This is a genomic window from Streptomyces sp. NBC_00775, from assembly GCF_036347135.1.
GTDB classification, from domain to species: Bacteria; Actinomycetota; Actinomycetes; order Streptomycetales; family Streptomycetaceae; genus Streptomyces; species Streptomyces lutosisoli.
Genome location: NZ_CP108938.1, coordinates 1,427,834 through 1,543,176, shown reverse-complemented (window position 1 = coordinate 1,543,176; position 115,343 = coordinate 1,427,834). Strand labels below are relative to the sequence as shown.

Here is a 115,343-nt window from a genome sequence, read left to right as displayed (position 1 = left end):
CCCGGGCTTCGAGGACTTCAGCGCCCGGGTGGACCGGCCGGGCGGCTTCCGGCTGCCCAATCCGGTGAACGAGGGGGTGTTCCCCACTCCGAGCGGCAAAGCCGTCTTCACCTGCAACGACTTCGAGATGCTGCACGCTCCCGAGGGGCATCTGCTGTTGCAGACCCTGCGCTCCCACGACCAGTGGAACACCGTCCCGTACGCCATGAACGACCGCTATCGGGGCATACACAACGCCCGCCGGGTGGTGCTCGTGAACCCCGTCGACCTGGAGGCGCTGGGGCTCGCCGACCGCAGCGAGGTGGACCTGGTGAGCGTGTGGCGTGACGGGGTGGAACGCCGTGCGGAGAAGTTCCGGGTGATCGCCTATCCGACCACCCCCGGCTCCGCCGCGGCGTACTACCCCGAGACCAACGTCCTGGTGCCGCTGGACAGCGTGGCCGACATCAGCAACACACCGACCTCGAAGGGCGTCGTGGTCCGGCTGGAACCCGCCGTCGCGGGGTGAGGCACACCCGAGGCGCGACCCGGGACACTCCCGGGCGCGCCTCTCGACTTCTGGCTACTCCATACCGTATACAGATTGATACTAAAATCCTTCTGATTTCCCGGGCGCCCGGCTCCTGCGCGGGCGTGGGGGTGGCCGTCGCGTGGGAATGCTGAGGGCGTCTTCAACCCCACTTGTCCGCGACGCGATCCGTGGTCTTGTCGAATTCGACCGGAGTGAGGTAGCCCAGCATGTCGACGTCAGCTTCCCGTTTCACCCTGCCCGCCGACGGCGTTCCCGGCAGCCGCACGGTCATCGACCGGCTCGTGGAGTCCAATCGCGCGTACGCCGCCGGATTCGCCGACCCGGGCATGGGTGCCCGCCCGGTTCTGCGCGTCGCCGTCGTGGCCTGCATGGACGCCCGGATCGACCTGCATGCCGCGCTCGGCCTGGAGCTGGGCGACTGTCACACCGTGCGCAACGCGGGCGGAGTCGTCACCGACGACACCATCCGCTCCCTGACGATCAGTCAACGTGCCCTCGGCACCCGCAGCGTCATACTCATCCACCACACCGGCTGCGGTCTGCAGAGCCTGACCGAGGACTTCCGGCACGAGCTGGAGATGGAGGTCGGACAGCGGCCGGCATGGGCCGTGGAAGCCTTCCGGGACGTCGACCAGGACGTACGGCAGTCGATGCAGCGCGTGCGTACGTCACCGTTCCTGCCGCACACCGATGATGTCCGCGGCTTCGTCTTCGACGTGTCGACCGGGCTCCTGCGGGAGATCGACCCGCGGTCCTGAGCGGTCGTCAGGCGCGCTCGGCCGCCGTCATCGCCGCGATCTGCCGGCAGTAGAAGTCGGTGGTGTTCCGGGTGTGCCGGCCCATGAGGTGCTCGGCGCGGTCGGGGTCGCCGTCGGCGACGGCCCGGATGATCTGCGCGTGCTCGCTCCACGCGTCCGTGCCGCGCGGTTTGGCGATGGGCATGTAGTACCAGCGCACGCGCCGGTCGACCTGCGGGATCAGTTCGGCGAGGACCGCGTTGCGCGACAGATGAGTGATGTGACCGTGCAGCGCGGCGTTGGCCTCGACGATGGCGCGGGCGTCCCCGGCCGCGAGCGCGGTGAGGCCCGTCTGCTGCAGCTCCCACAGGCGGGCGACGTCCTCGGCGGTGGCGTGTTCGGCCGCGCCCCGCGCGGAGTGGGTCTCCAGCACCCCCCGGACGCTGAGGAGTTGGGCGCACTCCTCGGCGGTGGGGGAATGGACGAAGGCGCCCTGGGCGGGGCGCAGGTCGACCCACCCGGTGGTGTGCAGGCGCTGCAGGGCCTCCCGGATGGGCTGGCGGCTGACACCGAGATGTTCGGCGAGCTCGGCCTCGACCAGGTGCTGACCGGGCTTGAGGGAGCCGTTGATGATCAGTTCGGTCAGGGTGTCGTAGACGGCCTGGCGCAGTGGGGCCGGCCGGTTGATCGGGCCGCGGGCTGCCACAGTGGGCGTTTCGGGCATGGGGCCTCCCCGTCGTCGGACTGCGAACGCCATGTCAATGGGCTCGGGATACAGATTTCAGTATGCAATAGCCCCTGTGATTTGTGTGCCGCCCGTGTCGCGAAGTCACGGAAACTGCCTTCACCTCGCCTCTGGCGCTTCCGTACGGGAGACAGCATACTGTATGCAATCTAGCTCCCGATGCGTGCTGCCGAAAGCCGCTCCCGAGGAGGGGGTCACCCCGTGTCGTACCGCACCTCTCTCTCCGATGTCCTGACCGGCGTCATCGCGCCCTCCGCCGAAGTCACCGGCAGAGAGGGCAAGTTCCCCCGCGGCGCGGTGACGGCCCTCGGCCACGCCGGGCTGCTGGGGCTCACCGTCTCCGCGGAATTCGGCGGCGGTGGCATGGATCTGCCGGATGCCGCCGAGGTGGTGGCGAGGACCGCGCGTGTCTGCCGGGCGACCGCGGCCGTGCTCCAGTCCCACTACGCGGCGGTCGCCGTCATCGAGTCGTACGGCAGCCCCTGGCTGCGCGGTGAGATCGCCGCCGGACGTCATCTGAGCAGTCTCGCGCTGGCGGAGGACGGCGGCCCCGGCGAGCAGGGCGGGCAGGCCCAGTACTGGGCGTCGCACTCCCGCGCCGCCCGCTCCGGTGACGTGGTCGCGCTCCGCGCCCGTAAACGCGAGGTGGTCGCCGCGGGGGAGGCCGACAGTTACGTCTGGTCCTCGCGGCCGCTCACCGCGGTGGACGGCCTGACGCTCTGGGTGGTCCCGGCGCACGCGCCCGATCTGTTCGTGCCCGCCCGGCCGGGCGGGGGCGGGCCGAACGGCAGCGCGACGTCCACGGTGTTCGCCGATCCGGTGCTGGTTCCCGCCGACGCGATGCTCGGAGGGGACGGCGGCGGGCTCGACATCGTGCTGCGCACGGTGCTGCCGTGGCTGCTCGAACTGCGGGCCGCCGCCGGGACCGAGGCCGCACATCCCGCGACCGCCGGCGTCTTTCCCGGGCCGGCTCGCCGCCCCACGGATTCGCTGGCGTCATCCTGAGAGCGTGGGGAACGGGACCCGCCCGCCCGGTCGCCCGCGCGGTCAGTCCTTGCTCGTGCCCGCCGCGATCTGCTTGCGGTAGAAGTCGGTGGTGCGTTCGGTGTGCTTGCGCATGACCTCGCCGGCGCGGTCCGCGTCGCCCTTGGCGATGGCCTTGATGAGCTGGGTGTGCTCGTTCCAGGCCTCCTTGCCGCGGGGCCGGGCGATGGGCGTGTAGTACCAGCGGACCTTCTGGCTCACCCCGGAGATCAGTTCGGCCAGCACGGCGTTGTCGGCCACGGCGGTGATGAAGGCGTGCAGGGCGGTGTTGGCCGTGACCAGGCGCTCGACGTCGCCCGCGGCGAGGGCGTCGACGCCTTCCCGCTGCAACTCCTGAAGGCGTTCGACGTCTTCGGGCTTCGCGTTCTGGGCGGCGAGCTGGGCCGAGTACGTCTCCAGTACCGAGCGGACGCCGAGCAGTTGGGCGGCCTCCTCCTCGGTGGGGGAGTGGACGAAGGCGCCCTGGGCGGGGCGCAGGTCGACCCAGCCGTCGGTCTGCAGTCGTTGCAGGGCTTCGCGCACCGGCTGGCGGCTGACGCCGAGGTGTTCGGCGAGCTCGGCCTCGACCAGGTGCTGGCCGGGCTTGAGGGAGCCGCTGACGATCAGTTCGGTCAGGGCGTCGTACACGGCCTGGCGCAGCGGTGCCGGGCGGGTGACGCGCCGGGACGCGGCGGCCGTGAGTGCCTCGCGCATGGTTGCCCCGTTCTGCCACCGGGCCCGCGGGGCCGACGGCTCTGCCAAGTGGTGGCCGCCGAGAGGGTCGCCGACGGCAGCCTCAGCATACAGGTTTTGGTATGCAAGATGGCGTGTGTCTTGGACGGTGCGATGGGGGCGATTCCCTGGTGGGCGGGGGCTTCCGGCTGCGGTCGGCTCTCGCGTGAACCCCTGCGCGGGGCCGGTTCCGATCCAGATTCCGTACGACTGACTTCTGTATACAGAAGCCTGTATGGGGTATCGTCTCAGTCTCCTGCAAGCATCGCCGGGAACCCGTGGGACGGAAGGCGGAGCGATCATGACGACCAGCGGGAGTGACGCGACGGTCGAGGACGTGGTCCGGAGGGTGGTGGCCGGACACCGCGATCAGCGCGGGGCGCTGCTGCCCGTACTGCACGCCGTGCAGGCCGAGTTGGGCCATGTGCCGCAAGAGGCCATTCCGGTATTGGCCGACGAACTGAACCTCTCCCGGGCGGACGTCCACGGAGTGGTGACCTTCTACCACGACTTCCGGCGCGAGCCCGCCGGACGGACCACGGTGCGCATCTGCCGCGCCGAGGCGTGCCAGGCCCTCGGGGCGGACCGACTGGTGGGCTACGCCCGCGAGGCCGGACTGCCGCTCGGCGAGACGACGGCGGACGGTTCGGTCACCGTCGAGCAGGTCTTCTGCCTCGGCAACTGCGCCCTCGGGCCCGCGGTCGAGGTCGACGGCCGGCTGTACGGACGTGTGGCCCCGGCCCGGCTGGGCTCGATCCTCAACGGGACGGTCTCCTCATGAACAACTCTTCGCACTCCGCGGCGACGGTCTATGTGCCCCGCGACTCGGCGGCCAGGTCCGTCGGCGCGGACGAGGTCGCCGACGCCCTGCGACGCGCCGCCGCTCGCGGAGACTTCGCCATCGATGTCGTACGCAATGGATCGCGCGGCATGCTGTGGCTGGAGCCCCTCGTCGAGGTGGCGACCCCGCGGGGCCGCGTCGGCTACGGGCCGGTGCGCCCCGAGGACGTGGACGACCTGCTGGCCGCCGGCCTGCTCGACGGCGCAGACCATCCGCTGCGCCTGGGCGTGGTGGACGAACTGCCCTGGATGGCCGGCCAGACCCGCGTCACCTTCGCCAGGGTCGGGGTCACCGACCCGCTGTCGACCGACGACTACCTGGAGCACGGCGGACTGGTGGGGCTGCGCGCGGCGCTGGACCTCGCCCCCGCGGACGTGGTCGCGGAGGTCACCGCGTCCGGGCTGCGGGGCCGGGGCGGCGCGGGATTCCCGGCCGGCATCAAGTGGAAGACCGTGCTGGAGTGCGCCGACTCCCTGAAGTTCGTCTGCTGCAACGCCGACGAGGGCGACAGCGGGACCTTCGCCGACCGCATGGTCATGGAAGGCGACCCGTTCCTGCTCATCGAGGGCATGACGATCGCCGCGCACGCGGTCGGGGCGAGTGAGGGCTACCTCTACATCCGCTCGGAGTACCCCGACGCGGTGGCCACGATGCGCGCGGCCATCGACATCGCGCGCGGGCACGGATGGCTCGGGAAGGGCATCCTCGGCTCGGCGCTCGACTTCGACCTGCACGTACGCGTCGGCGCCGGCGCGTACATCTGCGGCGAGGAGACCTCCATGCTGGAGAGCCTGGAGGGCAAACGCGGCACGGTCCGCGCGAAGCCGCCGATCCCGGCGATCGAGGGCCTGTTCGGCAGACCGACCGTGGTGAACAACGTCCTCACCCTGGCCACCGTCCCCGTCGTCCTCGCGGACGGGGCGAAGGCGTACCAGGATCTCGGCGTCGGGCGCTCACGCGGCACCCAGGTGTTCCAGCTCGGCGGCAACATCGCGCACGGCGGCATCGTGGAGACCGCGTTCGGCGTCACCCTGCGCGAACTGGTCGAGGACTACGGCGGCGGCACGTTCTCCGGGCGCCCGGTGCGCACGGTGCAGGTCGGCGGGCCGCTCGGCGCCTATCTGCCGACGTCGATGTTCGACCTGCCCATGGACTACGAGGCCTTCGCGGCCGCCGGTGCGATGGTCGGCCACGGCGGCATCGTCGTCTTCGACGACACCGTCGACATGGCCGCCCAGGCGCGCTTCGCGATGGAGTTCTGCGCCGAGGAGTCCTGCGGCAAGTGCACTCCGTGCCGGGTCGGTTCCGTACGCGGCGTCGAGGTCATCGACAAGATCGTGGCCGGCACGCACCGGGACGAGAACCTGGCCCTGCTCGAAGACCTGTGCGACCTGATGACCGATGGCTCGCTGTGCGCGATGGGCGGGCTGACACCGATGCCCGTACGCAGCGCCCTCGCGCACTTCCCCGACGACTTCCTCGGCGGCCGTCGAAGCCTGGAGATCCAACCTGTACAAGCGACTGGCGTGAGGACGGAGGGCACGGCATGACACTCCTCAAGGAACCCGACTTCGGAACCCCGGAAAGGCCCGGCCCGGCGACGGTGTCGGTGGAGGTGGACGGCCTGCCGGTGACCGTCCCGGAGGGCACGTCGGTGATGCGCGCCGCCGCGCAGGCCGGCGTCGAGATACCCAAACTGTGCGCCACCGACAGTCTGGAGGCGTTCGGCTCCTGCCGGCTGTGCGTGGTGGAGATCGACGGACGGCGGGGCACCCCGGCGTCCTGCACGACACCGTGCGCCGACGGGATGCGGGTGAGCACGCAGACGCCGAAGGTGGAGAAGCTCCGCCAGGGCGTCATGGAGCTCTACATCTCCGACCATCCGCTGGACTGTCTCACCTGCCCGGCCAACGGCGACTGCGAGCTGCAGGACATGGCCGGCGTGGTCGGGCTGCGGCAGGTGCGGTACGGCTACGAGGGGGAGAACCACCTCGACGCCGAGAAGGACACGTCCAACCCGTACTTCGACTTCGACCCCTCCAAGTGCATCGCCTGCTCCCGCTGTGTACGGGCCTGCGGCGAGGTGCAGGGCACGTTCGCGCTGACCATCGAGGGGCGCGGCTTCGACTCCAAGGTCTCGCCCGGCGCCGGTGAGACCTTCATGGACTCCGAGTGCGTCTCCTGCGGGGCCTGCGTGCAGGCCTGCCCGACGTCGACGCTCCAGGAGCGGTCGGTGGTCGAACTCGGCATGCCGACCAGGTCGGTGGTCACCACCTGCGCGTACTGCGGTGTCGGCTGCTCGTTCAAGGCCGAGCTGCGCGGCGACGAGCTGGTGCGGATGGTGCCGTACAAGGACGGCGGAGCCAACGAGGGCCACTCCTGTGTGAAGGGCCGCTTCGCCTTCGGCTACGCCTCACACCCCGACCGGGTGCTCAAGCCCATGGTCCGCGACCGGATCACCGATCCATGGCGCGAGGTCGAGTGGGACGAGGCGATCGGCACGGTCGCCACCAAGATGCGCGAACTCCAGGCGCGCTACGGATCGAGTGCGATCGGCGCCATCTCCTCCTCGCGGTGCACCAACGAAGAGGTCTACGTCGTACAGAAGATGGTGCGCGCGGCCTTCGGCAACAACAACGTGGACACCTGCGCCCGGGTCTGCCACTCCCCGACGGGATACGGACTCAAGCAGACCTTCGGTGAGTCGGCCGGCACCCAGGACTTCCGTTCGGTGGCCGAGGCCGACGTGATCATGGTGATCGGGGCGAACCCCACGGACGGGCATCCCGTGTTCGCCTCCCGGATGAAGCGCCGGCTGCGCGAGGGCGCCGAGCTCATCGTGATCGACCCGCGCCGCATCGACCTGGTGCGCTCGCCGCACATCGAGGCCGCGCACCACCTCCAGCTCAGGCCGAGCACGAATGTCGCGGTCGTCAACGCCATGGCGCATGTGGTGGTCACCGAGGGCCTGGCCGACCTGGCCTTCGTGGCACAGCGGTGCGAAGGGTTCGAGGAGTGGGCGGAGTTCGTCGCCCGCCCGGAGAACAGCCCGGAGGCCACCGAGGAGATCAGCGGCGTACCGGCCGGAGAACTGCGGGCCGCCGCCCGGCTGTACGCGGGGGCACCCAACGGGGCCATCTACTACGGCCTCGGCGTCACCGAGCACAGCCAGGGCTCGACCATGGTCATGGGCATGGCCAACCTCGCGATGGCGTGCGGAAACATCGGCCGCGACGGGGTCGGTGTGAACCCGCTGCGCGGTCAGAACAACGTGCAGGGCTCGTGCGACATGGGCTCCTTCCCGCACGAGCTGCCCGGCTACCGGCATGTCTCCGACGACGCCGTACGCGACGTGTTCGAGAAGCTCTGGGGCGGCACACTGCTGGCCGAGCCCGGACTCCGGATCCCGAACATGTTCGACGCCGCGATCGACGGGACCTTCCGGGGCCTGTTCGTGCACGGCGAGGACATCGCCCAGTCCGACCCGAACCTCCAGCATGTCACCGCGGCGCTGGAGGCCATGGAACTGGTCGTCGTCCAGGACCTGTTCCTCAACGAGACGGCGAAGTTCGCGCACGTCTTCCTGCCCGGTGCCTCGTTCCTGGAGAAGGACGGCACGTTCACCAACGCCGAGCGCCGGATCAACCGGGTGCGCGCGGTCATGAAGCCGAAGACGGGCAAGCACGAGTGGCAGATCATCAGCGAGATCGCCACCGCCATGGGCTATGCGATGGCGTACGACCATCCGAGCCAGATCATGGACGAGATCGCCTCGGTCACACCGACGTTCACCGGGGTGTCCTTCGAGGTGCTCGACAAGCTCGGCAGCGTCCAGTGGCCGTGCAACGAGTCGGCTCCGGAGGGAACTCCGGTCATGCACGTCGACGAATTCGTGCGCGGCAAGGGCAAGTTCGTGGTCACCAGCTATGTGCCGACGAACGAGCGCAGCACCCGGCGCTACCCGCTGGTCCTGACCACGGGCCGCATCCTCAGCCAGTACAACGTCGGCGCGCAGACCCGCCGTACCGGCAATGTCGCCTGGCACCCCGAGGACATCCTGGAGCTGCACCCGCACGACGCCGAGGTCCGCGGCATCAACGACGGCGACCTGGTGACGCTCGCCAGCCGCGTCGGGCGCACGACCCTGCACGCGGAGATCTCCGACCGGATGCCGGCCGGCGTCGTCTACACCACGTTCCATCACCCCGTGACCGGCGCCAACGTGGTGACCACGGAGAACTCGGACTGGGCCACCAACTGCCCTGAGTACAAGGTGACCGCCGTACAGGTCGGGCTGGCGAGCCCGCTCCAGCAGAGCGGCACGGAGCCCGCCGACGACGGCCGGCTGGTCACGGTGGTGGACTGAGATGGCGGGCGCAGTGCCACCGGAATCCAGGATGGCCAACGACATCGCCGCGCACCACGGCCACCTGCCGGGCGACGTGGCCGCCGAGGCGATCGCGGGACACCTGGGCAGGTTCTGGGATCCGCGGATGCGCACGCGGTTGTACGAGTTCGTCGACGCCGGAGCGGACGGGCTGGACCCGTTGGTGGTCGCCGCGGTGAAGCTGATGCGCTGAACGGCGAACCGCACCGGCGCCCGGGGCCGGAACGGCCGGCCCCGGGCGCCGCTTGCCGCGCTGGGTAGGCTTCGGCCGATCACCTGGCATCCGGAGAGGAGCCGTTCATGCTGTTCCGGCAGCTCGAGTACTTCGTGGCGGTGGCCAGGGAGCGTCACTTCGCCCGGGCGGCGGAATCCTGCTACGTGTCGCAGCCCGCGCTCTCGGCGGCGATCGCCAAGCTGGAGCGCGAGCTGAACGTCACGCTGATCAACCGCGGGCACAACTACCAGGGCCTCACCCCTGAGGGCGAACGCCTCGTCGTGTGGGCCAAGCGGATCCTCGCCGAGCAGGACGCGTTCAAGGCCGAGGTGGCCGCCGTGCAGTCGGGCATCACGGGGACGCTCCGGCTCGGGACGGACCCCACGGCGTCCACGACCCTGGCCCTTCCGGTGGCCGCGTTCTGCGCGGCCCACCCGCTGGCCAAGGTGCAGGTCCGCTCCCGGCTGTCGACGAAGGAACTGCACCGCCAGCTGCGCGACTTCGAACTGGACGTGGCGATCGCCCACTTCGACCCGGGCGACCAGGAGGGGCTGACCGTCGTCCCCCTCTACCAGGAGCGGTACATGCTGCTCGTCTCGGACGACCAGCTGACCTCCCAGGCCTCGACCATGACCTGGGCGGACGCGGCCCAGCTGCCGCTCGCGCTGCTCACCCCCGACATGCGGATCCGGCAGATCGTCGACAGCGTCTTCGCGGACAAGGGGTTCGTGGTGACCCCGCAGGTGGAGACCGACTCGATCGCCTCCCTCTACGCGCACGTGGGCGGCGGAGGGTGGGCCAGCATCGTGCCGCACACCTGGCTGCGCGCGATGCCGGTCATCGGCAGGACCAGAGCGCTGCCGCTGGTCGACCCGGAGGCCGGGGCCCAGGTCTCGGTGGCGATCCACGCGGCGACCCCGGGTTCGGTCGCCGCCCGGGCGTTCGTGAACGCGGCGACGGGCCTGTCGCTGGACGACTTCTTCGCCAGTCCACTGCCGGCCGAGCACCGCGTGCGCTGAGCGGGACGCCCAGGCGTCACGGCGCGGCGTACCGGTCCTCCACCGCCCGCCGGTCGAGCCCTCCCTTGGCGGTGTACGGCAGGGCGTCGACGAACGCGAGCCGGTCGGGCACCTCGAAGGCGGCCAGCCGGTCACGGCAGTACCGCAGGATCTCCTCGGTCCCGACGCACTCGCCCTCGCGTACGACGACGGCGGCACCGACACGCTGCCCGTACGTCGCGTCGGGGATCGCGAACACGGCCGCCTCGGCGACTCCGGGGCACCCGGCGAGAATGTCCTCGACATGCTCGGGCGAGATCTTCTCGCCGCCCCGGTTGATGAGGTTCTTGATCCGCCCGGTCAGGGACAGATGGCCGTCCTTGTCCAGTGCGCCCAGGTCGCCGGTGCGCAGCCACCCGTCGGTGAAACCGCGCGCCGTCTCGGCCGGGTTGGCGAGATAGCCGCGGGCCACGGTCGGGCCGTGCACCCACACCTCGCCCTCGACGCCGACGGGGCAGGCGCACCCGTCCGGGCCGACGACCCGCACCTGAACCCCGGTCGGCCGGCCGACCGAGCCGTGCTTCAGCGGCCCGCGCTGCGGCAGCGGCTCGCTGGTCGCCTGGTGCGTGGACTCGGTCATCCCGTACGCGGACAGCAGCGGCGTCCCGAACGTGCGCTCAAGTGCCCGCTGCGTGGCCGTGTTGAGAGGAGCGCTGCAACTGCGTACGAACCTCAGGGGTGGCGCCTGCGGACCCGGGTACTCGGTCTCCGACCGGTCCAGGAGGATCTCGTGGATGGTCGGGACCGCGGTGAACCAGGTGGCGGACGCGGCGCGCATGTCGTCCCAGAACGTGCGGGCCGAGAACCGTCCCCGCTCGGGCAGCAGGACGCACCCTCCGCCGGCCAGCGAGGCGAGCAGCGCCGCGAACAGCCCGTGGCCGTGGAAGAACGGCATCACCGCGACCGTGGCGTCGCCGGTTCCCAGTTCGTACGTGGCGCAGATGCCCCGTACCGACGCGGCCACGTTGGCGTGGGTCAGCGGGACCATCTTGGCCCGGTCGGTGGTCCCCGCGGTGAACAGGACCAGGGCGTCGTCGGGCGACAACTCGCCTGCCGCGCCCTGGACCTGGCGCATCGCGAGCGCACCGGGTTCGAGCGCCACGGCCGCCGTTCCGGCGCGCGAGACGTCCACGCGCAGCGGCCAGCTCGGCACCGGCACCGGCGCGACCGGCGGAGCGCCGGCCGCGGGCGGGCCGAGGAGGACCGCCGGGGCGCCCAGCGCTTCGAGCCGGGCCGTCAGCTGGGTCGCGGGCAGCGCGGGGTCCAGCGGAGCGACCACCAGACCCGCCCGCGCCGCGCCGAGCAGCGCCACGACGAACTCGGCGGTGTTGGAGCAGATCAGGCCGACCGGGTCGCCCCGGCGCAGCCCCGTGCCGGACAGCCGGGCGGCCACGTCGTCGGCCAGGGACGCCAGGGCCCGGTACGACAGGTGCACCCGTTCCGCGGTGACGACGAGGGCCCGCGCGTGCGGACGTTCCCGCACCTGCCGGTCGAGGAGATCGACGAGGCCCGTGACCTCCGGGGGCCGGTACCGGTTCGCGTCGCGCACGGATGCCGCGGCCGGAACGGCCATGACCCCACCTCCTCGCGCCAGGTCTGATGAAGCAGTCCTCTGCGAGCCTGCGGTGGCGCGCGGTGCGCGTCCAATACGTACTGGCGAACGGCCGATAGCAGCCATCTATCAAGGGAGTTGCGGGCCCTCCACCAGCCATCGATAGATGTTGTTTATCGGCTGGTCGTCGATGGGTCTTGGACGCGGGCAGGCGCGCTGCCGAAGGTGAGAGGAGTAGCCGCACCGGCATGACCTGCCCAAGGAGGACCTCGGACCATGACCGCCCCCTCGACTTTGGAGACCGCGGCAGCAGCCGACGTTCCGACCGAGCTCACCGACGGGTACCACCTGGTCGTCGACGCGCTCAAGATGAACGACGTCGACACCATCTACGGGGTGGTCGGCATCCCGATCACCGACCTGGCCCGCCTCGCCCAGGCGCAGGGCATCCGCTACATCGGCTTCCGCCACGAGAGCAACGCGGGACACGCGGCGGCGGCCGCCGGCTACCTCACCAAGAAGCCGGGCGTGGCGCTGACGGTGTCCGCGCCGGGCTTCCTCAATGGTCTGGTCGCGCTGGCGAACGCCACCACGAACTGTTTCCCCATGGTGCAGATCTCCGGCTCCAGCGAACGGCACCTCGTCGACCTCAAGCAGGGCGACTACGAGGAGATGGACCAGCTCGCCGCCGCGCAGCCGTTCGTCAAGGCCGCGTACCGGGTGAGCCGGGTGGAGGACATCGGCCGCGGCATCGCCCGCGCGCTGCGCACCGCGATCTCCGGGCGCCCCGGCGGTGTCTACCTCGACATACCCGCCGCGGTGCTCGGCTCCATCATGCCCGCGGAGGCCGGTGCCAGGACGTTGAGCCGGCTCGTCGACCCGGCGCCGCGCCAACTGCCCGCGCCCGAAGCCGTGGACCGGGCGATCGAGCTTCTCGCGAGCGCCGAACGGCCGCTGGTGGTCCTCGGCAAGGGCGCCGCGTACGCCCAGGCGGACGCCAGGATCCGGGAGTTCATCGAGTCCACCGGCATCCCCTACGTACCGATGTCGATGGCGAAGGGCCTGCTGCCCGACGACCACCCGCAGTCAGCCGCCACCGCCCGTTCCATGGCGCTGAAGAAGGCCGACGTCGTGATGCTCGTCGGCGCCCGCCTCAACTGGCTGCTGAACCACGGCGAGGGGCCGTCGTGGAACCCCGACGCGAAGTTCATCCAGGTGGACATCGAGCCCAAGGAGATGGACAGCAACCAGCCCATCGCCGCCCCGCTCGTCGGCGACATCGAGTCGGTCCTCGACGCGCTCGCCGAACGCACCAAGCCCGGCCAGATCGCGGCCCCCGCCGCCTGGCGCGAGGAACTGGGCGCACGCTCGGCGCAGAACGTCGCCAAGATGGCGGAGCGCCTCAAGGCCGACCCGCACCCCATGCAGTTCATGGGCGCCCTGAAGGCCGTACGCGACGTCATCCACGCACGCCCCGAGACATACCTCGTCAACGAGGGCGCCAACGCTCTGGACATCGCGCGCAACGTCATCGACATGCACGTACCGCGCCACCGCCTCGACAGCGGCACCTGGGGCGTCATGGGCATCGGCATGGGGTACGCCATCGCCGCCGCCGTCGAGAGCGGCGCACCGGTCGTGGCCGTGGAGGGCGACAGCGCCTTCGGGTTCAGCGGCATGGAACTGGAGACGATCTGCCGCTACAAGCTGCCCGTCGTCACCGTCGTCATGAACAACGGCGGTGTCTACCGCGGCGACGACGTCAACCCGCAGGGCGACGCACCGTCCCCGACGACCCTGATGCTCGCCGCCCGCCACGACCTGATGATCGAGGCGTTCGGCGGCAAGGGCTACCGCGCGACCACGCCCGCCGAAGTCACCGCCGCCCTCACCGAGGCACTGGCCTCGGGCGGCCCGGCGCTCATCGACTGCGCGATCGACCCCTCGGCTGGTACCGAGAGCGGCCACATCGCGCACCTCAACCCGAAGGGCATCACCGTCGGCAACATCACGCCGGCGAAGAAGTAGATGCCTGCACCCCGAACTCGACTCGCTCCCCGCACGAGATCATTCACGAGAAGGAAGCCAACATGAGTGCTGCATCTTCCAAGGGCGCGCCGCTCGCCGGAATCAAGGTGATCGACTTCACCGGGGTCCAGGCCGGTCCCGCGTGTACCCAGATGCTCGCCTGGTTCGGCGCCGACGTCATCAAGGTCGAGCGCCCCCAGGGCGGCGACGTGACCCGCAACCAGCTGCGGGACATCCCCGACCTCGACGCCCTGTACTTCACCATGCTGAACAGCAACAAGCGTTCGCTGGCCATCAACACCAAGACCCCCGAGGGCAAGGAGGTCATGGAGAAGCTGGTCCGCGAGGCCGACATCCTGGTGGAGAACTTCGCGCCGGGCGCCATGGACCGGATGGGCCTCGGATGGGACCACCTTCACGAGCTGAACCCGCGGCTGATCTTCGGTTCGGTCAAGGGCTTCAACGACGCCTCGTCGTGGTCGGACCTCAAGGTGTACGAGAACGTCGCGCAGGCCGCCGGCGGTGCCGCGTCGACCACCGGATTCTGGGACGGCCCGCCCACCATCAGCGGCTCGGCCCTCGGCGACAGCAACACCGGTATGCACCTGATGATCGGGCTGCTGACCGCGATCATCCAGCGCAACGCGACCGGCCTCGGCCAGAAGGTGTCGGTGTCCATGCAGGACGCCGTGCTCAATCTGACCCGGGTCAAGCTCCGTGACCAGCAGCGCCTGGAGAAGATCGGCTACCTGGAGGAGTACCCGCAGTACCCGCACGGCGAGTTCGGCGACGCGGTGCCGCGCGGCGGCAACGCCGGCGGCGGCGGCCAGCCGGGCTGGATCCTGAAGTGCAAGGGCTGGGAGACCGACCCCAACGCCTACATCTACTTCACGGTCCAGGAGCAGAACTGGAAGCGGACCGCCGAGGCCATCGGCCACCCCGAGTGGGTCGGCGACCCGGACTACACCACCGCCCGGGCCCGCCAGCCGCGCATCATGGAGATCTTCGGCGAGATCGAGAAGTGGCTCGCCGACAAGACCAAGTACGAGGCGGTCGACATCCTGCGGAAGTGGGAGGTGCCCTGCGCCCCCGTGCTCAGCATGAAGGAGCTCGCCGAGGACCCCGACATGCGCGCGAGCGGCACGATCGTCGAGGTCGAGCAGAAGGAGCGCGGCACCTATCTGACGGTGGGCAGCCCGATCAAGTTCTCCGCCTTCAAGCCCGAGATCGAGGGTGCGCCCCTGCTCGGCGAGCACACCGACGAGGTGCTCGCGGACCTCGGCTACGACGCGGACGACATCCGCAAGCTGCACGAGGGCAAGGTCGTCGCCTGACCCGCGGCACGCACGGTGCCCCGCGTACGGTCCTCGTACGCGGGGCACCGGCATGGGAGGGGAGCAGCTGGAGGGGGCGTCGAACCCCCTCCAGCTTCAGACTGTTGTGCGCTCGGCGGCGGCCTCGGCGCGCCGCCGCATCAGCTCCCGCTCCCGTGCCCGTCGCGCGGTGACGTCCCGGATGACCGCACCGACGTGCGCGCCGCCGTCGGAGCCGGTCAGCAGCACGACGCTGAACTCGATGGACAGGGTGCGGCCGTCCGCCGCCAGCGCGGGAACCGTCAGGAGGTCGGCTTCCCCGTACCGGGTGGCCCCTCGCTCCACGGCCGTCCGAAAGCCGTCCCCATGACGCTTCCGGTGCTTCTCGGGGATGATGATGTCGAGATCGCGGCCCGTCACTTCGGCCGCCGAGAACCCGAAGATGCGCTCGGCCCCCCGGTTCCAGTAGCGGATCAGTCCTTCACGATCGACGATCACTATGCCGTCGGGTGCCTGGGCAGCCATTGCCAGCACCACCTCGGGATCCAGATCTTCCATGTCGCCTCCGAGCCGGGGCCATTAATGGCGACAGTATACAGAATGCAGTTCTGTGGGAACCCTTGCGGACAAGGGTGGTCGCAGCCGTCGGGCGAGCCGCGCGGTGAGTTTCGTAACGCGCCCAATTCATCGGTCATCCGATCGATCCGATAGACCGTCACACGCGCCACAGTCACTGCATGACTGATACCCCCCACCCCATATCCTCGGAATCGCAGCGCGGCCCCGAGCAGGCCGACGCTCCGGCCGCCGCCACCCGCAGATCCGTGATCGCCGCTCTGGGCGGCGCGACCCTCGGAGTGGCCGCCCTGGGTCTCACGGGTTCCGCCACCGCGCAGCCGGCCGCCGCCGCGGACCGGAACTCCGCGGCCCAGCCCGCCGCCCGCCTGGCCGCCGCGTGCGTGCTCACGCCCGAGCAGACCGAGGGCCCCTACTACCTGGACCTGGAAACGGTCCGCAAGAACATCACCGAGGGCAAGGCCGGCGTGCCGCTCACCCTCCGCGTCACGGTGATCGACAGCGCGACCTGCTCCCCGCTGCCCAACACGGCGGTCGACATCTGGCACTGTGACGCACTGGGGATCTACTCGGGATACGTGGCGGGCGGCTCGACCCCGGACACGACCTTCCTGCGGGGCGTGCAACTGACCGACTCCGCCGGTGTCGCGGAATTCACCACCGTCTACCCCGGCTGGTACGTCGGCCGCGCCCTCCACATCCACATCAAGACGCATGCCGGTGGCACCGTCTCGGGCGGGGTGTACCGGGGAGGCCACGTGTCCCACACCGGCCAGCTCTACTTCCCGGAGACGTACAACAGCAGGGTCGCGGCCCTGGCCCCCTACCGGAGCAACACGGCCACCCGCACGCTCAACGCGAGGGACGGCATCTACCGCAACGGCGGATCGTCGACCCTGCTGACCATCACACCGGTGGGCAGCGACCTCGGCAAGGGAGTGACCGGCACCGTCGTGCTCGGTATCGATCCGGCCGCCACACCCTGACACACACCCACGAACGGCAGCCGGGGCGCTGCGACGGTCCCGGCTGCCGCCGGCGCGCGGCCGGCGGCAGCGGGCGCGCGCTGACGGACAAGGCGATGGACTCGATGGTTTCGTCCCCGCAAGGTGCGGCCAGGAATCGAGGATGAGCCGGAGTCGAACGTGCGAGGTGTGCGGTGCGGCGCTCACCGCGAGACCACACGGCGGCCGTCCGGCTCGCTACTGCTCCAACGCGTGCAGACAACGGGCGCTCAGGCAACGGTCGGCGCGCGGGGATTCCGGCCGGCCGCGGCCGGCCGCCGCATCTGTCTCACCTGCCGCGTCGCCCGCGACCTCGACCGCTGCCGCCTCGATCGCCCAGGGCCGCGTCCTGCCACGGGCGCTCGACTCCTTCGTGGGCCGACGGCAGGAACTGTCGCGCCTGCGCACCTTGCTGAGGACGTCGCGGCTGGTCACCCTGACCGGTGCCGGCGGCGTCGGCAAGACCCGGCTGGCGCTCGAATTCGCCAGGGGCGGTCCGCGCGGCGGGCGGGTCGACCTGGTCGCACTCGACTCGCTGCATGACGGCGCTCTGCTCGCGCAGACGGTGGCCGCCGCGCTGGCGGTGGGTGAAGGGGCGGGACTGTCCGGCGTCGACGTACTGGTCCGTGCGATCGGCGACGCCTCCCGGCTGCTGATTCTGGACAGTTGCGAGCATCTGGCCGAGCCGTGTGCCCGACTGGCCGCGGCCCTCCTGAGCCAGTGCCCTCGGCTGAGGATCCTGGCCACCAGCCGGGAGGCTCTGCGCGTACCCGGCGAGATCGTGTACAGGGTCGCGGAGCTGTCTCTGCCGCCGGCCGATGCCGGGGGCGACCCGGTAGCCCTGTTGCGGTCGGATGCCGTCCGGCTGTTCGTCGAACGTGCCTCTAGCAGCGCACCCGGATTCACGCTCCACCGCGGCAACGGCCGGACCGTTGCCGAGATCTGCCGCCGGCTGGACGGCCTGACGCTCGCCGTCGAACTGGCGGCTCGCCGGGTCGGCACTCTCCCGCTGAGTGACGTCCTGGCCGGACTGGACGACCAACTGTCCCTCCTGACGGACGGAAGCCGAACCGGGCCGCGGCGCCACAGCGGACTGGCTGCCGCGATCGACTGGAGCCATCGGCTGCTCGATCCGGCGGAACAGGCGGTCTTCCGGCGGCTCGCGGTCCTCGTCGGCGGGTTCGACACCGCCGCGGCGCAGGTGGTCTGCGCCGGCGGCGGCGTCGCACCGTGGCAGATACTCCGCGTACTGTGCGCCCTTGAGGCCAAGTCGCTGATCGCACGTATGCCAGGAGACGCGCAGCCCGCGCGATTCAGGCAGTTGGACGCCATCCGCGTCTACGCCATGGAGCGCCTGGTCGCCTCCGGCGAGCTGCACACCACGCGGCAACGGGCCGTCGAGTGGCTGAACGGACTGGCGGACCGGGTGGGCGACGAGGTCTTCGCCGACCAGGCCGGTGGCCCGCTGAGAGTGGAACGGGACAATCTCGCGGCGGCCCTGGCCAGCACGACCGGCCACGACGGTTCCTCGCATCCGCGGCTGGTGCTGGAACTGGCTCGTGTGCACTTCCAGCAGGAGCAGCCGTCGGTCGCCCGTACCCTGCTGAACGGACTTCTGCGGGAAGCCGACGGCCGGGCGCTCGGCGGAGCGGTGCCGGCGCTGGCCGCGCGCGTTGCCTGCCAGCAGGCCGACCTGGCCGGGGCACTGCGCCTGGGCGAGCGGGCGGTGGACATGGAACGCACGCGCGACCACCCCGCCGGCCTTGCCAACGCCCTGGACGCGCGGGCCGCGGCCCGGCTGTGCCGCGGCGAATGCGCCGCCGCCGTCGCGGACCTCCGCGAGTGCCTGGACCTCGTCGCCGCGCTCGGCAGACCGCACGACACCGCATGGTGCACCCATCATCTGGCGTGGGCGCTGCTCCAAGCCGGCCGGGAACACGAGGCCGACGTGCTCATGTCCCGCTGCCTGCCCGTGCTCAGGGAGCACGCGCCGTGGAGCCGGGCCGCGGCCGCTCTGCACACCGCGGGCGCCGTGCGGCTGGCCCTCGGCCGTCTGGAAAGTGCTGAGGCGCTGTTCGCCGAAGTGCTGCGGATCGTCCCTGAAGCGAGTTTCCACGCGCTGTACCCCATTGAGGGCCTGGCCCTCGTGGCCGCCGAGAGTGGAGACATGCAGCGAGCCCTGCGCCTGTACGAGGCGAGCGCGCAGGCACGCCGCCGGATGGACACCGAGCCCGAGGCTCCATGGCGACGCCAGGTGGAACAGACGGCACTCCGTGCGCGGACACGGCTCTCGGCGGCCGCGCGGGACGCCGCCGTCAGCGGCGGCCACCGGCTGCTCGGGGACCGGCTGGTCGCCTATGCCCTGCGGGAAAGGGGCGGTGACCACCGAACGGCGACGGCCGCCGTACACGTCGCCGACCACCAGTTCACGCTCACCGCAAGGGAGTTCATGGTGGCCGACCTGGTCGCCGACGGGCTGACCAATCGTCAGATCGCGGACCGGCTCGGTCTTTCGATCCGTACGGTCGCCACACATCTGGACAAGGTCCGCGACAAGCTGGGCATGCGATCGCGCACACAGATCGCCTTATGGATGGCCGCACGAACGAAGGACGGGCGCACCTCCCTGCGATGACACGGCTGCCGTGACACGTCCCGGACCCGCCGAGCCGGACCGGGGCACCCGGTGGGCGCCCCGGCCTCACACCCTCAGGACGTCAGCAGGCCCCCTCGTCCTGCCACGGCCCCCATTCGACGGCGCTGGGCGCCTCGTTCTGGGTCCACCACTTGGCCTTCCAGTTGTGCTGGTTGTACGAGACCTCGTTGCCGGCGGTGTAGACCGCCGTCGAGCTCCAGGCGGTCGCGCACGCGGTGCTCGGAGACGTCGGGGTCGGGGTCGGCGTGGGTGTCGGGGTGGGGGTGCTGGTGGGCGGGGTGGCTCCGGCGAACGTCACCGAGTACTTGGCGAAGTCCCAGGAGTTCTGGGCCACGCTGGAGCATGTGCCCGAGGTGCGGCCGCCGTTGTCGGCGGGGGTGCACTGGCGGTCACGGTTGAGGGACCAGAAGGTGAAGCGGTCCATGTTGTGGCTGGTGGCGTAGTCCAGCACCGTCTGGAAGTCGGCCTGGGAGAAGTACTCGCCGGTGTCGCTGCGTCCGTTCATGCCGGAGAAGCCCTCGTGGGCGTAGGCGGTCGCCTGGTCCCAGCCGAAGGTGGACTGGAGGATCGTGTTGAAGTTGGTGAGCGCGCTGGTCTGTGAGGCCGCGCCGTTGAAGCCGCCGTCGAACGGCATGATGGAGAAGTTGTTCGGCGTGAACCCCTGCGACTTCGCCTCCAGCAGCATCTGCTTGCCGAACCAGCCGGTGCCGTCCGCCGTACCGGCCGTGGTGACGGAGACATAGAGGCCGGGGTTGTTCTGCTGGAGGATCTTGGCCGCGCCGATCTCGTTCTTGATGGCCGCCGTGTTCTCGTACTCCGGCTCCTCCAGATCGAAGTCGATCGCGTGCAGGCCGTACTTGGTGATGACCTGCTGGTACGCCGCGGCGGTGGCGGCCGCGTCCGAGCAGGCCTGGCCGAGCTTGGTGCCGCCGTATCCGCCGATCGAGACGGAGACGTCGCCGCCCTTGGCGCGGATGGTGCTGATGACCGACTGCACGGCGGTGTCCGAGGAGACGGCGGCCGTGCCGCCCCAAGTGGGGGAGCAGCCGCCGCCGTTGGGGGCGAGGATGAACGCCAGCTGGAATGCCTTGAGGCCGGTCGCGTCCATGATGGCGCCCGGGTCCGGCGGGTCGTTGTCCAGTGGCATCAGATAGGGGGCGGCGGCATACCAGCGGTTGCTGAGCGCGGTGGTCGCGCCCGAGGCATTGCCCGCGACCAGGGCGGTCGTGCCGAGTGCGGCCAGGCTCACGGCGGCTGCCGCGCCCAGACATGCGCGAAGACGTCTCACTGTGCCTCCAGGGGAGTGGGGGAGTGGCCCCAGCCTCTGGGGGCTGTCGCGATCACGTCAATGAGTTGGACTAGACCAGACAAGTCTTTGGACTAGACCATGCAATCTCTTTACTTGGACTCCGCCGCGGGTGCCGCCGCGGCCGGTGCCGCGCGGACACCGTCGAGGGCGACGGTCAGGACGCGGTCGCGCTGGGCGTCGTCGAGGAAGTTGGTCGCGGTGATCCCGGCGACCATCCGCAGGAGGTCGTCGAAGTCCATGTCCGCGCGGGCCGCCCCGGCCTTCTGTGCCCGCTCGAACAGGGGACCGCCCGCCGCGTACATCGAGTCCCGGCAGGCCAGGAAGATCTCCGACTCGTTGTTGAGTGCCTCGCGGATGGCCCGCTTGGTCACGGTGTAGTCCACGAACCGGCGCAGCCACGAGGTCAGGGCCTCCCACGGCTCGAGCTCGGCGACCTCCTGCGCCACCCGGCACAGGTCGTTCACCTCGCCCGCGTAGACGCTCTCGAAGAGGTGGCGGCGGGTCGGGAAGTTCCGGTAGAGCGTGCCGATGCCGACGCCCGCGCGGCGGGCGATGTCCTCCAGGGACGCCTCCGCGCCGTTCTCCGCGAACGCCTCGCGCGCGGCCGCCAGCAGCGCGTCGTAGTTGCGGGCGGCGTCCTTGCGGTGTGGCCGCCGGGACGCGACGATCTCGCTGACGGGGAACGGCTGAGCCGGCACTGCTGCCTCCCTGGCGGGGAACGAGGTTGAAGCGGAGGTATGCCTCCGCTACAGTGGAGGGGTACCTCCACTTTACCAGTGCGGGGTGTGTTTCGCCGTGGACGCGTGCGGCCGCACGCATCACCGACGCGACGGCACCCTTCGCGTATCCGCGACGGCATCCCCCTGTGCCGGCGATTCGACTCGACTCGATCTCATCGCGGGCCCTGCGCCGACCGCACCGCCCGCCACTCGCACCACACCGACATCCACAGTCCTCCGCGACCGCTCCCTGTGGCCGTCGGCGTGCTCGACGCCGCCCCGCGGCGTGCCGAGCCCGGACGACCGCCGCCCGATGACCTCGGCCGCACCCTGTTCGCTTGTTCGGAGAGGCTTTTCATGCCCCGGAAATCCACCCGCCTCACCTTCGCGGTCCTCGCGACCGGCGCGGGCGTGTTCGCCATGCTGCAGTCGCTGATCGCACCGGCCCTGCCGACCGTTCAACACGCCCTGCACACCTCGCAGTCCACCGCGACCTGGGTGATGACGGCCTATCTGCTGTCCGCCTCGGTGTTCACACCGATCCTCGGCCGTGTCGGCGACCTGATCGGCAAGAAGCGCACCCTTGTCGCCGTCCTGCTGGCCGTCATGGCCGGCTGTCTGCTCGCCGCGCTGGCGCCGACCATCGGCGTGCTGATCGTCGCCCGGGTCGTCCAGGGCATCGGCGGCGCGCTGTTCCCGCTGTCCTTCGGCATCATCCGGGACGAGTTCGCCCCGTCCCAGGTGAGCGGCAGCATCAGCAACCTGTCCGCCGTGATCGCCGCCGGAGGCGGAGTCGGCATGGTGGCGGCCGGTCCCATCGTGACCGCGCTCGACTACCGCTGGCTGTTCTGGCTCCCCGTCGGCATCGTCGCTCTCACCACGCTGATCGCCCTCCGCTACGTCCCCGAGTCGCCCCGCCGGGCCGAGGGGAGCGTCAACTGGTTCGGCGCCGTCCTGTTGTCGGGCTGGCTGGTGGCCCTGCTGCTGCCGCTCAGCCAGGCGAGCCGCTGGGGCTGGGGATCGGGCAGGGTGATCGGTCTGTTCACCGCCGCCGTGCTGCTCTTCGCGCTGTGGCTGTTCGTCGAGGCGCGCTCCCACAGCCCGCTGATCGATCTGCGCATCATGCGGCTGCCCGCGGTGTGGACCACGAATGCCGCCGCGCTGCTGTTCGGCGCGGGCATGTACGCGATCTGGTCCTTCCTGCCAGGCTTCGTGCAGACCCCCAGCTCCGCCGGTTACGGCTTCGGCGCGAGCGTGACGGCGGCCGGACTGCTGATGCTGCCGATGCTGATCGCGATGTTCTGCTCGGGTGTGCTGAGCGGCCGTCTGGAGCCTGTGTTGGGTGCCAAGAAGCTGCTCACCACCGGCGCCGCACTCGGCGCGGTCGCCTGCGGCTTCCTCGCCCTGTGGCACGACCAGCAGTGGCAAGTCGCCTTCGCGGCGGGCGTGTTCGGGCTCGGCATCGGACTGGCCTTCGCCTCGATGGCCAACCTGATCGTCGGCAGTGTCCCGGCCGAACAGACCGGCGCCGCGACCGGTATGAACGCCAACATCCGGACCATCGGCGGGTCCATCGGCGCCGCGGTGACCAGCGTCCTGGTGACCAGCCGCCTCCAGCCCTCCGGCCTGCCGTACGGGTCCGGCTACACCCACGGGTTCAGCCTGCTCGCCCTGCTCTGCCTCGCCGCCGCGCTGGCCGCGCTCCTTGTCCCGGTGCAGCGCGCCGGCCGTGGCTCCGGGATGCCGCGCGCTTCCCACGACGTGCCGCGCACGGAACCGGAGGCGGTCACGCCCGGCGCGCGGAGCTGACGGGCGCGCGGAGCTGACGGGCACGTGGAGCTGACGGGCACGTGGAGCTGGCGGGCATGTGGAGCTGGCGGGCACGTGGAGTTGACGGACATGTGGAGCTGATCGTCGCGTGGGTTCTGGACCCGGCACCCGGAACGATCAGCACCCTGCCGCGAGTTCGGCGAACTCGTCCAGGAGGGCCGCGGCGTCGGTCACGTCGTCCGTGAGCGGGCGGTCCTCCATCGCCGGGTCCAGGACCGCCGCCGCGCGAGCGTACGCGCGGCCCGCCGGGGTCCCCGGAACGGGTACGGTGCCGCGCTGGCGCAGGGCCCGTACCGCGGCGACCAGTTCGCAGCCCAGGACCAGCCGGTACGCCTGGGCCAGCCGCAGTGACTTGCGGGCCGCCTGGGCGGCGAAGCTCGCGGCCTCCTCCAGCCCTTGCGACAGCACCACGTGACCGAGGGCGGCCGGGTTGGCGCACGCCTGGATCTCGGCGAGCGCGGCCGCGGCGCTGTACTCCAGGATCATCATCCCCGACCCCGCCGAGGCGTCGTCGGCCAAGTAGGAGCGCAGCCCGGTCAGTTCGGGGCGGCCGAGACCGGACAGCCGGGCCGCGGACAGCCGGGCGGTGCCGAGGACGGCGAGGCCCAGCTGGTCGAGCGCGAGGGTGAGCGGCGTGGCGAAGAAGCCGCCGTGATGATGGGCGACCGGGACACCCGTGGGCTCGTCCCACCCGATCAGGGGGTTCTCGGTGGCGGAGTTGAGCTCGATCGACAGCACGCGCTCCAGGCCGGCCCAGGCCTCCGTCGCGGGGCCGTGGACCTGGGGAAAGCATCGGAAACCGAAGGGGTCCTGCACGCGCGGGACCAGCGGCACCGGCTGCTCCGCCACCGCGGTCAGCCATTGTTCCGGCCCGCCGGGCACGAGCAGCCCCCGCATACGGGCCGCCGCCCGCCCGATCGCCGGATGCGGGTGGGCCCGATGGACCTCGGGTGCGTAGGCCTCCAGGGATCCGTCGATCGCGAGCAGCGACAGCGCGGCCACGGTGTGTGCGGCGCGGAGCAGCCCGCCGAGGTCGTGGCAGACGAGCGCGGACTGGCCGAGGGTGAGGGCGTTGCTGCTCAACAGGGCGAGCGCGTCGCCGCGTTGGATCTCCAGTCGCTCGGGGAACGGCTCCTCGCCGCCCGTCCCGTCCCGTTGCCACGTGCCGTGCCCGAAGAGCGCCAGCCCCAATTGGGCCAGCGCCGTCAGGTCGCCGGTGCCGACCGACCCGTACTCGTTGACCAGGGGATGCGCCCCCGCTCGTAGCGCGTGCGCGAGGGCCACGGCGATCCCGGGGCGCAGACCGGAGCCCCCGGCGAGCAGTTGGTTGGTCCGCACCACCATCATCGCGCGGACCTGGCGCACGGGCAGCGGGTCGCCCAGGCCGCCCGCATGGCTGAGCAGCAGCCGCAGGTCATGGCCCGCGCCGTCCCGTTCCTCGACGGTGACGCCCCGGTGCGCCCCGACGCCGGTACTGCGCCCGTACACCCGCGCGCCCTCCTCCGCCAGACCGCGCGCGGCCCGCCGGGTGCGCTCCATCGCCTCCAGCGCCGCCGGACGCACGGCGGGAGGCAGCGCGCCGTCGGCGATCCCGGCGACCGTGGCCACATCGAGGCCGTGACCGTCGAGTGACGCACCGGTCGCCGGGGCACAACGGGTCGTGCCGCCGGCGGTCGTTCCGGCGGTGCGCTTGAGCATGACGGACGTTGTCTCCTCAGCCGTACGTCGTCAGGGAGTCTGGCCGGAGCGGGTGTACGCCCCGGCCGTCACGCACCCGTCAGACCAGCCCGGCGGAGGACAGCCACGCCTTGGCCACGTCCAGCGGGTCCTTGTTGTCGTCCTGTACCTGGCTGTTGAGCTTGACCAGGGTTGCCGTGTCGAGCTTCGAGGAGACGGTGTTGAGCACCGAGACTCCGGCCGACGAGAGACCGCTCTTGTAGGCCAGCGGAGTCACGTTCTCGAAGCCGAAGAGGTTCTTGGGATCCTGCAGCACGACAAACTTGTTCTTGCTGATTCCGGGGTCCGTCGAGAAGATGTCCGCGGCCTGGGTGTTGTTTCCCTTGAGGGCCGCCACCGTCAGCGGACCGCCCGCGTCCAGCGCCTTGAAGGACTTGAATTCGAGGCCGTATACGGACTTGAGGCCCTTCAGGCCCTGCTGCCGGGTCTGGAACTCGGGCGAAGCGCCTATGACCAGGTCCTTCGCCACGTCGGCGAGGTCGGCGATCGTCGACTTCTCCGTCAGGCTGTACTTCTTGGCCGTGGCCTCGTTGACGGCGATCGCGTCCTTGTCCTGGGCCTCGGACGGATCCAACAGGGTCAGGCTCGCGTCGAGTTTGGCCGTGATGGCCTTGCTGGTCTCCTCGACGGTCGTCGGGGCCGCCTTGGCGTCGAGATAGGCGAGCAGGGCCCCGTTGTACTCGGGCAGGACCGTGATCGTGCCGTTCTTGATCAGACCGTAGGTGGTCTCACGGCTGCCGATGTTCAGCTTGTAACTGACCTTGATGTTCTTGGACTTGAGGGCCTCGCCGTAGATGTCGGCGAGCAGGATGCTCTCGGGGAAGTTGTTGGAACCGACAACGACCGTACCGGCCTTGGCGGAGTCCCCCTTCAACGGGTCGCTCTTGCCCGAGTCGTCGGAGGAACCGCAGCCCGTCAGTGCGGCCGTGGCCACAACCAGCAGGGAAACAGCGTACGTTGCGGACGTTCTGGTGCTTCTGGCGATGGTCACGTTGGTCATCCAGACTTGGCATGGTGGGGCGAAGGTGGCCGGAAGGCGCGGGTGTTGACAGTCGTCCGGACGATCCAATCGAGCCACCTCCTGGACCGTCAAGACACGAATAGATCACTGATGGGGATCGCGCGGCTTCAGTCCGTATGCACAACGTGACCAAAATGCGAGCGAATCCGGCGTCTCCACATGTCACTTTTTGGTTGATCATGGCCGTACTCTTACGGCAGCCGCTACTGTTGGCCGCGTCGAGGGCCATGTTCCACTTATCGGGCATGACCGTGCTGTCGAGACCGCCGATCCATGCGCCCTGGCAATGGGCTCCCACGGGGGAATGAAGTCAAGGAGGTTGGGTGCCCGCGCACAGGAAGTCCGCCCCGGGACAGCCGTCCACGGCTCCCCGAGCAGGCCGGACGCCTTCTCTTCTCGACCGCTGGCCTTTCCGCCGGAAACTCAACGTCCTGGTGATCGTCCCGCTCGCGGTCGTCTCCGCGATGCTCTCCTACGTCGTCTACGGCCAGGTCGACCGTGCCCGGTCCGCCGCCGACACCGCCCAACTCGTACGGGACAGCGCGCAGGTCGCCGAACTCATCGACGGTGTGCAGACCGAGCACCGGCAGGCGCTCCTCGTCTCCCTGCGCTACGAGGCCGCCCGCTCCGACGACAGTCCGCCCGACACCTCCTCCTACCTCCAGGCGCAGGAGAAGGTCAGCGCCCAGGCAGAGACCGTCCGGTCGGCCTACGGGGACCGGCTGCCCGACGCCGAGGCGCAGGCGCTCAAGGAACTCGAGGGCCTGGACAGCCTCCGCAAGACCGTCGAACAGGGTCCGATACCCGCCGACAACATCGACCCCGCGTACGGATCGGTGATCGAGGGCCTCATCAACGGCCTCGGACTCGGCCAGTCCGGCAGCGAGTCCTCGTCGTCCGCGGGCAGTCTGCTCGACGCGCTGCTGCGTGCCGACACCGCCCACGCCTCCTTCGAGACCAGCGTCTTCGCCGCCCGTACCCGGGACCCCAACGCGCTCATCGAGTTCACGGCGGCCGTCGGCGACTACGACCAGTACACCTACCAGGCCGAGCGGTTCACCCGGTTCGCCAGCACCGAACAGGGCAGCGACCTCGCCGAGATCGAACACAGCCCGTACCAGAGCGTCATCACGCAGCACTGGGCCGAGCTCCAGGTCGACCCCGGCGGTGTGGTCGCCGAGAGCTCGGCACAGCTGCGGGACGCCCTCGGCGACGCGCTGAGCGCCGACCCCACCTATGAGCGCCAGGCCCAGAACCGGCTGAAGATCGTCGATGAGCTCATCGGAGAGATCGCCGCCGACACCCAGGACGCGTCCAACAGCGCCTGGTGGCAGGTGGCCTGGCTGACCGTCGGCACCCTGCTCGCCTTCGGGGCCTGGCTCCTGTTCTCGGTGCTGATGCGCCGCTCCGTGGTGCGGACCGTGCGGACGCTCACCGAGGCGGCCCAGTACGTGGCCACCGCGGCCGGGTCCGAGCTGGCCCGGGTCGCGGACGACGACGCCGACGACGCGAGCCCGCCGCGCCTCGAAGCCGTACCCGTGCCGGTGCGCGACGAGATCGGTGAACTCGCCGAAGCCTTCAACCAGGTTCAGGTCACCGCGACCGCCCTGCTGGAACGCCAGGTCGTCAGCCGCCGCAACATCGCCGAGATGTTCGGCAACGTCGGCCGCCGCGTCAGCAACCTGACGGCACGTCAACTCGCGCTGATCGACTCGGTGGAGCGCGGCGAGACCGACCCGGAGGTACTGGACCGGCTCTACCGCATCGACCACATCGCCGTACGTCTCCAGCGCAACGCCGACAGCCTGATGCTGCTCGCCGGTATCAGCGAGACGGGCCTGGGCACCGAACCCATGCGGCTCAGCAACATCGTGCGCGCCGCACTCGGCCAGATCGAGGGCTACCAGCGGGTCACCCCGCACGCCGAGGGCGATGTCACCGTAGCCCCTGACATCGTTGGCGATCTCACGCTGATGCTCGCGGAACTGCTGGAGAACGCGGTGATGTTCTCCCCGGCGTCCAGCGGCGTGGAGGTGGTCCTGCGCCCCCGGCACGGCTCCGCCGGCGGCGCCCTCGTCGAGATCATCGACCACGGGCTCGGGATGAGCCCCGAGCGGCTGGAGCAGGAGAACTCCCGCCTGATCCGCCGTGAACGGCTCGACCTGGCGCCGACCGAGGTCCTCGGCCTGTTCGTGGTCGGCGGACTCTCCCGGCGCTGGGGCATCGAGGTCGTCCTGACCCGCACCCCGGGCGGCGGCGTCACGGCCACCGTCGCGGTCCCCTCCTCCCACCTCCTGCTCACCGACCCGGCACAGCCCGCGGCGCGGGCCCCGCACATCCTGCCGCCGGCCCGCCGCTCCGGCATGAGCGAGCCGCGCCCCGCGACGGTGGAGTCGCCGCCCGGCCCCTCGGGCCTGCCCCGCAGGGTTCCCGCGCGCCCCCGGGGCAGTGAATCTCCCGGCCACGCCCGCCGCACGGAGTCCGCGGGACCCCTCGGCGGCGAGGACGCCCTGGCCCACCCGGCGAACGGGTCCAGGGCGCGGCCCGGCAGCGGCGCCGCCGACGCCCGCTCCGGCACGGCGACCGAGTCGAGGCCCGGCGAGGCCGGTCCGCTGCGCCGCCGGGTGCGCGGTGCGACCCTGTCGGCCGGCACCGCTTCGAGCCGTCAGCCCGAACGGACCGTCACGAACCCGCGTCCGCCCGCCTGGCGGCCCACGGACGCGGAGGCGGCACGATCCGAGATCGACGAGTTCGAGGCAGCCGTCCTGCGGGCCGAGCGCGACAGCGCGGCCGACGACCGGACCACCGGGGCGACCCGGCCGGGGAGCCGGCCAGAGGCGCCCCGAACCGACCCAGCACAGAGAACAGCAGACCCACATCCCCGGAAGGCATGAGCAAGTGACCATGTGGACAGGCGAGCCGGAGTCCGGAGCCGTGGCACCGGTGACGGACGTGAAGACCGCCGCTGCCGACTTCAATTGGCTGCTCAATCGATTCGCCACCGAGACGGCCGGGGTCGTCGACGTGATCGGTGTCTCCTCCGACGGACTGCTCATCGCGGTGTCCCAACTGCGCGGACAGGCCGACTCGGAGAGGCTCGCCGCGATCGTCTCCGGTATGACCAGCCTGGCCATGGGCGCGTCCGGCAACTATGGCCTCGGCGCCCTGAACAAGGTCATCATCGACCTGGAGGAAGGGCACGTCCTGGTGTCGGCGCTCGGCGCGGGCGCGGTGCTCGGCGTGGTCGCCTCCAAGGAGGCGAAGCTCGGCAACATCGCGTACGAGATGACCCTCTTCGCCAACCGTGCCGGCGCGGTCCTGAGCCCGCAGCTGGTCATGGAGCTCAAGAACACCGTGGGCATCGCGCCGGCCGGCTGACGTCCGGCGGGCCGTCACATGGGCCGTCACATGATCGATGACGGTTCGCGAAGCGAAGGGGGGAGGACGAGATGACGGCCGGCGAGCCATCAGCCACCGACGGCGCAGGGTGGGAAGTGGAACCCCCCGCGTCGGTCGTCCGGCCGTTCCTGCTGACCGCGGGGCGGATCGCCGGCGGCGACAGTCTCGTACCACCGATCCCGATCGAGACGCAGGTGGTCGCGACCGATCTGGGTCTTGCCGCGCTGGACGCCTTCGTCTTCGACCAGCACCGCGACATCATCACGGTCTGCCGCGAGCCGCAGTCGCTGGCGGAGATCGCGGCGAAACTGCGGATGCACTTGAATGTGATCCGGGTGCTCGCCGATGATCTGCGCGCGGACGGTCAACTGGCCCTGTACGCACCGCAGGCCCGCTCCAACCGCGATGTCACCGTATTGCGAAGGGTTATCGATGGTCTCCGAGCTATCCCCGACTCCCGGGGCGCGATCCGTGAGGGCTGACGCCGAGGGGCCCCGGCCGCCGCTGCCGGTGAAGATGGTGATCGCGGGCGGCTTCGGCGTGGGCAAGACCACCACGGTGGGCGCCATTTCCGAAATCGAGCCGCTGACCACCGAGGCGTCCATCACCTCGGTCGCCGCGGGCGTCGACGACCTCACCCACACCCCGGAGAAGATGACGACGACCGTCGCCATGGACTTCGGCTGCGTCACCCTCGACCCGACGCTGAAGCTGTATCTGTTCGGGACCCCCGGCCAGGAGCGGTTCGGGTTCATGTGGGACGACCTGGTCGAGGGCGCGCTCGGCGGACTCGTCATAGTCGACACCCGCCGTCTCGACGACTGCTACGCGGCCGTCGACTACTTCGAGCACCGCGAGATCCCCTTCGCGGTGGCCGTCAACGCCTTCGACGGCAAGGTCGAACACGATCTGAACGACGTACGGTGGGCCCTCGACGTCGGCGACCACGTGCCCCTCACCGTGTTCGACGCGCGCGAACGAGGCTCCGTGCGGGACGCGTTGCTCGTCGTACTCGAACACGCGCTGGCCACCGCCGAACGATGAAACGGGGACGGGCTCGAAGCCCGTCCCCGTTCCGTACGGCCGTCAGACCGCGCGGCGCCTGCGCACGCCCGGGGACACCGTCACCCGGCCCACGGCCCAGAACAGCACGAGGACGAGCAGCGCGAGCGTCGCCGTGAGCGTGGCCCCGCCGACCACCTTCTCGTAGTTGCGCTGGTAGAGGCCGTCCACGATGTAGCGGCCGACGCCGCCCAGGGCCACATAGGCCGCGATCGTCGCGGTCGACACGATCTGGATCGCCGCCGAGCGAAGTCCGCTGAGGATCAGCGGCAGCGCCGCGGGCACCTCGACCTGGAGCAGGATCCTCCCCTCCGCCATGCCCATGCCCCGTGCGGCGTCGACGGGGGAGGGGTCGACATTGCGGACCGCCTCGTAGGTGGTGATGAGGACCGGCGGGACCGCCAGCACCACCAGCGGGATCATCACGGGCAGGATGCCGAGGCCGAGCCAGACGAACATCAGCACCAACAGCCCGAAGGTCGGCAGCGCCCGGGCCCCCGCCGCCACGAAGGCCAGCGCGTTGCCGCCGCGGCCGGTGTGTCCGGTGATCAGGCCGATGGGCAGGCCGATGGCCGCGGCGATGGCGAGCGCCGCCGCCGAGTACTGGAGGTGCTCCCACACACGCTGCGGGATGCCGTCGTAGCCGTGCCAGTGGGACCCGTCGGAGAAGAAGGACTGGATGTAATTCAGCACGTTCACGAGACGCTCTCCGGGGTGCGGGCCGCGCCCGCGGTCGTGGACGCAACGGACGTACGGCGCCCGGCCCCGCGGCCGGTGGGCGGCTGCCAGGGGGTGAGCACCCGGCGCAGCAGGACGAGCAGCGCATCGACCAGCACCGCGAGGACCGCGGTGGTGACAACCGAGTTCACAGCGAGGACGGGCCGGTGATAGAGCATCGCGGTGGTCAGCAGATTGCCGAGCGCGCCCTGGTTGCCGATCAGCGCGCCGACGCTGACCAGGCTGATGCTGGAGGCGGTCGCCACCCGCAGTCCGGCCATGATCGCCGGTACCGCGATGGGGAGTTGGACCTGGAAATAGCGGCGTACCGGGCCGATGCCCATCGCCGCCGCGGCGGCGATCGTCTCCTCGGGCACCGAGCGGATGCCGTCGACGACCGCCGGGACGAGGACCACCAGGCTGTACAGACACAGCGGGATCATCACCGTGAGGCGGCTGAGCCCGGTGTAGTCGATGAGCACCACGAAGAAGGCCAGTGACGGGATCGCGTACAGCACCGTGGTCGTCCAGAGGACCGGCGGGTAGAGCCAGTTGAAGCGGACGCACAGCAGGCCGATCGGCAGCGCCAGCAACAGACCGACGAGCACCGGGATCAGGGCCTCCTGCATGTGCCAGGAGATCAGGCCGGCGTAACTGTTCTGCAGGTCGCTCGGGATGTCGAAGAACCCGTTCATCGCGCGGCCTTCGCCTGCGACGGGCCCTGCGGAGACTCCGCCGGGCGCGGCACGGCGTCGGCGGCCCGCCGCTGCCGGGCGGCGCGGATCGTGGCGGCGACCGTCTCCTGCCCCGCGACTCCGAGGACCCGTCCGGCCGCGTCCAGCGCGACGGCCTGACCGGTGGGCGATAGCACCGCCCGGTCGAGAGCGACCCGCAGCGAGTCCCGGCCCACCTCGAAGCCCTGTCCGTACGGCTCCAGGGCCTGGACGTCACCGTCCCACACCGAGGGATCGGCCCAGCCCAGCGGCTTTCCGTCGGCGTCGGTCACCAGGACGGGCGACGGCGTTCCCTCGCGCCCGGCGATCTCCTGCCAGTCGGAGCCGACGGGGAAGACCCGGGAGCGGTCGAGTGCGAGGTCGCGGGTGGACAGGAACGACAGACCGCGGATGCCCCGGTCGGCGCCCAGGAACTCCTCCACGAACGCATCGGCGGGCGACGACAGAATCTCGTCGGGGGCGGCGAACTGGGCGAGCCTGCCGCCGGTGCGCAGCACGGCGATGCGGTCGCCGATCGTGATGGCCTCGTCCATGTCGTGCGTGACGAACACGATCGCCTTGCCGAGTTCGCCCTGGATACGGAGCAACTCCTCCTGGAGGCCCCGGCGGACGACCGGGTCGACCGCGGAGAACGGCTCGTCCATGAGCAGGATCGGCGGGTCCGCCGCCAGGGCGCGGGCGACACCGACACGCTGCTGCTGGCCGCCGGAGAGCTGGTACGGATAGCGGCGGGCCATGCCCGGATCGAGGCCGACCCGTTCCATGAGTTCGGCCGCCCGGGCCCGGGCGCGCTGCTTGGACCAGCCGAGCAGCCGCGGCACCGTGGCGATGTTGTCGAGGATCGTGCGGTGCTGGAAGAGCCCGGCGTTCTGGATGACGTAACCCATGGAGCGGCGCAGGGCGTTGACCGGCTGGCGCAGGATGTCCTCACCGTTGACCCGGATCGTGCCGCTGCTCGGCTCGACCATGCGGTTGATCATGCGCAGCGTGGTGGTCTTGCCGCAGCCCGAGGGTCCGACGAGAACGGTGATGGAGTGGTTCGGTATCTGGAGAGACAGGCGATCGACGGCCACCGTGCCGTCGGCGTATCGCTTGCTGACATCTTCGATGGCTATCAAGCGTCGAAACCCTTCGGGAACGGCTTTGCTCGTACGTGGCGCGATCGTGTGTACGAGGGTGCGTAGTCTAGCCAGTTGATGTTCGTTCGCGGTCGCCGCAGGTTACGGTTTCGAGCCCGGGCCGGTGTCCTGACGCACAGGTGAGTCACGGTGCGCGTGCGGATCCGCAGGCGAGCGTCCCCTCCGTGTCTCTCAAGCGGCCCGTGCGGGGCGGACGGCGGCCGTACCCAGCCGCTCGCCGCGCAGGACACGCAGGTGCAGCGCGGCCCAGGTGCGGTAGGGCCGCCAGTTCTCCGCGATCTCGGTGAGGCCGCGCCCCGGCCCGTACCGCTCGGCGACCTCCTCCTCCAGCCGGCGCTCCTGGGTCGGCAGGGTGTCCGGATGGCCGGCGCCGCGCAGCACGACGAGCTCGGCGGAGAAGACGCCCAGCCCCTTGACCTGCTGGACCTGCCGCACGGCCTCCCCGGGGCTCAGGGCGCGCAGCCAGGCGCCGTCGAGGAGTCCGTCGAGTGCGGCGTAGGTCACGGAGTGCAGGTATTCCGTCTTGCGCCAGGGGAGTTCGTAGTCCAGGCCGAGCAGGGCCTCGGGGGAGGGGAACGCGCCGCCCGTGCCGTAGCGGGCGATGAGGTCGTCACGCATGCGCCTGGCCGACGTCATCCCCGTGCGCTGGGTCAGCACCGCCCAGGCGGCGGCCTCGTACGGCGAGTGGAACCCGCACGGCCGCAGGCCCGGCCAGCGGGCCTGGACCTCGGCGATCACGGGGTCGCGCTCGGCGACCCCGGGCCAGCCGCGGGCATCGACGTCCAGGGACAGAAAGCGGCGCACCTGCTCGGCGGCGGCCACCAGATCGCCGTCTCCGGCCACCACGACCCGGGCCGTGCTGCCGTACTGGGTCACCTCCGCGCCGACACGGCGCCAGTCGGCGTCGGCGTGGAAGACCGTGCGCAGCGCCCCGCCGCCGCCCGCCGCCGAGGCCGGGCCCAGCGGTGCCATCTCCTCCCAGAACTCCCGGCTCGTGTCCAGCGACCACGGACCGGCCACCTCGAATTCGACTGTGTGCTGTGCCATGTCCGACCTCTTTTGCAGTGTGGCTGTGTCTCTGTGTCCACCACCTTGTCCGCAATACCTGACAAGTTCCGTCAACTATTCCGGCCTGATTCGGTCGGACAAGCGCGGCCCGCGCGAGGTGGCCGCCCCTCGCGCGAGCTGGAGGTACTGGTCAGCCGACGCCCGTCGCGGACCGCTCGGGGGACGGGCGTACGGACGCGGCGCGCTGGAAGGCGGGATGCTCGGCGAGGCGGCGCACATAGGCGCGAAGGTGGCTGTGCCGGGAGAGGGCGTCGGGTACGTCGAGATGAGTGAGCGCCACCCAGACGTCCACGTCGGCCGCGGTCAGCCCCTCGCCCAACACGTAGGTATGTGTGGCGAGTTGACGGTCCAGCAGATCCAGCGTCGCCGAACGGGCCGCCGGCCCAGCGGTGGATGTGACGTCCCGGTCGAGGAGTTCGCGCAGGGCGTCGATGTCCGCGGCGAGGGCCGGCGGGTGCAGCAGCGGGACGCATGCTTCGTCGTGGCCGGTCAGGAGACCCGCGAGATCGCGAAGGATGTGGGGGGTGTGGTTGCTGACGATGCGTCCGCTCCAGCGGTCGCACAGCGCGGGCGCGGTCAGCGGGCCCTCGTAGCGGTGCCAGGTGGCCTCGTAGGCGCTGCGCAGCGAGGCGCACGCGTCCGGTGTCTCGGTGGGGAGTGCCACGACGGTGGTGGCGACCGAGTCCTCGAGACCGAGCAGACCGAGGGTGATCGAAAGGCACAGCGAGCGCGGACAGTTCAGGGAAAGGTACAGCTGATAGCGGTGCGGCGCCGGGTAGAAACCACCGGCGGCGCCGACGCCGATGCGGGTGCACATGCCTGACGTGCCGGTGGTCGAAGCGCGCGAAACGGTCTTGGGCATGACTCTCCATGGGGGAACGACGAAGCCCCGGCCGCCTCTTGGGCGGCGCGGCGGAACGGAGTGACTGCGCTTGCGTACGGCTCGAAGAGGCCGGACTAGTACGCGCTGGAGACCCGCAACAAGTCGATGTGCAGGCGCCTCGTCAGGTTGTTCCTGTGCATTCCCACCGGTCCCGCCTCCAGGTCCCGCGAGTCGCGAGACCGCGCTTGCCCCACCGAAGGAAAACCCGCGTGCTGAGGCGCTGACAATCGTGACCGTCCTCGTCAGTGTCAGTGCGCTCCCTGAAGCCGTCAAGGACGCGTCCACCCGGTCTCACCACGTGGTCATCCGGGCCGGTGCACGTTGACATTGGTTTGCGGGCGTGCCTAACTTACGCCGCAGATCGGTCATGAGTGTCAGCGACAAGTCCTGGCTCACCGGCCGGAAACCAGCGATGGAGACGGCGATGCACGCAGCTTCGAGGAAGGCCGCACAGCGGCCCCGCGGCTGCGTCCTGCTGTGCGGCGACCGCTGCGTCGATCTGCTCCGCGTCAACAGCGCCCTGTGTACCGCTCCGGGCTGTGCCCGCTGTCAAGGCTGACGGCGTTCTGAATCTCTGAAGCGCACCGCCGCCGCGGTGCGCCCTCTGCCCGCCCAGCCCCCGGTACCGGCGTCTCCTCGCGCTCCGCCATCCGCAGCCGTCTCCTTCGTGCCGCGGTGCCGTCGCGTACGCCATGCCCCGGGGTGTCCCTCTCCGCTGGAGCCCTCATGAGTGAACCCCCTGGCGCCGCCGTGTCCCTCGCCGGGGCACCGCCCGCCGACTCCCCGTCGAAGCCGCTCACGGCTCAGCGAGTGCTGCCGCTGCGCAGGCCCGGCCGCTGGATCGGCACGGCCGTCGTCCTGGTCCTGGTCGCCCAGATCATCCACGGTCTGGCCACCAACCCGTTCTACCAGTGGGACCGTTTCCGCTACTGGTTCCTGCGCCCGACCATCCTCGACGGACTCGTCGTCACCCTCGAAGCGGCCGCGCTCAGCGCGGTGTTGGGGCTGCTCGGCGGCATCCTGCTCGCCGTCGCCCGGCTCTCGGGAAGCCCGGTGCTGCGCGCGGTGAGCTGGGTGTACACGTGGCTGTTCCGCTCCGTACCGCTGATCGTCGTCCTGATCTTCCTCTACAACTTCAGTGCCCTGTACCAGACGTTGAGCATCGGAGTGCCGTTCGGACCGGCCTTCTTCACCTTCGACGAGTCGCGGCTCGCCACCGACCTGACGGTCGCTGTCGTCGGACTCAGCCTCAACGAGGCGGCGTACGCGGCCGAGGTCGTCCGCGGCGGCATCCTCTCCGTCGACCAGGGCCAGCACGAGGCCGCGGCCGCGCTCGGCCTGCCGAAGACCTACCAGTTCACCCGGATCGTCTTCCCGCAGGCACTCAGGTCCATCACCCCCAACTACGTCAACCAGCTGATCGGCCTGATCAAGAGCACGTCCCTGGTGTTCTACGTCTCGCTGCTCGACCTGTTCGGCTCGGTACAGACGATGGGCAGCACCTATCCCGGCGACATCGTGCCGCTCCTGGTGGTCGCCACCGTCTGGTATCTGATCCTCACGAGCGCCGTGTCCGTCGTCCAGTTCTACGTCGAGCGGTACTTCGCCCGGGGCGCCACGCGCACCCTGCCGCCGACACCGCTGCAGAAGCTGCGGACCGGCCTCAGCGATCTGCGGGCCCGGCTGCGCAAGGAGGCCGCCGTATGACCACCGCCCAGACCCTCGACGTCAGTCCGGCCGCGCTCGAGGTCCATGACGTGCACAAGTGGTACGGGGCCCACCGGGTGCTCGACGGCGTCGACCTGACGGTGCGGCCCGGTGAGGTCACCGTCATCCTCGGCCCGTCCGGCTCCGGCAAGTCCACGCTGCTGCGAGTGATCAACCACCTGGAGAAGCCCGAGATCGGCTACGTCAGCGTCAACGGTGAGCTGGTCGGGGTACGACGCCAGGGGGAGCGGCTGAAGGAGCTCAGCGAGCGCGCCATCCTGAGCCAGCGCAGCCGGATCGGCTTCGTCTTCCAGAACTTCAACCTGTTCCCGCACCTGACCGTCCTCGACAACGTGGCCGCCGCGCCCGTGGCCACCGGGAAGCTGACCAAGCCCGAGGCCCAGGAACTGGCCCGCGAACTCCTCGGCCGGGTGGGCCTGGCGGAGAAGACCGGCGCCTACCCGCGCCAGCTCTCCGGCGGCCAGCAGCAGCGGGTGGCCATCGCCCGCGCGCTCGCCCTGCGCCCGGGGATCATCCTGTTCGACGAGCCCACCTCGGCGCTCGACCCCGAACTGGTCGGCGAGGTCCTGGCTGTCATCAAGGACTTGGCGACCAGCGGCACCACCCTCGTCATCGTCACCCACGAGATCGGCTTCGCCCGCGAGGTCGCCGACCGGGTCGTCTTCATCGACGACGGCAAGGTCGTCGAACAGGGCCCGCCCGCACAGGTGTTGGACCACCCGCGGCACGAGCGGACCCGGGACTTCCTCAGCAAGGTGCTCTGACCTCCCTTTTCAGCAACGCGCTCCAACGGGCGCCTCCCTCTTGCCGGTTCACCCCAGCCAACCCTCACCCAGGGACAAAGGACAGCCAGCCATGCCTACGTACTTCTCCCGACGCAGCCTGATACGCGGTATCACCGCGGCCACCGCCGTTGCCTCGCTCGCCGCCGGGCTCGCCGCCTGCGGAGGCGACAGCGACGCCGCCACGACGACCGACACCGCGGGCACGGTGACCGTGGGACAGCTGTCCAACGGGGCCGCCAAGCAGGCCGAGTTGAAGGTCTCCGAGGTGAAGTCGATCAGCGCGGAGCTGCCCGCGTCGGTCCGCAGGAGCGGCAAACTGGAGATCGGCGTCGGCGCCCTGCCCGACGGCTTCCCGCCCCTGGCGTACGTCGGCACGGACCAGAAGTCCCTCACCGGCGCCGAACCCGACCTCGCCCGCCTGGTCGCCGCGGTTCTGGGCCTCAAGCCCGAGCTGCGGAACGCCACTTGGGAGAACATGTTCGTCGGCATCGACAGCGGCAAGTTCGACGCTGCCTTCGCCAACATCACCGACACCGAGGAGCGCAAGAAGAAGTACGACTTCGCCTCCTACCGCAAGGACAACGTCGGTTTCGAGGTGCTCAAGAAGAGCACATGGAACTTCGACGGCGACTACGAGAACCTCGCAGGCAAGACCGTCGCCGTCGACAACGGCACCAACCAGGAGAAGATCCTCCTGGAGTGGCAGACCAAGCTCAAGAAGGAGGGCAAGCAGCTCACGGTCAAGAACTTCGCGAGCAAGAACAGCACCTATCTGGCGCTGACCGGCGGGAAGATCGACGCGTACTTCGCCGCCAACCCCGGTGTCGCCTACCACGTCACACAGACAGCCAAGTCGCCCAACCCGACGCGTAGCGCGGGCACGTTCTCCGGCGCCGGCGCGTCGCTGCAGGGCCTGATCGCGGCGACCACGAAGAAGGACAGCGGGCTGGCCAAGCCGATCGCCGACGCGATCAACCACCTGATCAAGAACGGCCAGTACGCCAAGTGGCTGTCCGCCTGGAACCTCTCCAACGAGGCCGTCACCACCTCCGAGGTCAACCCGGCCGGGCTTCCGCTCGACAACTCCTGATCACGGGAGCACTTCTGACGGCCCGTCGGCTTTCCTGGGAGCCGACGGGCCGTGAATCCGGCGAAGTCGCCGCGTCACCGCCACGGAGATCCGACACCCCATGTCCACCCTTGCCACTCCGCCTCAGCCGAAGGGCCCCGCGTCGCCGTCCCACGTTCTGGACAACGCGGCCTGGGCCGCGCTGACCGGTCCGCATGCCGCGTTCGCCGAGCGTGTCGGACGCGCCGCGGTCGAACTCGGCACCTATCCCGGCCTCCGGCACCGGGGCCGGCTGATCGCCATGGCCGGCGAGCGAAGCGAGATGGGGGTCCCCCGGCCGGAGGCTGGGGGAGGCTGCGCCCGCCCGGCTGGACCGAGATCAGCGCTGTCTGCACTCACCCGGACCACCGCGGCCGGGGGCTGGCCACCCGGCTGGTGCGCGCCGTCGCGGCGGGCATCAGGGAGCGTGGAGACACGCCCTTCCCGCACGCCGCCGCGGACAACACCGGTGCGATCCGGCTGTACGAGTCCATCGGCTTCACCCTGCGCCGCCGCAGGAACTTCCTCCTGGTCAGAACTCCCGGCACAGGGCCGGAACAGACGGCGTAGCCGGGCTGTTGAGATGGACGACGACACGAAGACGGCGCGGCCAGGGGCCCGCCGCGCCGGGAGGGCGGAGGTGACCGAGGTGCCGGGTGTGTCCCGACTCCCCGCCAAGGTCCTGGCGCCGCGCCGCCGCGTCCATCTGTACTCCCGGCCGCACATCGACCTGCAGCGCGTGGCCGGCGCGCTCTGTCGCTCCTGACCTGTCACCCCGCCGCCGCACCCTCGATGCCGAGGGTCCGGTGATCTCATACGGTCGATCAGGAAGGCACTCCTCCCGTGTCCTCACCGTCTTCGCTGTCCCCCTCCTCCGCATCCTCCGCCTCCTCCACCGGAAAACTGCACCTCGCCGTCGCGCTCGACGGCGCCGGCTGGCACCCGGCCGCCTGGCGCGAACCGGCGGCCCGCCCCCGGGAGCTGCTCACCGCCGCCTACTGGACCGACCTGGTCACCGAGGCCGAACGCGGGCTGCTCGACTTCGTGACGATCGAGGACGCGCTCGGACTCCAGTCCTCGCACCTCACCGAACCCGACGGGCGGACGGACCAGGTCCGCGGACGCCTCGACGCCGTCCTCATCGCGGCCCGCGTCGCACCGGTGACCAGCCACATAGGCCTGGTGCCGACCGTGGTGGCCACCCACACGGAGCCCTTCCATATATCCAAGGCGATCGCCACCCTCGACTATGTGAGCACCGGTCGTGCGGGCCTCCGGGTGCAGGTGTCCGCACGCCGTAACGAGGCCGCGCACTTCGGCCGCCGCACCTTCCCCCCATTCCGTTTCGAGGACCTGGAGAGCCCGGCGATCAGGGAGTTGGTCGTCGAGATCTTCGACGAGGCCGCCGACTACGTCGAAGCGGTGCGCCGGCTCTGGGACAGCTGGGAGGACGGCGCGGAGATCCGGGACGTCGCCACCGGCCGCTTCATCGACCGCGACAAGCTGCACTACGTCGACTTCGAGGGCCCGCGCTTCAGCGTCAAGGGCCCCTCCATCACCCCCCGCCCGCCGCAGGGCCAGCCCCTGGTCACCGCACTGGCCCACGAGACCGGGACGGGTGCGCCGTTCCGGCTCGTGGGGCGTTCCGCCGATCTCGGATACCTCACCCCGCACGACGCCGAGCAGGCACGTGCCGTCGTCGCCGCGGTCCGCGCCGAACAGGACGCGGCCGGTCGCTCCGCGGAGCCCCTGCATCTCTTCGGCGACCTGGTGGTGTTCCTGGACGACGACCCCGCCGCCGCGGCGGCGCGCCGGGAGCGTCTCGACTCCCTCGCGGGACACCCGTACACCAGCGACGCGCGGATCTTCACCGGAACGCCCGGACAACTGGCCGATCTGCTCCAGGAGTTGGGCCAGGCCGGACTGTCCGGCTTCCGGCTGCGCCCCGCCGTCGCCGGCCACGACCTCCCGGCGATCACCCGGGGCCTGGTTCCCGAACTCCAGCGCCGCGGCGCCTTCCGGGACTCGTACGAGGCCGACACCCTGCGCGGGCTGCTGGGGCTGGCCCGCCCCGCCAACCGCTATGCCGCCGCCACCGCCTGAGCCGGAGGGACCGTACGACCATGAGCAAGCCCCTGAAGCAGATCCATCTGGCCGCCCATTTCCCCGGCGTCAACAACACCACCGTATGGAGCGACCCGGAGGCCGGCAGCCACATCGAGTTCAGTTCCTTCGCGCACTTCGCGCGCACCGCCGAGCGCGCCAGGTTCGACTTCCTGTTCCTCGCCGAGGGACTTCGGCTGCGCGAACAGGGCGGCAGGATCTACGACTTGGACGTCGTCGGACGGCCCGACACCTTCACCATCCTCACCGCGCTCGCCGCCGTCACCGAACACCTCGGCCTGACCGGCACCATCAACTCCACCTTCAACGAGCCCTACGAGGTGGCCCGCCAGTTCGCGAGCCTCGACCACCTCTCCGGCGGGCGCGCCGCCTGGAACGTCGTCACCTCCTGGGACGCCTTCACCGGCGAGAACTTCCGCCGTGGCGGCTTCCTCCCGCAGGAGGAGCGCTACTCCCGGGCCAAGGAGTTCCTCACCACCGCGAACGAACTCTTCGACTCCTGGCACGGCGACGAGATCCTCGCCGACCAGGAGAGCGGCACCTTCCTGCGCGACGCGAAGGCCGGAGCCTTCGTGCACCAGGGCCAACACTTCGACATCGAGGGGCAGTTCAATGTTCCGCGCAGCCCGCAGGGCCGCCCCGTCGTCTTCCAGGCGGGCGACTCGGACGAGGGCCGCGAATTCGCCGCGTCCAGTGCAGACGCGATCTTCAGCCGGTACAGCACCCTGAAGGAGGGGCAGGCGTTCTACACGGACGTCAAGGGCCGCCTGGCCCGCCACGGCCGCACCCGCGACCAGCTGCTGATCCTGCCCGCCGCGACCTTCGTTCTCGGGGACACCGAGGCGGAGGCGGAGGAACGCGCCCGCGAGGTGCGGCGTCAGCAGGTCAGCGGCGCCACCGCCATCAAGCATCTGGAGTTCGTCTGGAATCGCGACCTGTCCGCGTACGACCCGGACGGTCCGCTCCCCGACATCGACCCCGACCTGGGCGAGCACACCATCGCCCGCGGTCGCGCCCAGGTGCGCATGTACCGCGACCCGCTGGCCACCGCCCGGGAGTGGCGGGAGCGTGCGGCGGCCAACAACTGGTCGATCCGTGACCTGGTCATCGAGACCGGCAACCGGCAGGCCTTCGTCGGCTCGCCGTCCACCGTCGCCGAGACCATCAACTCCTTCGTCCAGGCCGACGCCGCCGACGGTTTCATCCTCGTCCCGCACATCACCCCCGGCGGCCTCGACGCCTTCGCCGACACCGTGGTCCCGCTGCTCCAGGAGCGAGGGGTCTTCCGCACGGAGTACGAGGGCACCACCCTGCGCGACCACCTCGGCCTGGCGCACCCCGACGCGGCGGCACCGGGCGAACGGGTCGCGTCGTGACGTCATCGGTCGTCCTTGATCCATCAGGGTGAACAACACCGGACGTAGGAGCGAAAAGATAAGAATATCGGGCCGGTCCCGCTGACGATGATCGCCGGCGGGACCGGTCGGTCTCCGCCCTCGCGCACTCACGTACCGAGGTGGAGACATGCCCAGCACGCGCAGACGACGGACAGGGAACCGGCTTCTCGCGCTGCTGACGGGCTGTCTGCTGCTGGGCACCGGCGGCACGTTGCCGTCGCTCGCGGCCGCCCCGTCCCGGGCCGACGAGTCGACGATCTCGGTCGACAACCTCCGCACCGGCTGGGACCAGAACGAACCCGGCCTGGCGCCCTCCCAGGTGACCAGCTCCGACTTCGGCCAGCAGTTCTCCACGGCCGTGGACGGTCAGGTCTACGCCCAGCCGCTGGTCGCCGGCAAGACCGTGGTCGCGGCCACCGAGAACGCCAAGGTGTACGGGCTCGACTCGGCGTCCGGGAAGATCAACTGGACGAAGAACCTGGGCGCTCCCTGGCCGGCCTCGGCGATCGGCTGCGGTGACCTGGTGCCGAACTTCGGGGTGACCTCGACCCCCGTGCACGATCCGGCGACCAACACCGTCTATCTCACCGCCAAGATCAACGACGGTGCCGACGTCCAGCACCCCAACTGGTACGTCCACGCGCTGAACGCCACCACCGGCGCCGAGCGCAGCGGGTGGCCGGTGAAGGTGCAGGGCGCCCCGGTCAACGACCCCAGCCATCCCTTCAACCCGTTCACCGCGGCCCAGCGCCCCGGCCTGCTCCTGATGGGCGGATCGGTCTACGTGGGCTTCGCCTCGCACTGCGACTTCGGCCCGTACGTCGGCTACGTCCTCGGCGTCAACACCACGACCCGCAGCACCACCCTGTGGGCGACGGAGGACTCCTCCGCCAACGGCATGGCCGGCATCTGGATGAGCGGCGGCGGCCTCGTCTCCGACGGCCCCGGCCGGATCTTCGTCTCCACCGGGAACGGCATCTCCCCGGCGCCCGGCCCCGGTTCGAAGCCGCCGGGCCAGCTGGCGGAGTCGGTGGTCCGGCTCGGGGTCAACAGCGACGGCACGATGTCCGCCCAGGACTTCTTCAGCCCCAGCAACGCCCCGACCCTCGACACCAACGACACCGACCTCGGCTCCGGCGGACCGATGGCGCTGCCCGACGCGGCATTCGGGACCAGCCAGCACCCTCATCTGATGGTGGAGATCGGCAAGGACGGCCGCCTCTTCCTCCTCGACCGGGACAACCTCGGCGGCCGCAGCCAGGGGCCCGGCGGCACCGATGCCGTGCTCAGCACCTTCGGCCCGTACGAGGGCGTCTGGGGGCACCCGGCCGCGTACGGCGCCGAGGGCGGTTATGTGTACACGATCGGCAGCAGGGGCCCGCTGCGTGCCTTCGCCTACGGCGTCAACGGCTCGGGCCAGCCCTCACTGACCAACACCGGTACCAGCACCGGCACCTTCGGCTACACCTCGGGCTCGCCCGTGATCACCTCCACCGGCACCACGCCGGGCTCCGCCCTCGTCTGGGCGATCTACACGGACGGCTCCAACGGCGCCAACGGCCAGATCCGCGCGTACGACGCCGTACCGGTCAAGGGAAAGCTGAACCTGCGCTTCTCCGCCCCGATCGGCACCGCGTCCAAGTTCGCCGTGCCGGCCACCGACGGCGGACGCGTCTACGTCGGCACCCGGGACGGCCATGTGCTCGCCTTCGGCCGGCCGTCCACCACCGCGCTGACCGGCAGCCCGGTCGACCTCGGCCAGGTGGCCGTGGGCAGCACCGGCGAGGCCACGGCGAAGGTGACCGCCACCCAGGACGTGACGATCACGGCGGTGGGTACGCCGTCGGGCAGTCAGTTCTCCGCCGCGCCCACCGGTCTGCCGGTCACCCTGCACGAGGGCGACACCTACTCGGTGCCGGTCTCGTTCGCGCCGACCACCCCCGGGGCGGACAGCTCGGTGCTGACCTTCACCACCGATGCCGGCGCGATCGGTCTCGGGCTGACCGGCTACGGGACCCGGCCCGGCCTCACTGCCTTCCCGGCCGATCTGGCCTTCGGCACGGTGGCCACCGGCACGGCCAAGACCCTGGGGGTGACCTTCACCAATACCGGTACCGAGGACGAGACGGTCTCCGCGAGCAGCGCACCGGACGCCCCCTTCAGCGCGGACGGCCTGCCTGCCGACGGCACCGTCGTCCAGCCTCAGCAGTCCGTCACCGTCCAGGTGAAGTACGCCCCGACGACCGCCGGCGACGACCCGGGGGAGCTCTCCGTCACCGGGCAGAACGGCACCGCGACCGTGGACCTCACGGGCACGGCGGTGACCGGCGCGGCGCGGCTGACGATCACTCCGACCTCCACCGACTTCGGCAACGTCGCGGTCGGGAAGTCGGTCACCAAGACCTTCGACATCAGCAACACGGGCAACATCCCCCTCACCATCACCAAGGCGAAGGCACCCGCGGCCCCGTTCAACGTGACCAATCCGCTGAGCGAGGGCCAGGTCATCGGCCCGGAGGACGTGATCCACCAGGCCGTCACGTTCTCCCCGACCGCCCTCGGTGAGGTCACCGGCACCTACCAGTTCACCTCCGACGACGGCCGGGGCCCGCAGAACGAAGCCCTCAAGGGCACCGGGACCGCGCCCGGCCGGGTCACCGTCCCGGCGCCCGGAGCGGGCGGCTGGAAGCTCAACGGATCCGCGCAGCTCTCCGGCAACGACCTCCAGCTCACCCAGACCGGCGCGTACCAGGCGGGCTCGGCGGTCTTCCCAGTGCCGGTGGCCACCGACGGCCTCAGGGCGGCGTTCACCACCGTCATCGGCGGCGGCACGGGCGCCGACGGACTCACGTTCGGCCTGCTGGACCCGGCCCGGGCCACTCCCAGCGCCCTGGGCACCGACGGCGGCGGGCTCGGCTGGGCGGGGAAGCCCGGCGTGGCGATCACCTTCGACACCTACCGGGGCGGCAGTGACCCGTCGTCGAACTTCGTCGGCATCACCACCGCCACGAGCGGCGGCGCCCTCACCTACGTGGCGACCACGACCAACGTGCCCAACCTTCGCTCGGGCCCGCACGCCGTCGCCGTCGCCATCACCGGGAAGACCCTCACCATCTCCATGGACGGCGTCCGGCTGCTGAACACGACAGTGGCCTCGCTGCCCCCGACGGCCCTGCTGGCCTTCACCGGCGCGACCGGCGGGCGGACCGACATCCACACGGTCCGGGACTCGGTCATCACCGCGACCTCATACGCGGTGCCGCCGCCCGGACCCAACGGCTGGACCCTCAACGGCTCCGCCGCGCTCTCCGGCACCGACCTGGTGCTCACCAAGACCGTTCAGAACACCAAGGGCTCCGGTGTGCAGGCGACCGCCGTACCGTCGGCGCGACTGAAGGCGACCTTCACCGCCGCGATCGGCGGCGGAACCGGCGCCGACGGCCTCGCCCTCCTGCTGCTCGACTCGTCCAAGGCGACTCCCAAGGCGCTGGGCGGCGGCGGAGGCGGCCTCGGCTACGCGGGACTGCCGGGCATCGCCATCACCCTGGACACCCACCGCAACACCGGCGACCCCTCGGCCAACTTCGTCGGGGTGGCCACCGGCGGGAACGGGTCCCCCTTCACCTACGCGGCCACCTCGACCGCCGTTCCCGCCCTGCGGACCGGTACGCACGTCGTCGACGTGAGCGTGACGACCGCCGGGCACATCCTGGTGAGTGTGGACGGCACGCAGGTCATCGACACCGCGGTGACCCTGCCGCCGAACGTGCTGGTCGGATTCAGCGGAGCCACCGGCGGTTCCACGGACAACCACACGGTCAACGGCGTCAAGGTCACCTACTGAGGATCCGGCCGACCGACAGACCGCCGACGGGCCGACAGACCGCCGACCGTCCCACAGAATTGAGGAGAGCGTCATGCGCAGACGGGTCACCCCCCTGCTGGCCGCGATCGCCATCGCGTCCTGCCTGGGCCTGCCACATCCCGCGGTGGCGGCGCCCGAACCCCTGCCGCTGACCGTCATGGTCGCCGACACCGACACGATGGGGCGCGTCCTCACGGATCCGGACGGGCGCACCCTCTACACCTACGACGTGGAGAAGTCCGGGACGGTCGACTGTTCCGGCTCCTGCACGGACACCCGCAAGCCGCTGCTCAACCCGCCCGGCACGGAGCTCCGGCTGCCGCCGGGCATCGCCGGGACGCTCGGTACCGTCGCACGACCCGACGGCGGCGACCAGGTGACGTATGACGGCTCCCCGCTGTACTCGTACACCGGCGACCTCCAGCCGGCCGACACCAACGGCGTCGACCTGTACTGGCATGTGATCAACCCTCGGAACGCGCCGGTACCGGCCGAGAGGACAGGCTGACGGGACCGGGAAGCCGGCGCAGCGGCAGTCGGGCGGCAAGGGGTGCCGCGCCGCCGACGGCCTTTCGGCCGCCCTGGCGCCTCAGCCACGCGATGTCGCGCCCGAACGACCACACCAGCGACGCGAGGGCCAGCAGCACGGCCCCCGCGGTCGCCTCGCGCGGCAGGATCCCGGCGCCCGCGACGAGCAGCACGATGCCCTGCAGTGCCGCCACCGTCTTGCGCGCCATGCTCGGCGGCAGCGCGCCGTTCAGCCACGGCAGCACCCGGGCGGCCGCCACGAACGCGTACCGCATCGTGCCGATCAGCAGCACCCACGGGCCGAGCGACATCGCGACGTACACGCTCAGCACCAGGATCAGGAACGCGTCGACCTCCATGTCGAAGCGGGCGCCCAGCGCGGAGGAGGTCCCGGTGCGCCGGGCGACCTTGCCGTCGACGCCGTCGAGGATCAGGGCGACCGCCGTCAGACCGACCAGCAGACTGACCGGGGGCGAGCTCTGGAACGAGTCCGCGACCAGGGCGGTGACGCCGCCGACCAGGATGGCCCGGCCGAGCGTCACACGATTGGCCGGGCCGAACGAGCGGGGCTGCGAGCGGCGCAGGGCGCGGGTCAGTACCGCCCAGGTGGCAATGGCGAAGGCCAGGCCGGTCAGCCAGCCCGCGGGTCCCATCCCGATCGCCGTGCCCAGCAGGACCAGCAGCAGGAGCTGCACACCGGCTCCCACGATGGTCTCCTGCTGAGGGAGCCTCGCGTCGTATGTGTTGTTCAGGGCCACCGCACATCCTCCGGCCGTATGACAGAGTCGATCAACGCCGCGTACAGTGCGCGGCTTGTCACTGCTCCGTACGTGAAGATCTGCTGAATCGTTCAGGGGGACGCTCATGGAACTCTCAGCTCGCGCCTTCTGGCTCCGGTCGCCCGGGCACGGCGAGATACGGGATGTCGCCGTTCCGGCACCCGCCGAGGGCGAGGTGCTGGTGCGCACGCTCTTCTCCGGGGTCAGCCGGGGCACCGAGACGCTCGTCTTCCGCGGGGGTGTTCCGGAAAGTCAGCATGCTTCGATGCGTGCACCGTTCCAGGACGGGGATTTCCCCGCACCGGTGAAATACGGCTATCTGAGCGTCGGCCGAGTGGAGGACGGACCCGAGTCGCTGCTCGGCCGGACCGTCTTCTGCCTGTACCCGCATCAGACCCGGTACGTCGTCCCGGTGAGCGCCGTAACGGTCGTACCGGACGCGGTCCCCGCCGCACGCGCCGTGCTCGCCGGGACCGTCGAGACCGCGGTGAACGCCCTCTGGGACGCCACGCCGCTGATCGGCGACCGGATCGCCGTGGTGGGCGGCGGCATGGTCGGCTGCTCCGTCGCCGCGCTGCTCGCCCGCTTCCCGGGCGTACGCGTCCAGCTCGTCGACGCGGATCCCTCCCGCGGTGAGATCGCGCGGGCGCTCGGCGTCGACTTCGCGCTCCCCGGGGACGCCGAGGGCGAGCGCGACCTCGTGGTGCACGCCAGCGCCACCGAGGCGGGACTCACCCGGTCGCTGGAACTCCTCGCCCCGGAGGGGACCGTGCTGGAAATGAGCTGGTACGGCGACCGGCGCGTCAGCCTGCCGCTGGGCGAGGCCTTCCACTCGCGGCGCCTGGTCCTGCGCAGCAGCCAGGTGGGTTCCGTTTCCCCGGCGAGCCGGGCCGGCCGGACCTACGCCGACCGCCTCGCGCTCGCCCTCGAACTGCTCGCCGAACCCGCCTTCGACGCGCTGATCACCGGCGAGTGCGGCTTCGGGGAACTGCCCGGCGTGATGGCCGAGCTGGCCTCCGGATCGATACCCGGCTTGTGTCACCGCGTGGTCTACGACGACGTTTGAGTCCGGAACAACCTGCCTGACCTCTGAAGACTTCAAAGAAAGGGGAACAGGCAGCTGAACAAGGAGAACGGGGCAGCCGTACTACACGACGTGCCCCCGGCAGGGGATCAGACGCACCGCACCTGGAGGGTCGTCCGTTGTTCAGCATCACCGTCCGCGATCACCTGATGATCGCCCACAGCTTCCGTGGCGAGGTCTTCGGACCCGCGCAGCGCCTGCACGGGGCGACGTTCCTGGTGGACGCCACGTTTCGCCGCGCCGAGCTGGACGACGACAACATCGTCGTCGACATCGGTCTGGCCACCCAGGAACTCGGCGCCGTCGTGAGCGAGTTGAACTACCGCAATCTCGACAGCGAGCCGGACTTCAAGGACACCAACACCTCGACGGAGTTCCTGGCCAAGGTCATCGCCGACCGCCTCGCCGACCGCGTCCACGCCGGGGCACTGGGCGCGGGCGCCCACGGCCTCGCGGGCATCACGGTCACGCTGCACGAGTCGCACATCGCCTGGGCGAGTTACGAGCGTGCCTTGTGACCGACACGACCATGGACCGGGTATCCCTGACCGGTGACCAGGCCGCCCTGAGCTACGTGCCCCCGCAGTACACGGCCCCCAAGAACGCCGAGATCATCCCCATGTCCCTGCGCTCCGTGCACTTCGTCATGCCGGGCGGTGTCGACGACCCGGCCGCGCCGAGCGGCGGCAACGCCTACGACCGGCGGCTCTGCCTGGACCTGCCCGGCTTCGGCTGGCAGGTCCACCGGCACGCCGTCGCGGGCAGCTGGCCGAGTCCCGCGTCCGCCGCCCGCACGGAACTCGCCCGTACGCTCCGTGACTTGCCGGACGGCACGGTCGTCCTGCTGGACGGACTCGTCGCCTGCGGCGTCCCCGAGATCATCGTTCCCGAGGCCGAACGGCTGTGCCTCGTCGTGCTGGTGCATCTGCCGCTCGGCGACGAGACGGGTCTCGCGCCCGCGGTGGCCGCCGACCTGGACGCCCGGGAACGCACGACGCTGCGCGCCGTGTCGGCCGTCGTCGCCACCAGCGACTGGGCCGTCCGCCGGCTCGTCGCCCACCACGGGCTCGCCCCCGACCGCGTCCATGTCGCCGCGCCCGGCGCGGACATCGCGCCGCTCGCCTCCGGCACCGACGGCGTCTCGCGGCTGCTGTGCGTCGCCGCCGTCACCCCGCGCAAGGGACAGCACCGGCTGGTCGAGGCCCTCGCGTCCGTCACCGACCTGCCCTGGAGCTGCGTCTGCGTCGGCGGCCTCGGCCAGGACCCGGCCTATGTCGCCCGGCTTCGAGCGCTGATCGAGCAGCACGGCCTCGGCGACCGGCTGCACCTCGCCGGCCCGCAGGCGGGCGCGGAACTCGACGCGAGCTACGCGGCGGCCGACCTCATGGTGCTCACGTCCTACGCCGAGACGTACGGCATGGCCGTCACCGAGGCGCTCGCCCGCGGGATACCGGTGCTCGCGACGGACGTCGGCGGCCTTCCCGAAGCGGTCGGGCGCGCCCCCGACGGCGGGGTGCCCGGCATCCTCGTACCCCCGGAGGACCCGGCGGCCCTCGCCGCGGAACTGCGCGGCTGGTTCGGCGAGGCCGACGTACGGCGCCGTCTGAAGGCGGCCGCGCGAGGACGCCGGGCGGCGCTGGACGGCTGGGCGACCACGGCCCGGAGCCTGGCCGGAGTGCTCGGCCGGCTTCCCCGGGAACCCCGGAGGGCGGCGTGAGTACGGCCACGACCCCCGCGGGGGTGCCGGGACGGGACGCGGCGGTGTCCGACGCGTCCGGGAAGATTGCGAGGACGGGTGTGCCTGGTCAGCGGGTCGGTGCGGCCGATGCCGACGAAGTCCCTCGATATGCCCCCCAGTGGCTTCAGTTGCGCGAGGGCGCCGACGCCGCCGCGCGGGCGGCCGAACTGCTCGACCCGTTGCGCATCCGGCTGGCGAACCGGCCGGGGCGCGGCGGCGACCTGGTCATTCACGACCTCGGCTGCGGAACCGGCTCCATGGGCCGCTGGCTCGCCCCCCGCCTCGACGGCACCCAGCACTGGATCCTGCACGACCGGGACCCCTACCTGCTGCACTTCGCGACCGTCGGGGCTCCCCGCGCCGCCGCCGACGGCAGCCGCGTCACGGTCACCACGCAACGCGGTGACATCGGCAGGCTGACCGCCGACGCCCTCGCCGGCGCCTCGCTGGTGACGGCCTCCGCGCTGCTCGACGTGCTCACCGGCGAGGAGATCGACCGGCTCGCGGCGGCCTGCACGGGCGCCGGGGTCCCGGCCCTGCTGACGCTGTCCGTCGTGGGGCGGATCGAACTCGCACCGGCCGACCCGCTCGACGCCGAGTTCGGCGAGGCGTTCAACACCCACCAGCGCCGTGGCGAACTCCTCGGCCCCGACGCCATCACGGCGGCCTGCGAGGCCTTCGGCCGGTACGGCGCGACGGTACGGGTGCATCCCAGCCCCTGGCGGCTCGGCCCCGACGAGGCCGCGCTCACCGAGGAGTGGCTGCGCGGCTGGGTCGGCGCGGCCTGCGAGCAGCGGCCCGACCTGGCGGCGCGTGCGGAGTCGTATCTCCACTCCCGCCTGACGGCGTGCGCCGCGGGCGAGTTGCGGGTGGTGGTCCACCACAGCGATGTGCTGGTGCTGCCCGGGCCGACGGGCGGTGCGGTGTGAGCGCCGGGGTGGAGGCCGTGGCGGTGGACGCGGGCGTGGTCCGCACGCGTACGGACGGCGCGAGCGAGCGCGAGGACCTCGCCTCCGGCACGGCCGGCCCGGCGCGCGCCCGGCTCGGCTCCCGTCGGCTCCGCACCCACCTCGGCACGGTCGCCGGTGTCGTCATCCTCGGTGTGCTGCTCTGGCGACTGGGCACCGGTGTCTTCCTGGACGGGCTGCGGCGGATCGACGCCGTGACGCTGCTGGCGGGGCTCGGACTCGGGCTGCTCACCACGGTGTTCAGCGCCTGGCGGTGGTGTCTGGTGGCGCGCGCACTGCGGATCCGGCTGCCGCTGGGAGCCGCCGTCGCGGACTACTACCGGGCGCTGTTCCTGAACGCGGCGCTGCCCGGCGGGGTGCTCGGCGACGTACACCGTGCCGTCCGGCACGGTCAGAGCGCCGGGGACGTCGGCCGCGGAGTACGGGCGGTGGTGCTCGAACGGACCTCGGGGCAGGCGGTGCTGGTGGCCGTCGGGGCGGCGGTGCTGCTCACCCAGCCGTCGCCGGTGCTCGCCGAGACCCGGCACTTCGCGGTGATCCTGGCGATCGTCTCGGCGTGCGGAGTGGTGACGGTGGGCGCCGTACGCAGGGGCCGGGCCCCCGGTCGTACCCAGCGCTACGGAGCCGTCCGCGCCGCACTCGCCGAGGCGCGCGGCGCGCTGCTCGCCCGGGGCAGCTGGCCCGGGGTGCTGCTCTCGTCGGTGCTGGTGCTGGCCGGTCACCTGGCCATGTTCGTGCTCGCCGCCAGGGTCGCCGGATCCGCCGCGTCCGTGGCTCAGTTGATGCCGCTGGCGCTGCTGGCCCTGCTCGCCATGGGGCTGCCGCTGAACGTCGGCGGCTGGGGCCCCAGGGAGGGCGCGACCGCCTGGGCGTTCGGTGCCGCGGGGCTCGGCGCGAGCATGGGCCTGACCGTCGCCGTGGTCTATGGAGTGCTCAGCTTCGCGGCGAGCCTGCCCGGCGCCGTCGTCCTGGTCGTCCGGTGGTGCGCGGCGCTCCGGCGCCCCCGGGAGGAGAGCGCGGGAGGGCACGATCAATGCGTCAGCAGGGACACATACGCCTCGAAGGAATCGGTCAGCGCCGCCAGCAGTTCCTTTCCCTTCTCGGCGGAAGCCAGCGAGGGACGGCCGATGACACCGGAATCGGTATAGGCCGACATGCCGACGGTGAGCAGATGCCGCCGGTCGTCGGCGGTGAAATCGGAGGTCTCGTAACCGGCTTTGACCAATTCCGGATGGGCGTGCAGAAGAATGGAGGTCTCGATTTCTCCCGCATGCATATCGCTGAGCAACGAGGTCTGCACACCTGCCCGTTCCCGCGCCGCCTCCCAGTCCTCCATGGCCGGGAAAAGCGCCATACGGGTACCGCTCCCCGCGGATTCCTGAACCACATTCCCCAACACATAGTTCCCGCCATGCCCGTTGACCAGCACCAGGGTGTCGACGCCCGACCCCCGCAGCGAGCCGGCGATGTCCCGTACCACCGCGTGGAGCGTGACGGAAGAGATGCTGACGGTCCCCGGCCAGGCCGCGTGCTCGTGCGAGCAGGAGATCGTCACCGGAGGAAGGAGATGGACCGGATACGCGGCGGCAACCTCCCGCGCGATGGCGCACGCCACGAGCGTGTCGGTCGCGAGCGGAAGGAACGGACCGTGTTGTTCGAAGCTGCCGACGGGAAGGACGGCGACCTGACGGGCGACACCGGCCCCCCGTTCCCGTACATCCTCCGTGGTGTCCAGCGGCAACAGACCGGATACCGTCGAGCGCGTTCCCGAACTATCCATGTTTTCACGGCCCTTTCGACTCTGCTTAGGAACCAGATCATGACAGATAACTTTGGCGTACTCGGCGGGAATGCCCACCTCACAGGTGTCGAACGAGTCGTGATTGCCCCCTTGCCCACCAAGTACGGCGATTTCCATGCCGTCGGCTACCTCGACCACGACCGGGGCGAGGAACAAGTGGCGCTGGTGTACGGGGACTTGGACACCCTCCGGGAAGGCGACGTGCTCACCCGGCTGCATTCCGAGTGCCTGACCGGAGACGCCTTCGGATCCACGCACTGCGAGTGCGGCCCCCAGCTCACCGCCGCGCTGCGCGCCATCGTCGCCGAGGGGCGCGGCATCCTCGTCTACCTCCGGGGCCACGAGGGCCGGGGGATCGGTCTGCTCGCCAAGCTGCGCGCGATGAAGCTCCAGGCGGAGGGCATGGACACCGTCGAGGCGAACCTCGCCCAGGGCCTTCCGGTGGACGCCCGCGACTACGGGGTGGCGGCGGAGATACTGCACGACCTCGGCGTACGGTCCGTACGGCTGCTGTCGAACAACCCGCGCAAACGGGAGTCGCTGCTGCGCAACGGCATCAAGGTCGCCGAGCAGGTGCCGCTGCTGATCCCGCCGTGCGAGGAGAACCTCAGCTATCTGCTGACCAAGCGGGAGCGCCTCGACCACTACCTCCCCCACCTGGACGGCGGCGACTGGGCGCAGGCGATCTTTTGCGGATCGGCGAAGACGGTTATCACTGAGGAATGACAGAACACGACGACCCCGCCGTCAACGCCGCCGGCGGCCCGCTGTATCTCTCGTGTGCACAGGTGGCGGAGCTGCTGGACACCGACGCGGCGATCGCCTCGCAACGCGCGGCCTTCACCGCGCTCGGTGACGGCACCGCGGAGCTGCCCGGGAAGATCATGCACCCCAGCCGCTTCGACGACAGCGTCGTCTTCGCGTATCTGGCGCGGCTGTCCGCGGACACCGGGGCGGTCGCCAAGATCGGCAGCGTCAACCCGGGCAACGCGGCGGCCGGACTGCCCACGATTCACGCGGTGATCAACGCGCTCGACCCGGTCACCGGGCAGCTCGCCGCCGTCATGGACGGCACCGCGGTGACGACCCTGCGTACGGCCGCCGCCAGCGCCGTCGCCTTCGACGCGCTGGCCACCGCCGACAGCGCCGAGCTCGGCCTGATCGGCTCCGGCACCCAGGCCCTCGCCCACGCGCGGGCCGTCGCCCGGGTCCGCGAGCTGCGGTCCGTACGGGTGTGGAGCCCGGACCCGGGACGACGGGCGCACGCGGCGCAGCGCCTCGCCGCCGAACTCGGTGTCGCCGTCAAGGCCGTCGACACGGCCGGGGAAGCCGTGGCCGGGCTCCCGATGGTCGCGGCCTGCACCCTCAGCGCCACCCCCGTCGTGCGGGGCGAATGGCTGGCGCCGGGCTGCACGGTCGTGAGCGTCGGGTCCTTCGAGCCCACCCGCAGCGAGGTCGACGCGGAGGTCGTGCGGCGGGCCGCCGCGGTGGTCGTCGACGATCCGGAGACCGCGGCGGAGCACGCCGGTCCGGTGGTCGAGGCGCTGCGCGACGGCCGGCTCGCCCGGGAGGACCTGATCCCGCTCGGCGGTGTCCTCACCGGCCGGCACACGGCGCGTACGCGTCCCGAGGACATCGTCTTCTACAACAGCGTCGGGCTCGGCATCCAGGACGCCGCCGCGGCCTGGGCCGTGATCGACGCGGCCCGGGCGAAGGGGACGCGCGGATGAATCCGTACGGGGGAGCGTGCCGGTGAACCCAGCCAGGGAGGCGTGCCGATGAACAGGACCGCGCGGGTCGTCGTCATCGGCGGCGGTGTGATGGGCACGAGCATCGCCTACCACCTGGCCCGCGCCGGGGTGCCCGACGTGGTGCTCGTCGAGCGCGACGAACTCGCCTCCGGGTCGACCTCACGCGCGGCCGGCGGGGTCCGGGCGCAGTTCTCCGACGAGCTCAACATCCAGCTCGGCGCCCGGAGTCTGGAGGCGTTCGCCCGCTTCGGCGAGGAACTGGGCCAGGACATCGGGCTGCACCGGGTCGGCTATCTGTTCCTGCTCTCCACGCCCGAGGAGGTCGCCGCGTTCGAGGCGGGAGTGCGGCTGCAGAACGGGCTCGGCGTGCCCAGCCGCATGATCGGCCCGGCCGAGGCGCGCCGGCTGTCGCCGCTGATCACCACCGACGGGCTGCTGGCCGCGGCCTTCTCCCCGGACGACGGGCACTGCACGCCCGAATCCGTGGTCCAGGGCTACGCGGCCGGGGCCCGCCGCCATGGCGCGACCGTACTGCGGCACTGCGAGGTCACCGGCATCGAGACGCACGGCGACGCCATCACGGCCGTGGTCACCGGCCAGGGCCGGATCGCCACCGACACGGTCGTCTGCGCGGCCGGCGCCTGGTCCCGGGCCATCGGCGCGCTGGTCGGCGTGGACCTCCCGGTGGAGCCGCTGCGCCGCCAGATCGCCGTCACCGAACCCGTCCCGGGACTGCCGCCCGGCCTGCCCATGACCATCGACTTCACGTCCAGCCTCTATTTCCACGCCGAGGGCCCCGGCCTCCTCGTCGGCATGTCCGACCCCGACGAGAGGCCCGGCTTCTCCACGGAGACCCACGACCGCTGGATCCCGCACCTCTACGCCGCGATGGAGCGCCGCGCCCCCGCCCTGCTCGACCTGCGCAGGACGGGCGGCTGGGCGGGCCTGTACGAGATCACCCCGGACCACAACGCCCTCATCGGCGAGGCGAGTTCGTGCTCGCGCTTCCTGTACGCGACCGGGTTCTCGGGCCACGGCTTCCTCCAGGGACCGGCGGTCGGCGAGGTCGTCCGCGATCTGTACCTGGGCCGTGAATCCTTCGTCGACATCAGCCCCCTGAGCGTCGACCGCTTCGCCGCGGATGCCCTGCGTCCGGAGGTCAACCGCGTGTGACCACCGGCCGCTGGGCGCGCTGTTCCTCTTCGGGGGAATCGGGAAGTTCGCGCATCGTGCGCAACGGGGAGAAGAACACGGGCAGTACGGCGAGGAGTTCGCCCAGGACGCCGACCCACATGGCCTGCCGGACGCCGACGTTCTGCCCGAGCGTGCTGCCGATGAGCGCACCGATCGGCATGGAACCCCACACCACGAACCGGTTGGTGGCCGTCATCCGGCCCAGCAGAGGCTTCGGGCACAACCGCTGCCGGAACGCGACCGAGTTGATTTTGAACGTCATGAAGCAGACCCACCCCAGACCCTGGAGCGCGACGGCGACGGCGAACCGCCAGTCGGCCTGATACATCGGCAGGGCCAGCATCCACAGCACACCGCTGCTGATCACCGCCGCGCACATCGCCGGGCCCTGGCCGATCCGGCCCGCGAGGCGCACCGTGAGCAGGCTGCCGAGCAGACCGCCCGCGGCCTCCGCGGTGAAGACCAGGCCGCAGAGGAAGGGGGAGAGGCCGAGTTGGCCGTTGAGCAGGACCAGCAGCATGGAGGCGCCGATCGTCCCGCACATGTTGGAGATCGCCCCGGTGAGCGTGAGCGCGCGCAGCAGCGGGTTGCCGAAGACGAAGCGCAGCCCCTCGCCGATCTCGGTCCGCAGACTCGCGTCCGGACGGACCTCGGGCCTCGCCTCGGCGCGGCGGATGCGGGAGAGCAGGAGCGCCGAGCAGATGAAGCCGACGGCGTCGACGACGATCGCCACGGGCGCCGACAGTGCCCCGACCAGCGCGCCACCCGCCCCGGGGCCGCCCACCTGCGCGATGCTGCGGGTGGCCTCCAGCCTGACGTTCGCGTTCACCAGCTGCGCGTCGTCGACGAGTTGGGGCAGGTGGCTCTGATGGGCCACGTCGAAGAACACCGTGCTGACGGACACGCCGAAGGCCACGACGTACAACTGAGGGAGCGTCATCACCCCCAGGCCGTAGGCCACCGGGACCGACCCGAGCAGTGCGGCGCGGCACAGCGAGCCCGCGATCATCACGCGACGGCGCCGTACCCGGTCCACCCAGGCGCCGGCGGGCAGTCCGATGAGCAGGAACGCCAGGTACTCGAACACGACGAGGAGGCCCGCCTCGAAGGGGGTGGCGTTCAGCGGGCCGATGGCGACGAGCGGGAGCGCCACGAGCGTCACCGCGGCGCCGGTCTGGCTCACCGAGTCGGCCGCCCAGAACCTGCGGAAGTCGGCGTGACGGAACAGGCCGGAGGTGGGGAGGGTCATGGCGGGCAACATCACCACCACGGTCCCGGCTTCGCCATTGTTTTAGTCTGGGCGAAAACCTTGGACAACCTGAGACCAGCGGGGGCGGGCCATGGGCATGGTGCGATTCGGTGTGCACGACGTGGTCAACATCAGGTTCGCGATGTCGCCGCTGGGGGAGACCGTGGCCGGCTTCCGGGCCGCGCTCGATCCAGGGCGGCACGCCGTCCACCTGTCCTGGATCAAGAAGGCGTCGGCGCTGCTCGGGGAACGCGACCTCGCTCAACGGACCGCACCACTGGGCGACTTGGTCCGCCGCGGACTCGTACCGGACTCCCTGACACCTCCTCCGCGCTGCCCGCTGTCCGAGATCGAGGAGGAACTCGCCAGGGTGCCGGGCCCGGCGGAGCTCCGCGATGCCGTACGAGCCTGGTGGCGGGCGGCCGTCGAGCCGCACTGGCCGCGCATGCGGGCCCTCCTGGAGGCGGACATCGCGCACCGCACGCGGCAGCTTGCCGAGGACGGCATTCAGGAGGTGTTCGCCCACCTCCATCCGACACTGCGCTGGGAGGGCGACCGGCTGGTCTCCCCGCACCTGCCGCTGTCCGCCCCCGGTCCGGAGGGCGCCGGAATCACCCTGGCGCCCACGGTGTTCGCGGTCGACTGCCGTCTGCTGGCCGGCGACGGCATGGCGCCGCCCGCCCTCCTCTATCCCGCGCGCGCCCTCGGCACCCTTTGGGAGCGACGCGACCGGGCCGGTGACGGTCTCGCCCGTCTGATGGGCCGCAGCCGGGCCCGACTGCTCGCGCTCACCGGCTCACCCAGCACGACGACACAGCTGGCCGCTCGCACCGGGCTGAGCCTCGGCGCGGTCTCGCAGCACCTCGCCGTTCTGCGGGATGCGGGGCTCGTGACGAGTCACCGCTACCGGCGCGAGGTGCACTACACGGCGAGCGACCTCGGGGCGGCCCTGCTGCGCAGCCCGTGAGGGTACGGGCTTCAGTCCAGCACCGCCTCGTGCACCAGCCGCTTCAGCTCGGGAAAGAGGGAGTGCGAGGCCGTCGGGCGGACCTGGGTGAAGAACTGCACGGTCATGTCGCGGCGCGGGTCGACCCAGAACGTCGTACTGGCCACGCCGCTCCAGCCGAACGCGCCCCGGCTGGACGGGGACCGGGTGATCTCCGGGTCCACGACGACGGAGACGCCGAGGCCGAAGCCGAGGCCCGCGTTGCCGGGTTCCTGGTGGACCGGGCTGCCGAAGGTACGGCGGTCCGCGTCGCCGGGGAGGTGGTTGGAGACCATCAGGTCCACGGTCTCGGGGGTCAGCAGGCGGGTGCCGTCGAGTTCGCCGCGGCGGCGGAGCATCTCCATGAACCGGTGGTAGTCGTGGGCGCTGCCCACCATGCCGCCGCTGCCGGACAGGAAGCGGGGGCGGCCGTGCAGCGGGAGCCCGGCGATCGGGGTGATCCGGCCCCCGTCGTCCTCCCCGTACAACTCGGCGAGCCGGCCGGCCTGCTCGTCCGTGACACAGAACCCGGCGTCCGTCATCCCGAGCGGGCCGAAGATCCGCTCGGCGAGGAACTCGTCGAGGTCCCGGCCGGACACCACTTCGAGGACGCGGCCGAGGACGTTGGTGGCGACCGAGTAGTTCCACTGGGTGCCCGGCTCGAACTGGAGCGGCAGCCCGGCGTACACGTCGATGGTCTCGGCCAGGTTCGCGCCCGGCGGCACCGAGGACTCCAGACCGGCGTCCCGGTAGAGCGCGTCGACGGGATGGGAGTAGTAGAAGCCGAAGGTGAGGCCCGCGGTGTGGGTCAGCAGGTGGCGGAGCAGGAGGGGTTGTCCGGCCGGGCGGGTCTTCGTGCCGGGGCCGGATCCGCTGACGTATACCCGCGGCTCGGCGAAGGCGGGGAGGAAGTCGGCCACCGGGTCGTCGAGTTGGAAGCGCCCTTCTTCGAGCAGCATCAGCGCGGCGACCGAGGTGACCGGCTTGGTCATGGAGTACAGCCGCCACAAGGTGTCGGTCTCCACCGGCAGTCGGGCCTCGCGGTCGCGGCAGCCGTAGGTGGTGAGGTGCGCGACGCGGCCGTGCCGGGACACGGACACGAGGTAGCCGGGCAGCCGGCCGTCGTCGACGAGATGGGCGAAGTGCTGGTCAAGGCGGGCCAGCGCCTTCGGATCAAGGCCGGCCTCGCGAGACTCGACCTCCTGTCGCAGATGTCCCATGACTCTCCTCCGGGCTGCGGCTCGTGTCCTTCATGGTCTCGTACGGACGGGCGCGGCGTCCCTGGGGGGACCCTGGTCGGCGGCTGCGACGCCTGTACGACCCGGAAGGCGCAGGGCGAGCGGCACGCCGATCGCGGACACCGCCGCGAGCGCGGTCAGCGGGGGACCCGTCGCGACACCGGTCGTGAGCGTCATCAGCGTGGCCGCCGCCGCGACTCCCAGCGTGGGCCCGACATTCATCGCCGTCTGCTGGAGGCCGCCCGCCACACCGGCCGACTCCACCGAGGCGTGCCGCACGACGACCGCCGTCGCGGTGACCATCACCGTCCCGAAACCGGCGCCCAGCAGCAGGAAGCCACCGCCGATCGCGACGACCGTCGACGCCTCGTCGAGCCGGGACAGCGCGAGGACGCCCAGCGTGAGGACGACCGTCCCCGCCAGCGTCGTGCGACGCGCGCCGAACCTGCGCAGGAGTACGGCGGCGACGGGGGCGACGAGCACGATCACCCCGGCGCCGGGCAGCGCCCTCAGGCTGGTCCGCAACGGGTCCAGGCCCAGGGTCTCCTGGAGGAAGTAGCTGCCGACGAACAGCGCGCCGAGCATCGACGCCGACGCCGCCACCAGGATGCCGAGCGCCGCACCGATGGTCGCGGAGCCGAGGACCTCGGAGGGGAGCAGCGGGCTCGCGATACGCCGTTCATGGCGTACGAACACGGCTCCCGCGACGGCGACCACGACCAGGCCGAGCACGGTCGTCGTCGTCCAGCCCGCCTCCGGTAGCGCGACCAGCGTCCGCACCAGAGCGACCAGGGCCACCGCGAGCAGACAGGCGCCGGTCACGTCGAGTCCCTGGGCCGGGACCTTGCGCCGGGCCGGGCCCCGCACGGCGAGCGCCAGGACGCCCATCACCAGCGACGGCACGACGTTGACGAAGAAGACCGCCCGCCAGCCGATATGGGTGACCAGGACCCCGCCGACCAGCGGACCGGTGGCGGCCGCGAGACCGATGGCGCTCGTCCGCAGCGCGATGGGCATCCCGAGCCGGTCGGCGGGGTACGCGGCGCGCAGCATCCCGAGTGTGGCCGGTTGCAGCAGCGCTCCGAAGACGCCCTGCGCGACCCGCAGCCCGATCACCCAGCCGATGCCGGGCGCCAGACCGATCCCCGCCGACGTCGCACCGAAGCCCAGGATCCCCAGGGCGAAGACCTGTTGGTGGCCGTACCGGTCCCCGAGACGCCCCGCGAACACCAACAGGCTGGCCACCGCGATGAGATACCCGGTGCTGGTCCACTGGACCTGCGCGAACGAGGCGTGCAGATCGCGTTGCAGCGTGGGCTGCGCGACGGCGAGCACGGTGCCGTCCAGGGCCACGATCACGGCACCGACGACGCTGCTCGCGAGGGTGAGACGCCGATGAACCGGAGAGCCGGGAGAGTTCACCGTTCCTCCGGCCCGAGGTGCGCGTCCAGCGCGGCATGCAGCAGGGGGACGAAGTCGTCGGTGCCCGTGGTGAGTTGGAGGCTGCCCCAGCCCCACAGCTGGGCGATCCCGTGCAGGTTGGCCCACAGGGCGCCCGCGACGACCGGGGCGTCGGCCTCGGGGCGCGCCCGGCCGACCAGGTCGACCAGCGCGCCGAACATCGGCAGGCTCGTCTCCCGGAGCCCCAGCCGATTGCTCTCCAACAGGTCATGACGGAACATCAGCTCGTACATTCCGCGGTGGCCCAGCGCGAAGTCGAGGTAGACCCGTGCGAGTGTGGTGAGCTGAGCACGGGGACCGGCCTCGCTGTCCCCGACCGCCTCCGTCGCACGGTCCTGGAGGTCGGCGAAACCCCGGCGGGCGATGGCGGACAGCAGTTCCAGGTGGGTGGGGAAGTAGCGGCGGGGGGCGCCGTGCGAGACCCCGGCCCGCCGGGCGATCTCCCGGAGGGACAGCGCCTGTGCGCCTTCCCTGGTCACGAGATCGACGCCGACCTCGATCAGCCGGTTCTTCAGTCCTGCCTCTTGCTCGCTCATAGACACTGTCTACCAGTCTGAGTAGACAGTGTCTACGCGGAATGCCGTCCGAGGTTCCCAGCGTTGATGGGGGCATGACTCAGGACGCTACGCAGGACGCACTGCTCAAGCTGCTCTCCGAGTACAAAGGAGGGGTGCTCGTCACCCTCAAGAAGGACGGCCGGCCCCAGCTGTCGAACGTGAGCCATGTCTATTACCCCGACGAGCGGATCGTCCGGGTCTCGCTCACCGACGACCGCGCCAAGACCCGCAATCTGCGCCGGGACCCACGGGCCTCGTACCACGTCACCAGTGAGGACCGGTGGGCGTACACGGTCGCCGAGGGCACGGCCGAGCTGACGCCCGTGGCCCAGGACCCGCACGACGACACCGTCGAGGAGCTGATCCGGGTCTACCGGGACGTCCTCGGCGAGCACCCCGACTGGGACGACTACCGGGCGGCCATGGTCCGCGACGGCCGACTCGTGCTCCGGCTCCATGTGGAGCGGGCGTACGGGATTCCCCGGAGCTGAGTCGCCGCCGTCCAGCAGGTGTGATGCGGCCCGGACCCTGTCGCCCGTCTCAGGAGCTCACGCGGCGTACGGGAAAACCGTGGGCGCGGGCCGCGATCACCACGGCCGCCACCGGCAGCAGGAGCCCCAGAACCGTCCAGGGGAAGGATGCCGGGCCGAACAGGTCCAGGAGGACACCGCCCGCGACACCGCCGCCGGCCATGGCGGCGTTCCACAAAGTGACGAGCATGGCCTGCGCGGCGTCGGCGGTGTCGCCGCCCGCGTCGGCCACGGCCGTCTGCAGCAGGGTGGGCACGCCGCCCCAGCCGAGCCCCCACAGCGCCACCGCGACCCACACGAGCGCGGGACTGTCCGCGAGGAGCGCCAGGAGACCGGCCGCCACGGCGACGAGCAGCGTGCTCGCGACGGTGAGCGCGCGTAGCCGCCGGTCGATGTGCGCGCCCACGATCCAGATGCTCACCATGGACGCACCGCCGAAGACCAGCAGCACGAGATCGGTCGAGCCGCCCATGCCGAGGTGCCGCAGGAACGTGGCGATGTACGTGTACAGGATCGTGTGGGCCAGGACGAACACCAGCGTCACGAAAAGCACCGGGACGACGCCCGGGACCCGGAGCGCCCGGAGCATCGGTGCCCGGTCGCCCCGCCGCTGCCGGGACTGCCCCGGCCGCTCCGGGACGACCACGGCGATCCACCCGATCAGCGCGACGGCGACCACGGTCATCAGGGAGAACGTCACCCGCCAGCCCAGCGCGTCCCCGAGGAACGTCCCCGCGGGCACCCCCAGCGACAGCGCCACCGGAACGCCGGTCATGACGATCGCGATCGCCTTGCCCTGCAAGTGAGTTGGTGCCAGCCGCCGCGCGTACCCGGCCAGCAGCGCCCAGGCCAGACCCGCGGCCACCCCGGCGACGAACCGGGCCACCATGGTCAACGGGTACCCCGTCGATACCGCCGTGACGCTGTTGGCCGCCGCGAACCCCGCCATCGCCGCGAGCAGCAGCCGTTTGCGCCGCAGGCCCGCCGTGGCCGCCGACAGGGGGATCGCCGTGAGTGCGGTCCCGACCGCGTAGACCGTGACCGACTGCCCCGCCGCGGACTCCCCGACACCGAGGTCGGCGCTCATCGCGGGCAGCACCCCCGCGGGCAGTGTCTCGGTCAGGCTCGTGATGAACACGGCGGTGGCCAGTGCGAGGAGGGCCCTGAGGGGGAGCCCGTGCCCGTCGACCGGACGGTGCGAAAGGGCTGGTTGTGTCGTCGTTTCGCTTCGCATGCCGCGTAGCGTCGACCCTGACACTGGTGTCAGGTTCAAGGGGCCCTGTCCATGGCCGAGTTGTGGGAGAAGGTTCCCTCACTGACGTTATCGTTGATCCAAACGGTGTGGCGTGGACGCACCGCGACACGTCGGACGCGGGGGTGCGGGGCATGCTGGATCCCATCTCGTTGGCGGCCATCACGACGGTGCTCGGAACCGTCGGAATGGGAATGGCCAATGAAGCGGGCAAGTGGGCCTGGGAGTCGGCCGGGGGACTGGTGCGCCGGATCGCGGGCCGGGAGGTCGCCGCGCCGACGACCGCCGAGCAGCTGACCGCCGTCGCGCAACTGGTCCACGAGCGCGTGCGCAGCGATCCGCAACTCGCGCACGCCTGGAGCCTGTTCGCCCAAGGCGTGCGCATGTCCGGTACCGATGCCGGCCTCGGATCCCACTCCGGGCGCCCCCGTCTTCCCGCCTCCACACGGTTCTTCACGGACCGTCAGGACGCGCTGAAGCTCCTCGACAAGGAGGCCTCGCGCACGTTCGACGGAAGCCCCCGGGTGGCACTGCTGCACGGCCAGGAGGGCATGGGCACCAGCACGCTGGCCGTGCACTGGGGCTGGCGCCAGGCGGACCGTTTCCCGGACGGACAGCTCTACGCCGATCTGCGCGGCCCCGGCGCGATCGACACGGGCGCCGTCCTGAGCTCACTGCTGCGCCAACTCGGCCTCCCCGACGAGGAGATACCGCCCTCGGCCGAGGACCGCATCGACCGCTTCCGGCGGCACGTGGCCGATCGGCGGCTGCTGCTCGTGCTCGACCACGCCCAGTCCGCCGCGCAGATCCGCCCGCTGCTGACCTCCGCGCCCGGCGTGTTCACGGTCGTCGTCACCCGGCGCCCGTTCACCGGCGTCGACGCCCTGCCGGTCCAGGTGGGTCCCCTCGCCAGGCGGGATGCCGTGCGGCTGCTCACCGACCTGGTCGGCAAGCCCGCGATCACCGCGGCGAAGGCCGCGCTGCCCTCGGTGCTGGAGCGGTGCGGCGGCTCGCCGTACGCCCTGCGGGCCGCGGCGCCCCGACTCTCCGCACCATCCGTGGAGGTGCGGCCGGTGCCCGACCGTGATCCGGTGCGTGCCGCGGCCGACGATTCCTACCGCCTGCTGCCACCCGAGGCGGCCCGGCTCTACCGGCTGAACGGCCTCTACGACTGGCCCGCCTTCGACGCCGCGGCCGCCGCCCGGGCCGCGGACATCGAGGAGAGCGAGGCGGCCCGGCTCCTGGAGGAACTCGCCGACGCGCTGCTCCTGGAGCGCACGGACACCGGCCGCTACCACTACCGGCCCGTGGTCCGCGCGCACGCGGAAGCCGTAGCGGCCGCCACCGACGGCATCGCCGCCTGTTCGGCCGCGGTGTCCCGGACCATCGAGGGATATCTGCACCTGGCGGTCGGCGCCGCGCAGGCGGCCCTCCCCGAGAGCTGGCGGGTCCCCTCCGGTACCTCGCCGGTCGCGTACGCGGACCGGGGCGAGGCCGTGTCCGCGCTCGCCACCGAAGCGCGCAACCTCGTCCAGGCGGTCCACGCCGCCGAGGAGTTCCGCGAGTGGAACGCGGTCGTGCGGCTCTGCCAGGCCCTGTGGCCGCTCCAGCTCAAGGCGGGCCACCACGACATCCTGCTGCCCGCCCTGCGGATCGGCGTACGCACGGCCGACACCCATTTCCCCGGCACCCGGACCGCCGGTGCGCTGCACGCCCAACTCGCTCACACCCTCACCGAGTTGCGCCGCTGGGACGAGGCCGAGCCCGAGGCGCTCGCGGCCGCGCGGGACGAACGCGCCGCCGGACATGCACGCGGGCACGCCTCCGCCGTCGAGTTCCTCGGGCTGCTGCGCCTGCGGCAGTGGCGCTGGCAGGAGGCGTACGACTGCTTCGAGGAGGCGTACGGCATCCTCGACGGCATCGGTCCCGAGGACGAGGGCGCCGGTGATCTGCCGCGTGCCCGCGCCCTGTTGGAACGCCACCGGGGTCGCGCCCTGCGCGGTCTCGGACGCCGCGACGAGGCACGGGAACGGCTGGAGCGCGCGCTGCGGTTCTTCCGGGAGAGCGGCGAGGCGTACAACACGGCACGCGCCCTCACCGACCTCGCCGAAACCCGCCTCGACGGGGGCGAGTTCGCGCGGGCGCTGCCGCTGATCGACGAGGCGATCGTCGCCCTCGCGAAGGAGAACGCCGCGTATCAGCTCGCGCATCTGCGGGCGTTGCGCGAGCGGTGCCTCAACGCCGACGGGCCTCAAGGATGACGCGCACGTGGAGCCTCAACTCCGGTCGCCCTCACGGGTGATGCGTACCCGGTGGAGTGTCGGACCGGTGCGCACGGTCAGTCCCTGGGCGATCAGCTCGTCGAGCGCCTTGCCCGCAGCCAGCCAGGCGTGCAGGGCGGAGGCGTACGCGGCCGGATCGGCGTCCGCCGCCGACGGCACGGCGGTCAGCCGGAGGAAGTCCCCGGCGCGGGTGCGGACCTCGCACTCCGCACCGCCCGTGACATAGGCGGCGAGCGCGCACTGCGGATGGCGGGCGAGCACCTCGCGGGTCCACAGCGCCGGAGAGCCGAAGCGCGGATCGGTTCGCTCGCCGTACCGGAACACGACGTCGGCGAGGGCGAGTCGGCCGGGATCGCGGGTGTCCTCGTGCACCGCCGTGTGCGCCTCGCCCACACCGTCCGGCTCGGAGCGCGGGTCGGCGTGCCGCACGACCGAGACCTCGCCCGAGCCAAGGAGACGCGTCAGTACACGCAAGGGTTCCGTGCGCGCCGGTGGCTCGTACGCAGGGAGCGGGAGCGGTTCGAGCAGTGCGGGTCCGTCCGGCTCGGGGATGCCGATGATCCCGTAGAAGAGGCGGCGCAGCAGGGCCGCCGACTCGCCCGGCACGGAGCTGGTGAACTCGGCAGGGCCCGGCAGCGGACGGTGGGCGGCGAGCAGGGATTCCACCTGGGGGCGGAGCGCGGCCCCCGGGTCGAGCCGGGGAGCCTCCCGTACGAAGTCCGAGATCGGCGCGTCCGGATCGAGACCGTCCAGAGGGGCGGCGCCGAGGAGTACGGGGGTGCCGAGAGCGGCGGCGTAATAGGTGACCGAGCCGTGGTCGCCGATGACCGCGTCCGCCGCCAGGAGGGCTTGCCGCCAGCCCTCCAGCGGGTCGACCAGCGTCAGCCCCGCGCGCCGGGCCCGGTCGAGCCATGCGCGGATCTGGCCAGGGCCGTGGCCGTGCCAGATGTTGGGGTGGAGCACGGCCGCGAGACGGTACTCGTCGGCCGGGAACTCCGAGGTCAGCCGGGGCAGCAGTGACGGCAGTACGTCATCGCCGCCGCCGTCGCCGAACAGCGACTCCGGGTTCCAGGTGGAGTTGAGCAGGATCAGCCGCTGGCCGGTCCGTACGCCGAGGGCCCGGCGGTAGCGGTCGCGGTACGGGCGGGCCGCCAGCATGCGGTCGAAGCACGGGTCCCCGGCGAGGACGGCCGTGGGCGCCGCCTCGGGACAGACGGTGCGCAGTCTCTCGTACTGCTCCGGATGCGACAGCACGAGCGCGTCGGCGATCGGCGCCCCGCCCTCGTCCAGCAACCACGCGCGCGACATCCCGAACACAGGAACCGGCTCCCGGCTCCCGGCTCCCGGCTCCCGGCTCCCGGCTCCCGGCTCCCGGCTCCCGGCTCCCGGCTCCCGGCTCCCGGCTCCCGGCTCCCGGCTCCCGGCTCCCGGCGTCGCCAGCCTCTTAGTGTAGCCAATACCGTGGGACAATACGGTCAATTTCCCTGAAAGCGCCTGGAGTTGGCCGCCGAAGCTGGCGGAGATGACCAGGGCGACCGGGATCTCCACCGCCTGCTCCCAGGGCAGCACCGGCACTCCCGTGCCGGCGAGCAGCTCGGCGATCCCGGACCGGAAGGCCGACGAGCCGGTGCAGGTCACCAGCAGCTGTACCCGGAAGTCGTCGTGGAACAGCGGGAGTACATCGAGGAGCCGGGTGGCGGAGGTGACGTTGTGGACGACGAACAGGACAGGGGAGCTGTCCCCGCGCGTGGCCCAACGAGCCGCGTCGTCCCCGACCGGCACCCGTATCCAGCCGTCCCGCCCCACGTCCCGTATCCCGCCCATCGGGCAACGATAGTCAACGAGCGCTCCGCGCACACCGGCCGCCCCTGAACCCGGCCGGGGTGCGCGGAGCGGCTCTCGAGGAGAGAGTCATGGGTTGCCGTGCCGCCGTGCTGTTCCTTCCCGCACGTTCCGGCCGATGCTCTTGCTGAAAACGTCACCTGTCAACAGGGCGTCCGCATGCCCAAGTCCCCGAACAGCCCTGTGCGGTCGGGGACTTGGGCGATCCTGGGGGTGGGCGTCAGGCCGTCACGGTCTCACGCTGCGCGGCTTCCCCCGCCGCACGCTCGCCCAGTCGCTCGCTCGGTACCTTGTGCGTCTCGCGGGCGGTGAGCGCGGCGATCACCGGCGGGACGCACAGGGCCGCGGTGAACAGCGCCACGGACGACCAGTCGTCGCCGCCCGGCCCCGCGATCTGCGCGGCGAAGGTGACCGCGAACCCGGCGACGGCGAAGCCGATCTGGGTGCCGATCGCCATGCCGGAGAGCCGGACGCGGGTGGAGAACATCTCGCCGTAGAAGGACGGCCAGACACCGTTCGCGGCGCTGTAGACGACCCCGAAGGCGAGGATGCCGAAGAGGAGGATCAGGGGGTACGAGCCCGTGGAGATGGCCCACAGGTAGGCGAACATCAGGACGGCGCTGCCCGCGGCCCCGATCAGGTACACCGGGCGGCGGCCGATGCGGTCGGAGAGCGTGGCCCACGCGGGGATCGCGCCGAGGGCGACGACGTTGGCCAGCGCACCCACCCACAGCATCTGCGAACGGGACATGTCGACCGAGTCACTGGTCCCGTACGCCAGTGCCCACACCGTGAAGATCGTGCTGACCGAGGCGATGAGGGCACCCGCCACGACCCGCAGGACATCCGCCCAGTGCTCACGGAACAGCACGGCGAGCGGCAGTTTCACGACGCCTTCGGTCGCGGCCTGCTGGGTGAAGGCCGGGGTCTCCTGGAGCGTGCGGCGGATGACATAGCCGACGACGGCGACCGCGACGCTCAGCCAGAACGGAACGCGCCAGCCCCAGGAGAGCAGCTGGTCCTCGGGCAGCGCGGCGACCGGGAGGAAGACGAGTGTCGCGAGGAGCTGGCCGCCCTGGGTGCCGCTGAGGGTGAAGCTGGTGAAGAAGCCCCGGCGGTTCGGTGGCGCGTGTTCCAGCGTCATCGAGTTGGCGCTCGCCTGCTCGCCGGCCGCGGAGATGCCCTGCAGGACGCGGCAGAGGACCAGCAGGACCGGGGCGAGGCCGCCGACCTGCGCGCGGGTCGGCAGACAGCCGATGAGGAACGTCGACAGACCCATCAGGATCAGCGTGAAGACCATGATCTTCTTCCGGCCGAGCCGGTCGCCGAAGTGGCCGAGGAACAGCGCGCCGATCGGGCGGGCGGCGTAGGCGACGCCGAACGTGGCCAGCGACAGCAGGGTCGCGGTGGCCGGGTCCGACTCGTCGAAGAAGACCTTCGGGAAGATCAGGGCGGCTGCGCTGCCGTAGATGAAGAAGTCGTAGTACTCCAGCGCGCTGCCGATCCAGGCGGCCATGGCGGCCTTCCGGGGCTGGCCGGGAGGTGCGTCGAGCGGGGCGGCGGGGACGGACACGGCGTGCTCCTTCGAGGGAACTCCGAGGACGGAGGGAACTCCGGGGACGGGAGTGGCGGCGGGGGGAGGTGCCGGGGCCCTGGGGGTGTACGGGCCGGCCGTTGCCGGGGGCGCCTCTGCGTGACGACGATGCCCGGTTAATTAACCCACTGGATAGTTAGTAGCGGATGGGCTACGGATGTTGCGCCGACGTTTCCCCGGTGTCAAGAGGTCGTGCCGAAGGATCTTCGCGGTCCTGGTCCGCGGAACGGTCCTCGGCGGGGGTCCTCAGTCCGTCGCGCGGTCCGCCGTCAGATAGGCGATGACCATGTCGCCGAGCATGGTGCGGTAGTGCTCCCGCTGGTCGGGGGCGACCAGGTCACGGCCGAAGAGGGCGCCGAAAGTGTGCCGGTTGGAGACCCGGAAGAAGCAGAACGCGCTGATCATCGCGTGCAGGTCGATGGCGTCGACGTCGGCGGTGAACAGGCCCGACTTCCGGCCGGTCTCAAGGATCCGGGAGATCACGTCGAGCGCGGGCGAGCCGATCCTGCCGAGCTCCTCCGAGGCCGCGATGTGCTCCGCCTCGTGGATGTTCTCGATGCTCACCAGCCGGATGAAGTCGGGGTGCGCCTCATGGTGGTCGAAGGTCAGCTCGGCGAGCCGGCGGATGGCCGCGACCGGGTCCAGATGCTCGACGTCCAGCTCCTGCTCGGCCTGCCGGATCACCGAGTAGGCGCGCTCCAGAACCGCCGTGAACAGCTGTTCCTTGCCGCCGAAGTAGTAGTAGATCATCCGCTTGGTGGTGCGGGTGCGGGCGGCGATCTCGTCGACCCGGGCACCGGCGAAACCGGCGCGCGAGAACTCCTGGGTCGCCACGTCGAGAATCTCGGCCTTGGTGCGGGCGGCGTCACGGATGCGCCCGTTGGGTCGTGCCGGTTCTTCGACGCTGGTCATCGGGTTCCTTGGGGCGAGGGGCCTGGCGGGCACGGTGGAGGGGCCGGTGCCGCGATTGTAGAAGCAGGGTCCCGCCGCGGGCTTTCCTGTCCGGGTCTTCCCGGAGGCCCGACATCCTGGTATCACTTACTAACGAACCAGTTCGTACATTAGCCAGCGACCGGAGGCCCGCCGTGCCCCAGAACTCGTATCTCGTCGGCCTCATCGGATCCGGCATCGGCCCCTCGCTCAGCCCCGCGCTGCACGAGCGGGAGGCCGACCGGCAGGGCCTGCGCTATCTGTACCGGCTGATCGACATCGACAGGCTCGGCGTCGGTCCGGAGGCGGTGGGCGACCTCGTGCGCGCCGCACGGGACCTCGGCTTCGACGGGCTGAACATCACGCACCCCTGCAAGCAGCTGGTCATCGAGCACCTCGACGAGCTCGCTCCGCAGGCCGCGGCGCTCGGTGCGGTCAACACCGTCGTGTTCGACGGTGGCCGGGCGATCGGGCACAACACGGATGTCACCGGGTTCGCGGCGTCCTTCGCGCGCGGGCTGCCCGATGTCTCCCTGGAGCGGGTTGTTCAGCTGGGTGCGGGGGGTGCGGGGGCGGCTGTCGCGCATGCGGTGCTCACGCTGGGCGCCGGGCATGTCACCGTCGTCGACGCGATGCCCGACCGTGCCGCCGATCTTGCCGCCGGACTGAATCGGCACTTCGGGGAGGGGCGGGCGGCTGCTGCGACGCCGGATGCGCTCGGGGCGCTGCTCGGTCGTGCCGACGGGGTCGTGCATGCCACGCCTACGGGGATGGCCGCGCACCCCGGGCTGCCGTTCGCCGCCGAGTTGCTGCATCCGGGGCTGTGGGTTGCCGAGGTGGTCTATCGGCCGTTGGAGACGGAGCTGCTGCGGGCTGCCCGTGCGGTGGGCTGCGCCGCGCTTGATGGTGGTGGCATGGCTGTGTTCCAGGCCGTGGACGCGTTTCGGTTGTTCACCGGGCGGGAGCCTGACAGTGGGCGGATGCTGGCCGACATTGCCGAGCTGGCGGGTGCGGGTGCGGGTGCCCTGGGCTGAGGGCGCCTTATGGGTGGGGTGGTTGCGGGGTATTGGCGACTGCGCGTCGGTGGGGGCTGGTCGCGCAGTTCCTCGCGCCCCTTACGGGGCGGGGTGGCTTGGCTGTTGGGCGGGTGCGCGTGGGTGGGGGCTGGTCGCGCAGTTCCTCGCGTCCCTTACGGGGCCCGGGTCTCGTCGCTCGTTCTCGGTAGTGACTTCTAAGGAGCATCATCGTGCGTACGTCCATCGCCACTGTCTCGCTCAGCGGATCCCTGACCGAGAAGCTCACGGCTGCGGCTCGGGCGGGCTTCGACGGGGTGGAGGTTTTTGAGAATGATCTGCTGGCGAGCCCTCTCGCGACCGAGGAGATCCGTGCCCGCACGGCGGACCTCGGGTTGAGTATCGACTTGTATCAGCCGATGCGTGACGTCGAGGCCGTGCCGGAGGAGGAGTTCGCGCGCAATCTGCGGCGGGCGCGGCACAAGTTCGAGCTGATGCGGCGCCTTGGCGCGGACACCGTGCTCGTGTGCTCCAGCGTCTCCCCGCTCGCCGTGGACGACGACGCGCTCGCGGCGGACCAGCTGCGCCGACTGGCGGACGTGGCCGGGGAGTTCGGTGTTCGGGTGGCCTATGAGGCGCTGGCCTGGGGTCGGCACGTGAGTACGTACGACCATGCCTGGAGCATCGTCGAGGCCGCGGACCACCCCTTTCTCGGTACCTGTCTGGACAGTTTCCACATCCTCGCCCGTGGCTCGGACCCCAAGGGCATCGAGGACATCCCCGGCGAGAAGATCTTCTTCCTGCAGCTCGCCGACGCCCCGCTGATGGCGATGGACGTGCTGCAGTGGAGCCGCCACTACCGTTGCTTCCCGGGCCAGGGCGGCTTCGACATCGCCGGACTGCTCGGGCATGTGATGAGCGCCGGATACCGGGGGCCGCTCTCCCTCGAAGTCTTCAACGACGTCTTCCGTCAGGCCGAGGCCGGGCCGACCGCCGTCGACGCCCGGCGCTCCCTCCTCGTCCTCCAGGAGGCGACCGGGCTCGCGAGGCCGCCCGCCCCCGTGGTGCCGACCGGTGTGGCCTTCGCCGAACTCGTCACGCCCGACGTCGCGCCCGTCACCGCGCTCCTCGGCGCCCTCGGCTTCACCCGCACGGCCCGGCACCGCAGCAAGCCGGTCGACCTCTGGCAGCAGGGCGAGGCCCGCGTCCTGGTCAACACGGGACCGGCCGCCCGCCGCGACGGCACCGCGCTCGCCGCCATCGGCCTGGAGTCACCGGACCCGGCGGCCGCGGCCCGGCGCGCCGAATCCCTCCTCGCCCCCGTCCTGCCGCGCCGCCGCGCACTCGAAGACGCGCCCCTCGACGCGGTGGCCGCCCCCGACGGCACCGAACTGTTCTTCTGTGCCACCGACCGTCCCGAACTCCCCAGCTGGACAGGCGACTTCGCGCCCGTCGAGCACCAGGCGGACACCCCCTCCACGACCCGCATCGACCATGTGGCGCTCACCCAGCCCTGGCACCAGTTCGACGAGGCCGCCCTCTTCCACCGCAGCGTGCTCGGGCTGAGCGCGCAGGACAGCGTCGACGTCGCCGACCCGTACGGCCTGCACCGCAGCCGCGCCGTCACCAACGCCGACGGCAGTGTCCGTATCGCCCTCGGCGTCGGCCCCGCGCCCACGGACGACGGCGCCCGCGCCCAGCACATCGCGCTCGCCACCGATGACGTGGTCGCCGCCGCCCGCCGGTTCCGCGACGCCGGCGGGCGCCTGCTGGCGATGCCCGCGAACTACTACGACGACCTGGCCGCACGGCATGAGTTCGCCGACGGCGAGCTGGAGACGTACCGCGAACTCGGCATCCTCTACGACCGTGACCAGGACGGCGAGTTCCGCCACTGCTACACGGAGACCGTCGGCCGCGTCTTCTTCGAACTCGTTCAGCGCGACGGCGGCTACCGCGGCTACGGCGCGCAGAACGCCCCGGTGCGCCTCGCCGCGCAGCACGCGGCGGGACGACCGGGGCGTTGACGCCCCCTTCTACCGCAGGAGCCGTACCGAGAACGCCCGGTCCAGCGTCAGGCTCGGCGTCTCGACCGTCGTCACCCCTTTCTCCGTGTCGTACGACCAGGAAGTGCGGGGCAGCGGGCGCCCGTTGAGGAGCACCTGGCGTGGCGCCGACTCGCCGTGCACGGTGAAGCGGTACGAGCGCGCCTCGGGCCTGCCCTGATAACTGCCCTTGCTCGCACCGACGTTCACGGCGGTCTCACCGGCGGAGGCGTGGACCGTCACCCGCTGGGTCGCCGACGCGCCCTCGGCGAAGTTCCGGGTCACGCCGTCGTCCTCGTACAGCGTGTAGCCGCTGTTCCCCCGCGGGTACAGGTCCCAGTCCAGTTCGTGCCGGTCGCGGGTCTGCCAACTGGTCGTTCCCTTGGGCCACATGGGGACGATCGCGCCGCTCTTCACGAAGAGGGGCAGGGTGTCGAGCGGAGCGTGGTAGCCGTTGACGGTGGTCGGGCCCTGGTAGGTGCGGCCCGTCCAGTAGTCGGTCCAGGTGCCCTGGGGGAGATAGATGCCATCGCGGGTCTCGGAGTCCTGGTAGACCGGGGCGACCAGGAAGTCGGAGCCGGCGAGGAACTCGTACTTCGCGTTCGCGCCCAACGTCCCGGGGTCGTCAGGGTATTCGAGCCACAACGGACGGACCGCCCCCACTCCGGTCTTCGTCGCCTCCGCCGAAAGCGTGTACATGTAGGGGAGCAGGCGCTCCTTCAGCTGGAGGTACGTGCGGTTGATGGAGGTGTACGGCTCGCCGTCCAGCCAGGGCTGCTGGTCGGCGGGCTTGCCGGTGGTGAGGTCGGAGGCCCAGCCGTCCATGGTCATGATGGCGGGCAGGAACGCCTTCCACTGGAGATCGCGGGTGTACATCTTGGGGTCGTGGCGGTAGATCGAGCCCACGTCACCGGTGTTGTACGCGATGCCCGACATGGTGGCCCCGGCGTACGTCGGGATCTGCCAGCGGATGTAGTCCCAGGACAGCTTCTGGTCGCCGCTCCACAGGACGCCGCAGCGCTGGGCGCCGGCCCAGGAGACGGGCAGCCAGACGAAGCCGCGCGCGTCGCTGTTCTCCTCGATGCCCGCCTTGGCCTTGTCGCAGGCGTCGAGCGCGAAGCCGTAGCCGTTGCCGACCCAGGCCACATCCAGCTTGGCCACCCGCTGGCCCGCCTTCACCTGGTCGGCGAGCTTGTCGATGCCGTCCTGGGTCCACAGGCCGAGCTGGGCGTGGTGGTCCTGGAGGCCCTTCGCGGTCTCGGCCAGGTTCTCGTAACCGCAGCCGTAGCCGTCGTTGACGAGCATCCAGCCCAGCGGCATGTCGTTCGCCGTGTAGCCGTCGGCGATCTTCAGCGCGTCGAGGGTGTGCCGTTCGCCCCGGTTGGCGTTGTGCAGGTAGCAGTCGGAGTCGCCCGGTTCCAGCCCGTACACCGGAGGCATGAACGGCTTGCCCACCAGCGCGGTGTACTTGCCGATCACCTTCTTCGCGTCACCGAGGAAGTAGTAGGCGTCCAGCCGTCGTTCCTGCTGCCCGGTCCGCACGGGTGAGCCGAAGTCGTACACGCCGGGCGCGAAGGTGTTGCGGAAGACGCCGTAGCCCGCGCTGGAGAGGTAGAAGGGCTGGGAGTTGTTGTAGCCGCCCTCGTTCCAGTTGAAGTTGTTCGCCACGTACATCGTCTGATCGCGGTGGGAGAACGATCCGTTCTGCTCGCCGCCCCCGAAGAACTGCTCGTCCGTGCCGCGCGTCAGACTCTGCCGCATTCCGCTGGTGGACCAGCGCAGCGGTTTGTCCTCCTGCCAGATGGGGGTGCGGTTGTCGGGCTTGTAGAGGCCGAAGCGCAGTGGCTTCTTGTAGACGCGCAGGACGGCGTCCGGGGAGCGGACGCCGTAGTACGTGCCCGCGTCGAAGGACGTCGTGTGCTTCTGGGGCGCGGGCTGCTCGCGGACGATGGCCGTGCCCGCCGGGTCGGTGAGCGAACCGGACGGGTCGGCCCGGAGGCGCAGTTGGCCACCCGCCAGGAAGTCGGCCCTCGCCTCGAGTTGTCCGGCTTTGATGGTGTAGCTGCCGTCGCTCCCGCTGAAGGACGTGAGATCGCCCGCGTCCGTCGTCCGCGGCAGATACGCCTTCCCGGTGTACGCGTTGTCGTGCACGTCGTACGGCACGACCAGCACGTGGTAGGTCCCCGACGCGTTCGGGATCACGGTGGCCTCGGGGTCGGCGGTGCCCGCGCTGGAGGCGACCTGCTTGCCCGTGTCGTCGTAGATGTACAGGTCGAAGTCGTCGGTGGGGTGCTGCCAGTCGATCGAGACCGGTACGCCGCCCTCGGGGTTGTCCGCCCAATATCCCTGCGGCACCGACACGTTCACGTCGAAGCGGTCGCAGACCTTGTTGTCCGGATCGTCGGCGGCGGACGGACAGCTCTCGGGGCCGCCGGACGTGCCCTTGGCGTAGACGGGACTCTGCCAGCTGACGCTCTGGTGGGTGTCGTCGAGGACGGCGCTCGCCGGGGTCGCCGCGTGCGCGGGCCGCGCCGGGGCGCTCAGCGCGGTGACGGCCAGGGCGGTGGCGAGCCCCGCCATGGCCCAGGAACGGTGTCGGAGTCTTCGCACGGTACGCATCTCCACTCAAACCAACGGCGTGATGTTTACTGATGCTTGAAACAACGTCCGATCGTGCAGGTTCAAGCATGAAGGGTGGCCGTGGTTGCAGGTTCATGTCAATGGATCGCGTCAAAGGCGCGGAGGTCGGTGCCGCGCGAGTGACCGTAAATTACCGGCCAGTTGACATTGAAAGGTGAAACACCACGGCTATCATCACCTCACCTGCGGAGCGACCCTCTGCCCGATGACGGCGGTTGTACGGCATCGACCTTCACACCCCCCACTTGCAACACGGCGTTGTCGGGCCTGCCTGCCCGCGCGCCGTGCAGGACGGAAAGCAGCGCGAGTATGAGCAACAACAGGGGCAGAGGGCTTCAGGCCAACGCCCTCGGTACGTTCGACACGGTCGTGATGGCGGTCGCGGGCAGCGCCCCCGCGTACTCGCTGGCCGCGACGACCGCGGTCCTCGTCGGGGCGGTGGGCCTCGCCAGCCCCGCGGCGCTCCTGTACTGCGCGATACCCATGCTGGGCATCGCGCTGGCCTTCAGCTACCTCGGCCGGATCGACGTCAACGCGGGCGCCAGCTACTCCTGGGTCGGCCGCACGCTCCACCCGTTCCTCGGCTTCATCAGCGGCTGGGCGCTGGTCATCTCCGCGACCATCTTCATGGTCGCCGGTTCGCTGCCCGCGGGCGCGATGACACTGTCCCTCTTCGACGAAGGGCTCGCCGACAACACCGCGCTGGCCACCGCGGTCGGCGCCGGCTGGTTCCTGGTCATGCTGCTCGTGGTGCTCGGCGGCGCCCGGCTCACCGTACGCGCGCAGCTCGTGATGTCCGGTGTGGAGCTGGCGATCCTGGCCGTCTTCGCGGTCGGCGCCCTGCTGCACAGCCACAACGCCCGGTCCTTCGAGTGGTCCTGGCTCGGCTTCAGCCACTTCGACGGGGTGAGCGGCTTCGCCTCCGGCGCGCTCATCGCCGCCTTCTACTACTGGGGCTGGGACGTCACCAGCAACCTCAGCGAGGAGACGAGGGACAGCCGCCGCACCACGGGCCTCGCGGGCCTGATCGGCGTCGGCATCGTCTTCCTCCTCTTCGAGGTGTTCACCATCGCGGTGAACGTGATCCTCACCGACCGGCAGATCCAGGACAACGACGCCAACGTCCTCGGCGTGCTCGGCGAGGAGATCTGGCCCGGCTGGGGCGGCAAGCTGCTCATCGTCGCCGTGATGCTGTCCACCATCGCCACCCTGGAGACCACGCTCATCCAGGTCACCCGCTCACTGTTCGCGATGGGCCGCGACCGCACGATGCCCGAGGCGCTGGGCCGCGTGCACCGCAAGTGGAACACCCCCTGGGTCGCCATCGTCGTGGTCGGCGCGGTGGCCCTGGTGATGTTCGTGACGTCCAACGCCCTCGGCTCGGTCGGTGACATCCTCTCCGACGCCATCGCCGCGATCGGCCTGCAGATCGCCGTCTACTACGGCCTCGCCGGCCTCGCGGTGGTCGTCGCCTACCGCAAGATGCTGCTGAAGTCCCCGGCCAACTTCCTCTTCGGCGGGCTGTGGCCGTTCCTCGGCGCCCTGTTCATGTTCTGGATCTTCGTCGAGTCGCTGGGCGACCTGAGCGACGCGTCGATCGCGATCGGCATCGGCGGCATCGCCGTCGGCCTGATCCCCATGCTCTGGTACTGGAAGCAGGGGAGCGACTACTACCGGCCCGCCAAGCTGGACGCCACCCAGGTCGTCCAGAGCGACTACATCCCCGACGGCTACTCCACCGCGGCGGCGACCGAACGGTCCCGTGTCCACGAGGGTCTCCCCACCGACTTCTGAGAGGGACCCGATGGCGGGAGACCGCTTCACCCCCGACTTCGACCCCGACTGCGGGGACAGACCCCTCACCTCCGCCCGCCAGGACATCGTCATCGGCCGCTGGCAGGGCCTGCGCGAGCTGCTGCGGGACACGAGCGCCGACTGGGCCGTGCGCAGTCACCGGATCCGGCTGCTCGCGCCGGCCTGCGCGGGCAGCTCGACGGTCGAGTCCTGGCTCGCCGCCGAACCCCGCAGCGCCGACGCCCTGGTGCTGCGGGCCGCGACCGACGTGGCCAGGGCCTTCAACGTGGCCATCGCCGCGGGCCGGGGCGTGCCCATCGACCAGACGCGCATCGACCGCGCGGTGCTGGCCTGCCTCCAGGCCGCCGAGGCCTACCCCGAGGACCCCACGCCCTGGATCTCCCTGATCTCCGTCGCACGGCTCTATCCCGCCGGGGTGCGCCGCCAGGAACTGGGCCGCTGGTGGGACGAACTGCACGGCCGCGACCCGTACAGCATGGAGGGCCATCTCCAGATCCTGCACTACTACTCGTCGCGCTGGCACGGCACACACGGCCTGATGTACGACTTCGCCCGCGACGCGGCCGGCGTGGCACCGGCCGGCTACGCGCTGCCGGTCCTGGTGCAGTTCGCCCGCGTCGAGGAGTACCGCTACATCCTCGACGGGGCGATGGGACAGCGGGACGCGGTCGTCGGGCTCGGCCAGCACTGGAACCACGACGCCGCCGTCAGCGACGTACGACGCACCTGGCAGCGCTGGATCACGGACCGCCCGGACGGCCCCGTGGCGCCCTGGGAGGTCCGCGACCTCAACTATCTGACGCACGCCGCCAGCTACGCCGGAACGACGGACATCGCCGCCGCGCTGTTCACGATGCTGGGGCGGCGGGCCAGCAGGACGCCGTGGTCGTACACCGGCGACCCGGAGAAGGAGTTCGTGAAGTGGCGGAAGAAGCCCTCGCACAGGGCGTGAGCCGCGGTCAGGTGTCCCAGAGCTCGGCGTGCCGGCGGTGCGCCGGGGTCAGTCCGTTCACGAAGAACCGGTCGTAGTACTCGCTCTCGACATGGTGCGTCTGGAGCCAGATGCCCGGGACGTGGATCGCGTCCGTGTGCGCCGGGAAACGGCGGTGCGTGCCGATGATGTACTCGCAGATGTCCCGGGCGCAGTCGATGACCCGCTCGTCGTACTCGCTGGCCTCGGCGAGATAGCGCTGCCCGTAGTCCTCCTTGTAGATACGGGCGAAGACGTCCTTGTCCGAGTACGTCCCGCCGGTGCCGAACTTGGCGGCGATGACCGCGTCCACCGCGTCCGACATCGACTGGTGCGTGGGCGGGCAGGCGGCGGCGATGAGCGGCTCGCCCTCGCGTGAGGTGAGCCCCACCGGATGCGAGCGCAGCGTCGCGTACTTGGGCAGCGGGACGTGCCAGCGCCACAGATCGGCGAGGCGCCAGCGCGGGGTGACGAAGGTGAAGCCGAGCATCCTGCCGTACGTGCGGGAGAACTTGGGGTCGCCCAGGGCGATCTGCGGGTTGATCGAGGCGTGGATCCAGGCGCCCAGGCCCATCGCCTCGGCCGTGAGCATCATGTTCTGGAGGAGCAGGTCCGCCTCGATCTGGGTGCGCATGGGGCCGAGCGCGCCGAGGGGGAGCTTGAGGTCCTTGTTCAGGAAGCCGTTCTTGACCCACTTCTTCACCCCGGCCGGGCGGTACAGGTTCCGGTCGTCGACCAGCGTCGGGCGTGCCCCGTCCGGCTGCGTCAGCAAGTACATCAGGGCGTTGATGTACTGGTGGGACAGGTCGACCACCGGCAGAAACACCGTGGTTCCGGGGAGGTTGGACAGGAACCGGTTCGAGTCGAGGTACGCCGGGAAGTCCCGCAGCCCCTGGGTGACGTCGAGGCGCTGGTCGAGGACCCGTACCTTCGACTCGCGGGCCCGCGTGATCAGCGTCCCGGCGTCGAACGGCTCGCGAGGCGCGGGCGGCAGCTTGCGCAGGAAGTACGTGCCCGAGTCGTTGATGAGGAAGAAGTGCGTGCCCTGTGCGTTGTCCGGGCTGCCCGCGGTCCGCCCCGTCATGGTCATGTTGGGCTTGGCCATGATGGGTTTGCCGTTCCGCGGGTCCTCGAAGGGCCGGTCGGGCATCGTCAGCCCCGTGGAACCGGTGAGCGCGATGAGCACCGCCTCCTCCAGCTCCGACAGGGGCTGTTGGGTGTGCGTGGAGCGGTAGCTCATGGATCCGGCGGGCACGGACGCGCCCCGGCTGACGCGGTGGGTGCGACGGTGCCAGACGGTCTCCAGCAGGGGCCGCGCGAAGAGGTCACGCAGCCCGGGATGATCGTCGGCCGTGGTCATCCCGCACCTCCGTCGGAGGTCGGCCGCACCGCCCGCCACGGGGCGAACGCGCTCGCCCCGCGCGGCATCAGCGCCGCCAGCTCCGGGCAGTGCCGCAGGATGACGGAGTTCATGCCGCCCTTCTCGACCCAGTCGATGCCGAGCGGCGTGTAGACCTCCGGCCGGTAGTCGACGTTCAGGAAGCGGTCGCTCTGCAGGCGCCGGGTGGCCATCAGGATGAAGATCCGGAACGCGGTGTCGCTGAAGCCGAAGCCCTCCGGTGGGTTCTCCGCGAACAGCCCGACCACCGTGTCGATCTCGTCGACCGAGCGGTAGACCTCATTGAGCCGCGCCAGCGTCTCCGCGTTCTGCGTCAGCTCCTCGAAGGAGCGGATGCGCTGCTTGTGCAGGCCCGCGCGGAAGTCGTTGTAGCGCGGGACACCACGCCGCCTGCTGCGTACGAGGTCCACGACCGACAGGTCGATGATCTCGCCGTCCCGCTCGAACTGCTGGAGCGAGCGCGGGAAGTTGTGCAGCGTGATGGCGCCCGGGTGGGCGATCCCGAACGAGTACAGCGTGTTCGCGAGCCCCGTCTTGCGGATCTGCGACTCGGCCGCGCCACCCTGGATGTCCATGAACCCGACCGTCTCCTGGCGCTGCCCGAAGTGGTGCTCGCGCAGCTCGAAGTCGTCCGGGATCAGCGGGTGCATGCGGTAGACGGTGACGAAGTCCTCGGTGAGGGAGTACGGCGCCGTGTGGTGGTCGGGCAGCGTCTTCGGGATCCCGGTCAGGGAGTGGGCCTCGAAGAGCCACAGGCCCAGCTGGTTCAGCCAGTTCTTCGGCGGGCCTTGCCAGTTGGTCTTCAGACCGATGTCGATCGCCTTGGTGGCGAGGATCGCGGGTGTCCACTCCACCGTGTGGATCTTCGCGATCAGCGCGGAGACGACCAGCCGCGCCGTGTGGTAGATCCGCTCCTCGCTCATCGAGGGGTACTCGGCGCGCAGCGCGTCGCACACGGCGTTGTGCTCGCGCGCGAACAGCGTGTGCATCGCGCTGAGCCCCATCCACCAGCTCTCGTTGAAGCCGGTGAGCGGAATGCCGTTCGGGCCCGACGGCAGATGGCCGTCCTCCAGACGGAGTTTGGCGCCGCCGTCCGGCTCCCGCAGGAACCGCGCGGTCGGCTCGTCCTCGCCGTACACCTCGGAGCCGTCCCACCAGTGCGAGGCGACATTGCCGAAGAGGATCGGCGGCCGGTTGCCGAGCTGTTCGAGGCCCTCGTTCTCGGCGAACCGCATGACATTCTCGGGAGGACCGCCCGGCGTGTTGTGCCAGCCCCCGCTGCCGGGCGGCAGCGGCACCTCGACCGTGCGCTCGCCGGGCTTGTAGCGGCGGTGGTTGACCCAGTCGTGCACCTGGAACTGGATCCACGCGGCGGCCAGGATGTTGAGCGAGGTCGCGGGCACGAAGCTCTCGCGGTACAGGAGCCGGCGGCTGACCGTGACCGGGTTGGGCGTGTCGAACAGGTCGGGGCGGTACTCCGGCTTGAGGTTCCGTCCGAAGGCCGCGCCCACGGCGCCCATCTTCGGTGCGGACAGATCGTTGTACGTCCCGTCGTAGGACCGCTCCGTGCGCAGCCGCTCGGGGACGGTCTCCGGCACGGGCTGCGCCTGCGGCGGTGCCTCGCGCACCTCGGTGTCGATCAGATTGAACCGGCGCAGCACCTTGCGCAGGAACACCAGGTTCAGCAGGCTCAGCTGCAACGGCAGCCGGTGCCAGGGCAGGAACCGGTTCAGCAGCGAGAAGGCGGCGCCTGTCGGAGGGCCGAGCAGCCTGTTCTGCAGAGGCTCCTCCGTGATGAACCGCAGGCCCAGCCGGTGTGCGCTGCTCGCGTGGTACGCGGCCTTCCTCGCCCGGTTGATATTGCCGAGCGGACGGAAGTCGTCGGTCGTGTACCAGGGGTTGAAGGCGAGATCCTCGATGCGCCGGGCTGCCGCGCGGGCCTCGGCGCTGCTCAGGTCCTGGCTGGGGATGGTCAGCCGGGCCACCGGCACCGCGGGCGCCATGGTGTCCATCCACTCCACGGAGGCGTTCTCGACCGGCGTGTGCCGCTCGTCGACGTACCGCTGCACGCACAGCTCGAAGACGACGTCCTTCTTGGCGAGCCGCCCGGCGATCTCACGGTGCAGGAACTCCGGGTCGCTCCGGTCCGCGGCGGCCGACGGAGGACTTCCGGGCGCCGGCCGCAGCAGATAGCGCACCGGACCCGCCTCGCCCCACAGGATCGCGCCCCGGCTCCAGTACGTCTCACTGGCCAGGGAGTTGACCGTGTGCCGCGTCGCCGCCTGGACATTGCGCCGCATCCGGTTCGCGGTGCCGAGCCCCACGGCCAGCGGCAGCTTCACGAACAGTCCGAAGGCCTTCTGGACCCGACCCCGGGCGCCCGCCATCGCCTTGGCGAAGGCCACGAACTCGCGCGCGTTGCGGGCGTGCGAGACCGGATAGCTGGTCGCGAGCAGGTCGTGGCTCTCGCCCTCCGAGACCCGTACCCGCACGGCCGCGCCCCGCAGGTCCGGCGATCCGTCGCCCTGCCGTACACCGCTCGCGTTGGACAGCCGTACCGTCGCCGGATACTCGGCGCCGGGCTGGGCGAAACCGCCGCGCAGGGCCGCGGGCAGGTCGTCGTGGAAGCGCAGCCGCGCGTTCTCCACGGCCACCGGTGCCTTGGCGTGGAAGGTGCGGGAGATCCCGCCGCCACCCGCCTGCCGGTTCTTGACCTGCACTTTCATCAGCTCACGGGCCAGCCGCTCGAACACCAGCCGTTCCGCCTCGGGGCTGCCGCCTTCGTACTGCTCGTACTGCTGTTCGTGCTGCCCGGTCTCGGCCATCGGTCGTTTCCTTCGTACGAGTGCGTACGGGACAGGGGCCAGCACGCTACCGGCGGCCCTGGGCGCCCACAGCGGGGGTTCCCGCCGATGTGCGCCCCCTCGTCACCTCTACGAACAATGAGACGAAAGGCGCGGTGCCTGCACGTCAAAGCGGCGAACGCGCATTCGCCCGACCGGGGTGCCTGCCCCGTGAACGCCTCCGCTTCCCAGCGACCCCACCCGGACGCTCGCGGGATGGCCGGGGGACGACGTGTGACCGGCGGTTACGTCGGTCGACGGATTCACAGGCGGCGGTGCGCTCGACAGTCTGGACACCCACCCGGCCCGCCTCGGAGCGCGCCGGGGCGTCCGCTGTGATCCGGGGGAGGTCGCCCATGCGCGACGACGACTACGCCAAGGGGCCCGGCTTCGCCGAGCTGCGCCCGCTGAAGGCCGACACCGAGCCGGGTCCGACCGGCTTTCCGGTCTACCCCGACCTGGTGGAACGCCTGGTCGAGGACAAGGCCCAGCCCGACCCCGACGGCATCGTCCCGCACACCCTGGCGACCTGCGCGGCGTACGCGTACGCCGGATTCGGCCAGCGGAGTGACCCGCGGACCGTCGCCATGATCATGGCGAGGCTCGGCCTGGAGGAGAACAACTGCCGGGTGTTCGAGCAGCGTGTGGACGCGATGTACATCGCCTCGGCCGCCTATCTGATCCAGGACAAGGACCGCAGGATCGCGATCCTCTGCTACCGGGGCACCCAGCCCGAGGACATCATCAGCATCCTGACCGACGCCGACGTACGGCCCGAAACGCTCTCCGTCGAGCTGGAAGGACGGCGCTACGAGGTCCACGCGGGCTTCTACCGCAACGTCCGCGCCACCCGCCATCCGATCGTCGAGGCCCTGGAGCGCGCCCTGCGCGGCGAGTCGGTGATCCCCGGCGAGGAGGGCACCCGCGGCGACGGCCTGGAGGCCCTGTACATCACCGGGCACAGCCTGGGCGGAGCGATGGCCGCCCTGATGGGCGTCGTCCTGGCCCACGAACCCCGCTACCGGCGCATCGCCGAGAAGCTCAAGGCCGTCTACACCTTCGGCCAGCCCATGGTCGGCGGCCCCGACTTCGCCCGGGCGTGCGAGGAGTCGACCGACCCCCAAGGCGTGCATCTGCTGCGCGACCGGCTGATCCGCTACATCTTCGACCGCGATGTCGTCCCCGCGCTGCCGCCCCGGCCCGTCGGCCCCTACGCGCCGTTCGGCCGGGAGTTCCACTACCGCAGGCCGCGCGGGCCGATGGACAAGGCCCTCGCCTTCGCGGCCGGAACGGCGATCGAGGCGGTCTCGCTGCCCGGCGACCTGCTGCGGACCCTGACGAGCCGGCCGACGGCGGGCCGGCCGATGGCGGGCTGGGGCGAACTGGGCGTCCGTGTCACCGAGTCGGTCCGCCGCTCGCTGCGCCCGCTGCTCGGCGCACACGAGGACGGCTGGAGCGAGAACACCGAACCGGGCCTGCACTACCCGCAGATGGACAGCCTCGCCGGCCTCGCCGTCGTGGCACCCCTCGCCTTCTTCGCCACCCGGCTCGCGCTGACCCGCACCCTCCCGTTCACGTACTCCTTCGACGACCACGGCCCCGGCCACTACGTCAACGCGCTCGCCCCGCCAGGGGTGTTGAGCGAGTTCGGCGACGTGCTGTAGCCGGGGCCTCTCGGACGTCCGCAGCGCGGGGACTGGCGACTAGTGAGCCGGCGCGGAGGCTCCCGCGGCATTCCACTCGGCGATCACGGGGCGCCCGTGCTCCGTGGAGAGCCGGCTGACCGTGCCCGTGGCGAGCTGGAACAGCCGCCCGTCCGCCGGGGGAAGCCCGAGCCGGCGGGCCGCGAGCACCCGCAGGAAGTGGGCGTGCGCCACGAGGACCACATCACCTTCGGCGAGCGCCGGCCCGATCCGGGCGAGCACGCGGTCGGCCCGCAGGCCCACCTCCGTGGGTGACTCGCCCGGATGGTCCGCCGGACCGGGCGCGACCCCGTCGTTCCACAGGTACCAGTCCGGCCGGGTGCGGTGTATCTCGACCGTCGTGACACCTTCGTACGCGCCGTAGTCCCACTCGTGCAGCTCGGGATCGGGGACCGCCCCGTACAGGCCCGCGAGTTCCGCGGTGCGGACCGCGCGGCCCAGCGGGCTGGTGAGCGCGAGGGCGAAGGTCCGGCCGGCGAGCAGCGGGGCGAGGGACTTGGCCTGTTCCTCGCCGCGCTGGGTGAGGGGCAGGTCGGTCCAGCTGGTGTGCTGGCCCGACACACTCCACTCGGTCTCACCGTGGCGGACCAGCAGGAGGTCGCCCATGGCCGTTACTTCGCGGACTCGACGGCGTGGCCGCCGAACTGGTTGCGCAGCGCCGCGATCATCTTCATCTGCGGGGAGTCGTCCTGGCGGGACGCGAACCGCGCGAAGAGGGAGGCGGTGATCGCCGGGAGCGGGACGGAGTTGTCGATGGCCGCCTCGACGGTCCAGCGGCCCTCGCCCGAGTCCTCCGCGTAGCCGCGCAGCTTGTCGAGGTGCTCGTCGTCGGCGAGGGCGTTGACGGCGAGGTCGAGCAGCCAGGAACGGATGACCGTGCCCTCCTGCCAGGAGCGGAAGACCTCGCGCACGTCCGTGACGGAGTCGACCTTCTCAAGGAGCTCCCAGCCCTCCGCATACGCCTGCATCATCGCGTACTCGATGCCGTTGTGGACCATCTTCGAGAAGTGGCCCGCGCCGACCTTGCCGGCGTGCACGAAGCCGAAGTCGCCCTCGGGCTTGAGCGCGTCGAAGACCGGCTGGACCTTCGCGATGTGCTCCGCGTCGCCGCCGACCATCAGCGCATAGCCGTTCTGCAGGCCCCACACGCCACCCGAGACACCCGCGTCGACGAAGCCGATGCCCTTGGCCGCCAGCTCCTCGGCGTGCTTCTCGTCGTCCGTCCAGCGGGAGTTGCCGCCGTCGACGACGGTGTCGCCGGGCTTCAGGAGGTCACCGAGCTCGTCGATGACGGACTGGGTGGCGGCGCCGGCGGGCACCATCACCCAGACCACGCGGGGGCCTTCGAGCTTGCCCACGAGTTCGGCGAGGCTGCTCACGTCGGCGAGGTCGGGATTGCGGTCGTAGCCGATGACGGTGTGGCCCGCGCGGCGTATCCGCTCGCGCATGTTGCCACCCATCTTGCCGAGGCCGATGAGTCCGAGCTGCATGTCGTTCACTACTTTCGGAGAGTGCGGTAGGCGGCCACGAGGGCGGCGGTGGAGGGGTCGAGACCGGGCACGTCAGCGCCTTCGGTGAGGGCGGGCTCCACGCGCTTGGCGAGGACCTTGCCCAGCTCGACGCCCCACTGGTCGAACGAGTCGATGTTCCAGATCGCGCCCTGGACGAACACCTTGTGCTCGTACAGCGCGATCAGCTGGCCGAGGACCGAGGGCGTCAGTTCGCTCGCGAGGATCGTGGTCGTCGGGTGGTTGCCCTGGAACGTCTTGTGCGGCACCAGCTCCTCGGCCACCCCCTCGGCGCGCACCTCGTCCGGCGTCTTGCCGAAGGCCAGTGCCTGCGTCTGCGCGAAGAAGTTCGCCATCAGCAGGTCGTGCTGGTCCCCCAGCTCGTCGCTCAGCTCGGCGACCGGGTTGACGAAGCCGATGAAGTCGGCCGGGATCAACTTGGTGCCCTGGTGGATGAGTTGGTAGTACGCGTGCTGCCCGTTGGTGCCCGGCGTGCCCCACACGACCGGCCCGGTCTGCCATCCCACGGGGTGGCCGTCGCGGTCCACGGACTTGCCGTTGGACTCCATGTCCAGCTGCTGCAAGTACGCCGTGAACTTGGACAGGTAGTGCGAGTAGGGCAGTACGGCGTGCGACTGGGCGTCGTGGAAGTTGCCGTACCAGACGCCCAACAGGCCGAGGAGCAAGGGGGCGTTGGCCTCGGCGGGAGCGCTCTTGAAGTGCTCGTCGACGATCCTGAACCCGTCGAGCAGCTCCCGGAACCGGTCCGGGTCGATCGCGATCATCAGCGACAGGCCGATCGCCGAGTCGAAGGAGTAGCGTCCGCCGACCCAGTCCCAGAACCCGAACATGTTGGCCGTGTCGATACCGAAGTCCGACACCTTCCCGGCGTTCGTCGACAGCGCCACGAAGTGCTTGGCGACCGCCTTCTCGTCGCCCCCGAGCCCGCCGAGGAGCCAGGAGCGGGCCGAGGTGGCGTTGGTGATCGTCTCGATCGTGGTGAAGGTCTTCGAGGCGATGATGAACAGCGTCTCGGCCGGGTCGAGGTCGCGGACGGCCTCGTGGAGATCGGCGCCGTCGACGTTCGACACGAAGCGGACCGTCAACGCGCGGTCCGAGAAGGCCCGCAGCGCCTCGTACGCCATCGCCGGACCGAGGTCGGAGCCGCCGATACCGATGTTGACGACGTTCTTGATGCGCTTGCCGGTGTGTCCGGTCCACTCGCCCGAGCGGACCCGCCCGGCGAAGTCGGCCATCTTGTCCAGCACGTCGTGCACCGCGGGGACGACGTTCTCGCCGTCCACCTCGATCACGGCGTCGCGCGGGGCGCGCAGCGCGGTGTGCAGCACCGCGCGGTCCTCGGTGACGTTGATCTTCTCGCCTCGGAACATGGCGTCCCGCAGCCCGAACACATCGGTGGCGGTGGCCAGTTCCTGGAGCAGGGCGAGGGTCTCGTCGGTGATCAGATGCTTGGAGTAGTCGATCCGCAGGTCGCCGACCCGCACGACGTAACGCTCCGCGCGAGCGGGGTCGGCGGCGAACAGCTCACGCAGCCGCGGGTGGAGCAGTCCGCCCGCGCGGTGGTCCTCCAGGGCCACCCACTCGGGGCGCCGCGTGAGCTTGGGGGAGTCAGACATGACGGGGGGTCTCCTTGGTGCCCTCGCCCCGCAGGGCGACGGCGTACATCTCGTCCGCGTCGAGGCGGCGCAGCTCCTCCGAGATCAGCTCGGAGGTGGAGCGCACCTTCAGCGCGAGGGTGCGGGAGGGCTGTCCGGGCAGGGACAGCGTGGCGAGCGGGCCCTCGGGGCGGTCGATCACGATCTCGCCGCCCGCGGTGCCGAGCCGTACGGCGGTCACGACGGGCCCCGCGGTCTCGACCCGCTCGACCGGGACCCGGAGCCGGGCTTCCAGCCAGCGGGCCAGCAGTTCGGCGCTCGGGTTCTCGGCCTCGCTCTCGACGGCCGCCGACGTCACCTTCGTCCGGGCCTGGTCGAGCGCGGCGGCCAGCATCGATCGCCACGGCGTGAGCCGGGTCCACGCCAGGTCGGTGTCGCCGGGCGCGTACGAGGAAGCGCGGGCCTCCAGGGCCCCGAGCGGGTGCTCGACGGCGTACATGTCGGTGATCCGGCGCTGTGCGAGGGCGCCCAGTGGGTCCTTGGCCGGGACGTCGGGCGCGTCCACCGGCCACCAGACGACGACGGGCGCGTCCGGCAGCAGCAGCGGCAGGACCACGGAGTCGGCGTGGTCGGACACCTCGCCGTACGTCCGCAGGACGACCGTCTCACCGGTGCCCGCGTCCGAGCCGACGCGCACCTCCGCGTCCAGGCGGGAGCTGGTGCGGTCGCGCGGGGTGCGGGCGACCCGCTTGATGACGACCAGGGTGCGCGAGGGGTGCTCGCGCGAGGCCTCCTCGGCCGCCTTGATCGAGTCGTACGCGTTCTCTTCGTCGGTGACGATGACCATCGTCAGGACCATGCCCACGGCAGGAGTGCCGATGGCACGGCGCCCCTGCACGAGCGCCTTGTTGATCTTGCTTGCCGTGGTGTCGGTCAGGTCGATCTTCATGGCCTGCGCCAGCTCCGTCCGTCTCGTGCGAGCATCTCGTCGGCTTCCTTCGGACCCCAGCTGCCCGAGGGGTACTGCGCGGGCTTGCCGTGGTTCTCCCAGTACCCCTCGATCGGGTCGAGGATCTTCCAGGACTCTTCCACCTCTTGGTGACGGGGGAAGAGATTGGCGTCGCCGAGCAGGACATCCAGGATCAGCCGTTCGTACGCCTCCGGGCTGGACTCGGTGAACGACTCGCCGTACGCGAAGTCCATGGTGACGTCCCGGATCTCCATCGACGTACCCGGGACCTTCGATCCGAAGCGCACCGTCATGCCCTCGTCGGGCTGGACACGGATGACGATCGCGTTCGCGCCGAGCTCCTCGGTGGCCGTGGAGTCGAACGGGGAGTGCGGGGCGCGCTGGAAGACCACCGCGATCTCCGTCACCCGGCGGCCAAGACGCTTGCCGGTGCGCAGGTAGAAGGGGACGCCCGCCCAACGGCGGTTGTCGACCTCCAGCTTGACGGCCGCGTAGGTGTCGGTCGTCGAGGCGCGGTCGATGCCGTCCTCCTGGAGGTAGCCGCGCACCTTCTCGCCGCCCTGCCAGCTCGCCGCGTACTGCCCGCGCACGGTGTGCTCGCCCAGCTTCTCCGGCACCTTCACGGCCCTGAGGACCTTGAGCTTCTCGGTGAGCAGCGACTCGGCGTCGAAGGCGGCCGGCTCCTCCATGGCGGTCAGCGCCATCAGCTGGAGGAGGTGATTCTGGATCACGTCCCGGGCGGAGCCGATGCCGTCGTAGTAACCGGCGCGGCCACCGATGCCGATGTCCTCGGCCATGGTGATCTGGACGTGGTCGACGTACGACCGGTTCCAGATGGGCTCGTACATCTGGTTGGCGAAGCGGAGCGCCAGGATGTTCTGGACGGTCTCCTTGCCGAGGTAGTGGTCGATCCGGAACACCTGGTCCGGGTCGAACACCTCGTGCACGATCGCGTTCAGCTCCCGCGCGCTCGCCAGGTCGTGGCCGAACGGCTTTTCGATCACCGCGCGCCGCCAGGAACCCTCCGGCGCGTCCGCGAGGCCGTGCTTCTTGAGCTGCTGGACGACCTGCGGGAAGAACTTCGGCGGTACGGAGAGGTAGAAGGCGTAGTTGCCGCTGGTGCCCCGGGAGGAGTCCAACTCGTCGACGGCGGAGCGCAGTTGCTTGAACGCCGTGTCGTCGTCGAAGTCGCCCGGGATGAACCGCATGCCCTCGGCGAGCTGCTGCCAGACCTCCTCGCGGAACTCCGTACGGGAGTGCTCGCGCACCGAGTCGTGGACGACCTGCGCGAAGTCCTGGTCCGCCCACTCGCGGCGGGCGAACCCGAGGAGCGAGAAGCCCGGCGGGAGCAGACCCCGGTTGGCCAGGTCGTAGACGGCCGGCATCAGCTTCTTGCGGGACAGGTCGCCGGTGACACCGAAGATGACCAGGCCCGACGGGCCCGCGATTCGGGGGAGCCGGCGGTCGCGGGGGTCGCGGAGCGGGTTGTCCCAGTCGGACGCGGCGAGACCGAGTGCCTCGGCGAGCGCCCGCTGTGCCGCGTCCGCGGGCTTGTCGCTCGCGGCACCGGAGTCCGCAGTCACCATGGTCGGTTCCACGGCCGCGTCACCAGATCCCTCCGGCGCGGCGGCCGCATCCTGCGCGGTGCTGTCGGGAAGCGCCTCACGCTTGGTCATTCCCCCTCAACTCCCTTGCCGCGCAGCGAAGTCGCCACCGCGTCGAGCAGATCTCCCCAGGCCGCCTCGAACTTCGAGACGCCCTCGTCCTCCAGCTGCTTCACGACCTCGTCGTAGGAGATCCCGAGCGCCTCGACGGCCGCCAGGTCGGCGCGGGCCTCGGCGTAGCCGCCGGTCACCGAGTCGCCGTGGATGTCACCATGGTCGGCGGTGGCGTTCAGCGTCGCCTCCGGCATGGTGTTGACCGTGCCCGGCGCGACCAGCTCGTCGACGTACAGGGTGTCCTTGTACGCGGGGTCCTTGACGCCCGTCGAGGCCCACAGGGGGCGCTGCTTGTGGGCGCCCGCCGTGGCGAGGGCGGTCCAGCGGTCCGTGCCGAAGACCTCCTCGTACGCCTCGTAGGCGAGCCGCGCGTTGGCGAGCGCCGCCTTGCCCTTGAGCGCGAGCGCCTCGTCCGTGCCGGCCTTCGCGAGCCGCTTGTCGATCTCGCTGTCGACGCGGGAGACGAAGAAGGAGGCGACGGAGTGGATGCCGGCCAGGTCGATGCCCGCGGCCTTCGCCTTCTCCAGGCCCGCCAGGTAGGCGTCCATCACCTCGCGGTAGCGCTCCAGCGAGAAGATCAGCGTGACATTGACGCTGATGCCGAGGCCGATGACCTCGGTGATCGCCGGGAGGCCGGCCTTCGTCGCCGGGATCTTGATCATCACGTTCGGGCGGTCGACCAGCCAGGAGAGCTGCTTGGCCTCGGCGATCGTGGCGGCCGTGTGGTGGGCCAGGCGGGGGTCGACCTCGATGGAGACCCGGCCGTCCTGGCCGCCGGTCGCGTCGTACACCGGGCGCAGGATGTCGGCGGCGGCGCGCACGTCCTGGGTCGTCATCATGCGGACGGCCTCGTCGACCGTCACGCCGCGCTCGGCGAGGTCGGCCAGCTGCTCCTCGTAGCCCTCTCCGGAGCCGATGGCGGCCTGGAAGATGGACGGGTTGGTGGTGACGCCCACCACGTGCCGGGTGGCGATGAGTTCGGCCAGGTTGCCGGACTCGATCCGCTTGCGGGAGAGGTCGTCCAGCCAGATGGAGACGCCTTCGTCGGAGAGGCGCTTCAGGGTTGCCGCGGTCGCGGTTGCTTCGGTCACTGTGATCATCTTCCTTCGTGCGAACGGATCAACCGCGGGCGGCGGTGAGGGATTCCCGCGCGGCGGCGGCGACGTTCTCGGCGGTGAAACCGAACTCGGCGAACAGGGTGTTGGCGTCGGCGGAGGCACCGAAGTGCTCCAGCGAGACAATGCGTCCGTGGTCACCGACGTAGCGGTACCAGGTCAGGCCGATGCCCGCCTCGACCGCCACGCGGGCCTTCACGGACGGCGGAAGGACGCTCGCGCGGTACTCGGCGGACTGCTCCTCGAACCACTCGACGGACGGCATCGACACCACCCGGGTGCCGACACCCTCGGCCTCCAGCCGCTCGCGGGCGGCGACGGCGAGCTGCACCTCGGAGCCGGTGGCGATGAGCACGACGTCCGGGGTCTCGGTGGAGGAGTCGCGCAGGACGTAACCGCCCTTCGCGGCATCCTCGTTGGGCGCGTACGTCGGCACACCCTGGCGGGTCAGCGCCAGACCGTGCGGGGCCGGGTTGGTCGCGTGCCGCTTGAGGATCTCGGCCCAGGCGATCGCCGTCTCGTTGGCGTCGGCCGGGCGGACGATGTTCAGACCGGGGATGGCGCGCAGCGAGGCGAGGTGCTCGACCGGCTGGTGGGTGGGGCCGTCCTCGCCGAGGCCGATCGAGTCGTGCGTCCAGACGTACGTCACCGGGAGCTGCATCAGCGCGGACAGGCGCACGGCGTTGCGCATGTAGTCCGAGAAGACGAGGAACGTACCGCCGTAGATACGGGTGTTGCCGTGCAGCGCGATGCCGTTCATCTCGGCGGCCATCGAGTGCTCACGGATGCCGAAGTGGACGGTGCGGCCGTACGGGTCCGCCTCCGGCAACGGGTTGCCCTTGGGCAGGAACGAGGACGTCTTGTCGATGGTGGTGTTGTTCGAACCGGCGAGGTCGGCGGAGCCGCCCCACAGCTCGGGGAGGACACCGCCGAGCGACTGGAGGACCTTGCCGGAGGCCGCACGGGTCGCGACGGACGTGCCCTCCTCGAAGACCGGCAGCGCCGACTCCCAGCCCTCGGGCAGCTGACCGGCGACGACACGGTCGAAGAGATGCGCGCGCTCGGGCTGGGCGGTGCGCCACTCGCCGATCCGCTTGTCCCAGGCGGCGTGCGCCTCGGCACCGCGGTCGAGGGCCTGGCGGGCGTGGGCGAGCACGTCGCCCGCGACCTCGAAGGACTTCTCCGGGTCGAAGCCGAGGACGCGCTTGGTGGCGGCGATCTCCTCGGCGCCGAGCGCCGAGCCGTGCGAGGCCTCGGTGTTCTGGGCGTTCGGCGCGGGCCAGGCGATGATCGTGCGCATCGCGATGATGGAGGGGCGCCCGGTCTCGGCCTGCGCCGCCGTGAGCGCCGCGTGCAGCGCGTGCACGTCGATGTCGCCGTCGGCGGAGGGCTCGATCCGCTGCACGTGCCAGCCGTACGCCTCGTACCGCTTCAGCACGTCCTCGGAGAACGCGGTGGCGGTGTCGCCCTCGATGGAGATGTGGTTGTCGTCGTAGACGAAGACGAGGTTGCCGAGCTGCTGGTGCCCGGCCAGCGAGGACGCCTCGGCGGAGATGCCCTCCTCCAGGTCGCCGTCCGAGACGATCGCCCAGATGGTGTGGTCGAAGGGGGACTCGCCCTCGGGGGCCTCGGGGTCGAAGAGACCGCGCTCGTAACGGGCGGCCATCGCCATGCCCACGGCGTTGGCGACACCCTGGCCGAGCGGCCCGGTCGTCGTCTCGACGCCCGCGGTGTGCCCGTACTCGGGGTGGCCCGGCGTCTTGGACCCGTGCGTACGGAACGCCTTCAGGTCGTCCAGTTCGAGCTCGTAGCCGGAGAGGAAGAGCTGGGTGTAAAGGGTCAGCGAGGTGTGACCGGGGGAGAGGACGAAGCGGTCGCGGCCGGTCCACTCCGGGTCGGCGGGGTCGTGACGCATCACCTTCTGAAAGATCGTGTACGCGGCCGGGGCCAGGCTCATCGCCGTGCCCGGGTGGCCGTTGCCGACCTTCTGTACGGCGTCAGCGGCCAGAATGCGGGCGGTGTCGACGGCTCGGCGGTCGAGCTCGGTCCATTCGAAGCCGTCAGGGGTCTGCGTACTCATCTTCAAGAAGTCCTCACTGGATGGGCAATCTCTGGTGGAACGCCTTCAAACCTAAAAGTCTGACTTTTGCTGGGGAAGGTGCCCGTGTGTCAGCCTTCGGTGAAAGTGGGACACGGAGTGCCGTACCGAGCCGACGCGAGAAGGACATGGCAGACAGAACCACCCAAGGCGGTGCAGGGGGCGAAGGCGGGACCCCGGACGGGATCAAGACCTTCCCCTTCCCCGTCGACCTGAGCCTCTCCGGAGTCGGTGTCCAGGTCGGCGCGATGGGGACGGGCCGCGTCTGGCACGCGGACGCGCCCCTGGAGCGCGTGCACCGCATCGACTTCCACGTCGTGATGCTCTTTCACGAGGGCCCCGTCAAGCACATGGTCGACTTCGCCGAGTACGAGGTCTCGGCCGGCGACATCCTGTGGATCCGCCCCGGCCAGGTGCACCGCTTCTCCAGCACCGACCGCTACCGCGGCACCGTCCTGATCATGCAGCCCGGCTTCCTGCCGCGGGCGACCGTCGAGGCGACCGGCCTCTACCGCTACGACCTGCCCCCACTGCTGCGCCCCGACGCCGGCCAGCTGGCCGCCCTGGAGCACTCGCTGGCCCAGCTGGAACGCGAGTACGTCGACACGACCACGCTGCCGCTCAGCCTGCACACCGCGGTGCTGCGGCACTCCCTGACCGCGTTCCTGCTGCGCCTCGCCCATCTCGCGGCGAGCTCGGCCGAGGCGGCCCGCGAACAGACCGACACCACCTTCACCCGCTTCCGGGACGCGGTCGAGAAGGGCTTCGCCACCAACCACAGCGTCAGCGCGTACGCCGACGCCCTCGGCTACTCCCGCCGCACCCTGGTCCGCGCGGTGCGCGCGGCCACCGGCGAGACTCCCAAGGGCTTCATCGGCAAACGGGTCATCCTGGAGGCCAAGCGCCTCCTCGCGCACACCGACATGCCCATCGGACGCATCGGCGCCGCCGTGGGCTTTCCCGACTCCGCCAACTTCTCCAAGTTCTTCCACCAGCACACGGGGACCACTCCGGTGGCGTTCCGGGCGGAGCTGCGCTGAGAGGGGCGGGCCGTCGGGCCCGCCCCGGTTGAACGCTGCGCTTAACGGCGCGGTCGCGTCCAGCTGGTTGATGTGGGTCATGGTCCCGTCGGGCTTCGTGTACGGCCACTCGCCGGGCGTCACCTGACCGACCACGGTGACGTAGATCGGTGAACCGGCCTTCTCTGGGGATGTCGGCCGGTGGTCTGTCCGTGACGGTCAGCCCACCGGCTCGTCCGTGAGGACGAGGGAGCGGGCGAAGGCGTCGAGGTCGGGGAGAGCGGCGTAGAGCTGCCCCAGCTCGTTGGTGAAGGCGAGGAGCTGGACGTCGACGGCCGGATCCCGCGTACGCCAGTGGTAGGCCAGGACTCCCAGGACGAAGTCGGGGTCCCGCGGGTCGTCCGGCTTCAGCGGTACGAGCCGGAGGACGCGCACCCCGTCGCCCAGGCGGTCGGTGGTGAACCCCTCCCTGATCGGCGTCTCTCCGGTCGCCTCCTCGTACTCGACGGACCCCGAGTAATGCAGGGCGGCCGAGCCGGCGTCGTGCTCCGGCTGCCAGAAACCGACGAAGACCGGCACGGGCGGCTTGCGCAGGTCGGGCCAGTAGAGGAGGTGGAAGTGCGCGGGCACCAGGTCGAACAGCTGGGCGTAGCTGTCCCGGATCTGATCGGCGACGCGAGTGTGCAGGTCGTCCGCGATGTTCCGGTCACCGAGCAGTTCCCGCTGCCGGATGACGAGTGCGGTGGCGATGTCTTTCGCGTATGCCGAGGAGTCCGCCCACCTCGTCGCCGTGAACTCGGCGGGGAGGGCGACCCACTCCGGGCCGGGCTCCCCGGCGAGTGAACCGTAGGGGGCGGGGGCCATGGTCCAGCCGTCGTTGTCGGGCGGGAAGGACATGGCCCGCGCGGGAGACTCACTGCTCATCGGGTGCTCCAGCGGAGGGTCGTCATGACGGCGTCGAAGAGGTCGACGAGGAGCAGGGACAGCTCGCCGTCCGCGTCCTGCGCGCCGACGGTCGAGAAGGCGATGGTCAGCCATCGCCGGGAGTCCTGCGGTACGGGGACCTGATAGTCGACGCGCCGCGAGGGGAATTCGATGCCGCGGGCCGGATCGGCGGGGGCGGTCCGTTCCGTCCGTACGGCGGTCGAGCCGTCGAGCTCGACAACCTCGCGGCCGGTCTCGGACGCGGCCAGGAAAAGGGCGAGCTCGGCGGGGTCGAGGTCGTCGCCCGACTCGGGTGTACGGGTCTCGGAGACCAGGAACGAGGCGGGCACGGACATGCCGTGCATCAGCTCGACGGGAAGGTAGAGGTCGAGCCCGTTCGCCTCACGCGCCTCACGAATACGCCGCCGGAGCCCGCTTTCGAGGTCCCTGCGATACGTGAACACCTCGTCGCGGGGCATGCCGTCGAAGGACCGGTCCAGGATCCGCTGGACGGCACCGTCGGTGCCGTAGCGCAGGGGTATGCGGGCCCAGCCGGGCGGGAGGACGAGGGAGTACGAGTTGGGGGGCGCGGAGGATTCCTGGGGCTGGGGCTGGGGCTGGGGCTGGGGCTGGGGCTGGGGCGTCGGTGTGGGGGTGGATCCGGGGGTGGTCATGAGGCGGCACTCTTTCTGCGGGCCGAGCGGCGGCGGGAGAGGGCGCCGTGGATGAGGACGGCGAGAGACAGGAGGGAGGCCAGGAAACCGAGCCATGCGAGGGCTTTCACGACCGGATTGTCCGCGGCGGAGAAGGCTTCCGCGTCCGTGCCGCCTGAGAAGGGGACGGACAGCACGGTGACGATCCAGAACTGGAGCGGCGGCGCCGCGCCCTCCAGTACCAGGGGCCCGCTCGGCACCCCCTCATGGGCGTGCCGCAGCAGATAGCCCGCAAAACCCTTCACATCGGTCCGGGGCGGCCCGAGCGGGCGGTGCAGAAGCTCGGGCGCATGCCACAGCAAGGTCGCGGTCAACAGCAGCACCCAACAGACCGTCAGGCCCACGAAGAGCGGCCCCTGGTTGGCGGGATCCTTTTGGTCCAGCCCCAGCAACAGCAGCACCAACGCGTTGAGGCCGATCCAGACCCAGAACCCGAAGAAGCTGACGATCAGCAGGATGTAGCCGTTGAGGCGGGTCAGCGGCGGGAGGACCCGGGGCGGGCCGTCCGATGCGGTGCCGTTCTCGCGCGTCGGCCCGCCGGAGTTGGTCACCATGACGACCCCACTGGCTGTGTGGCCCATGTCTTGGCCTGTATCCAGGGGTTGTTCGAGCCGACCACTGAACCGTCGGAAAAGTAGGGCCCCGTCATCCCGAACGCCTTGTCGAACGAGTCCACGCCCGTACCCGCCGCGAAGGCCCCCTGGCTGAGCCGTATCGCGCCCGCCCCCTTCTCGACCGACGACGCGATGCGCGCCGAGTCGGGGAACCGCTCCGCCGCCTGGCCGAGGAAGGCCTTGAGGGGGGCGGCGTCGGCACCGCCACCGAGAAGGTTCTTGAGGGCACCGAGCTTCGGCAGTGCCTGCCCGGACAGCTCCTTCGCACTGGTCAGCGCGGCGTTCTTGGCCGCATACATGCCTTTGGCTCCGTCACTCATGGCCACGCGGGCCGCCTCCCATTCCTTGCTGCCCTTCACGCCCAGTTTGAAGACCCGCCCGGCGTTTCTCATCCCGTCGGTCACGGCGGCCTTGAAGGCGGCCTTCCCCAGGCCCACCGCCCCGGCGCCGCGCATCGCACCCCGCACGCCGTCCTCGGCGGCCCGCATCCCGGGCGCCGCCAGCCGCCCGAGCCCGAATGTGGCCAGGGCGAAGACATCGAGCCCCACGTCGATCCAACTGCCCGCGCCCGCGAGCGCGGTGGTCGTATGCAGCAGCAACGAGCCGATGGTCGCCCCGAGCGCGATCATCGCGATGATGTTCAGCCCGGGGATGAAGAGCGCCACGATCGCGCAGGCGGTCGCCACCCAGACCAACACGTTCGCAAGGTCGTTGAGCAGCCGGGCATGATCACTGACCCAGTTCTTGAACTTGTCCCAGCCCTTGTCGTGCAGCCCGTCCTTGCTGATGGCCCGCTTGATCTTGCCGGCCCAGTGGCCGGCCCGCTCGTCCCGGTGACCGATGGCCTTGTCGAGCTTGTTCCGGGCGGCCCCCAGGGCGTCCTCGGCGCGGGAGAGGGCATGCTGCCGCGTCGTTTCGGCGGTCTTCTCCGCCTCGGACATCTCGTTGTTCGGCTTCTTCGGCCCGTCGGGCGGCTGGTGCGCGTCGACACGCCCCTGCGCCTCCTTCGCGTCGCTCAGCGCGTCGTCGGCCTGCTTCTGGCAGTCCTCCAGGTCGTCCGCCCAGTGCCCGAGATACCCCGACACGTGGTCGTACCGGTGATGCGTCTTGCCGAGCCGCCCTGACAGCTCCTCGGCCTTGTCGCGCATGGCACCCGCGTACTGGCCTTTGAGCGCGGTGGTGTCCCGCCCTATGGCGTTCAGCCGCTCGACCTGTTCGCTGATCATCTTCGCCAGCTTGCCGAGTCGCTGGGACTCGCCCCGTATGTCGTGCACATCTCCGGGCATGGGGTCCTGCTCGGCGAGCGGACTCCAGTCGGTTGGCCGCGCCATCTTCGCTACTTCCCCCCGCCGTTGCCAGTGCCACCCTTGCCGCCCTTGCCCTGGGTGGACTTGGCCAGCTTCTGGTCCAGGTCGCGGAAGGCCTGATGGCACTTCTCCGCCAGCTCTCCGACCGATTTGACGGACTCGAGGAGCTGCTTGCGGTGGTAGTCCCAGTTGTCGGCGAAGTCGTCCATGGCGCCCGCGATGTCACCGGACCCCCAGACGCCCTTGAGGTCGTTCTGGTGTTCCTCGGTGTGCTCGAACTCGTACTGGATCTTCTTCAAACTCTTGGCGGTCTTGACCAACAGCGTGTCGTCGACGACCAGATCACTGTCACTCATGGGTTCGGCCCGGCTCCCGCTGTGATCGGTTGGTGTTTACCAAAGCGATCACGGAGGAGCCGGGCCGGGACAGGTTTCGACCGCCTTTTGGCCGTGCATTGACCAAACTCTGACGCCGTGCTGATGGCTACCGCCGCGGTTACTGCTGGGGCTGTTGGGGTACGACGCCGGGCTGGGCGTAGGGGCCGGGGACCCGCTGCCCGTACGGGCCGGCGATCTGCGACGCGTACGGGGTCGGCGAGAGGTACCGCACCCGCCCGCCCTCCTCTGTCACGGGCGTGAACCCGGCGGCCTGCGACCGCGCCGCGAACCTGGCGTCGCGCTTGCGCGTGACGACGAAGCCGATACCGAAGACGGCCACGAGCACCGCCCACTCCTGTCGTTCCGGCTCGGCGGGGCGGCGGCCCTCGCGGGCACCGCCCCGGCCAGGCCGGGCGCCGGCACCGTGAGGAGGGCGGTCAGGACGGCTGTCACGAGCCGTCTGGCCTCGGTGCGTGGCACGGCCGGCCTGGCCGGGGAGTGTGGGGTCGTCGGTCAACTCACCTCTCAGTGACCGAAGTCGAACCAGTTGACGTTCACGAAGTCCGCCGACTGGCCGCTGGTGAAGGTCAGATAGACGTCGTGGGTTCCGGTGACCGAGCTGATGTTGGCGGGCACCGTCTTCCAGGACTGCCAGCCACCGGTGTTGGCCAACGAGAAGCTGCCGATCGGGGTGCTCGTACGGCTGTCGAGGCGCACCTCGACCAGTCCGCTGACGCCGCCCGCCGCGCCGCTCGCGACGCGCGCGTAGAACTGCTTGGCCGCGGTGGAACCGAAGTTGACGCCCTTGTAGAGCGCGTAGTCGCCGTTCGCCAGCGAGCCGATGTCCTGCCCGCCGCCGGTGTCCGTGGTGGTCTCGGTGCTGGTGCCCGACTGGCTGTCGTACGACTCGGCCTGGATCGCGCTGTAGGCGTCACGGTTGCCGGTCGGCGGAGGTGTCGTGGAACCGCTCCCACTGGACTGAAGCACCTGGACGTAGTCCACGACCAGCGGGTGGCCGGGGTCGGTGCCGCTGTCCGGGCCACCGCCGAAGGCGTCGGGGAAGCCGCCGCCCATCGCCACGTTCAGGATGACGAAGAAGCCGTGGTTCGTGGCGTTCGCCCAGGTTGTCGCGTCGACCTGGTTCGCCTTCACCGTATGGAAGTTGACGCCGTCGAGGTAGAAGCGGATCTCCTCGGGGCTCGTCGACTTGTCCCACTCCATCGCGTACGTGTGGAAGCCGGCCTGACACGTCGTGCCGGTGCACGGGGTGTTCCCGCCGATGCCGCTCGTCTCGTTGCACGGGCCGCCCGGGTTGGTGCCGCAGTGCATCGTGGCCCATTCGGTGTTGAGGCCCTGGACGTTCTCCATGATGTCCAGCTCGCCGACGCTCGGCCAGTTCTGGTAGTTGCCGCGGTAGGGCGCGCCCAGCATCCAGAACGCGGGCCAGTAGCCCTTGGCGGCGGCGCCGGTCACGTTCGGCATCTGGATCCGGGACTCGACGCGGAGCTTGCCGCCGGCGGGCGGCTGGAAGTCGGTGCGGTTGGTCTCGATACGGCCCGAGGTCCAGTTGCCCGCGGAGTCGCGCCGCGGGGTGATCAGCAGGTTGCCGCTGCCGTCGAGTGCCACGTTGTTGGTGCTGGAGGTCATCGTCTCGACCTCGCCGGTGCCCCAGTTCGCGGCGCCGCCCGGGTAGGAAGTCCCGGTGTCGTACTGCCAGTTGGTGGTGCTCACGCCGGTTCCGGCGGCCCCGTTGAAGTCGTCGAGGAAGACCTGGGACCAGCCGGTCGGGGGTGTGGGGGCGGACGCGTTCGCGGGCAGAGTGGCGACGGTCGCGGCGGCCGCGGCCAGGCTGAGCGTGCTGAACACGGCGATGAGCACGCGTTTCAGGGAGCCGCGTCTGACGGGTGTGCCGGAAGTTTCACGCATGAGTGCCTCTTCGGGTACGGAGTGGGGTGCGCGGGTGTTGTTGAGAGCGCTCTCAAAGGCAGCTGCGCGGCCAATGTGCTCTCTGTCACTCCGGTCGTCAAGAGGTAAAGCAAAGAAACTCCCTTCCGTAGAAGGGAGTTCACGATGTGAAGGAAGGACTTCCCGGGATGTGCCGCTAGAGAGCGCTCCCCGCCGTCCAGTCCGCCCATGACAGGTTCCACCCGTTGAGGCCGTTGGACGCCTCGACGGTCTTCTCGCCCGAGTTCTTGACGATCACCACGTCACCGAGCATCGAGCTGTTGTAGAACTTGTAGCCCGCCACGGAGCTGTCGTTCGCGCCCTTCGCGTCGTGCAGACCGACGCAGCCGTGACTGGTGTTGCTGCTCCCGAAGACCGAGGTCGAGGCCCAGTAGTTGCCGTGGATGAAGGTGCCGGAGGTGGTCAGGCGCTGGGCGTGCGGGACGTCCGAGATGTCGTACTCGTCGCCGAGACCGACCGTCGAGGACTCCATCCGGGTCTGCTTGAACCGTTCGCTGATCACCATGATCCCGGACCAGGTGGTGTGGTCGGCGGCGCCACCGCTCACCGGGTAGGTGGCGAGGGTCGAGCCGTCCCGCTCGACCGTCATCGTCTTCTTCGCCAGGTCGACCGTGCTGACCTGGCGACGGCCGATGTGGAAGGTGACGTCCTTGGACTGTGTGCCGTAGACGCCGTCCGTGCCCTCGACGTCCTTCAGGCGCAGGCTCAGCGTGATCTTCGTGCCCGCGGCCCAGTACTCCTCGGGCCGGAAGTCGAGCCGGGTGTCACTGAACCAGTGGCCGACGACCTCGACCGCGGGCTCCGCCGTCACGGTGATCGCCTTCTCCACGGCGGCGCGGTCCTTGACGGCCTCGGTGAAGTTGATCGACACGGGCATACCGACACCGGAGGTCGAGTTCGCCTCGGGGGTGAAGTAACCGACGAAGGTCTCGCCGGGGGACTTCGTGACGAAGGTCGCGGTGTGTGCGTCGGCACCCTGTGGTGTCGCTGTGACCGTGTATTTGGTGCCGGAGTACGGATTCTTGGTGGAGGTCCATTTCGTACGGGCGTCGTTGAAGGACCCGGCCAGGGTGGAACCGTCGTTGCCGGTGACCTTGACGGTCGACAGGGTGCCGTTCGCCACGGTCACCTCGACCGGGCTGCTGAAATCGGCCTTCTTCGTGCCGTCGGCGGGGGTGACGCTCACGCTCGGAGTCTTGGCCTTGGCCTTCGTGCTCGCGGCGGCCTTCGCCGAAGCGTTCGTCCCCTCCGAGGCGTCGGCGGAGCCGCTGCAGCCCGTCAGAGCCACCGCCGGCACGGTGCCGAGGACGGCGAGGATCCCGCGCCGCGACCACGCGGGCCGGCCGGACCGGTTCGCGCTCTGCTCGGACCGGTTCGATATCTCAGGGACGCCCACGGCACGCCTTTCTTAGATCACCACCACTGGGGGTGCATCTTGTGCCACTTTCATGGGTTGATCCTTTGAATCCGCGGGGCCCCACCTGAGATTCCTGTGAAGAGACGCTGTGAGACGTCCTGAAACCACGGTTGCCGGGCCGCCTCGGTTTGTGAACAGAGTATGAACAGCCGACCGGCGCCCTGAGTTTCCGGTGAGATCTCCGTCCCGCCGGCCTTTCCCCACCTCTCCGGTCGGAATAGTGAACAAGGAGTTCCGCTTACTGGTCCCGCAGCAGACCCCCGCCGGAGGTATTCGTGATTTCAGCCCGCAAGCGGCACACCGTGGCCATCGTCGGAGCGGGCGCCGCCGGCGCGCTGACGGCGGTCCAGCTGTGCGAGACGGCCGCGCGCCGCCGGGTGTCCCTCGACCTCGTCCTGGTCGACCCGGCGCCGGAGGCCGGACGCGGCACCGCGTACGCCACGCCCGACCCACGGCATCGGCTCAATGTGCCCGCGAGCGGCATGAGTTGCTACCCGGACGACCCCGGACACTTCACCCGCTGGCTCTGCCGGCACGGCGAACCCACCGTCAAGGGCGCCGACTTCGCCACCCGGTACCGGTACGGCGCCTACCTCGCCGACACCCTGGCCCAGGCGATCGTCCGCGCCCACGGCACGGTCGCCGTACGCCGGCTGCGGACGCGGGCGGAGAGCTGTACCGGCACCCCCGGCGGCGGGGTGGAGCTCCAACTCGCCGCCGGGGGACATCTGACGGCCGACAGCGCGGTGCTCGCCACCGGGCCGGCCGCCGCGCGGAGCGACTGGGCGCCACAGGGACTGCGAACCTCCGAGCGCTTCATACGGTCCCCCTGGGCGTCCGGCGCCCTCGACGGTCCGCTCGCCGGCACCGCCGACGTGCTGCTCGTCGGCACGGGACTCACAGCCGTCGACCTGGCGCTCAGCCTCGACCGGCCCGGGCGCACCGTGCACGCCGTCTCCCGGGGCGGGCTGCTGCCCCAGCCGCACGCGCTCAGCCCCGCCGCGGCGATGGACGCCCCCGACGGGCTCGACACGCCGTCGCTCGCCGCGCTGCGCAGGACCGTCTACCGGCACATCGGCAGGGCCGTCCGCACCCACGGCGACTGGCGGCCCGCGCTCGACAGTCTGCGTCCGCACACCGCGCGGCTGTGGCACAGCCTCACCCCCGAGGAGCGGGCCGCGTTCCTGGAGCGGGAGGGCGCGCTGTGGAACACCCACCGTCATCGGATGGCGCCCGCGACGGCCGAGTCGGTGTCCCGTGCCCGTACGGCCCGCCGGCTCAAGGTGCACGCGGGGGCCGTGACCGACGCAGTCGTCCAGGACGACGGCGCGCTGACGGTCGCGCTCTTTGGCGGCCGGGAGATACGGGCCGGCTGGGTCATCGACTGCACCGGACCCGGGCCGCGCCCCGAAGACCCCCTGTGGCGCTCGCTGTTCGACGCGGGTGCCGCGGTGCCCGGCCCCCTCGGCATGGGCGTCGCCACCCGTGACGGCCGGCTCCTCGACGCCGAGGGCCGGGCCGAGCGCCCGCTGTTCACGCTCGGGGCCCCGCGCCGCGGCGAACTGTGGGAGACCACGGCCGTCCCGGAGATCCGGGTCCAAGCGGCTGCGCTGGCCCAGGAGTTGCTCGAACCGCTCACCCGGCCCGCGCGCACGACCCGCCGGGCGCGCCGCCGGCCCGTCGACGCGCACGGCCTCGCGCTGTCCACCCACGCCGAGGCGGCCGCCGCCTACCGCACCGGGCTCGATCGCGTCCTCAAGGTCAGGTCCGGAGCCGAGGACGCCTTCGGGCGCGCGGTCGCCCTCGACCCCGGCTTCGCGCTCGGGCACGCCGCGCTCGCCCTGCTCGGTCACGAGTGCGGCGCCTCCGTCGACGTACCGAGGGCTCTCGCCGACGCGCAGCGCTCCGCGCGCGAACGGGCCGACGAGCGCGAACGCTCCTTCGTGGACGTCGTCACGCGCCGCGTGCACGGCGATTCGGCGGACGAGGGTGCCGGCGCCCTGCTCGGGCACCTCGACGCGCACCCCGCCGACGCGCTCGCGCTCGCCACCGCCGTGCCCACCATCGCCTTCTCCGGCATCAACGACCTGGACAACAGCTATGCGCTGCGCCTGGTCGAGGGCACCTCGCCCGCGTACGACGGGCACTGGTTCCACACCTCGCTCCTCGCCTTCCTGCGCCAGGAACAGGGCCGCTTCCACGAGGCCGCCGAACTGGCCCACCGCGCGCTGGCCGCCGAGCCCGCCTCCGGACACGCCGTGCACGCGCTCGCCCACGTCCACTACGAGTCCGGCGCCCATGAGATGGGCCGCGACTGGCTCGACGCGTGGGTGTCCGGGCAGGGCCGGGGCGCCGTCCACCGGGCGCACTTCTCCTGGCACATCGCGCTGCACGAACTCGCGCTGGACGACCCCGCCGCCGTACGCAAGCGGTGGTTCGCGCAGCTCGGGCCCGGGCGGGTGAGCGGGGTGCGGGCCCTGGTGGACTCGGGGTCGCTGCTGTGGCGGGCCCGGCTGAGCGACAGCTGGCGGGGGCAGGTGCCCGCGGCGGACGTCCTCGGCTCGGTCGCGCGCGAGGTCGTGGAGCGGCCCGCCACCGCGTTCACCGCGCTGCACGCCGCGGTCGCCCTCGCCGCCGCCGGGGACCTCGCGGCCCTGCGCCGACTGCGCGACCACGCCGCGGGCGCCGATCCCGTACAGCGCGAGGTCATCGTCCCGCTCTGCGAGGCCTTCGCCGCCCTCGTCGAGGAACGCTTCCAGGAAGCCGCCCGCGGCCTCGACGCACTCCTGCCGGTGCTGCGGAAGGTCGGTGGCAGCGCGGCCCAGCGTGAAGTCGTGGAGGAGACCCTGCTCTACGCCCTTGTCGCGGCGGGGCGTTGCGACGCGGCCCGGCGGCTCCTCGACGCCCGCCTCGACCGCGGGGCGGCGCCTCGGGACCGGCGGTTGCTTGCCGCGCTGCCCGGCTGAGTCGGCTGTCTCGGGCGGGGCCCCGTTCGATCACGTGTCGGACACGGGTCCCGTCGGCGGGGCCCGGGGCGGGCACCCTGCGGGCATGGCGAGACGCGGGGGATGCGTGCTGAACGGCTGTCTGGCCGTGCTGATGACCGCCCTGGTCCTGGTGCTGTTCGGGATGTGGCGGCTCAGTACGGCGTCCGGACGAGCCGATGGCTGGGCGCGGGAGCGGATGAAGGAGTCCGTGGAACAGACCCGGGACCTGTTGTCGCGGGCCGCCTCGGACGGTTCCCTGCTCGGGACCGAGATCGACCGGTCGATCCACGGCGGCAACGGGAAGGCGGAAGGGGCCGAGGTCCAGCGACACGGCCGACGGGTCACGGTGACCGAGTCGTTCGCGATCGTGGGCGGCGGCTGGTACGGCGGCTCGGCCTCGGGCTGCTACCGGTTCGATCTCGTCCCGGCCTCCTCCCCGCCTCCCGTCTCCGTCCACGAACTGTCCGACGCCCGCTGCCGGGACCGGTCGGCGACCACCCGCTACCGGGACCCCGCCGCGGTCGCCGCGGACGTGGTCGTGGAACTGCGCGCGGCCGTGACCCGCGGCGGGCTCACCGGCGTCCAGAACGCCCCCGTCTGGCAGACCGGCGGAATCGTGCGGACGGGCCAGGAGACGAAGCACGGCCAACTGATCACCCTTGCCCTGCTGTCCAGGGGGCTCGTTCCGGCGGACCGTGACTGCTACGAGTTCCGCGCCGGGGAGAAGCCCGTCACCGTCACCACCAGGAAGCTCGGGCCGGACGGCTGCGATCGCATCCGGCGCGAGCAACAGGCCCGGGCGGCGGCGGCCCTGCGGGCCGAACTCGACGCCGCCTCCCGGCGGATCGAGCACCGGCTCGAACGGGCGGTCGCGGACGGGACCCTGACCGACGCCGAGTTGAAGCGGGCGCTCGCCCTGCAACAGACGGACGAGGGGCGCGAACTCTCGTTCGACGCCCCCGTCGCCGTGCCCGTCGGCGTGAAGCGGTCACCGTCCGAGGTGGACGTCGTCGCCAAGGTCAACGCCCTGGACATCAACCACACGAGCACGGGCTGCTACGCGTTCAGCGCACACCTCGCGAGGCGGTCCGTCACCCGCCGGCCGGTGGCGGGGACGGACTGCTTCGGCTGAAGGGGACGCCTCGCCGTCCGGCAGGCCCACGGTGCGCGACAGCACAAAGCCGATGCTCATGCCGAGGCGGCTCAGTAACCGCCGCCGCTGTTCGTGCTGTTGCTCGGTGACGCACCGCCGCCAACCGTGGTGATCTTCGTCTGCATGCCCAGGTCCTTGTGCCCGTCCACGGGGCAGTACACCTCGTACGTGCCCGGCTTGAGGGTTACGGCGAGGCTCGCGGACTCACCCGGCGCGAGAGTCCGGGTGCGGTGCTCACCGCCGGGGCCTTCGATCTCGAGTGCGTGCACCTGGTGACCGTTGTTCTTGGCGACGAAGTCATAGCGTCCGGCCGTGAAGGCCGGCTTCGACAGGGTGATGCGGAAGTCGACGAGCGTGACGTCGACCTTGGTCACTCCCGGCTGACCACTGGCCTTCGGCGTTGTGTGACTTCCCGTCCCGCTCCCGGTCGATGCCCCGCCGCCGCAGGCGGCGAGCACGCTCGTGAGGACACCGGCGGCCAGTCCCGTCATCAGGCGGGTCCGGTATCGGGCTGTTGTCCTTGGCATCTGTGACCCCCAAAGCGTTGCGTCCCGCAAGGGGCTCGTACGGCTCGTACGGCTCATATGGGGTACGGGCCGCCGGGCCCGATGGATTGGGCGGTGGACCTGGAGGGCAACGGGAAGGCGATCTTCCGTCTCCGCCAGGCAATCCCCTGACCGGAATGATCCGTATGTACGGATATGAATAGTCTTGGGCTCCCAGTAGGCCGCCTTTCGGACGAGGCTCTGCTGTCCGGACTGGCCACTGGCGACCCAGAACTCGCGGTTGCTTTCGTACGGCGGTTCCAGCACACGGTCTTCGGTGTCGCCATCGCCGTCCTCGGTGATCCGCAGCTCGCCGAGGACATTGCCCAGCAGACGTTCGAGCGCGCGTGGCGGCACGCACAGATCTATGACTCCCGCCGCGGTTCGGTGATGACCTGGCTGACGACCATCGCGCACAACCTCGCCATCGACGCCGTCCGCTCGCGTCGGCCGGAGCCGCTCGCACCCGAAGATCTCGACGCGCTCCTCGGTGTGGTGACCGAGACTCCCGAGCAGTTCGCGCTCGCGGACGAGGAGTCGTCCAGGCTGCGGGCCGCCGTGGCACAACTGCCGCGCGAACAGGGCCGTGCCCTGGTGATGGCGGGCATCTACGGAATGACGGCTCAGCAAATCGCCGACTGGGAGAAGATCCCTCTGGGCACGGCCAAGACGCGGATCAGGACAGCGATGGGGAGACTACGGACCATGCTCACGTCTCCGAAGCGAGGCGACGATGTCTAAGGACGCGACCTGCGAAAAGCTGCTGGAGGTCGGTGCCGAGCTGGCTCTGGGCGTTCTCCCGGGCCGGGAGCGGGCCGAGGCTGTCGCGCATCTGGACCGCTGCGCGGACTGCCGGGAGTACGTCGGGCAGCTGACCCTCGTCGGCGACGGGCTGGTCGGCCTGCTGCCGGGCAGCGAGCCGCCGGTCGGCTTCGAGACCCGGGTGGCGCGGTCGCTGGCCCAGGCCGCGGCGGCGCACGACGGGCGCCGGCACACGCGCGGGCAGGGTCGCGTGCGCACGGGGTTCCGCGGACGTGTGCGGCTGCGGGTCGCGTCCGCCGTTGCCGCCTTGGCGCTCGCCGCCGGGTTCGGCGGCTGGGCCGTCGGCACCGTCGTCGAGAACGCGGCCGCCCCTTCGCGGCCCGCCGAGGCCGGGACGGGATTGATGGCCGCGGATCTGATGACACTCGGCGCCCAGGGCCATTCGGCCGGCAAGGTCTTCGCCCGTCCCGGATCGCCGGGCTGGGTGTACATGGCCATCGATCTCGACGACGCCGGGATCGCGTACAGCGGGAAGGTCACCTGTCTGCTGGAGCGTACGGACGGCACAACCGTGCGCGTGGGCACTTTCGCCCTGCACGACGGCTACGGCTCCTGGGAAGTCCCGATACCGGTGGAGCCGTCCACGCTGTCCGGGGCTCGCCTGACCTCCGCCGACGGCACCGTCCTCGCCACCGCGCACTTCGAAGAGGCGGCATAGTCCTGGCCGCCCCCCGTCGGACCGGTGACGTTCCGGCCCCGGCGCGCCCCCGCAGATCCGTCATACCTGTGGCACGTGGCGCCGCTGCCACGACAGAGCCGCGTCGAAGGCGGCGGCGAGTTCCCCGATGGCGGGCCGGGCTGCCGGATCGGGCCGCAGGCAGCCGTCGATGGCCGTGGCGAGGTCCCGCGGCAGGCGTCGGCGGGACCCGATCCGCGGGGCGGGTTCTTCGAGCTGCGGATACCAGTCGTCCCGGCCGGTCGTGTCGTCCCCGGTCCCGTATCCAGCCTCGGCCCCCGTCTCCGCCCCCTCCTCGTCCACGGTCTCACCGCAGTCGTAGGGCAGGTCGCCGGTGGCGAACTCGTACAACGTGACACCGATGCCCCATGCGTCGGCGGCGGCCGTCAGCGGCCCGCCGCGCGCCTGCTCGGGTGCGAGATAGCAGAACGTGCCGACGCCCGCGGGAGCGATGCCGGGCGGCCGTGCGACGCTCAGGTCGAGCACCTTGGCGTGCCCGCAGTCGACCACGACGTTGGACGGCTTGAGGTCGAGGTGCAGCAGGCCCTGACCATGGAGGTAGTGCATCGCGGAACACAGGTGCACGCCGAGGAGGGCCACGTCCTCGGCGGCCGGCCGGCGCCGCAACCGGTGGATGAGGTGGGACAGCGTCTCACCGGTCAGGGTTTCCAGTACGACGAGCGGCTCGGGGAACTCGAAGGTGTCGTACGCGCGGACCAGGTGCGGATGGGTGAAGGCCCGAAGCCAGCGGCCCTCACGCAGCAGCCGGTCACGCAGTCGTTCCTCGTGGCGGCGGTCGGGGCGGACGACCTTGACGACGCACCGGCAGTCCCGTTCCTCGCTCCAGGCGTCGTACAGGTCGAGCCAGCCGGTCCGCGCCAGGTGCGCCAGGATCTCGTAGCCCGGCGCGGGTTTCGTTCCGGGTGGCACGGGCGGAGGCGGTGGTGCGGTGGCCCGGCTCATGACCGTACCTTCCCGGTGGGCGGGGAGGCGGCGAAGGGGCTGTGGCCGGTCACCGCGTTCAGGCGGTGCAGCTGGGCGTAGGCCCCGCCGTGCGCCAGCAGGTCTTCGTGTGCGCCGCGCTCGACGACCCGGCCGTGGTCGAGCACGACGATGTGGGTGGCGTCGCGCACGGTGAGCAGATTGTGCGAGATGACGATGGTGGTCCGCCCGGCCATGAGTCGGCGCAGCGGTTCCATGATCCGCCGACCCGACCGGGCGTCCAGCCCGGTGGTCGGTTCGTCGAGCAGGAGCACGGGAGCGTTCCTGATCATCGCGCGGGCGATCGCGAGGCGCTGGCGCTGCCCACCGGACAGCGTCCGGCCGTGCTGGCCCACCACGGTGTCGTAGCCCTCCGGAAGCAGCCGGATGAACGCGTGGGCGTCGGCGGCGCGGGCCGCGGCGACGATGTCCGCCTCCGTCGCCTCCGGGCGGCCGTAGGCGATGTTCTCCCGCACGGTGCCGTGGAAGACCAGTGTCTCCTGCAGGACCACCGCGACGCTGTCCCGCACCTCGGACAGCCGCAGGTCCCTCAGGTCGGTTCCGTCGATGCGGACCGTGCCCTGATCCGGGTCGTAGAAGCGCAGTTGCAGCTTCGCGACGGTGGACTTGCCGGCGCCGCTCGCCCCGACCAGCGCCATCGTCTCGCCGGGCCCCGCTCGGAACGACACGTCTGCGAGTGCCCACCGGGACGTGCCCGGATAGCGGAAGGAGACGCCCTCGAACTCCACATCTCCGCGGGCATGCCCGAGCCGCCGGGCTCCGGCGGCCTCGACGACCTGGGGGCGCTGGTCGAGCAACTCGATGATCCGCTCCGCGGAGGCGGACGCAGCGTAGAACGTGTTGCTGAGGTGGGACAGATCGCGGAGCGGACCGTAGAGCTTGCTGATCAGCGCGAGGAAGACCAGCAAACCGCCCAGCGTGAGCTGCCCCTGCGCCAGCTTCCACGTACCCAGCGCCATGACGGCCAGCGCGCCGGTCACCTCGATGATCTCGACGAGCGGCCCGTAGACGGCGCGGATCCGTGCCGACGTCATCGCCGCCCGGAACTTGCCCACGCTTTCGCGCTCGAACCGGCGCTCCTCCCAGCCCTGCCGGTTGTACGCCTGTACCAGGGCGACGTTGCCGAGCGACTCCTCGGCGACCGCGCTGAGCGAACCGCTCCGGCGTCTGCGCTCCCGTGACGCGTCCTTGATCAGCCGGGAGAAGTGGCGGGCCGCACTCCAGAACAGCGGCACGATGACGAGCGCGAGGAGGGTCAGATCCCACTGCAGGTAGAAGAGCAGACCGAGGAAGACGCCCACCTCGACCACGTAATAGAGGGCGTTCGCCACGCCCGACAGGAGGAACGTCTCGACCGCGTCGACATCGCCCGTGACGCGCGACAGCACATCCCCCAGCCGCCGTCGTTCGAAGAACCCCAGCGAGAGGCTCTGGACATGCCGGAACACGTCCGCCCGCAGAGCCAGCAGGAATCGCTCACTGACCCAGGTGGACGTCACGTCGTCGGCGAAGCCCAGTACGCCGGAACCGATGACCAGCCCCAGGTAGGCGAGCGCGATCCAGGGGAACGGGCCCAGATCGCGCGGTACCAGCACGTCGTCCACCACGATCTTGAAGATCCAGACCTCGGCCCCGTCGAGCACGGGCCCGATCAGGCTGAAGCACAGGAGGACGACCAGCCAGCGCCTGCCCCCGCGCGTATAGGGCCAGAAACGCCGGAAGACCCCGCTCAGGGGCACCGGTGGTGCGGCGGCGACGACGGCGTCGGAATCCTCACCCACCGACAGCAGACGCCGCAGGACATGCCGGGGGACACGCGCCATGGCATGGGTTCCTAGAAGATCGCGGACTCAGCGGACCGGAGTTGCCGGCTCCGGCCCACTCAGCCGTGTGCGGTTACCAGTGACGATCGTCACCGGTATTGCGGCGGTGACGACGATGACGGCGCTTGCCGGTGGTGTCGTCGCGCCTTGAGGTCGTGTCCATCTTGTGGTCACGGCGTTTTGCGGGAATGAGGTGACTGAAGATCGCCATAGGTTTCCCTCCTCGATGCATCCCCCATGAGGGATACGTCCGAGAGCGCGCACGGGATGGCGCCTCCAGGAAATTTCTTGTCAGACGCCGGTCAGCTGGGGCCGGGCCGTTGCTTCCTCGCTCACCCCGAACCGGTCGTGCGCCCGCCGCAGCGCCCCCGGCGCCCACCACGCACGCTTCCCGAGCAGCGCCATCGTCGCCGGTACGAGGAGCATCCGGACGACGGTCGCGTCGATCAGGACGGCCAGGGTCAGCCCGAGGCCGATCTGCAGGATGGGGGAGAAGCCGCCGGTCATGAACGCGCCGAAGACGATCGCGAGGAGCAGCGCGGCGCAGCTGACCACCCGCCCGGAGCGGCGCAGGCCGGTCACCACGGCCTCGTGGTGGTCGCCGGTCTTCAGCCAGGTCTCGCGCATTCGGGCGAGGATGAACAGCTCGTAGTCCATGGCGAGTCCGAAGGCGATCGCGATGATCAGCGGCGGAGCCGTCAGGCTGAGCGAGCCGAGGCCTTCGGCGCCCAGCGCCCCGGCCAGATGGCCGTCCTGGAAGACCCAGACCACCGCACCGAGCGCGGCACCCAGACTGAGCAGCGTGGTCGCGATCGTCCGCAGCGGGATCAGCACCGAGCCGGTGAAGGCGAAGAGCAGCGCGAAGATGCCGACGAGAACGGTGACCGCCGCCCAGGGTGCCCGCTCGGCGAGCATCTCCCGGAAGTCGACCAGCCGGGCCGCGACACCGGTGACCTCGACGGGCTCGCTCCCGCGTACCTCCCGTACCCGCTCGACCAGATCGGTCGCCGCCCTGCCGTCGACGCCGCCGGTCGGCTGGAGGTGCACCAGGGTGGCGCCGCCGGGAAGGGCACGGGAGTCGCTGGTGTCCGAGAGGGCGCGGATCCGGGCCACGGTGTCCGGGGCGGCGCCGGGGCGCACCACCACAGTCACCGGCGAGACTCCGGTGCCGGGCGGGAAGTGGGCGTCCACGGTGTCGTACAACTGCCGTGCCTCGGTGGTGGAGGGCAGTTGCTTCGCGTCTCCGATGCTGATCCTCATCCCCGCGACGGGCAGCGCGAGGACGAGCAGGGCCGGGACGAGGGTGGCCAGGACGACGACGGGGCGGTGGGTGGCGAAGCGGGCGAGGCGGGCGAAGACGCGGCCTTCGGTGTCGGGGCCGGCGCCGGATGCGAAGCCGAACCTGGAGCCGGTCCTGGAAGCGGTCTTGGAACCTGCACGGGAACCGGTCTTGGAGTCGGCGTCCTCGCGAGGTGCGCGCGCCGGTGCGATGCGTGCCCCGAAGCGCGCCAGCAGCGCCGGGAGCAGAGTGACCGCGGCGAGCATGTCGACGACGACCACGGCGGCCACGGCCAGACCCATGCTGCGCAGGAACGGGCTGGGGAACACCAGCAGCCCGGTGAGGCTGACCGCCACGGTGAGCCCGGAGAACAGGACGGTCCGCCCGGCGCCGGCGACGGTGCGGTGTACGGCCTCGATGACGTCGTCGGTGTGCCGCCGCTCCTCGCGGAAGCGGACCACCATCAACAGCGCGTAGTCCACGGCGAGTCCGAGTCCGAGCATGGTGGTGACCTGGATCGCGTACACCGAGATGTCGGTGACCTGGCTGAAGGCGAAGAGCGCCAGGAACGCGCCCGCGACTCCGCTGATCGCGATCAGCAGGGGCAGCCCGGCGGCCCGCAGCCCGCCGAAGACGACGAGCAGCAGCGCCAGGACCACCGGGAGCGAGATCAACTCGGCCCGCTGTACGTCCTCCTGGGCACGGCCGCCCATCTGCTGCCCGAGCAATGGGCCGCCGCTGACGTGGACTTGGGGCGCGTCGATCCGCCGGATGTGCTCGGCCGCCGTGTCCACGGCCTTCTTCTCGTCCTCGTCCTTCAGGCCGCCCTTGAGTGACACCGGAATGACGAGGGCCTTACCGTCCTCGGAGGTGAGGCCGTGGGTGGTGTATGGGTCGGGCACGTCGGCGACACCCGCGACCGTACGCAAGTCGGCCACGGTGCGCTCCACTTGGGACCGCAGACCGGGGTCGGAGACTGAGGTGCCCGCGACGACGGCGGTGATCGACTCACCGTGCGTGTCGACGCGGTCGAGGTAGGCGGCGGCCCGGTCCGACTCGGTGCCCGGGACATCGGGCACCGAGTCGACGAGCCGGCCGAAGACACCGGTGCCGAGGCCGAAGCCGATCAGCAGCATGAGCAGCCAGACGAGGATCACGGTGAGCGGGCGGCGGGTCGCCGCCCGGGAGATCGTGGCGAGCACGGTACGCCTCCCGGCGGTTGGGGCGGTCGGTGACATCGCCACTCAGCGTCGTGCCGGACGGGGGGCCACCGGATCGCCGGGGGGAGCGGTTTCGGGGACTCCGTCGTACGGGGGAGGCGCCCCCGTGACTCACTCGCTAGGGGGAGCCGGGTGTCACCAGGCCCGTCTCGTACGCGCAGATCACCGCCTGCACCCGGTCCCGCAGTCCCAGCTTGCTCAGCACGTTGCTGACATGGGTTTTGACGGTGTGTTCGCTCACGAAGAGCGTCGTCGCGATCTCCGCGTTGGACAGACCGCGGGCGAGCAGCCGCAGGGTCTCCTCCTCGCGGGCGGTGAGGGCGGCGAGGCGGGCCGGCGCGGGTTCCGGGGCGGCTTCGGCGCGGCGGCGCCGGATCATGTCGGCGACCAGGCGGCGGGTCACCGAGGGCGCGAGAAGCGAGTCGCCCGCCGCGACGACACGGACCGCGTGCACCAGGTCGTCCCGGCGGACGTCCTTGAGCAGAAAGCCGCTCGCTCCCGCGTACAGCGCCTCGTACACGTACTCGTCGAGGTCGAACGTGGTCAGCATGACGACCTTGCAGCCGGACTCCGCGCACACCAGGCGGGCCGCCTCCAGTCCGTCCATGTGCGGCATGCGGATGTCCAGCAGCAGTACGTCGGGTGTGTGCCGCCGTACCGCGGCCAGGGCTTCGAGGCCGTCCCCCGCTTCCGCCACCACCTCGATGTCCTGCTGTGCTTCCAGGATCATGCTGAAGCCACTGCGGACCAGCTCCTGGTCGTCCGCGACCACGACGCGGATGCTCACCCCAGGGCCGCCTGCCGGTCGACGGCGGCCGGGAGGCGTACGGCGACCTGGAAGCCGCCGCCCGGACCGCGGCCCGACCGCGCGCTGCCTCCGCAGGCGGCGGCCCGCTCGCGGATGCCGATCAGCCCGTGACCGCCGGGCGCGGCCACCGCTCCCGGGTCGCCCGGTGAACGCACCGGCCCCCGCCCGTCGTCCGTCACCGTGAGCGTCAACGCGTCCTCCGCCCAGTCGAGTTCGACCCGTGCCGAGGAAGCGTACGCATGCTTCACGGTGTTGGTGAGGGCCTCCTGGACCACCCGGTAGGCGGCGACCTCGGTGTCCGGGGGCAGCGGGCGGGGCGTGCCGGTCGTGCGCAGGTCCACGCGCAGTCCGGTGGACTGCGCCACCTGGCCGACGAGTTCGGTGAGCGCGGCGATGCCGGGCTGCGGCAGCCGGGCCGAAGTCCCGTTCGCCTGCTCCTCCTTGAGTACTCCGAGGATGCGTCGCAGCTGTCTCATCGCGTCGCGTCCGCTTGTCGCGATCGCGTCGAAGGCCGCCTCGGCGCGTTCCGGATCGCTGCGGACGACCACGGGACCGGCCTCGGCCTGCACCACCATCAGGCTCACCGCGTGGGCCAGGATGTCGTGCATGTCCCGGGCGATCCGGGCCCGTTCCTGCGCCGTCGCCCGCGCCGTGTCGGAGGCGCGCTCCCGCTCCAGGCGGCGGGCCCGGTCCTCCAGCGCGGCGGTGTACGCGCTCTGGACGCGGGTGAGGATCCCGAGCGCGTACGCGCCGAGGTAGCTCGTCAGATGGAAGGCGTACTCGAAGGGCTGGGCGTGCTCCTTGGCCGTCATCGTCAGCGCGGCACCGACCAGCCAGCCCACCAGCATGACGCGGCGCTGCGCGGGCGGGCACAGCGCGGCCACGGTGTAGAGCGCGACCAGTCCGCCGTACGCGACGTTCGGCGGCGGCGCGTGGTAGACCGCCATGGCGGGCGTGAACACCGACACCGCGCAGGCGGACAGGAAGGGTGCCCGCCGCCGCCACACCAGCGGCACCGCCGTGCCGACCGCCAGCAGGAACCCCTGCCACGACAGCCGGTCGTCGCCCTCGTCGTGGAACATCCATTGCAGGGAGGCGGCGAACAGGACGAGCGCGGCCAGCGCGCTGTCGACGACGTACGGGTGGGTCGTCCGTACGCGTGAGACGACCGCCCGCCAGCGCGAGACGTCGGGCGTGAACCAGGACTGGACGGACATGTGCGGCTCCTCGGGGCAAGGGCCGTCCCAGTATCCCGACCGGGCCACGGCGAAGTCCTCACCGGTGAGAGGGATATACCGGCGCCCTACGAGCCCGGCGTGACCGGGGTCTGCGGCTGCCACCCCAGCGCCCGCGATATCCCGCGCGCCGCCAGCCGTACCGCGGGGATCAACGCCGGTACCTGCGCGTCGGCTTGGGGCACCACGACCGAGACGGCCGCGACGACCGTCCCGCC

Annotated in this window: 95 protein-coding genes and 2 pseudogenes (2 of these 97 running past the window's edge); 47 read left to right on the top strand and 50 right to left on the bottom strand. The window is 70.9% G+C overall.

The annotated features are described in order from the left end of the window. Positions 1-508, top strand: the end of a protein-coding gene (locus tag OIC96_RS07075) for an FdhF/YdeP family oxidoreductase (RefSeq protein WP_330310360.1). 1,784 nt of this gene lie to the left of the window's left edge; 508 of the gene's 2,292 nt are visible here — the last part of the coding sequence; the start codon falls outside the window, past its left edge; the stop codon is at positions 506-508. A gap of 230 nt (positions 509-738) precedes the next feature. Next, positions 739-1,290, top strand: a complete 552-nt coding sequence (locus tag OIC96_RS07070) for a beta-class carbonic anhydrase (RefSeq protein WP_330308720.1) — start codon at positions 739-741, stop codon at positions 1,288-1,290. 7 nt (positions 1,291-1,297) lie between these two features. Here OIC96_RS07070 and OIC96_RS07065 read toward each other — a convergent pair whose 3' ends face one another. Then, positions 1,298-1,993: a GntR family transcriptional regulator gene (locus tag OIC96_RS07065; RefSeq protein WP_330308721.1), complete on the bottom strand. Its 696-nt coding sequence runs from the start codon at positions 1,991-1,993 to the stop codon at positions 1,298-1,300. 222 nt (positions 1,994-2,215) lie between these two features. On the opposite strand from OIC96_RS07065, the gene OIC96_RS07060 reads away from it, so the two are divergent. Further along, positions 2,216-3,019 (top strand): acyl-CoA dehydrogenase family protein, encoded by an 804-nt coding sequence (locus OIC96_RS07060; RefSeq protein ID WP_330308722.1) that lies wholly within the window; start codon positions 2,216-2,218, stop codon positions 3,017-3,019. 42 nt (positions 3,020-3,061) lie between these two features. Here OIC96_RS07060 and OIC96_RS07055 read toward each other — a convergent pair whose 3' ends face one another. Then, complete coding sequence (locus OIC96_RS07055; RefSeq protein WP_330308723.1) at positions 3,062-3,751, bottom strand: GntR family transcriptional regulator; 690 nt, start codon at positions 3,749-3,751, stop codon at positions 3,062-3,064. A 319-nt stretch (positions 3,752-4,070) separates the two neighbouring features. Here OIC96_RS07055 and OIC96_RS07050 point away from each other — a divergent pair, with 319 nt between their 5' ends. From OIC96_RS07050 to OIC96_RS07030, 5 genes are all read left to right on the top strand, one after another. Further along, the gene (locus OIC96_RS07050; protein WP_330308724.1) at positions 4,071-4,550 is read left to right on the top strand and encodes a formate dehydrogenase subunit gamma; all 480 of its coding nucleotides are present in this window, start codon (positions 4,071-4,073) and stop codon (positions 4,548-4,550) included. Continuing rightward, the gene (locus tag OIC96_RS07045; protein ID WP_330308725.1) at positions 4,547-6,160 is read left to right on the top strand and encodes a formate dehydrogenase beta subunit; all 1,614 of its coding nucleotides are present in this window, start codon (positions 4,547-4,549) and stop codon (positions 6,158-6,160) included. The genes OIC96_RS07050 and OIC96_RS07045 overlap by 4 nt, the downstream gene beginning before the upstream one ends. Then, on the top strand, positions 6,157-8,976 hold the full coding sequence (fdhF, locus tag OIC96_RS07040; protein ID WP_330308726.1) for a formate dehydrogenase subunit alpha: 2,820 nt from the start codon (positions 6,157-6,159) through the stop codon (positions 8,974-8,976). Before OIC96_RS07045 ends, fdhF begins: the two co-directional genes overlap by 4 nt. Positions 8,977-9,007: 31 nt before the next feature. Beyond that, a complete protein-coding gene (locus tag OIC96_RS07035; RefSeq protein WP_327433397.1) occupies positions 9,008-9,190 on the top strand; it encodes a formate dehydrogenase subunit delta in 183 nt (60 codons plus the stop codon). Positions 9,191-9,297: 107 nt separating this feature from the next. Then, the gene (locus OIC96_RS07030; RefSeq protein ID WP_330308727.1) at positions 9,298-10,230 is read left to right on the top strand and encodes a LysR family transcriptional regulator; all 933 of its coding nucleotides are present in this window, start codon (positions 9,298-9,300) and stop codon (positions 10,228-10,230) included. Between the two features lie 16 nt (positions 10,231-10,246). Here OIC96_RS07030 and OIC96_RS07025 read toward each other — a convergent pair whose 3' ends face one another. Beyond that, positions 10,247-11,842, bottom strand: a complete 1,596-nt coding sequence (locus OIC96_RS07025) for a FadD7 family fatty acid--CoA ligase (RefSeq protein WP_330308728.1) — start codon at positions 11,840-11,842, stop codon at positions 10,247-10,249. 255 nt (positions 11,843-12,097) lie between these two features. Between OIC96_RS07025 and oxc the strand changes: the two genes are divergently transcribed. Both oxc and frc read left to right on the top strand, forming a co-directional pair. Beyond that, positions 12,098-13,849, top strand: a complete 1,752-nt coding sequence (gene oxc / locus OIC96_RS07020; RefSeq protein ID WP_330308729.1) for an oxalyl-CoA decarboxylase — start codon at positions 12,098-12,100, stop codon at positions 13,847-13,849. Positions 13,850-13,911: 62 nt separating this feature from the next. Further along, positions 13,912-15,183 (top strand): formyl-CoA transferase, encoded by a 1,272-nt coding sequence (gene frc / locus OIC96_RS07015; protein ID WP_330308730.1) that lies wholly within the window; start codon positions 13,912-13,914, stop codon positions 15,181-15,183. A gap of 96 nt (positions 15,184-15,279) precedes the next feature. Here frc and OIC96_RS07010 read toward each other — a convergent pair whose 3' ends face one another. Next, positions 15,280-15,720, bottom strand: coding sequence for a PAS domain S-box protein (locus tag OIC96_RS07010; RefSeq protein WP_330308731.1), 441 nt, complete (start codon positions 15,718-15,720; stop codon positions 15,280-15,282). 179 nt (positions 15,721-15,899) lie between these two features. On the opposite strand from OIC96_RS07010, the gene OIC96_RS07005 reads away from it, so the two are divergent. Further along, the gene (locus tag OIC96_RS07005; protein WP_330308732.1) at positions 15,900-16,724 is read left to right on the top strand and encodes an intradiol ring-cleavage dioxygenase; all 825 of its coding nucleotides are present in this window, start codon (positions 15,900-15,902) and stop codon (positions 16,722-16,724) included. Between the two features lie 142 nt (positions 16,725-16,866). Then, the gene (locus tag OIC96_RS07000; protein ID WP_330308733.1) at positions 16,867-19,377 is read left to right on the top strand and encodes an ATP-binding protein; all 2,511 of its coding nucleotides are present in this window, start codon (positions 16,867-16,869) and stop codon (positions 19,375-19,377) included. A gap of 82 nt (positions 19,378-19,459) precedes the next feature. On the opposite strand, the gene OIC96_RS06995 is transcribed toward OIC96_RS07000, so the two are convergent. Together OIC96_RS06995 and OIC96_RS06990 are read right to left on the bottom strand one after the other, a co-directional pair. Further along, entirely contained in the window at positions 19,460-20,686 is a 1,227-nt protein-coding gene (locus OIC96_RS06995; RefSeq protein WP_330308734.1) for a carbohydrate-binding protein, read from the bottom strand. A gap of 110 nt (positions 20,687-20,796) precedes the next feature. Then, positions 20,797-21,405 (bottom strand): TetR/AcrR family transcriptional regulator, encoded by a 609-nt coding sequence (locus OIC96_RS06990; protein WP_330308735.1) that lies wholly within the window; start codon positions 21,403-21,405, stop codon positions 20,797-20,799. A gap of 378 nt (positions 21,406-21,783) precedes the next feature. On the opposite strand from OIC96_RS06990, the gene OIC96_RS06985 reads away from it, so the two are divergent. Next, entirely contained in the window at positions 21,784-23,235 is a 1,452-nt protein-coding gene (locus OIC96_RS06985) for an MFS transporter (RefSeq protein ID WP_330308736.1), read from the top strand. Positions 23,236-23,373: 138 nt separating this feature from the next. On the opposite strand, the gene OIC96_RS06980 is transcribed toward OIC96_RS06985, so the two are convergent. Further along, a complete protein-coding gene (locus OIC96_RS06980) occupies positions 23,374-24,954 on the bottom strand; it encodes an aromatic amino acid ammonia-lyase (protein ID WP_330308737.1) in 1,581 nt (526 codons plus the stop codon). 79 nt (positions 24,955-25,033) lie between these two features. Continuing rightward, positions 25,034-25,993 (bottom strand): ABC transporter substrate-binding protein, encoded by a 960-nt coding sequence (locus OIC96_RS06975; protein ID WP_330308738.1) that lies wholly within the window; start codon positions 25,991-25,993, stop codon positions 25,034-25,036. A 344-nt stretch (positions 25,994-26,337) separates the two neighbouring features. Here OIC96_RS06975 and OIC96_RS06970 point away from each other — a divergent pair, with 344 nt between their 5' ends. The 4 genes from OIC96_RS06970 (at position 26,338) to OIC96_RS06955 (ending at position 30,457) form a co-directional block, all read left to right on the top strand. Next, on the top strand, positions 26,338-28,908 hold the full coding sequence (locus OIC96_RS06970; RefSeq protein WP_330308739.1) for an ATP-binding protein: 2,571 nt from the start codon (positions 26,338-26,340) through the stop codon (positions 28,906-28,908). 10 nt (positions 28,909-28,918) lie between these two features. Then, entirely contained in the window at positions 28,919-29,392 is a 474-nt protein-coding gene (locus OIC96_RS06965; RefSeq protein WP_330310361.1) for a roadblock/LC7 domain-containing protein, read from the top strand. 71 nt (positions 29,393-29,463) lie between these two features. Continuing rightward, positions 29,464-29,895, top strand: coding sequence for a DUF742 domain-containing protein (locus tag OIC96_RS06960; protein ID WP_327435295.1), 432 nt, complete (start codon positions 29,464-29,466; stop codon positions 29,893-29,895). Continuing rightward, positions 29,846-30,457: a GTP-binding protein gene (locus tag OIC96_RS06955; protein WP_381252808.1), complete on the top strand. Its 612-nt coding sequence runs from the start codon at positions 29,846-29,848 to the stop codon at positions 30,455-30,457. The genes OIC96_RS06960 and OIC96_RS06955 overlap by 50 nt, the downstream gene beginning before the upstream one ends. 42 nt (positions 30,458-30,499) lie before the next feature. On the opposite strand, the gene OIC96_RS06950 is transcribed toward OIC96_RS06955, so the two are convergent. From OIC96_RS06950 to OIC96_RS49825, 6 genes are all read right to left on the bottom strand, one after another. Continuing rightward, positions 30,500-31,174: an ABC transporter permease gene (locus OIC96_RS06950; protein ID WP_330308740.1), complete on the bottom strand. Its 675-nt coding sequence runs from the start codon at positions 31,172-31,174 to the stop codon at positions 30,500-30,502. After that, positions 31,171-31,887, bottom strand: coding sequence for an ABC transporter permease (locus OIC96_RS06945; RefSeq protein WP_330308741.1), 717 nt, complete (start codon positions 31,885-31,887; stop codon positions 31,171-31,173). The genes OIC96_RS06950 and OIC96_RS06945 overlap by 4 nt, the downstream gene beginning before the upstream one ends. Further along, positions 31,884-33,044, bottom strand: a complete 1,161-nt coding sequence (locus OIC96_RS06940; RefSeq protein WP_330308742.1) for an ABC transporter ATP-binding protein — start codon at positions 33,042-33,044, stop codon at positions 31,884-31,886. Before OIC96_RS06940 ends, OIC96_RS06945 begins: the two co-directional genes overlap by 4 nt. 192 nt (positions 33,045-33,236) lie before the next feature. Beyond that, positions 33,237-34,112, bottom strand: coding sequence for a DNA-3-methyladenine glycosylase family protein (locus OIC96_RS06935; RefSeq protein ID WP_330308743.1), 876 nt, complete (start codon positions 34,110-34,112; stop codon positions 33,237-33,239). Between the two features lie 151 nt (positions 34,113-34,263). Beyond that, entirely contained in the window at positions 34,264-34,995 is a 732-nt protein-coding gene (locus tag OIC96_RS06930) for a glutathione S-transferase family protein (protein WP_330308744.1), read from the bottom strand. 95 nt (positions 34,996-35,090) lie between these two features. Beyond that, positions 35,091-35,156 carry a putative leader peptide gene (locus OIC96_RS49825; RefSeq protein ID WP_369265667.1) on the bottom strand — a complete coding sequence of 22 codons (66 nt, stop codon included), beginning with the start codon at positions 35,154-35,156 and terminating at the stop codon, positions 35,091-35,093. Between the two features lie 586 nt (positions 35,157-35,742). Between OIC96_RS49825 and OIC96_RS06925 the strand changes: the two genes are divergently transcribed. The 9 genes and pseudogenes from OIC96_RS06925 (at position 35,743) to OIC96_RS06885 (ending at position 46,531) form a co-directional block, all read left to right on the top strand. Next, positions 35,743-36,723, top strand: a complete 981-nt coding sequence (locus OIC96_RS06925) for an amino acid ABC transporter permease (protein WP_330308745.1) — start codon at positions 35,743-35,745, stop codon at positions 36,721-36,723. Continuing rightward, entirely contained in the window at positions 36,720-37,508 is a 789-nt protein-coding gene (locus OIC96_RS06920) for an amino acid ABC transporter ATP-binding protein (protein WP_330308746.1), read from the top strand. Before OIC96_RS06925 ends, OIC96_RS06920 begins: the two co-directional genes overlap by 4 nt. 91 nt (positions 37,509-37,599) lie before the next feature. Then, positions 37,600-38,619, top strand: coding sequence for an ABC transporter substrate-binding protein (locus OIC96_RS06915; RefSeq protein ID WP_330308747.1), 1,020 nt, complete (start codon positions 37,600-37,602; stop codon positions 38,617-38,619). Positions 38,620-38,719: 100 nt separating this feature from the next. Continuing rightward, a pseudogene (locus OIC96_RS06910) lies at positions 38,720-39,207 on the top strand (GNAT family N-acetyltransferase). A gap of 13 nt (positions 39,208-39,220) precedes the next feature. After that, positions 39,221-39,403: a putative leader peptide gene (locus OIC96_RS06905; RefSeq protein ID WP_330308748.1), complete on the top strand. Its 183-nt coding sequence runs from the start codon at positions 39,221-39,223 to the stop codon at positions 39,401-39,403. A gap of 77 nt (positions 39,404-39,480) precedes the next feature. Next, positions 39,481-40,740 (top strand): LLM class flavin-dependent oxidoreductase, encoded by a 1,260-nt coding sequence (locus tag OIC96_RS06900; RefSeq protein WP_330308749.1) that lies wholly within the window; start codon positions 39,481-39,483, stop codon positions 40,738-40,740. 20 nt (positions 40,741-40,760) lie between these two features. Further along, positions 40,761-42,137, top strand: a complete 1,377-nt coding sequence (locus OIC96_RS06895) for an NtaA/DmoA family FMN-dependent monooxygenase (protein ID WP_330308750.1) — start codon at positions 40,761-40,763, stop codon at positions 42,135-42,137. A 148-nt stretch (positions 42,138-42,285) separates the two neighbouring features. Then, complete coding sequence (locus OIC96_RS06890; protein ID WP_330308751.1) at positions 42,286-46,002, top strand: choice-of-anchor D domain-containing protein; 3,717 nt, start codon at positions 42,286-42,288, stop codon at positions 46,000-46,002. Positions 46,003-46,075: 73 nt separating this feature from the next. Beyond that, entirely contained in the window at positions 46,076-46,531 is a 456-nt protein-coding gene (locus OIC96_RS06885) for a COG4315 family predicted lipoprotein (RefSeq protein WP_330308752.1), read from the top strand. On the opposite strand, the gene OIC96_RS06880 is transcribed toward OIC96_RS06885, so the two are convergent. Beyond that, complete coding sequence (locus OIC96_RS06880) at positions 46,488-47,309, bottom strand: CDP-alcohol phosphatidyltransferase family protein (RefSeq protein WP_330308753.1); 822 nt, start codon at positions 47,307-47,309, stop codon at positions 46,488-46,490. The genes OIC96_RS06885 and OIC96_RS06880 overlap by 44 nt on opposite strands. A 106-nt stretch (positions 47,310-47,415) precedes the next feature. Between OIC96_RS06880 and OIC96_RS06875 the strand changes: the two genes are divergently transcribed. The 5 genes from OIC96_RS06875 to OIC96_RS06855 all read left to right on the top strand — a co-directional run bounded on the left by OIC96_RS06875 (position 47,416) and on the right by OIC96_RS06855 (position 52,268). Then, positions 47,416-48,396 (top strand): zinc-dependent alcohol dehydrogenase, encoded by a 981-nt coding sequence (locus tag OIC96_RS06875; RefSeq protein ID WP_330308754.1) that lies wholly within the window; start codon positions 47,416-47,418, stop codon positions 48,394-48,396. A gap of 137 nt (positions 48,397-48,533) precedes the next feature. After that, positions 48,534-48,932 (top strand): 6-pyruvoyl trahydropterin synthase family protein, encoded by a 399-nt coding sequence (locus OIC96_RS06870; protein WP_326784542.1) that lies wholly within the window; start codon positions 48,534-48,536, stop codon positions 48,930-48,932. Positions 48,933-48,943: 11 nt separating this feature from the next. Further along, positions 48,944-50,131: a glycosyltransferase family 4 protein gene (locus OIC96_RS06865; protein ID WP_330310363.1), complete on the top strand. Its 1,188-nt coding sequence runs from the start codon at positions 48,944-48,946 to the stop codon at positions 50,129-50,131. Beyond that, positions 50,128-51,081 (top strand): class I SAM-dependent methyltransferase, encoded by a 954-nt coding sequence (locus tag OIC96_RS06860; protein ID WP_330308755.1) that lies wholly within the window; start codon positions 50,128-50,130, stop codon positions 51,079-51,081. Before OIC96_RS06865 ends, OIC96_RS06860 begins: the two co-directional genes overlap by 4 nt. Before the next feature lie 8 nt (positions 51,082-51,089). Further along, positions 51,090-52,268, top strand: a complete 1,179-nt coding sequence (locus OIC96_RS06855; protein ID WP_406502295.1) for a lysylphosphatidylglycerol synthase transmembrane domain-containing protein — start codon at positions 51,090-51,092, stop codon at positions 52,266-52,268. Here the strand turns inward: OIC96_RS06855 and OIC96_RS06850 are convergent. Further along, the gene (locus tag OIC96_RS06850) at positions 52,151-52,900 is read right to left on the bottom strand and encodes a creatininase family protein (protein ID WP_330310364.1); all 750 of its coding nucleotides are present in this window, start codon (positions 52,898-52,900) and stop codon (positions 52,151-52,153) included. The two genes, OIC96_RS06855 and OIC96_RS06850, sit on opposite strands and share 118 nt — an antisense overlap. A gap of 39 nt (positions 52,901-52,939) precedes the next feature. On the opposite strand from OIC96_RS06850, the gene ribA reads away from it, so the two are divergent. The 3 genes from ribA to OIC96_RS06835 are packed head-to-tail and all read left to right on the top strand — an operon-like array spanning position 52,940 to position 55,845. Next, the gene (ribA, locus tag OIC96_RS06845) at positions 52,940-53,647 is read left to right on the top strand and encodes a GTP cyclohydrolase II (protein ID WP_330308757.1); all 708 of its coding nucleotides are present in this window, start codon (positions 52,940-52,942) and stop codon (positions 53,645-53,647) included. Further along, complete coding sequence (locus tag OIC96_RS06840) at positions 53,644-54,651, top strand: ornithine cyclodeaminase family protein (protein WP_330308758.1); 1,008 nt, start codon at positions 53,644-53,646, stop codon at positions 54,649-54,651. The genes ribA and OIC96_RS06840 overlap by 4 nt, the downstream gene beginning before the upstream one ends. 48 nt (positions 54,652-54,699) lie before the next feature. After that, on the top strand, positions 54,700-55,845 hold the full coding sequence (locus OIC96_RS06835; protein WP_330308759.1) for an NAD(P)/FAD-dependent oxidoreductase: 1,146 nt from the start codon (positions 54,700-54,702) through the stop codon (positions 55,843-55,845). Here the strand turns inward: OIC96_RS06835 and OIC96_RS06830 are convergent. Then, positions 55,832-57,115, bottom strand: a complete 1,284-nt coding sequence (locus OIC96_RS06830; RefSeq protein ID WP_330308760.1) for an MFS transporter — start codon at positions 57,113-57,115, stop codon at positions 55,832-55,834. The two genes, OIC96_RS06835 and OIC96_RS06830, sit on opposite strands and share 14 nt — an antisense overlap. A gap of 91 nt (positions 57,116-57,206) precedes the next feature. Between OIC96_RS06830 and OIC96_RS06825 the strand changes: the two genes are divergently transcribed. Further along, positions 57,207-58,082, top strand: coding sequence for an ArsR/SmtB family transcription factor (locus tag OIC96_RS06825; RefSeq protein ID WP_330308761.1), 876 nt, complete (start codon positions 57,207-57,209; stop codon positions 58,080-58,082). An 11-nt stretch (positions 58,083-58,093) separates the two neighbouring features. On the opposite strand, the gene OIC96_RS06820 is transcribed toward OIC96_RS06825, so the two are convergent. From OIC96_RS06820 to OIC96_RS06810, 3 genes are read right to left on the bottom strand one after another with little or no spacing between them, the layout of a single operon-like run. After that, positions 58,094-59,320 carry a serine hydrolase domain-containing protein gene (locus OIC96_RS06820; protein ID WP_330308762.1) on the bottom strand — a complete coding sequence of 409 codons (1,227 nt, stop codon included), beginning with the start codon at positions 59,318-59,320 and terminating at the stop codon, positions 58,094-58,096. A gap of 30 nt (positions 59,321-59,350) precedes the next feature. Next, positions 59,351-60,760 carry an MFS transporter gene (locus tag OIC96_RS06815; protein WP_330308763.1) on the bottom strand — a complete coding sequence of 470 codons (1,410 nt, stop codon included), beginning with the start codon at positions 60,758-60,760 and terminating at the stop codon, positions 59,351-59,353. Continuing rightward, positions 60,757-61,335: a TetR/AcrR family transcriptional regulator gene (locus OIC96_RS06810; protein WP_330308764.1), complete on the bottom strand. Its 579-nt coding sequence runs from the start codon at positions 61,333-61,335 to the stop codon at positions 60,757-60,759. Before OIC96_RS06810 ends, OIC96_RS06815 begins: the two co-directional genes overlap by 4 nt. Before the next feature lie 74 nt (positions 61,336-61,409). Between OIC96_RS06810 and OIC96_RS06805 the strand changes: the two genes are divergently transcribed. Further along, positions 61,410-61,847 (top strand): PPOX class F420-dependent oxidoreductase, encoded by a 438-nt coding sequence (locus tag OIC96_RS06805; RefSeq protein WP_330308765.1) that lies wholly within the window; start codon positions 61,410-61,412, stop codon positions 61,845-61,847. Positions 61,848-61,896: 49 nt separating this feature from the next. On the opposite strand, the gene OIC96_RS06800 is transcribed toward OIC96_RS06805, so the two are convergent. After that, positions 61,897-63,120, bottom strand: a complete 1,224-nt coding sequence (locus OIC96_RS06800; protein ID WP_330308766.1) for an MFS transporter — start codon at positions 63,118-63,120, stop codon at positions 61,897-61,899. A gap of 152 nt (positions 63,121-63,272) precedes the next feature. On the opposite strand from OIC96_RS06800, the gene OIC96_RS06795 reads away from it, so the two are divergent. After that, the gene (locus OIC96_RS06795; RefSeq protein ID WP_330308767.1) at positions 63,273-65,399 is read left to right on the top strand and encodes a tetratricopeptide repeat protein; all 2,127 of its coding nucleotides are present in this window, start codon (positions 63,273-63,275) and stop codon (positions 65,397-65,399) included. 15 nt (positions 65,400-65,414) lie between these two features. Here the strand turns inward: OIC96_RS06795 and OIC96_RS06790 are convergent, their stop codons facing one another. The 3 genes from OIC96_RS06790 to OIC96_RS06780 all read right to left on the bottom strand — a co-directional run bounded on the left by OIC96_RS06790 (position 65,415) and on the right by OIC96_RS06780 (position 69,768). Further along, the gene (locus OIC96_RS06790) at positions 65,415-67,244 is read right to left on the bottom strand and encodes a hypothetical protein (protein ID WP_330462120.1); all 1,830 of its coding nucleotides are present in this window, start codon (positions 67,242-67,244) and stop codon (positions 65,415-65,417) included. A 238-nt stretch (positions 67,245-67,482) separates the two neighbouring features. Further along, the gene (locus OIC96_RS06785; protein ID WP_330308770.1) at positions 67,483-68,835 is read right to left on the bottom strand and encodes an MFS transporter; all 1,353 of its coding nucleotides are present in this window, start codon (positions 68,833-68,835) and stop codon (positions 67,483-67,485) included. A 267-nt stretch (positions 68,836-69,102) separates the two neighbouring features. Further along, on the bottom strand, positions 69,103-69,768 hold the full coding sequence (locus tag OIC96_RS06780; RefSeq protein ID WP_330308771.1) for a TetR/AcrR family transcriptional regulator: 666 nt from the start codon (positions 69,766-69,768) through the stop codon (positions 69,103-69,105). 173 nt (positions 69,769-69,941) lie between these two features. Between OIC96_RS06780 and OIC96_RS06775 the strand changes: the two genes are divergently transcribed. Both OIC96_RS06775 and OIC96_RS06770 read left to right on the top strand, forming a co-directional pair. Continuing rightward, positions 69,942-70,820, top strand: a complete 879-nt coding sequence (locus tag OIC96_RS06775) for a shikimate dehydrogenase (protein WP_330308772.1) — start codon at positions 69,942-69,944, stop codon at positions 70,818-70,820. 212 nt (positions 70,821-71,032) lie between these two features. Continuing rightward, entirely contained in the window at positions 71,033-72,826 is a 1,794-nt protein-coding gene (locus OIC96_RS06770; protein WP_330308773.1) for a bifunctional sugar phosphate isomerase/epimerase/4-hydroxyphenylpyruvate dioxygenase family protein, read from the top strand. A gap of 18 nt (positions 72,827-72,844) precedes the next feature. On the opposite strand, the pseudogene OIC96_RS06765 reads toward OIC96_RS06770, so the two are convergent. Next, positions 72,845-74,995, bottom strand: a pseudogene (locus OIC96_RS06765) (TIM-barrel domain-containing protein); the annotation flags it as partial. 798 nt (positions 74,996-75,793) lie between these two features. Between OIC96_RS06765 and OIC96_RS06760 the strand changes: the two are divergent. Then, on the top strand, positions 75,794-77,278 hold the full coding sequence (locus OIC96_RS06760) for an APC family permease (protein WP_330308775.1): 1,485 nt from the start codon (positions 75,794-75,796) through the stop codon (positions 77,276-77,278). 10 nt (positions 77,279-77,288) lie between these two features. Continuing rightward, positions 77,289-78,251 carry a hypothetical protein gene (locus OIC96_RS06755; RefSeq protein ID WP_330308776.1) on the top strand — a complete coding sequence of 321 codons (963 nt, stop codon included), beginning with the start codon at positions 77,289-77,291 and terminating at the stop codon, positions 78,249-78,251. A 7-nt stretch (positions 78,252-78,258) separates the two neighbouring features. Here OIC96_RS06755 and OIC96_RS06750 read toward each other — a convergent pair whose 3' ends face one another. Both OIC96_RS06750 and OIC96_RS06745 read right to left on the bottom strand, forming a co-directional pair. Further along, a complete protein-coding gene (locus tag OIC96_RS06750) occupies positions 78,259-79,629 on the bottom strand; it encodes a hypothetical protein (protein ID WP_330308777.1) in 1,371 nt (456 codons plus the stop codon). Then, entirely contained in the window at positions 79,626-82,493 is a 2,868-nt protein-coding gene (locus OIC96_RS06745) for a peroxidase family protein (protein ID WP_330308778.1), read from the bottom strand. The genes OIC96_RS06750 and OIC96_RS06745 overlap by 4 nt, the downstream gene beginning before the upstream one ends. Positions 82,494-82,867: 374 nt before the next feature. Between OIC96_RS06745 and OIC96_RS06740 the strand changes: the two genes are divergently transcribed. Continuing rightward, a complete protein-coding gene (locus OIC96_RS06740; RefSeq protein WP_330308779.1) occupies positions 82,868-84,175 on the top strand; it encodes a lipase family protein in 1,308 nt (435 codons plus the stop codon). 39 nt (positions 84,176-84,214) lie between these two features. On the opposite strand, the gene OIC96_RS06735 is transcribed toward OIC96_RS06740, so the two are convergent. The 7 genes from OIC96_RS06735 to tkt form a co-directional block, all read right to left on the bottom strand. After that, on the bottom strand, positions 84,215-84,820 hold the full coding sequence (locus tag OIC96_RS06735) for a histidine phosphatase family protein (protein WP_330308780.1): 606 nt from the start codon (positions 84,818-84,820) through the stop codon (positions 84,215-84,217). A gap of 5 nt (positions 84,821-84,825) precedes the next feature. After that, complete coding sequence (gnd, locus tag OIC96_RS06730) at positions 84,826-85,704, bottom strand: phosphogluconate dehydrogenase (NAD(+)-dependent, decarboxylating) (protein ID WP_330308781.1); 879 nt, start codon at positions 85,702-85,704, stop codon at positions 84,826-84,828. Positions 85,705-85,712: 8 nt separating this feature from the next. Further along, the gene (gene pgi, locus OIC96_RS06725; protein ID WP_330308782.1) at positions 85,713-87,359 is read right to left on the bottom strand and encodes a glucose-6-phosphate isomerase; all 1,647 of its coding nucleotides are present in this window, start codon (positions 87,357-87,359) and stop codon (positions 85,713-85,715) included. After that, positions 87,352-88,287 carry a glucose-6-phosphate dehydrogenase assembly protein OpcA gene (opcA, locus tag OIC96_RS06720; protein WP_330308783.1) on the bottom strand — a complete coding sequence of 312 codons (936 nt, stop codon included), beginning with the start codon at positions 88,285-88,287 and terminating at the stop codon, positions 87,352-87,354. Before opcA ends, pgi begins: the two co-directional genes overlap by 8 nt. Further along, on the bottom strand, positions 88,284-89,894 hold the full coding sequence (gene zwf / locus OIC96_RS06715; protein WP_406502296.1) for a glucose-6-phosphate dehydrogenase: 1,611 nt from the start codon (positions 89,892-89,894) through the stop codon (positions 88,284-88,286). Before zwf ends, opcA begins: the two co-directional genes overlap by 4 nt. An 86-nt stretch (positions 89,895-89,980) precedes the next feature. Next, positions 89,981-91,126, bottom strand: coding sequence for a transaldolase (gene tal, locus OIC96_RS06710; RefSeq protein ID WP_330308785.1), 1,146 nt, complete (start codon positions 91,124-91,126; stop codon positions 89,981-89,983). A gap of 19 nt (positions 91,127-91,145) precedes the next feature. Further along, positions 91,146-93,221 (bottom strand): transketolase, encoded by a 2,076-nt coding sequence (gene tkt, locus OIC96_RS06705; protein ID WP_330308786.1) that lies wholly within the window; start codon positions 93,219-93,221, stop codon positions 91,146-91,148. Positions 93,222-93,367: 146 nt separating this feature from the next. On the opposite strand from tkt, the gene OIC96_RS06700 reads away from it, so the two are divergent. Further along, a complete protein-coding gene (locus OIC96_RS06700) occupies positions 93,368-94,279 on the top strand; it encodes a helix-turn-helix domain-containing protein (RefSeq protein WP_330308787.1) in 912 nt (303 codons plus the stop codon). A gap of 198 nt (positions 94,280-94,477) precedes the next feature. On the opposite strand, the gene OIC96_RS06695 is transcribed toward OIC96_RS06700, so the two are convergent. From OIC96_RS06695 to OIC96_RS06660, 8 genes are all read right to left on the bottom strand, one after another. Continuing rightward, positions 94,478-95,182 carry a hypothetical protein gene (locus OIC96_RS06695; RefSeq protein ID WP_330308788.1) on the bottom strand — a complete coding sequence of 235 codons (705 nt, stop codon included), beginning with the start codon at positions 95,180-95,182 and terminating at the stop codon, positions 94,478-94,480. Then, complete coding sequence (locus OIC96_RS06690) at positions 95,179-95,856, bottom strand: hypothetical protein (protein WP_330308789.1); 678 nt, start codon at positions 95,854-95,856, stop codon at positions 95,179-95,181. The genes OIC96_RS06695 and OIC96_RS06690 overlap by 4 nt, the downstream gene beginning before the upstream one ends. Then, positions 95,853-96,476 carry a hypothetical protein gene (locus tag OIC96_RS06685; RefSeq protein ID WP_330308790.1) on the bottom strand — a complete coding sequence of 208 codons (624 nt, stop codon included), beginning with the start codon at positions 96,474-96,476 and terminating at the stop codon, positions 95,853-95,855. Before OIC96_RS06685 ends, OIC96_RS06690 begins: the two co-directional genes overlap by 4 nt. Continuing rightward, positions 96,443-97,840, bottom strand: coding sequence for a putative T7SS-secreted protein (locus OIC96_RS06680; RefSeq protein ID WP_330308791.1), 1,398 nt, complete (start codon positions 97,838-97,840; stop codon positions 96,443-96,445). Before OIC96_RS06680 ends, OIC96_RS06685 begins: the two co-directional genes overlap by 34 nt. 5 nt (positions 97,841-97,845) lie before the next feature. Beyond that, the gene (locus OIC96_RS06675; protein ID WP_330308792.1) at positions 97,846-98,172 is read right to left on the bottom strand and encodes a hypothetical protein; all 327 of its coding nucleotides are present in this window, start codon (positions 98,170-98,172) and stop codon (positions 97,846-97,848) included. Positions 98,173-98,311: 139 nt separating this feature from the next. Further along, positions 98,312-98,539 (bottom strand): hypothetical protein, encoded by a 228-nt coding sequence (locus OIC96_RS06670; protein ID WP_406502194.1) that lies wholly within the window; start codon positions 98,537-98,539, stop codon positions 98,312-98,314. A gap of 179 nt (positions 98,540-98,718) precedes the next feature. Then, positions 98,719-100,119, bottom strand: a complete 1,401-nt coding sequence (locus OIC96_RS06665; RefSeq protein ID WP_330308793.1) for a glycoside hydrolase family 16 protein — start codon at positions 100,117-100,119, stop codon at positions 98,719-98,721. Between the two features lie 175 nt (positions 100,120-100,294). Continuing rightward, the gene (locus tag OIC96_RS06660) at positions 100,295-101,554 is read right to left on the bottom strand and encodes a L,D-transpeptidase (protein ID WP_330308794.1); all 1,260 of its coding nucleotides are present in this window, start codon (positions 101,552-101,554) and stop codon (positions 100,295-100,297) included. Positions 101,555-101,850: 296 nt separating this feature from the next. Here OIC96_RS06660 and OIC96_RS06655 point away from each other — a divergent pair, with 296 nt between their 5' ends. Beyond that, the gene (locus tag OIC96_RS06655) at positions 101,851-104,541 is read left to right on the top strand and encodes an FAD/NAD(P)-binding protein (protein ID WP_330308795.1); all 2,691 of its coding nucleotides are present in this window, start codon (positions 101,851-101,853) and stop codon (positions 104,539-104,541) included. A gap of 85 nt (positions 104,542-104,626) precedes the next feature. Then, positions 104,627-105,694: a hypothetical protein gene (locus OIC96_RS06650; RefSeq protein ID WP_330308796.1), complete on the top strand. Its 1,068-nt coding sequence runs from the start codon at positions 104,627-104,629 to the stop codon at positions 105,692-105,694. Positions 105,695-105,765: 71 nt separating this feature from the next. Here the strand turns inward: OIC96_RS06650 and OIC96_RS06645 are convergent, their stop codons facing one another. Then, positions 105,766-106,206, bottom strand: a complete 441-nt coding sequence (locus OIC96_RS06645; protein WP_330308797.1) for a cupredoxin domain-containing protein — start codon at positions 106,204-106,206, stop codon at positions 105,766-105,768. Positions 106,207-106,416: 210 nt separating this feature from the next. Between OIC96_RS06645 and OIC96_RS06640 the strand changes: the two genes are divergently transcribed. Together OIC96_RS06640 and OIC96_RS06635 are read left to right on the top strand one after the other, a co-directional pair. Beyond that, positions 106,417-107,001, top strand: coding sequence for an RNA polymerase sigma factor (locus tag OIC96_RS06640; RefSeq protein WP_330308798.1), 585 nt, complete (start codon positions 106,417-106,419; stop codon positions 106,999-107,001). Beyond that, positions 106,994-107,740 carry a hypothetical protein gene (locus OIC96_RS06635; RefSeq protein ID WP_330308799.1) on the top strand — a complete coding sequence of 249 codons (747 nt, stop codon included), beginning with the start codon at positions 106,994-106,996 and terminating at the stop codon, positions 107,738-107,740. Before OIC96_RS06640 ends, OIC96_RS06635 begins: the two co-directional genes overlap by 8 nt. Positions 107,741-107,800: 60 nt before the next feature. Here the strand turns inward: OIC96_RS06635 and OIC96_RS06630 are convergent, their stop codons facing one another. From OIC96_RS06630 to OIC96_RS06600, 7 genes are all read right to left on the bottom strand, one after another. Further along, on the bottom strand, positions 107,801-108,721 hold the full coding sequence (locus OIC96_RS06630; RefSeq protein ID WP_330308800.1) for a serine/threonine-protein kinase: 921 nt from the start codon (positions 108,719-108,721) through the stop codon (positions 107,801-107,803). Further along, positions 108,718-110,583 (bottom strand): ABC transporter ATP-binding protein, encoded by a 1,866-nt coding sequence (locus tag OIC96_RS06625; protein ID WP_330308801.1) that lies wholly within the window; start codon positions 110,581-110,583, stop codon positions 108,718-108,720. Before OIC96_RS06625 ends, OIC96_RS06630 begins: the two co-directional genes overlap by 4 nt. A gap of 73 nt (positions 110,584-110,656) precedes the next feature. Beyond that, a complete protein-coding gene (locus OIC96_RS06620; RefSeq protein ID WP_330308802.1) occupies positions 110,657-110,794 on the bottom strand; it encodes a hypothetical protein in 138 nt (45 codons plus the stop codon). An 80-nt stretch (positions 110,795-110,874) separates the two neighbouring features. Next, positions 110,875-113,064, bottom strand: coding sequence for an MMPL family transporter (locus tag OIC96_RS06615; RefSeq protein WP_330308803.1), 2,190 nt, complete (start codon positions 113,062-113,064; stop codon positions 110,875-110,877). A 136-nt stretch (positions 113,065-113,200) separates the two neighbouring features. Next, entirely contained in the window at positions 113,201-113,869 is a 669-nt protein-coding gene (locus tag OIC96_RS06610; protein WP_330308804.1) for a response regulator transcription factor, read from the bottom strand. After that, complete coding sequence (locus OIC96_RS06605) at positions 113,866-115,107, bottom strand: sensor histidine kinase (RefSeq protein ID WP_330308805.1); 1,242 nt, start codon at positions 115,105-115,107, stop codon at positions 113,866-113,868. The genes OIC96_RS06610 and OIC96_RS06605 overlap by 4 nt, the downstream gene beginning before the upstream one ends. A gap of 86 nt (positions 115,108-115,193) precedes the next feature. Further along, positions 115,194-115,343 carry the end of an IclR family transcriptional regulator gene (locus tag OIC96_RS06600; protein WP_330308806.1) on the bottom strand. Its footprint extends 618 nt past the window's final position, so 150 of the gene's 768 nt are visible here — the last part of the coding sequence; its start codon lies beyond the right edge, outside the window — the gene reads right to left on this strand; the stop codon is at positions 115,194-115,196.

Bases quoted from the DNA above. Each gene is read 5' to 3' on its own strand.
- OIC96_RS07070 (WP_330308720.1), top strand. From the start codon at position 739: ATGTCGACGTCAGCTTCCCGTTTCACCCTGCCCGCCGACGGCGTTCCC.
- OIC96_RS07065 (WP_330308721.1), bottom strand. From the start codon at position 1,993: ATGCCCGAAACGCCCACTGTGGCAGCCCGCGGCCCGATCAACCGGCCG.
- OIC96_RS07055 (WP_330308723.1), bottom strand. From the start codon at position 3,751: ATGCGCGAGGCACTCACGGCCGCCGCGTCCCGGCGCGTCACCCGCCCG.
- OIC96_RS07050 (WP_330308724.1), top strand. From the start codon at position 4,071: ATGACGACCAGCGGGAGTGACGCGACGGTCGAGGACGTGGTCCGGAGG.
- OIC96_RS07045 (WP_330308725.1), top strand. From the start codon at position 4,547: ATGAACAACTCTTCGCACTCCGCGGCGACGGTCTATGTGCCCCGCGAC.
- fdhF (WP_330308726.1), top strand. From the start codon at position 6,157: ATGACACTCCTCAAGGAACCCGACTTCGGAACCCCGGAAAGGCCCGGC.
- OIC96_RS07035 (WP_327433397.1), top strand. From the start codon at position 9,008: ATGGCCAACGACATCGCCGCGCACCACGGCCACCTGCCGGGCGACGTG.
- OIC96_RS07030 (WP_330308727.1), top strand. From the start codon at position 9,298: ATGCTGTTCCGGCAGCTCGAGTACTTCGTGGCGGTGGCCAGGGAGCGT.
- OIC96_RS07025 (WP_330308728.1), bottom strand. From the start codon at position 11,842: ATGGCCGTTCCGGCCGCGGCATCCGTGCGCGACGCGAACCGGTACCGG.
- oxc (WP_330308729.1), top strand. From the start codon at position 12,098: ATGACCGCCCCCTCGACTTTGGAGACCGCGGCAGCAGCCGACGTTCCG.
- frc (WP_330308730.1), top strand. From the start codon at position 13,912: ATGAGTGCTGCATCTTCCAAGGGCGCGCCGCTCGCCGGAATCAAGGTG.
- OIC96_RS07010 (WP_330308731.1), bottom strand. From the start codon at position 15,720: ATGGAAGATCTGGATCCCGAGGTGGTGCTGGCAATGGCTGCCCAGGCA.
- OIC96_RS07005 (WP_330308732.1), top strand. From the start codon at position 15,900: ATGACTGATACCCCCCACCCCATATCCTCGGAATCGCAGCGCGGCCCC.
- OIC96_RS07000 (WP_330308733.1), top strand. From the start codon at position 16,867: ATGAGCCGGAGTCGAACGTGCGAGGTGTGCGGTGCGGCGCTCACCGCG.
- OIC96_RS06985 (WP_330308736.1), top strand. From the start codon at position 21,784: ATGCCCCGGAAATCCACCCGCCTCACCTTCGCGGTCCTCGCGACCGGC.
- OIC96_RS06980 (WP_330308737.1), bottom strand. From the start codon at position 24,954: ATGCTCAAGCGCACCGCCGGAACGACCGCCGGCGGCACGACCCGTTGT.
- OIC96_RS06975 (WP_330308738.1), bottom strand. From the start codon at position 25,993: ATGACCAACGTGACCATCGCCAGAAGCACCAGAACGTCCGCAACGTAC.
- OIC96_RS06965 (WP_330310361.1), top strand. From the start codon at position 28,919: ATGTGGACAGGCGAGCCGGAGTCCGGAGCCGTGGCACCGGTGACGGAC.
- OIC96_RS06960 (WP_327435295.1), top strand. From the start codon at position 29,464: ATGACGGCCGGCGAGCCATCAGCCACCGACGGCGCAGGGTGGGAAGTG.
- OIC96_RS06955 (WP_381252808.1), top strand. From the start codon at position 29,846: ATGGTCTCCGAGCTATCCCCGACTCCCGGGGCGCGATCCGTGAGGGCT.
- OIC96_RS06945 (WP_330308741.1), bottom strand. From the start codon at position 31,887: ATGAACGGGTTCTTCGACATCCCGAGCGACCTGCAGAACAGTTACGCC.
- OIC96_RS06935 (WP_330308743.1), bottom strand. From the start codon at position 34,112: ATGGCACAGCACACAGTCGAATTCGAGGTGGCCGGTCCGTGGTCGCTG.
- OIC96_RS06930 (WP_330308744.1), bottom strand. From the start codon at position 34,995: ATGCCCAAGACCGTTTCGCGCGCTTCGACCACCGGCACGTCAGGCATG.
- OIC96_RS06925 (WP_330308745.1), top strand. From the start codon at position 35,743: ATGAGTGAACCCCCTGGCGCCGCCGTGTCCCTCGCCGGGGCACCGCCC.
- OIC96_RS06920 (WP_330308746.1), top strand. From the start codon at position 36,720: ATGACCACCGCCCAGACCCTCGACGTCAGTCCGGCCGCGCTCGAGGTC.
- OIC96_RS06915 (WP_330308747.1), top strand. From the start codon at position 37,600: ATGCCTACGTACTTCTCCCGACGCAGCCTGATACGCGGTATCACCGCG.
- OIC96_RS06905 (WP_330308748.1), top strand. From the start codon at position 39,221: ATGGACGACGACACGAAGACGGCGCGGCCAGGGGCCCGCCGCGCCGGG.
- OIC96_RS06895 (WP_330308750.1), top strand. From the start codon at position 40,761: ATGAGCAAGCCCCTGAAGCAGATCCATCTGGCCGCCCATTTCCCCGGC.
- OIC96_RS06890 (WP_330308751.1), top strand. From the start codon at position 42,286: ATGCCCAGCACGCGCAGACGACGGACAGGGAACCGGCTTCTCGCGCTG.
- OIC96_RS06885 (WP_330308752.1), top strand. From the start codon at position 46,076: ATGCGCAGACGGGTCACCCCCCTGCTGGCCGCGATCGCCATCGCGTCC.
- OIC96_RS06875 (WP_330308754.1), top strand. From the start codon at position 47,416: ATGGAACTCTCAGCTCGCGCCTTCTGGCTCCGGTCGCCCGGGCACGGC.
- OIC96_RS06865 (WP_330310363.1), top strand. From the start codon at position 48,944: ATGGACCGGGTATCCCTGACCGGTGACCAGGCCGCCCTGAGCTACGTG.
- OIC96_RS06850 (WP_330310364.1), bottom strand. From the start codon at position 52,900: ATGGATAGTTCGGGAACGCGCTCGACGGTATCCGGTCTGTTGCCGCTG.
- ribA (WP_330308757.1), top strand. From the start codon at position 52,940: ATGACAGATAACTTTGGCGTACTCGGCGGGAATGCCCACCTCACAGGT.
- OIC96_RS06840 (WP_330308758.1), top strand. From the start codon at position 53,644: ATGACAGAACACGACGACCCCGCCGTCAACGCCGCCGGCGGCCCGCTG.
- OIC96_RS06835 (WP_330308759.1), top strand. From the start codon at position 54,700: ATGAACAGGACCGCGCGGGTCGTCGTCATCGGCGGCGGTGTGATGGGC.
- OIC96_RS06830 (WP_330308760.1), bottom strand. From the start codon at position 57,115: ATGACCCTCCCCACCTCCGGCCTGTTCCGTCACGCCGACTTCCGCAGG.
- OIC96_RS06825 (WP_330308761.1), top strand. From the start codon at position 57,207: ATGGGCATGGTGCGATTCGGTGTGCACGACGTGGTCAACATCAGGTTC.
- OIC96_RS06820 (WP_330308762.1), bottom strand. From the start codon at position 59,320: ATGGGACATCTGCGACAGGAGGTCGAGTCTCGCGAGGCCGGCCTTGAT.
- OIC96_RS06810 (WP_330308764.1), bottom strand. From the start codon at position 61,335: ATGAGCGAGCAAGAGGCAGGACTGAAGAACCGGCTGATCGAGGTCGGC.
- OIC96_RS06805 (WP_330308765.1), top strand. From the start codon at position 61,410: ATGACTCAGGACGCTACGCAGGACGCACTGCTCAAGCTGCTCTCCGAG.
- OIC96_RS06800 (WP_330308766.1), bottom strand. From the start codon at position 63,120: ATGCGAAGCGAAACGACGACACAACCAGCCCTTTCGCACCGTCCGGTC.
- OIC96_RS06795 (WP_330308767.1), top strand. From the start codon at position 63,273: ATGCTGGATCCCATCTCGTTGGCGGCCATCACGACGGTGCTCGGAACC.
- OIC96_RS06790 (WP_330462120.1), bottom strand. From the start codon at position 67,244: ATGGGCGGGATACGGGACGTGGGGCGGGACGGCTGGATACGGGTGCCG.
- OIC96_RS06780 (WP_330308771.1), bottom strand. From the start codon at position 69,768: ATGACCAGCGTCGAAGAACCGGCACGACCCAACGGGCGCATCCGTGAC.
- OIC96_RS06760 (WP_330308775.1), top strand. From the start codon at position 75,794: ATGAGCAACAACAGGGGCAGAGGGCTTCAGGCCAACGCCCTCGGTACG.
- OIC96_RS06755 (WP_330308776.1), top strand. From the start codon at position 77,289: ATGGCGGGAGACCGCTTCACCCCCGACTTCGACCCCGACTGCGGGGAC.
- OIC96_RS06750 (WP_330308777.1), bottom strand. From the start codon at position 79,629: ATGACCACGGCCGACGATCATCCCGGGCTGCGTGACCTCTTCGCGCGG.
- OIC96_RS06745 (WP_330308778.1), bottom strand. From the start codon at position 82,493: ATGGCCGAGACCGGGCAGCACGAACAGCAGTACGAGCAGTACGAAGGC.
- OIC96_RS06740 (WP_330308779.1), top strand. From the start codon at position 82,868: ATGCGCGACGACGACTACGCCAAGGGGCCCGGCTTCGCCGAGCTGCGC.
- OIC96_RS06735 (WP_330308780.1), bottom strand. From the start codon at position 84,820: ATGGGCGACCTCCTGCTGGTCCGCCACGGTGAGACCGAGTGGAGTGTG.
- gnd (WP_330308781.1), bottom strand. From the start codon at position 85,704: ATGCAGCTCGGACTCATCGGCCTCGGCAAGATGGGTGGCAACATGCGC.
- pgi (WP_330308782.1), bottom strand. From the start codon at position 87,359: ATGTCTGACTCCCCCAAGCTCACGCGGCGCCCCGAGTGGGTGGCCCTG.
- opcA (WP_330308783.1), bottom strand. From the start codon at position 88,287: ATGAAGATCGACCTGACCGACACCACGGCAAGCAAGATCAACAAGGCG.
- zwf (WP_406502296.1), bottom strand. From the start codon at position 89,894: ATGGTGACTGCGGACTCCGGTGCCGCGAGCGACAAGCCCGCGGACGCG.
- tal (WP_330308785.1), bottom strand. From the start codon at position 91,126: ATGATCACAGTGACCGAAGCAACCGCGACCGCGGCAACCCTGAAGCGC.
- tkt (WP_330308786.1), bottom strand. From the start codon at position 93,221: ATGAGTACGCAGACCCCTGACGGCTTCGAATGGACCGAGCTCGACCGC.
- OIC96_RS06700 (WP_330308787.1), top strand. From the start codon at position 93,368: ATGGCAGACAGAACCACCCAAGGCGGTGCAGGGGGCGAAGGCGGGACC.
- OIC96_RS06695 (WP_330308788.1), bottom strand. From the start codon at position 95,182: ATGAGCAGTGAGTCTCCCGCGCGGGCCATGTCCTTCCCGCCCGACAAC.
- OIC96_RS06690 (WP_330308789.1), bottom strand. From the start codon at position 95,856: ATGACCACCCCCGGATCCACCCCCACACCGACGCCCCAGCCCCAGCCC.
- OIC96_RS06685 (WP_330308790.1), bottom strand. From the start codon at position 96,476: ATGGGCCACACAGCCAGTGGGGTCGTCATGGTGACCAACTCCGGCGGG.
- OIC96_RS06680 (WP_330308791.1), bottom strand. From the start codon at position 97,840: ATGGCGCGGCCAACCGACTGGAGTCCGCTCGCCGAGCAGGACCCCATG.
- OIC96_RS06675 (WP_330308792.1), bottom strand. From the start codon at position 98,172: ATGAGTGACAGTGATCTGGTCGTCGACGACACGCTGTTGGTCAAGACC.
- OIC96_RS06665 (WP_330308793.1), bottom strand. From the start codon at position 100,119: ATGCGTGAAACTTCCGGCACACCCGTCAGACGCGGCTCCCTGAAACGC.
- OIC96_RS06650 (WP_330308796.1), top strand. From the start codon at position 104,627: ATGGCGAGACGCGGGGGATGCGTGCTGAACGGCTGTCTGGCCGTGCTG.
- OIC96_RS06645 (WP_330308797.1), bottom strand. From the start codon at position 106,206: ATGACGGGACTGGCCGCCGGTGTCCTCACGAGCGTGCTCGCCGCCTGC.
- OIC96_RS06640 (WP_330308798.1), top strand. From the start codon at position 106,417: ATGAATAGTCTTGGGCTCCCAGTAGGCCGCCTTTCGGACGAGGCTCTG.
- OIC96_RS06635 (WP_330308799.1), top strand. From the start codon at position 106,994: ATGTCTAAGGACGCGACCTGCGAAAAGCTGCTGGAGGTCGGTGCCGAG.
- OIC96_RS06630 (WP_330308800.1), bottom strand. From the start codon at position 108,721: ATGAGCCGGGCCACCGCACCACCGCCTCCGCCCGTGCCACCCGGAACG.
- OIC96_RS06625 (WP_330308801.1), bottom strand. From the start codon at position 110,583: ATGGCGCGTGTCCCCCGGCATGTCCTGCGGCGTCTGCTGTCGGTGGGT.
- OIC96_RS06620 (WP_330308802.1), bottom strand. From the start codon at position 110,794: ATGGCGATCTTCAGTCACCTCATTCCCGCAAAACGCCGTGACCACAAG.
- OIC96_RS06605 (WP_330308805.1), bottom strand. From the start codon at position 115,107: ATGTCCGTCCAGTCCTGGTTCACGCCCGACGTCTCGCGCTGGCGGGCG.